Here is a 93,460-nt window from a genome sequence, read left to right as displayed (position 1 = left end):
CAGCCCGGTAGCTCGTCAGGCTCATAACCTGAAGGTCACAGGTTCAAATCCTGTCCCCGCAACCAAACACACCACATACACCTCACATAACCGCAAACAGCCGGCCCGCGCACCACGCAGGCCGGCTGTTTGCGTTTAGGGTATCACCTTCGGCAGCGGCTCCCGATGCGGCGTCCGCCTCGTCATTCCTCATCGCGCCGATGCGCCGACCGACCCAGCCCGAACCGGGCGGGGCCGCCCGGTGCGCCTTCCGGAACAGGTCCGGCCTCCGCCAGATCCTCCATGATCGGGCAGTCCGGGCGGTCGTCGCCGTGGCAGCGTGCGGCGAGCGCGGTCAGCGTCCGGCTCATCGCGTGGAGCTCGGCCGCCTTCCGCTCCAGCGCGTCGACGTGCTCGAGCGCGATGCGCTTCACGTCGGCGCTGGCCCGGCCCCGGTCGCGCCACAGCGCCAGCAGCACGCCGATCTGCTCCACGGTGAAGCCAAGGTCGCGCGCCCGGCGGATGAAGCGCAACGTGTGGATCTCCGCTTCGGTGTAGTGCCGGTAGCCGGCTTCCGATCGGGCCGCCCGGTCGATCAGGCCGGTGCTCTCGTAGTAGCGGATCATCTTGGCCGAGACGCCGGAGGCCCGTGCGGCCTCGCCGATGGTCATCATCGCCGCGCCTCCGCGGCCGGGCGCCAGCGGCGCAGCAGCAGCGCGTTGCCGACGACGCTGACGCTGGAGAACGCCATCGCGGCGCCGGCGACCATCGGGCTGAGCAGGCCGGCGGCCGCGAGCGGAATGCCGACGACGTTGTAGGCCAGCGCCCAGAACAGGTTCTGCCGGATCTTGGCGTAGGTCCGCCGGGCGATGTCGACGGCGTCGGCGACCAGCACGGGATCGCCGCGCATCAGCGTGACGCCGGCGGCGTGCATCGCGACGTCGGTCCCGCTGCTCAGGGCGATGCCGACATCGGCGGCCGCGAGCGCCGGCGCGTCGTTGACGCCGTCGCCGACCATGGCGACCCGACGCCCGCCGGCCTTCAGGCGCAGGATCGCCGCCGCCTTGTCCTCCGGCAGAAGCTCGGCCGTGACCGCGTCGAGGCCGAGCGCCTCGGCCGCCCGGGCGGCGCTGCCGCGATTGTCGCCGGTCAGCATCACGATGCGCAGGCCGCGCCGGCGGAGCGCGGCCACGGCCGCGGCCGCCGAGGGCTTCATCGCATCGCCGAACGCGATCAGGCCGAGGAGCCGCGGCGCCTGGTCCGGGTCGCGACCCGCCTCGGCGAGCCACGAGACGGTGCGGCCGTCCCGCGCCAACGCCTCGGCCCGCGCGGCGAGCGCCGTGAGGTCGACGCCGTCCTCGTCCATCAGCCGGCGGCTGCCGAGGCGCAGCGTGCGGCCCTCCACCACGGCGGCGACGCCGCGGCCGGGCAACGCCCGCAGGTCGGATGCGGCCGGCGGCGACACGCCCTCGGCGGCGGCCAGCGCCGCGACGGCGCGGGCGAGGGGATGCTCGCTGCCGGCCTGCAGCGCCGCGGCGCGGCGCAGGAGGTCGGCCCGCGCGATGCCCGGTGCGGGCTCGAGCTCGGTCACCGTCGGGCGTCCCTCCGTCAGCGTGCCGGTCTTGTCGAAGGCGACCGTGTCGAGGGCATGGGCCACCTCCAGCGCCTCCGCGTCCTTGATCAGGATGCCGTGGCGCGCCGCGACGCCGGTGCCGGCCATGATCGCCGTGGGCGTCGCCAGGCCGAGCGCGCAGGGGCAGGCGATCACGAGCACCGCCACCGCGTCGATCAGCGCGGCCTCGACGCCGACGCCGGCCACGAGCCACCAGCCGAGGAAGGTGAGAAGCGCCAGCCCGAGCACCACCGGCACGAACACCGCGCTGACCCGGTCGACCAGGCGCTGGATCGGGGCCTTGGCCGCCTGCGCGTCCTCGACCAGGCGGATGATCCGCGCCAGGGTCGCCTCCGCGCCGACCGCGACGGCCTCGACCACGAGCAGGCCGTCGCCGTTGATCGCGCCGCCGACGACCCGGTCGCCGACCGCCTTGGCGACCGGCACGCTCTCGCCAGTGATCAGCGCCTCGTCGACCTGGCTCGCGCCGGCGCGGACGGTGCCGTCGGCGGGCAGCCGCTCGCCGGGGCGGACCACGACCATGTCGCCGACCCGGAGCGCCGCGACGTCGATCTCGGCCTCGCTGCCGTCCGGCCGGCGCAGGCGCGCACGCTCGGGGCGCAACGCCGTCAGCGCGCGGATCGCCGACGCGGTGCGCCGCTTGGCGCGGCTTTCCAGGCGCTTGCCAAGCAGCACCAGGGTGATCACCACCGCCGAGGCCTCGAAATACAGGTGCGGCGCCGCGTGGCCGTGCGCCTCGGCCCGGACCAGCTCGACCAGGCTGAGGCCGTAGGCCGCCGAGGTGCCGAGCGCGACGAGCAGGTCCATGTTGCCGGCGCCGGCCCGCAGCGCGCGCCAGCCGGCCCGGTAGAATCGGGCGCCGAGCCAAAGCTGGATCGGGGTGGCGAGCGCCAGCTGCAGCCAGCCGGGCGGCATCCACGCGATCCCGAACGGCATCAGCAGCATCGGCGCGACCAGCGGCGCCGCGAGCAGGCCTGCGACGAGGAGGTGGAGCCCGTCGCGGCGCGCGGCGGCGTCCCGCTGGACGTCCGCGGCCTCGGCCCCGCCCGCGGGTGCCGCCGGGGCCGCCTCGTAGCCGGCCGCCTCGATCGCCGCGACGAGCGCGTCGGCGGTGACGGTGCCGGCCGCGACCGTCACCCGCGCCCGCTCGGTGGCGAGGTTGACCGCGGCCGCGGAGACGCCGGGCACGACCCGCAACGCCGCCTCCACCCGCCCGGCGCAGGACGCGCAGGTCATGCCCGTGACCGCGAGATCGACGGTCTCGGCCGCGACGTCGTAGCCGGCATCCGTCACCGCCTGCGCGAGGGCCGCGGTCGGCACCCCGGCCGCGACGGTGACGCTGGCGCGCTCGGTGGCGAGGTTCACGGAGGCGCTCGCCACGCCCGGCACCGCCCGCAACGCCGTCTCGATGCGGCCGGCGCAGGACGCGCAGGTTATGCCCGAGACGGGCAGGGCGACGGTGCGGGTGTCGGCCGGCGCGTGCGGCGCGGTCGCGGTCGGGGTGAGCGTGTCGGCGTCAGCGTTCAGCATGGAGCCGAGATGGGGCTTCCAACGGTGGGAAGGTCAAGGCCGGATGGTGAAGGCTTGAACGGCGCCGGATGCGGGGATCGGTTTTCAGCCGTCGGCGGTCAGGGGCGCGGCCGGCTCCGGTCGTCGCGGAGCCGCGGGCCCGCGCCGACGGCGGCAGCGAGCCAGGTTCGGCGCTGCGCGATCAGCCGCGGCAGCGGACGCTCGACCCGCACGCTCGCGGACCGGGTCGCGCCGGCCCCCGGAGCGGCACCCGATCGATCCGTCACCGGTCCTGCGATCCGAGGCGCTGTGGACCCTGCATGGCCGCCAGCCTGGCGCCGGCCGGCGGGCCGGTCGACCGCCGCCGCCTCAGGCCGTGCGGGGGCCGTCCGTTTCAGAGGTCGGGGGCGCCGATGCGCGCGGTGGGCCCGGGGGGGCACCGGATCGGTGCTGCGCATGCCGGCACCATGCCGATGCCGAGCGGAGCATGCTGCCGGGCTGCTGCCGATCCTTCGAGGCATTGCGAGGTCAATATCCGATTCGTTTTTCTCACGGAACGGATCGTCAAAACTGTAATTCCGTACCAAGATCCGTGACTTATGAAATCAGACCTTGATGTCGGGTCGGCGATCGATATGCTGTCGATCCTGAGAAGGCGAAGCTTCCGTTTCCCCTTTGCTTCGATTCTCACACTCAGCCCCGCCGGCTCGAGCCGCGCGGGGCTTTTCGTCGTGCCTCGCGGGCGACCGGTCCGCGGCGATCGCTCCGCATCGGCCGATGGACGCGGTTCGCGACGATCGCGGCCACCCGACATGACGATGCCGGCTCACGGGGAGCCGGCATCGTCGGTCGATCGGTCGTTGGCGATCGGTGTTCGCGATCGGTCTTGGCGATCAGTACTTGCGGACGAGCGGGGTCGGCGCGGCGACCGCGGCGGCGGCGGTAGTGTAGAGTGGCGCGATGAAGCGGACCCAGCCGCGGGTCTCGTCGGCGAACGGGCCGACGCCGCGGTCAGCGACGGTGCGGGTCACCATGAGCTGCGTCTTGAAGATGCCGAAGTCGTAGCCGATCAGGCCGCCGGCCGCGAACGTGCCCTGCTTCTGGTAGTTCGCGTAGATCGCCCGGTTCCGGTTCACCGGCAGGTCGGTGTAGCCGTAGGCCACGGCGCCGATCTCGAACTTGCCGAAGGTCTTGGTCGCGGTCAGGTCGATGTAGAGGCCGTCGGAATTCGGGATCGGGCCGAGGGCGGCGCCGACCTGGCCGCCGAAGCGCGGCGCGTCGTCCACCTGCAGGATGTGGGTGAGCGCGGCGGTCAGGTTCCAGCCTTCGCCGGTGTAGGAGATGCCGCCGGTGTTGCGGATCGAGGTGCCGGCGACCTGCGGCAGCACCGGGGTGGCACCGCCGGCGATGCAGGCGGCGCCGGGAGCGCCGTTGCAGAGCGAGCCGCGGTCGCCGACGCCGACATAGGCGCCGACGAGGTAGGCGGCGCTGATCTTGTTGCCGAGATCCCAGGCGAAGATGTTGCCGATGAAGGGGTTGTAGAAGTAGCTCTGGTCCTGGTTGGCGACGCCGGCCGGGTTGTTCGTGCCCACGAACACCGACGGGACCGCGATCACCGGCATGATGGTCGCGCCGAGCACCTTGTAGCCGGTCGACCAGACCAGGATCGGCACGTTGACGCCGACGTCCGGGCTGTTGCGCGCGTCGCCGCGGCCGGTGCTGAAGGTGTTGATCGCGTAGACGCCTTGCGGCAGCGGGCCGTAGGCGAGGCCGACCTGCTCGCCGGGCTGCGTGACCGGACCGGCCAGAACGGTGGTGCTCATGCCGACGGTGAGGGCGACCGCACCTGCGGCAAGCCAGGTCTTCATCATGTTCTCGTTCCTACCCCAGGGATCTCGAATGTCGGGCACGTCGCCTCGAGACCATCGTGCCGAACCTCGCTTGTCCGGTGCGAGTTCTGTTCGGCGATGGCCCAAGCGCCGTCTTGCGGTCCGACCTCTTCCGTCTCAACCTGGAGAATTATTCTACAGCGTCGCCCAAAAAAATAGCGGTTTCAGGCACCTTAGTGCCAAGATTGGGCCGCCGTTGCACAAAGGCTGCACTTTCCGGGGGCGGCGGCTGGAGCCTCATCAGCACCGCCCGGGCCTGAGCCCCCGATGTGATGCACATCGCCTCGATGCGCGGGCCCGCGACGGCTCGAATAGGATCGCGGACGGCCGATCGATCGGGGTTCGTCCGGGACGCCCGCACGAATAGGGCGGCAATAGGCGGACCTCGCGCGCCCGAGGGATCCGAACACGGGGGGACCCTGCTCGCGGCCCGCGTCCGAGAGCGGGGCATCGATCCCCGGCGCAGGCGCCGGACCGCGCCTCGGGCGGGGGAGGGCGGCCGGTCTTTTCGGAAGGGCCCTGGGCGATCCGCGGCGCGCCGTTATCCGCCGCCGTGCAGCGTGCGGCCGAAGAGGGCGCGCATCGCGTGCCAGCCCTGCTCGGCGGCGTCGGGATCGTGGACGGGGAAATCCGGCATCATCCAGCCATGCGCGGCGGGATAGGTCCGCGCCGTGTAGCGCACGCCGACCTGCGCCAGGGCGTGCTCCAGGCGCGCGGCCATCGCGGGCGGATAGCTGTCGTCGTTCTCGGCCGCGGCGATGTGGATCTCCGCCGTCAGCGCGGGCGCGAGCCTGTGGGGGCTCGTCGGCGCATCGGTGGCGAGGTTGCCGCCGTGGAAGCTCGCCGCGGCGGCGAATCGGTGGGGGTAGGTTCCCGCCGCGGCAAGCGCCATGCCGCCCCCCATGCAGAAGCCGACCGCACCGACCCTGCGTCCCGCGACGTCGTCGCGCGTGTCGAGATAGGCCAGGACGGCACCGGTATCCTCCGCGGCCTTGATCGGGTCGGTCGTCGCCATCAGCGGGCCGAGGATGGCGCGGAAGCCGGCCGCCAGGACGTCGCGCGGCACGAACGGCCCGTAGGGGCCGTAGCGGTAGAACAGATCCGGGACGAGGACGACGTAGCCGGCATCGGCGAGCCGCCGCGCCATGTCGAGCATCGCCGGGCGGATGCCGCCGGCGTCCATGTAGAGGATCACCGCCGGCCACGGCCCGCCACCGGCAGGCGTCACGACATGCGTCGGGCAGGCGCCGTCGCGTGTCCGGATCGTGGTCTGCTCGGTCGCCATCGAAGCCTCCTCGGCAGGACATCGGCGATGTCCGCGCCGGACCATCTACGGCCGCGGGCGGACCGGCCGCAAACCCGTCGACCCGGTCGAGCGAAAGGCGCGCGGCGCGGCGGCGCATCAAGCGGATCTGCAGTCCTGGCCGATGCGCGCGATCGGCCAGGGCTTCGCAGGGTTGAGGCTCGCTCCGCGGACCGGTCCCCGCTCACAGGGCCCCGAGCGTCACGGTGCTTGCGCCGACCTCGGCCGAGGCGGGGACATCGGGCAGCCAGCGCACGGCGCCGGCGGTCGCGAACCCGCCCTGCTTGAGGACCTGGGCGGCATTCGTGGCGATGCCGCGGGTCCGGTAGGCGACGGTGAAGGCGGCCGGCGCCTGGAAGCGCTCGGCCGACGCCTCGGCAACGGATGCGGGCCGCCACCGCGTCAGGTTCGGCACGAGAAGGCCGCCCTGCGCGCGGACGTCGGCGGCGCCGAGCGCCACGCCCGGCACGTGATAGCCCGCACCGAGCACGGCGGGCACGGCGACGGCGTTTCCGGTGGCGGTCGCCTCGGAGGCGGGGGCCGCGGCGAGGGTCCCGATGGTCAGGGCCAGGGCGGCGGCGAGGGTGATGGTGCGGTGGGTCATCCGTCGATCCTCAATTGCGACGGGGCTGCCCGTCGTTCGATGAGGCGAAGATGCGAACGGCCACTCTATCGATCAAACAGATGCGATCGATCCCAAGTATCGATGGCGTAGATATCTTGTCCGTCTTGCGGACGCCGCTCCGCGCCCTCCTTCAGGCATACGGCGATCGGTCGGCCGCAGCGGAGGCGGGCCACGCGTCCGGCGCGCGCGATCGAGCCCGAGAACCCGAGGCGAGAGACCCGAGGCATCGATCCCATGAACGACCCGATATCCGCGACCCAGGTCACGATCGAGCACGTGACGCTGCGCTCCCCCAAGTCCTTCGAGGCGGTGCGGTCCGCCCTGGAGGCGTCGGTGCCGCGCCTCGACCACGCCTATGCCGAGCTGCTGCTGGACGGGCAGGTGGACGCGGCGCGCGACCTCCTCGAGCGCCAGGCGCCGCTCTCGATCTTCGGCGCCCGCGACCATGGCGGGCTGCTCCGCACCGCCGGGCTCGTGCGCAAGGCCGTCCAGTACGACATCGGCAACCCGCTGACGGCCGCGCGGATGACCCGGCACGTCCTTTCGGCCGCCCTGTACGCGCCGGTCCGGGTGCTCCTGCGCGAGGATGCCGAGGGCCGCGTCGCGTTCGAGTACGACCGCCCGGCCACCACCTTCGGCCAGTTCGGCAACCCCGAGGTCGACGGCGTCGCGCGCGACCTGGACGAGCAGCTCCGCTGCGTCCTCGCCGCGGCGGCCGCCTGATCTCGCCGGACGGGCACGGCGGCCGGCGCGGCCGGATCCTCGCCATCCGGCCGCCCCCGAGGGAGCGGCCGATCGCGGCCCGTGGGCCGACCCATCCGATCGCGCCCGGGTCCGCCGCGGAGGCGTCGCGGCGCGCCTCCGGCCGCCCGTTCCCTCACAACCCCAGCGCGCCGCCGTCCGAGCGCGGGTCGTGCGTCGCCTCGATCCGCCCGTTCCTGGCGTAGCGCACCAGCATGCCGGCGTGGCCGAGCGAGTCGATGTAGGCGCCGCCGAGCTCCTCGATCCGGTGGCCCATGCGCTCGAGGGCGCGGATGCAGGCCGGGTCGAAGCGGTCCTCGACCTTCACCGTCAGCGATTCCGCGCCCCAGGTGCGGCCATAGAGCAGGCGCGGGGCGTCGACCGCGTCGGCGGGGCCGCGGCCGTAATCGGCGTAGCGGGTGAAGATCTGCGCCTGGAACTGCGGCTGGCCGTCGCCGCCCATCGAGCCGTAGGCCATCACCCGGCCGTCGTCGAAGCAGGCGAGCGCCGGGATCAGGGTGTGGAACGGGCGCCGTCCCGGCTCCAGCGGGTTCACGGCGTCGGCGTCGAGCGAGAACGACGTGCCGCGGTTCTGCCAGTGGATGCCGGTCTTCGGCAGCACGCAGCCCGAGCCGTATTCCCAGTAGATCGACTGGATGTAGGACACGGCCAGGCCGTCGGCGTCGATCGCGCCCATCCACACGGTGTCGCCCTCGCCGGGGTTCCGCAGCGGGATCGCGGCGGCGCGCGCCATGTCCACCTGCGCCGCCTCGCGGGCGAGGCTTTCGGGCGTGAGGTAGGTCGCCGGGTCCGAGGTCAGGCGGTCGTGGTCGGTCACCACCCGGTCGCGGATCGCGAAGGCGCGCTTCGTCGCCTCGATCAGCCCGTGGTAATGCGCCGTGGTCTCCGCCTGGCGGATGTCGAGGCGGTCGACGATGCCGAGGATCAGCAGCGCCGCCAGGCCCTGCGTCGGCGGCGGGAAGTTGTAGAGCGTCGCGTCGCGGCGGCGGATCGAGAGCGGCGCGCGCTCGCGCGGCTGGTAGGCCTTGAGGTCGGCCCGCGTCACCGGCGCGCCGAGGCGCTCGAGGTCGGCGGCGATCTCGCGGCCGACGTCGCCGCGGTAGAAGTCGTCGAGCCCGGCATGGGCGAGCTGCTCCAGGGTCGCGGCCAGCGCCGGCAACCTCCGCACGTCGCCCACCGGCCACGGCTTGCCCGCCTTGAGGAACGTCGCGGAAAAGTTCGGGGCGTCGTGGAGGGTGTCGAGCTCCTTCGGCACGTAGCGCCCCTCCGAGGGCGAGACCGGGCAGCCCTCGCGGGCGTGGCGGATCGCGTCGGCGAGCAGCGTCTCCAGCGGCAGCCTGCCGCCGAGCGCCCGCGACAGCTCCAGCGCCAGCCGCCAGCCGCCGACGGCGCCCGCGACCGTGACGCAGGCGTCGGGGCCGCGGGACGGGATCGCGTCGAGCTCGCGCTCACGGTAGCGCGCCCGGGTGGCGAGCGCGCCGGCCGGCCCGCAGGCCTCGATGCCGCGCACCCGGCCGCCCTTCTCGCGCACCAGCCAGAACCCGTCGCCGCCGATGCCGTTCATGTGCGGGTAGACCACGGCGATCGTCGCGGCCATCGCGGTCATCGCCTCGATCGCGTTGCCGCCCTGCGCCAGCACGGTCTGCCCGGCCTGCGCGGCGCGGTGGTGCGGGGCGGCGACGGCGCCGTGGGAGAAGACGGGTGTCTCGGGCATGGTCTCGCTCACGGCTGGCGACGGATCGGCCGGCTGTACGAAAACCGTGCCGCGGGCGCAAAGCCGCGGGCCTCGTCGAAGGGATCGCGCGAAGCGCCGACGCGGCCCCCGCTCCGGTCCGGGAGAGGTCGGGGTGCGACCTGTCCGGAAAGACCTGTCCCCCTCGCCGTGTCCCTCTCCCGCATCCAAGTCGGGTCTCTCCGATTTGGACACAGGACGGGCAGGTTTGGGCACACGACGTGCAGTTCTCGGGCAAGCCCGAGATCTGTGAGAGCGAGGAGATCCGCGCTTCATCGGCCCTCCGAAGCATCCCTTCGGCCCGGAACCCGGCCGGTGTGCTTAACCTGCACGGGACAGGCCCGTTCGGTGGGGCTAGGATCGGGCCACGAGCGCTTCAGGGTTCAGTCGTGTCGCGTCCAGCCCCCCTTCCGCGCAGCCGCCTGCTCCCTTGCCTCGCCGCCGCGATGCTCGGCCTCCCGACGCTTGCGCAAGCGCAGCAGGCATCGCCGGCGCCCCCGGTCATTCCGGTGATCCGCGAAGGCGCCGGCGGCGACGTGCGGACCTCGGTGGCGCAGCCCGAGACCACGAGCCAGACCTCGGGCGGCTATGCCCGCTCGGTCGAGCCCTATCTCGGGCCGCTCGGCGATCCGTTCGGCCTGCGCCCGGTCCTGAAGGAGCGGGGCATCCAGTACAGCCTCACCTACATCACCGACGTGCTCGGCAACCCGACCGGCGGGATGCGGCAGGGGGCGGTGGTCGAGGACCGGCTGAACCTGCGGCTCTACCTCGACCTCGACAAGCTCGCCGGCTGGCAGGGCGCGAGCGTGCACGCCAACGCCTACTTCATCCACGGCACCGGCCTGTCGCGCTACTACGTCGGCAACCTGCTCGACGTCAGCGTGATCGGGGCGCTGCCCGCGACCCGGCTCTACGTGCTGTGGTTCGACCAGCAGTTCCTCGACGGCAAGCTCGGCCTGCGCATCGGCCAGCAGGCCGCCGACACCGAGTTCTTCGTCAGCCAGACCGCGACGCTGTTCGTGAACTCGAGCTTCGGCTGGCCGGCGATCACCAGCGCCAACCTGCCTTCCGGCGGCCCGGCCTATCCGGTGGCGGCGCCGGCCGTTCGCGTAAAATTCGAGCCCGGCGGCGGCCTGTCGTTCCAGGCCGGGATCTATGACGGCGATCCGGCCGGCGCCAACCGCCCCGGCGACGACGCGGAGGAACAGCGCCTCAACCGCACCGGCACGAACTTCCGCACGAACGACCCGGCCCTGATCGTGGCCGAGGCGGCCTATTCCTACAACACCGAGAAGGGCTCGACGGCGCTGCCGGGCACGGTGACGTTCGGCGGCTGGCAGCATTTCGGCCGCTTCGACGACCTGCGCCGCGACACGCTCGGCCTGTCCCTCGCCGACCCGGCCTCGTCCGGCGTGCCGCGCCAGCGCCGGGGCAATGCCGGCCTCTACGCGATGATCGACCAGAGCCTGCTGATCGAGCCCGAGAAGGACGACGAGGGCCTGTCGGTGTTCGTGCGCGCCTCGCTCTCGCCGACGCGCTCCAGCCTGATCTCGGCCTACGTCGATGCCGGCCTGGCCTACAAGGGCCTGATCCCGGGGCGCGACGACGACACGATCGGCGCCGGCATCGCCTATGCCCGCTACGCCGACGACGCGCGCCGGGCCGACACCGACACCATCCTGTTCACCGGCACCGCGATCCCGCGGCGGCGGGCCGAGACCGCGCTGGAGGCGACCTACCAGGGGCTGGTGGTGCCGGGCTTCACCGTGCAGCCGGACGTGCAGTACATCATCCGCCCGAGCGGCGGCGTCGCCGACGCGGACGGGCGCCGGCTGAAGAACGCCACCGTGCTCGGGGTGCGGGCGACCGTGCAGTATTGAGCCCGGGCAGCGCGCCGGCCCGCGGCCGCGAGGCCGGCGGGTCAGCCCGGGCCGTCCTCGTCCGGGACGGTGTCGCCGAACGGCACCGTGAGCACGCGCTCGCCGGCCTCGTCGGCGATCTCGAAGCTGCACACCATCCAGTCGCGGATCAGCGTCAGGCGGTCCTGCGCGATCATCCGGCGGGCGACGGCGAGCGCCCGCGCGCGGGCGGCCTCCACGTCGGCGAGCTCGTCGCCCTCCTCGTCGATCGCCAGCCCCGCCGGGCCTTCGCGGTGCCGGACATGGAAGAAGTACCGCGGCATCACAGGCTCCCGATCAACCGGGCGTACTCGCGCTCGGGCAGGCCGTAGCCGTCGTCCACGACCGCCTCCAGGCCTTCGCGGCTCAGGATCGTGATGCGGCCGCGCCGCGCGCGGATCAGGCCGTGCCCCTCCAGGGCCTGGACCGCCAGGGTCGTGCTGCTGCGCTGCGCGCCCAGCATCAGGGACAGGAACTCGTGGGTGAGCACGAGGTCGTCGCCCTCCAGCCGGTCGTGGCACATCAGCAGCCAGCGGGCGAGGCGCACGTCGATGTTGTAGGCCGCGTTGACGAAGGCGGTCTGCGCCGTCTGCAGCATCAGGATCTGGACGAAGCGCAGCAGCAGCCCGCGCAGGGTCGGGCTCTCGTCGACCGCGGCCAGCAGGTCCGCGGTGGCGATGGACAGCATCCCGCCCGGGCTCTGGACGAAGTGGTGGAACGGCGACCGGTCGACGGCGAGCAGCACCGGCGCGGCCCCGACCAGGCCCTCCCGCCCGATCACGCCGATCTCGACCCTGCCGGCGGCCCCGCTGACGATCGAGGCGAGGCTGTCCTCGGGGAAGTACAGCGTCCGGATCGGCTCGTCGGGCGCGATCAGGGTCTGTCGCAGCTCGGTCGCGACCGGCTGCAGGGCCGGCTGGAGCAACGCGAAGTCGGCGGGCGAGAGCGCCCTCAGCAAGCGGTTGCGGACGCTGGATCGCTGCGGTGCCGGCATCGCTCGGTCCCGATCGGGCAAGAGCACGCGCTGTCTCCCAGGCGCCCGCGCCTCGTCTCCCCGGCAGGCGATGGGCCAGATGAGCGCTCGCCCGCCGCGAGGTCAATCGAAAAGTTTCGCGCCTCGATGTTTGTATGATTGCAGACAGACCCAAGTGTTGGCTATCATACTGACGCTCCCGTGCCTCTTCCGGGCGGCATTCGCGTATGTCTAGAATTCGAAACCTTGCTCTCTGCGCTGCTCGAAGGGGCGGCCGCCTTCGCGTCCGGAGATCCGAATGAAAGACGTGGCCCAGCAACCGGCGGTGCTGGTCGCCGAAGCCGACGCGATCGTCGCCATGGATCTGAGCGACGCCCTGGAGGGGGCGGGCTACCGGGTGCTCGGGCCGTTCGCGACGGCGGCCGAGGCGCTGCTGTCACTGGAGCGGGAGGCGCCGAGCGTGGCGGTCGTCGACCTGGTGCTCAAGGAAGGACCCTCCGACGCCCTGATCGCGCGGCTGCGCCAGTGCCGGCTGCCCTTCCTCGTCCATTCCGGCCTCGAGCGCGACGACCCCACCGCCCGCGACGTCCGGGACGAGGCCTGGCTGCGCAAGCCGGCGCTGCCCTGGGACGTGGTGGCCCTGCTCGACGCGCTGACCCTCGACGAGCCGGCCATCGACCAGCCCGCCCTCGACGAGCCGGCTTTGGCCGCCGCCGGATCGGCGCCGGCGCATGAGGGGGCGGTCCATGCGCCCCCGACCCACGTCGAGCCCGTCGGCCGCGCGTCCGCCGGCGATGCGCCGACCGCACCGGTCCGGCGGCTTCGGGCGGCCAGGGGCCGCAACCCGCTCGTGCGCAAGCTCGAGGGCTTCGCGGCCCTGTCGGAGGCCGACGAGGCGCTGCTGGAGCGGATCAGCGCCCCGTCGCGGATCGTCCCGTCGCAGACCGACCTCGCCCGCGAGGGCGACGCGCCGCAGGGCGTGTTCCTGATCCTGGAGGGCATCGCCTGCCGCCACAAGGTGCGCGCCACCGGCACCCGCCAGATCACCGCCTACCTGGTCCCGGGCGACCTCTGCGACCTCGACGTGGCGTTGCTGGACGCGATGGACCACTCGATCACCACGCTGTCGGCCTGCCGCGTGGTGCTGATCCCGCCGAGGACGGTGGTCGAGGTGATGGAGAGCCATCCCCGGATCGCCCGCGCGCTCCGGATGACCACGCTGGTGGACGAGGCGACGCTGCGCGAATGGCTGGTGAACGTCGGCTGCCGCTCGGCCCTGGAGCGGCTCGCGCACCTGTTCTGCGAGCTTCGCATCCGGCTGCAGGTGGTGGGGCTGGCCGAGGACGACAGCTACGACCTGCCGCTCACGCAGCTGGATCTCGCCGACACCACCGGCCTGTCGAACGTGCACCTCAACCGCACGCTGCAGGAGCTGCGCCGGTCCGGGCTCATCGAGTTCCGCGGCAAGCGGGTGCGGATCATCGACCTGCCCCGGCTGAGGGCGCTGGCCGAATTCAAGCCCAACTACCTCCATCTCGGCGAGCGGGCCGCCGCATGAGCCTGTTCCTGCAGCCCGTGCAGGTCGCCACGGGAAGCGACGACCACGAGAGCCGGCTCGTCTTCTCCGACGGCTTCCTCGTCGCCGTGCTGGTGCGCCTGTCCGACCAGCACGAGGACGGGGCGGGCCGCTGGTTCCTGGAGGCCGGCTTCGGGCCGCTCGACGACCCGCGGGCCCCCGTCTTCGTCGACCTCGACGCGGCACAGGCCTGGATCCGCGACCGGCTCGGCAAATCCTGAACTCGGCAAATCCCGAGCTTGCTCCGCCGCGCCGCCCGCAGCGCCCTATCTCCGATCCATGATCATCTTCGATTGGGTCGTCGGCGTCCTGTTCGGCGCGGTGCTTCTGGCCGCTTTCGCGCGGCGGATCGGGGCGCCGTATCCGGCCTTCCTGGCGCTCGGCGGCGTCGGGCTGGCCTTCGTGCCGGGCGTGCCGAACCTCGAGCTCGACCCCGAGCTGGCGCTGGCGCTGTTCCTCGCCCCCGTGCTGATGGATGCCGGCTACGCCACCTCGCTGCGCGACCTGCGGGTGAACTGGCGCCCGATCGCCGGCCTCGCCTTCGGCGCGGTGGCGGTGACGACGATCGCCGTCGCCGTCGTCGCCAAGCTGCTGGTGCCGGGCATGCCGCTCGCCGCCTGCATCGTGCTCGGCGCGATCGTCGCGCCGCCCGACGCGGTGGCCGCGCTCTCGGTGCTGCGCCACGTCTCGCTGCCGCACCGCCTCACCACCATCCTGCGCGGCGAGAGCCTGCTCAACGATGCCGGCTCGCTGCTGATCTACCGGCTCGGCGTCGCGGCCGCCGCGAGCGGCGCCTTCCACGCCTCCGAGGCCGGCCCGACCTTCCTCGTCGGCGTGGTCGCGAGCCTGGTCGTCGGGCCGCTCGCGGGGTTCGCCTTCGTCGCCGGGATGCGGCGGGTGCAGGATGCGGCCAGCACCATCGTGCTGCAGTTCGTGGCCGCCTTCGGCATCTGGATCGCGGCCGAGCGCCTGGAGATGTCGGGGGTGCTGACGCTGGTCGCCTTCGCGATCACCGTGGCGCGCGGCACCCCCGGCATCACCGCGCCGCGCACTCGCATCATCTCCTACGCGGTCTGGAACACCGCGGTGTTCGTGCTCAACGTGCTGGCCTTCGTGCTGATCGGCATCCAGATCGGCCCGATCCTGCAGCGCCTCGCCGGCGCCGACCAGCTCGGCGCGCTCGCGCTCGCCGGCGCGGTCTTCGCCACGGTGGTGCTGGTGCGGATCGCCTGGGTGCTGCCGGCCTCCGCCCTGCCCGGCCTCGCCTTCGCCGAGCCCGGCGGCCACGCCTTCCGCGGCGCGATCGCGGTGTCGTGGGCGGGGATGCGCGGCATCCTCACCATCGCCACGGCGCTCGCCCTGCCGCAGGGCTTCCCCCAGCGCGACCTCATCGTGTTCGCCGCCTTCGGCACGGTGCTCGGCACCCTCGTGGTCCAGGGCCTGACCCTGAACCCGCTGCTCGCCCGGCTCGGCCTCGAGGACGACGACCCGGTCGGCCGCGAGGTGGGCCGCGCCCGGGCCGAAGCCTACCGCGCGGCGCTCGACAGCCTCGAGGGGGCCGAGGACGACGCCGGCACCGAGGCCCTGCGCGAGGAGCTTCGCGGCGCGCTCGCGGCGGCCGAGGACCACGACGAGGGCCGCGCCCCGGAATCGCTGCCCACCGACGGCCTGCGCCGCCGCGCCATCGGCGCCGCCCGCGACACGGTCATGCGCCTGCGCCGCGAGGGCGCGATCGGCGACGACGCCTACTTCGTGCTGGAGGAGGAGTTCGATTGGGCCGAATTGAACGCGACGCCGAAATCGGAGACGTGAGACCTGAGGCTTCGTCCGCAGTCGCCCGGCGTCGAGGAGCGCCAAACGATCCGGCCATCGCCGATCGACCGGATGCGCGCCGGACCATGGACGTCGCGCGGGGACCTGGACGTCCCGGGGCGGTGCCTCACGCCTGGCGGCCCAGCGTCTCCTCCACCAAGCGCGGGTTCGTCGCGATCATCGCCAGAAGGACGAGCGCAGCGCCCCGCGGCTGCCGGCGCCGGGTCTCCCACTGACGCAACGTACCGACGGGGACGCCGATGCTCGCGGCGAAGGCCGGCTGGGCCTTGCCCGTACGCCGCCGGATCTCGGCGACGTCGATCGCATCGGGAACGTGGACGACCATGCCGGATACGGCCTCGCCCCCCCCATGCGCCGCCGCCTGCTCGAGCCCGGCGACGATATCGCCGTACACGTCGTTCGTCACGTCAATCATCGGCACGCCCTTCCTTGAGCTTCAGGCTCCACTGGCGCTTCAGGCTCTTGGTCAGGCCGTGCATGACCTCGATCTGCGCCTTGGTGAAATTGGCCTGCTGTCCTTTCGGCAGGATCGACAGGAGATAGGCCGGCACCCTGTCGCCGAGATAGGCCACCATCACGCGGTACCCGCCCGAGCCGCCGAAGCGGACCTTCCGCACGCCGCCCGAGCCGCGAACCACATCGCCGCCGCTTGGATCGGCTGCGACCTGATCGACGATGCGCGCGCGTTCGTCCGGCGTGAGCCCGAGCCTGTCGCAGCGTGCGAGGTACGCCGCCGTCTCGGACACGGTGTGCAGCGGCCTTGGCATGGTGCGATATAGGTCATTGACACCGTCAGTCAATGGCGCAGTCGCGGGCGGCGGCATCCGCTTCCGCGGCAGTCCTTCGCGCCGGAATACGGCGAGGCTCCGCGACGGACGCGCCCCGCCGAGCCGCTTCGCCTCAGCCCGCCACGCGCGCCTCGATCGCGTCCCACACGCTCACGGCGAGGTCCGGGCCGCCCAGGCGCTTGATCGCGCGGATGCCGGTCGGGGAGGTGACGTTGATCTCGGTGAGGTGCCCGTCGATCACGTCGATGCCGACGAGGATCAGGCCGCGGCGGCGCAGCTCCGGGCCGATCGTGGCGCAGATCTCGCGCTCCCGCTCGGTCAGGTCCGAGGGCCGGGCGGCGCCGCCGCGGACCATGTTGGAGCGGATGTCGTTCAGGGCCGGCACGCGGTTGATCGCGCCCATCGGCTCGCCGTCGACCAGGATGATGCGCTTGTCGCCCTCGGTGATCTTCTCGAGGAAGCGCTGCACCACCCACGCCTCGCGGAAGGTGACCGAGAACAGGTCGAACATCGAGCCGAAGTTCGGGTCGGTCTCGGAGACGCGGAACACCGCCGCGCCGCCGTGGCCGTGCAGCGGCTTCATCGCCACGGTGCCGTGCTCGCGGCGAAAGTCCTCGATCTCCGCCTTGTCGCGGGAGATCAGCGTCGGCGGCATCAGGTCGGGGAAGTCGAGGACGAAGAGCTTCTCCGGCGCGTTGCGGACTTCAGCCGGGTTGTTCACCACCAGCGTCTGCGGGTGGATCTTCTCCAGCATGTGGGTCGCGGTGATGTAGGCCATGTCGAAGGGCGGGTCCTGGCGCATCAGCACCACGTCGGCCTCCGACAGGTCGATCCGCTCGATCTCGCCGAGCGTCGCGTGCGCGCCCTCCACGTCCTGCACGGTCAGCGCCTGCACCCGCGCGGTGACGCGGCGGCCCTGCATCGAGAGCCGGTCGGGGGTGTAGTAGATCAGCCGGTGGCCGCGCGCCTGCGCCTCGAGCAGCAGGGCGAAGGTGGTGTCGCCGGCGATGCGGATCGCCTGGATTGGGTCCATCTGGACCGCAACGGTCAAAGCCATGTCGTCGGGCTCCACTCATGACGCGGCCGGCTCCCTGGGGAATCGCCGCATCCCCCCGGACCGAGCCGGCCGCTCGTCGTCCGCATCGTCGCTTCGGGCGCGTCGCGGACGCGCCCGGACCGATCAATCCTCCGGCATCGACTTGCCGCCGGTGCGCTTGTCGTAGTCGCCGATGGCGTTGCGGCACTCGGGCGAGAGGCGCTTGCGGTTGCGCGTCATGCAGGCCTCAGCCGCCGGGCTGTTCGGGTCGACGCCCGCGCAGAGGCGGAAATAGTCGTTGGCGCAGCCGAGCTGCAGCCCCTGGTCCTCGCGCTGGGCCTGCGCCGGGCTGCCGGCGAGCGCCAGCAGGGCGAGCGGGAGGGCCGCCAGCGCCACGGGGCGGAGCATCCGGGGCAGCCTTGCGCCACGGGCGTGTCGAAACGTGTCCAGTCGCATTCAGCGTGGTCCTTGCTTGTCGGTCATGGAATCCCGGGCGGCGGGTCCGAGAGGGGCGCATCCGCGAATGGCACGGCATATCGGGCCCGACGGTCGCTAGGCAAGCGCCCTGACCGTGCGACGGTTCCGCTGCGGCCGCTCCGCCACCGCAACGCAGCATCGGCCGCGATCCCCCGGGCGACGGCGTCCGCCGGCACGGATCGGCCCGGCGCAGAAGAAGGGCCCCGCCCGGGTCGCGAGCAGGGCCCAGTCGTTGGGAGGAAACGCCCGCCATGGGCGGATCCGATCCTGCAAGGGGCAGGCCAACGGCGTGCCGGGGCCGGCACGCGCCGCGCGACGAGGCTCCGCACGCCGTTCTTGCGAGCGCGTCTCGGGGAAACGATACGTTAACCATGGCGTGCTGATCTGCCGGCCATCGACACGCCGTCGCCCTTGCCGACGCCCCGCCCCGGGGCCCGGGCGCGATGCCCGGATCAGCCGACAGGTGCCCCCCATGACCGTCTCCCGACCCGCCGCCCTCCGTTCCGACCCGCCGGCCGTCGACGACGTCGCGCCGCGCGTGCCGGCCGGCCGCGTGGTGCCGTTCCCCGCCGCGCCCCGGCCCCCCCGGCGTCCCGAGGCCGGCGAGCGCCGCGGCGAGATCCTGCTGTTCCTCGGCGTGCGCTACGAGCGCCTCGCCTCCTGATCCGGCCCCCGGCGGGCGACCCGCCGGCCCGACGATCCCCGCGTCCCACCCCATCGACACCCGAACGAGGCGGACCATGCCAAGTCAGGGCCGGCCGAGTCAGCCCCGGCCGAGTCAGGCCCGGCGCGTGCCGATTCCGATCGCCGGCGCCCGGCGCCGCGCGAGCCCGGTCGCGACCTGCGCGCTCACCGCCGCGCTCCTCACCGCGCTGCTGGCCGCCTGCGCCCAGGAGGGCGATTTCGGCCGCCCGAAGGCCGGCGCCTGGAACAGCCTGGTCGAGACCACCGGGACGCTGGCCGCCCGCGAGCGCGAGGAGCCGGCCTCCGCCTTCCCGCTGACCGACGAGGAGCAGACGCTGCGCGCGCGCGCCTGGCGCTTCCTGATGCCGGCGGCCCCCGAGGCCGCGTTCGTCGACGTGCTCGCCAACCTCACCCGCGCCCGCGTGCTGCCGCCCTCGTGGCGCCCGGGGGACGTCGCCGCCTATCACGACGCCCTCGTCGCCGAGCCCGCCCGCTCGCCGGTCTCGCGCTACCGCCGGCTGTCCGAGGACGCGACCGCCGACGCCCGGCTGATCCCGCCCTTCGTCGCGATCGCCGCGCGGGTGATCGACGCCGACGTCCTGCGGCTGCGCAGCCTTCCCTTCGCCAGGGCGCTCGACGATGTCGACGTGCGCAACGCCGCCATGCGGGTGGCCGAGAACCGATGCCTGATCGCCTGGGTCCGGCTCGAACTGGCCGAGCGCACCGCGCGCTACCGCTACGCGGTCGAGCACCTCGTCGTCGCGCTGCCCGGCCCGGAGGCCGTGGGGGCGGAGCGCAGCATCGGCGTGCTCGCCGCCCGCCGCGCGCTGCTCGACCCGCTGCTCCCGCGCGAGGCCGCCTTCCGCTGCGGCCTCGTGCCCGGCGAGGATGGGGCCGCGGCGTTGCCGCCGGTGCGCCCGCTGGTCGTGAAGGACTGAAAGGCGGCGCGCGACGTCACGTTCCGTTGTAAGATCGTTTCGTCCTCTATAAAGAACGCCTCGGCGGGGCCGTCGGATCGCACCGCGGACCGATTCCCGGGAGGAGGGGAAGCGATGACCGAACCGAAAGCAGCGCGCACGATCGCGGCCACCAACGGCGTGGCCGAGGACACCGCGTACGGCGCCGTCATCGCCCCGATCCATCTCTCGACGACCTACAAGTTCCCGGCCTTCGAGAAGCCGGGGCCGTACGACTACTCGCGGCTGGGCAACCCGACGCGCGACCAGCTCGCCGACACCATCGCCAAGCTCGAGGGCGGCGCCCGCGCGGTCGTGGTGTCGAGCGGCATGGCGGCCCTCGACCTGGCGCTGTCGAGCCTGCGGCCGGGCGACCTCCTGATCGCCCCGCACGATTGCTACGGCGGCACGCACCGCCTGCTCAGCCTGCGCAGCGCGCGCGGGCACTACACGGTTGCCTTCGTCGACCAGAACGACCCGGCGGCTTTGGCCGCGGCCTTCGCGGGAAGGCCCAAGGTCGTGCTGATCGAGACGCCGAGCAACCCGCTGATGCGCGTCGTCGACGTCCGCCGCGTCACCGGGCTCGCCCGCGAGGCCGGCGCGCTCTCGGTGGTCGACAACACCTTCCTGTCGCCGGCCCTGCAGCGGCCCCTGGCGCTCGGGGCCGACCTCGTCGTGCACGCGACCACCAAGTTCCTCAACGGGCATTCCGACGTGGTCGGGGGCGCGGTGGTCGCGGCCGACGCCAAGGTCGGCGACGAGCTCGCCGCCTGGGCCAACACCATCGGCGTCACCAGCTCGCCGTTCGACGCCTACCTCACGCTGCGGGGCGTGCGCACCCTGTTCGTGCGGATCGAGCAGCAGCAGAAGACCGCCGGGCGTCTCGCCGCGTTCCTGGCCGGCCACCCGGCCGTCGCCGCGGTGTACTATCCCGGCCTTGAGACCCATCCGGGCCACGCCCTCGCCAAGGCGCAGCAGAGCGGCTTCGGCGCCATGCTGAGCTTCGAGCTCGCGGGCGGGCGCGAGGCGGTGCGGCGGTTCGTGGCGGTGCTGCGGGTGTTCACGCTGGCCGAGTCCCTCGGCGGGGTCGAGAGCCTGATCTCGCACGCCGAGACCATGACCCATGCGGCGATGGATCCCGAGGCGCGCGCGATCGCCGGCATCACCGGCGGGCTGCTGCGGCTGTCGATCGGGCTCGAGGCGGAGGACGACCTCCTGGCCGACCTGTCCCGCGCGCTCGACGCCCTCCCGCCCGCCTGAAGGTCCGCGCGGCGGCCGCCCGCGCCGGCTCAGCCGCCGCTGCCCGGGCGTTCCGCTTCGCCGCGCATCGCGTTGAGGACGCGGCGCCGGGCCTGGGGATCGCGGATCGAGAGCCAGAGCTGCAGCAGGGACGCCAGCTCGCCGAGCTCGCCGGCCGACTGTGCTCCGGCCTCTCGCTCTCCGGCCCCTTGCGCTCGGTCCCCGTGCGCTCCGGCCGCGAAGGCTTCCACGGGTAGCCCGAGGGCGTCGGCGATCGCTTGCAGGGAATGCACGTTGTCGTTGACCATGCCATCGGTACGAACGTACCGGTCGGAAGGTTGCTGGTTTGAATACAAGATCCATACAATTCGGCCGCGGATCGCCACACGCTTTCGTGAGGGGATCGCGTCGCGGCGCAGGCGACCGTTCTCAGGCCGGCGGATCGTCGCGCAGGATCCGCATCGCGCGTCCCTCGGCCTCGTGCCGGTGGATCGGCTCGACGCGGCCGCCGAGGTGGCGGCCGAGGAAGGCTTCGGCCCGGGCGTGGAAGGCGAGGCTGTTCTCCGGCCGGGCGAAGCCGTGGCCCTCGTCGGGGAACAGCAGGTAGGTGACCGGGATGCGCTTGGCGACGAGCGCCGCGACCATCTGGTCGGATTCCGCCTGCCGCACCCGCGGATCGTTCGCGCCCTCCGCGATCAGCAGCGGCACCCGGATCCGGTCGGCGACGTGGACCGGCGAGCGCGCGCGGTCGACCGCGTAGGCCAGCGGGTCGGTGGTTCTCGTGGCCGTCCGTGTCCTGCAGGTAGAGCAGGTGGCGCCCGTCATAGGCCCATTCGTAGTCGCGGATGCCGCGGTGGCGGTCGGCGGTCACCGGCGCGCCGGAAGCCGGGTCGCCGGCCGGCCCGACCCGGAGGTTCAGCACGCCCTCGACCGGCGCGAGCCAGGCCAGCCGCGTCCCGTCGCGGCTGATCCGGTAGGCGGTCCGCAGCGGGTTGCCGAACAGGTGCGCCCGCGGGATCAGCTCGATCATCGAGGTCGTCCTCCCGCGCCGCCGGCCCGCGGCCGCTCCGCCCGGCATTCGGACCGGAGCGCCCCGGTTCCGCAAGCCCGGCGCTCCTCAAGGGCACCCGGCGTCGGGCCGGCCGTGCACGCGGTCGAGGGCCGTGGCCAGGGCGGTGGCCAGCGCCGGCTCCAGCGTCTGAAGCTCGGCGAGATGGGCCGTCGTCAGCTGCTGCAGCACCGCCATCGCCTTCGGCGTCAGCGTCAGCGCCATGCGGCGCCGGTCCCGGGCCTCAGCGGCCTTGGTCAGGAAGCCCTTGTCGACCATGCGCGCGACCAGCTCCGCCGCGGTCTGCGGCGCGATCAGCAGCTGCTCGGCCACGAACCCGACGGTGGGCGGCCCGTCATGCCCGGCGATCGCCAGCAGCGCCTGATGCTGCTGCGCCGGCAGGCCGACCTTGCCGGCCGCCGCCTCGCTGAAGGCGAGGAAGCGCCGCAGCTCCAGCCGGAAGCGCGCGATCGCGGCATAGGCCTCCCGCGAGAGGACGGGCCCCGCATCCGAATCCATCGGGCATCTCCGGTCAGGGGTTTAATATATCGTATTACGATATATATCGGGCGTCATCGCATCCTACAGGAGGTTCGACCGCATGCAGGCCACCCAGCCAGCCGCGCCCGCCGGGCGTCGGGCTCTCGGCGATTTCCGGACCGACCGACGCCTCGTCCGCCTCTGCGCCATGGCCGTGATCATCGGCCTCGGCAGCACGGTCGCGGCCTGGGCCCTGCTCGCGCTGATCGCCTTCGTGACGAACCTCGTCTGGTTCGGCCGGGTCGACGCGACGGCGACCTCGCTGGCGCGGGCGACGCCGTCGCTCTGGATGGTCTGCGTGCCGCCGCTCGGCGGCCTGGTCATCGGCCTGATGGCGCGGTTCGGCTCCGAGAAGATCCGCGGCCACGGCATTCCCGAGGCGATCGAGGCGATCCTGATCGGCGGCAGCCGCATGTCGCCGAAGGTCGCCGTGCTGAAGCCGGTCTCGTCCGCGATCTCGATCGGCACCGGCGGCCCGTTCGGCGCCGAGGGGCCGATCATCATGACCGGCGGCGCCATCGGCTCGCTGTTCGCGCAGTTCTTCCACTTGAGCGCCGCCGAGCGGAAGACGCTCCTCGTCGCCGGCGCCGCCGCCGGCATGACCGCGATCTTCGGCACGCCGGTCGCCGCGGTGCTGCTCGCGGTGGAGCTGCTGCTGTTCGAGTGGCGCCCGCGCAGCTTCATCCCGGTGGTGGCCGCCGCCGTCACCGCCACGATGCTGCGGCCGGCGCTGTTCGGGTCCGGCCCGCTCTTCCCCTTCGCCGCCGACCCGGTGCTGCCGTGGTGGGGGCTCGCCGCCTGCGTCGCCGTCGGCGTCGTCGCGGGGCTGCTCTCGGGCGTGCTGACGACGCTGCTCTACGGGATCGAGGACGCGTTCGAGCGCCTGCCGATCCACTGGATGTGGTGGCCGGCGCTCGGCGGCCTCGCCGTCGGCCTCGGCGGGCTGGTCGAGCCGCGCGCCCTCGGCGTCGGCTACGACGTCATCGCCGACCTGCTCGGCGGGCACATGCTGGTCCGGGCCGTCCTGCTGATCCTGCTGGTCAAGGCGGCGATCTGGCTCGTCGCGCTCTCGTCCGGCACCTCGGGCGGCGTGCTCGCGCCGCTGCTGATCCTCGGCGGGGCGATGGGCTGGCTCGTCGGGTCGGTGCTGCCGGGCGAGCCCGGGTTCTGGGCCCTGCTCGGCATGGCGGCGATGCTCGGCGGCACGATGCGGGCGCCGCTCACCGGCACGCTGTTCGCCGTCGAGCTGACCGGCGACGTCCACGCGCTGCCGGCGCTGCTGGCGGCGTCGGCGGCCGCCTACGGGGTGACGGTGCTGCTGCTCAAGCGCTCGATCCTGACGGAGAAGATCGCGCGGCGCGGCCAGCACATCACCCGCGAATACGGCATCGACCCCTACGAGCTCACCCGCGTCGCCGCGGTGATGGTGCCCGCGGTCGAGACGCTCGACGCCGGCCTGACGCTCGCCGAGGCGGTCGCGGCGGTGGAGGCGGGGCGCCACGACGCCTACCCGGTGGTGGACGGCGCGCACCGCCCCGTCGGCCTCGTCACCCGCGGCGACGCGCTGCTGTGGCGGGCGGAGGGGAACCGCGCGGGCGAGCGGCTGAGCGAGCGGGTCTCGGATGGGTCGCTGGCCGTCGTCCATCCGGGCGACGTCGCGGCGCACGCCGTCGACCTGATGCTGACGACCGGCCAGGGCCGCCTGCCGGTGACCGATGCGGAGACCGGCGCGCTGGTTGGGCTCGTCACGCGCAAGGACCTGCTGCAGGTCCGCGCCGCCGTGAACCGGTCGGAGGCCGAGCGCCGGGCCTACTTCGCGCGGAAGCGGCCGGCGCCGACGGCGTGACGTCGGCCGTTCGGCTCCATGTCAGCCGTTCGGCTTGGCCCGGCCGGCCGGCGGCGGGCTTGTCGGCGAGGGACTTGCGGGCGGCGGGCTCGCCGGCGACGCGCTGGCCGGCGCCGGGTCGGGATCCGGCTCGTCCGGGCTGTCGGTGGTGCAGGAGACCGCCTTCACCGCGTCGTTGGCGGCCTGCCGCTGGCTCGGCAGGGCGGCGATGACGCGGACCACGACGAATCCCTGGTCGCTCGGGGCGACGATCCGCACGTCGCGGCTCGGCTCGTTCTCGTCGTCGCTGGCGAGCGCCGCGTCGTACTGCGCCCGGGTCAGCACCACGAGGTCGAGGGCGCCGCGCACCGCCGCCTGGTCGGTCACCGCGTAGAAGGCGCCCTTCCGCCCGTGCACCGCCAGCGACAGCATCATCGCGCCGGTGCGGGCCGAGACCCGCATCGGGCCGTCGTCCAGGTCGTAGGCGCAGACGCCGACTGCGACCGACGGGTCGGGGATCGGCAGCCACGCCTCGGCCGGCGCCGCCTCGCCGTGGGTCGCCAGCGTGTAGACCCGCTGCGGGTGCTCCAGGCTCTCGCTGGAGCGGGCGCGGGTGAGGGCGTCGGTCTCCGACAGGGCGGGAATCGCGAGCACCGTCGCCACGTGGACGATGCCGGCGAGCGCCAGCCCGCAGGCGGTGGCGTAGATGACGCGCAGGTTCACGAGGCGCATCCCGTCCGGGTGATGGCCGGGACGGCGTCGCGGTCGAGCGTCCCGGCGCTGGCGGCCACGGGGGTGTCGTAGAGGCGCAGCGCCAGCCGGATCGGCCCGCTGGCGCGCGGGCTCGGCAGCCAGTTGCCGGGCTCGACCTCGGGGCCGAGGAGGATCGCGAAGCGCCCGTCGGCCTCGCGCAGGATCTCGGTGGCGGTGAAGCCCTCGCGTACCGGCTGGCGGCCGGGCTCGGGCGCGCCGCGGCCGGCCACCGTCAGCGTCCAGGCGCGGGCCGGCGGGGTGACGCCGGCGATGCGGTAGGTGCAGGTCGCGTCGAGCGCCCGCCCGGCATCGTCGACCGCGGCGGTGAGCAGCAGCCCCTCGCCGACCGCGAGCGGCACCTCGCCCCGGCGGGCGTTGACGGCGCGGGTATAGGGGTCGGCCGCGGTCGAGCCGGCCCGCGGCCACGCGGTCCAGGCCCCCACCGTGACGCCGCCGAACGGGTAGCCGCCCCGCGTCGCCCAGTCGGCGCTGGCAAGCCCGAGGCCGGCGCCGAGCGCGAGCGCGTAGAGGGCGAGCGCGGCCGGCGAGGCACCGGAGGCGAGCTTCCGCAGGCGGCCGGCGGCCGTGCCGGTGCCCCTGTCCGTGCCCCTGTCGGTGCCTTGCCGCGGGCTCGGCTCGCGCCGCGCGTCCGCGGCCTGCGGCGCGACCGCCGTCGCGGCCGGATCGATGCCCGACGCCATGGCCGTCACCGGGTCTCGAAGCGGCCGCCGACGGAGCGGGTGCCTTCGGCGACGTCGCGGGTCGTGGCGGCCGGCGCCAGGCTCGCGCCCGGGCGCGGCTCGCCGGCGGCGGGCTTGGCCTCGCCCGCATCGGGCCGGGCCCGCTCGACGGTGCGGAACAGGCCGTTGAGGCCGCCGATCACCTCGAAGCTCCGGCGCGAGAGCTTGCCGTAGCTGGTCGCGGCCGGATCGGTCGGGGCGGCGGCGGCGGCCTGGGCGGCGGCGGCGTTCGGGGCCTTGAGCCCCGGCAGGGGCTTGAGCTCGATGCCCTGGTGGGCGACCTCGAGCACGTCGTGCCAGGCGGAGGCGGGGAGCGAGCCGCCGGTCATCTTGTTGGTCGAGGTGTGGTCGTCGTTGCCGAACCAGACCGCGGCGACGTAGTTGCCAGTGTAGCCGACGAACCACGCGTCGCGGTAGGCGTTCGTGGTGCCGGACTTGCCCGCGACCTTCATGCCCTCGAGCTGCGCGCGGCGGCCGGTGCCCTCCTCGACCACCTTGTTCAGCATGTAGTTCATGTCGGCCACGACCTGGGTCGAGAGCACCTGCTCGGGCTTCTCGTCGTCGTGCCGGTAGATCACCTCGCCGCTGGAGTTCTTCACCTCGGAGGCCGCGTAGGGCTTCGCCTTGCGCCCGCCGTTGGCGAACACCGCGTAGGCCGCGGCCTGGTCGATCACCGTCACCTCGGCCGAGCCGATCGGCAGCGAGACGGAATCAACCAGCGGGGTGGTGATGCCCATGCGGTGGGCCGTGTCGATGATCTTGGCGCGGCCCGCCTTCGCCGCCGGGAAGTCGCCCTTGATCCCGAGGCCCTTGCCGATGGCGATCGAGACCTTGATCGGGATCGTGTTGATCGATTTGGCCACCGCGAGCCACATCGGCTGGCGCCCGGAATAGGAGCGGCCGTAATTCTGCGGGCACCAGTTGCCGAGGCAGACGGGGCTGTCGACGACCACCGTGTCCGGCCGGAACAGGCCCGAGCTCAGCGCCGCCGCGTAGACGTAGGGCTTGAACGACGAGCCGGGCTGGCGCAGCGCGTCGGTGGCGCGGTTGAACTGGCTCTCGCCGTAATCGGCGCCGCCGACCATCGCGCGCAGGGCGCCGTCGGGATCGAGGATCACCATCGCCGCCTCGTCGACGTCGTAGGCCTCGCCGGACTTGCGCAGGATGTCGGCCACCACCTGGTCGGCGCGCTTCTGGATGCCGAGGTCGAGCGGCGTCTTCACCGTCAGCACCCGGTCGCTCTTGAACTTGCCCGCGTCGGCCATGGCCTTGATCTCGCCGAAGGCCCAGTCGAGGTAGTAGTCGGCGGTGATGTCGCGGGTGCGCGTCACCGGCGTCGCTGGGTTGCGCAGCGCCGTCTGGATCTGCCCCTCGGTGACGAAGCCGGCCTCGACCATGTTGTGCAGCACGTCGACGGCGCGCGCGCGGGCCGCCGGAAGGTTGACGCTCGGCGCGTACTTGCTCGGCGCCTTGAACAGGCCGGCCAGCATCGCGGCCTCGGCCAGGCTGATGTCCTTCAGCGGCTTGCCGAAATAGTAGTCCGCCGCCGCCACCGCGCCGAAGGTGCCGCCGCCCATGTAGGCGCGGTCGAGGTAGAGCTTCAGGATCTCGTTCTTGGTCAGGTGGCTCTCGAGCCACAGGGCCAGGAAGGCCTCGTTGATCTTGCGCTCCAGCGAGCGCTCGTTGGTGAGGAACAGGTTCTTGGCGAGCTGCTGCGTGATCGACGAGCCGCCCTGGGTGTTGCCGCCGCCGCGCGAGTTGTTGACCAGCGCCCGCATCGTGCCGATCGGGTCGATGCCCCAGTGCTCGTAGAAGCGGCGGTCCTCGGTCGAGACCAGGGCCTTGATCATGATGTCGGGGAATTCGTCGAGCTTGAGCGAGTCGTCGTGCTTGATCCCGCGCCGCCCGACCTCGGTGCCGTAGCGGTCGAGGAAGGTGACCGCGAGGTCCTGCTGCTTCAGCCAGTTGTCGCTGGTGAGGTTGAAGGCGGGCTGCGCCATCGCCAGCATCAGGATCGCAGCCCCGGTGCCGAGCGTCGTGGCTTCGCTCGTCAGGTCGAGCGCGACCCGCTTCCAGCCGCGGAAGGCGAAGACCTTCATCCGCTCCTGGAAGCGGCCGTAGGCCGAGCCGCCGGAGACGCCGCTGTCGTAGAGGCCCGCATTGACCCACGCGTCGAAGGCCAGCGACGCGTGCCTGATGCGGGTGAGGAGACGAGAGACGTTCAGCAGGCGCACGACGGGGTTCCGGCTCCTAGAGACGCCTCGACGGACCCGCGGACGACGGGGCCGTGCCCCTCTCTACCAAGCCGCGGGGCCTTTCGCGAGATGGAACGCGGCCCTCGCGGCGATGGGTCCGGCGGGCGCCCGAGAAAGGTCGCGTCAACCTTGATGCGGGATTGGGGCGGCGCCGGGGCGAGGTTGCGCGGCCGGCGCCCATGCGGCACAGGAGAGCGCTTCAGCCCTTGAGACACGAGAGGTGTTCCCGATGGGGAACCCCAAGCCCGCCCCCGCGGGTGCCGCCCTGCCGTTCTGGCGGGAGAAATCCCTCGATGCGATGACGCCGGCCGAGTGGGAGAGCCTGTGCGACGGCTGCGGCCGCTGCTGCCTGCTCAAGCTCGAGGACGACGACACCGGCGAGGTCCACCACACCGACGTCGGCTGCACGCTGCTCGACGGCCACCATTGCCGCTGCCGCGACTACGCCAAGCGCCAGGTCCGCGTGCCGGACTGCGTCCGCCTCACGCCGGAGGCGGTGCGCACGATCCCGTGGCTGCCGCCCACCTGCGCCTACCGCCTGGTCCGCGACGGCGAGCCGCTGTTCGACTGGCACCCGCTGATCTCGGGCTCGCGCAACAGCGTCCACGACGCCGGCATCTCGATCCGCGGCCGGATGGCCGGCAACGAGGAGGAGTTCTCCGACGACGAGCTCCCGGACCGGATCGTCGACTGGCCGACGGCGATGCCGGGCGAGGAGGGGTAGGGGGCGGGCTGGTCCGTGATGACCCGCCGCGCCGTTCGTTGAGGTCGCGGCCCCGGCGGTCTATGCACGGGCCCCATGGACCTCCTCCAAGCTTCCGCGAGTCGATCCCCGGCTCCCCTCGCCTGCAAGCGGCCGTCTTCCAAGGCGGCGGCGCCGTTCCTGCCCATGAGCCGCGCCGAGATGGACGCGCTCGGGTGGGAATCCTGCGACATCGTCCTGGTGACGGGCGACGCCTATGTCGACCATCCCAGCTTCGGCATGGCCATCATCGGCCGGCTGCTCGAGGCGCAGGGATTCCGGGTCGGCATCATCGCGCAGCCCGACTGGCAATCGGCGGAGCCGTTCAAGGCCCTGGGCCGGCCGGCGCTGTTCTTCGGCGTCACCGGCGGCAATCTCGACTCGATGGTGAACCGCTACACGGCGGACCGTCGCCTGCGCCACGACGACGCCTACACCGCGGGCGGGGAGGGCGGCCGGCGCCCGGACCGCTCGACCATCGTCTACACGCAGCGCTGCCGCGAGGCGTACAAGGACGTGCCGATCATCCTCGGCGGCATCGAGGCCTCGCTCCGCCGCATCGCCCATTACGATTACTGGTCCGACAAGGTGCGCCGCTCGATCCTCGCGGATGCGAAGGCCGACCTGCTGCTCTACGGCAATGCCGAGCGCGCCGTGGTCGAGGTGGCGAACCGCCTCGCGGCCGGCGCGGCGCCGCACGAGCTGGACTCCGTCCGGGGCGTCGCCCTGTTCCGCCGCGTGCCCGCGCACTACGCCGAGCTGCCCGCCGACGACCTCGATTCGGCCGACGAGGCCGCCAGCCGCCGCCCCGGCGAGACCGTGATCCGGCTCCCCGCCTACGACGAGGTCAAGGACGACAAGGAGGCCTATGCCCGCGCCTCGCGGGTGCTGCACCGGGAGGCCAACCCCGGCAACGCCCGCCCCCTCGTCCAGCGCCACGGCGACCGCGACCTGTGGCTGAACCCGCCGCCGATCCCGCTCTCCAGCGAGGAGATGGATGCGGTCTACGACCTGCCCTACGCCCGCGCCCCCCATCCCGCCTACGGCGACGCGAAGATCCCCGCCTGGGACATGATCAAGTTCTCCGTGACGATCATGCGCGGCTGCTTCGGCGGCTGCACCTTCTGCTCGATCACCGAGCACGAGGGCCGCGTCATCCAGAACCGGTCGGAAGGCTCGATCCTGCGCGAGATCGAGCGGATCCGCGACAAGACCCCGGGCTTCACCGGCGTGATCTCGGATGTCGGCGGGCCGACGGCGAACATGTACCGGATGGCCTGCAAGGACCCGAAGATCGAGGCGGCGTGCCGGCTGCCGTCCTGCGTCTTCCCGGACATCTGCCCGAACCTGAACACCTCGCACGACGACCTGATCCGGCTCTATCGCAAGGTCCGCGAGGTCAAGGGCGTCAAGAAGGTGATGGTGGCCTCCGGCGTGCGCTACGACCTCGCGGTCCGCAGCCCCGAATACGTCGAGGAGCTCGTGACCCATCACGTCGGCGGCCGGCTGAAGATCGCCCCCGAGCACACCGAGCGCGGCCCCCTCGACCTGATGATGAAGCCGGGGATCGGCACCTACGACCGCTTCAAGGAGATGTTCGACGCCGCCGCCGAGAAGGCCGGCAAGAAATACTACCTGATCCCGTACTTCATCGCGGCCCATCCGGGCACGACCGACCAGGACATGATGAACCTCGCCGTCTGGCTCAAGAAGAACGACTACCGCGCCGATCAGGTGCAGACGTTCCTGCCCTCGCCGATGGCGACCGCCACGACGATGTACCACACCGAGATCAATCCGTTGCAGGGCGTGCGGCGCGGCGGCAGCGAGCCGGTCGACGCGATCAAGGGGATGCGCCAGCGCCGGCTGCACAAGGCGTTCCTGCGCTACCACGACCCCGAGAACTGGCCCCTGCTGCGCGAGGCGCTGCGGGCGATGGGCCGCGCGGATCTCATCGGGCCGCGGCCGGACCAGCTCGTCCCGCTCTCGCAGCCGCCGGGAACGGGCCTGGGCAAGGCGGGCGGCCAGCCGCGACCCGGGCGCCATCCGGGCGCGCCGCGTTTCACCACGAAGGGCGTGCCGCTGCGGAAGTGACGGCCGCGCGCATCGGGCGTTCCATGTCGGGATCGAGCGCCGAGCGCGGTTCCATCCGCCCCCGGATCGTCCCCCGGGCCGGCGCGCCGCGACGGCGTCAGGCTCTGCCGAAACGAAGGGTTCCCATGCCACGCATCCTCCACGCCGCAGCCCTCCTCCTCGCCCTCGGCGCGGGCGCGGCCGAGGCCAGGGTCGTCCGCCTGGAGATCGCGTCCAAGCAGCCCTACGGCACGTTCGCGGCGGGGGCCTATGCGCGCTGGGAGGGGCGCGTCGTCGGCGATCTGGCGCCCGGCGAGGCCGGCATTCCCGATCTCGACAGGGCGACGCGCAACGCCGCCGGCAGGGTCGAGTACGCGGCGCGGGTGATCCTGTTCCTGCCGGTCGATGCGGCCGCCGGCAACGGCGCGCTGCTGGTCGACGTGCCCAATCGCGGCAAGGCCTACGCCCACGCGCTCTACAACAGCCCGCGGGCGCTGCCGATGGCGTCGGGCAACCTCGATGCCGGCACCGGCTTCCTGGAGGATCGCGGCTACCGGGTCGCCGAGGTGTACTGGGAGCTCGGCCAGGGCGCCGACCTGCCGTCCTTCACCGACGGCGAGGGACAGCGGCGCTTCGTCGAGGGGGTCGGCTTCGCCATCGTGCGCGATACGGCCGACTTCCTCGCCCACGCGGCGGCCGATGCCGCGGGCACGCCGAACCCGCTCGCCGGCAGCGTGAGCCGGACGCTCGCCACCGGCAAGTCGCAGGACGGGCGCTTCCTGAAGACCTTCCTGCTGCACGGCTTCAACCGCGCCGACGGCCGGCGCGTCTTCGACGGGATGCACGTCTTCGTCTCGGGCGCGGGGCTGCTGCCGATCCTGCGATCGGGCATCGGGCCGGGATCGAGCGCCGACGGCGCGCCGAATTTCGCCGATCCGGAGTTTCCCGGCGTCCACGACGGGCCGCTGACCATCGGCGCGATCGTCGCCGCGGCCGAGGCGCGGGGCGAGGTGGCGCCGAAGGCGATGCTCCTGAATTCGACCACGGATTACGCGTCGCTGCGCGCCTCGCTCGGCCGCACCGGCGCCACCGGCACCGAAGACCTCGCGCTGCCGGCCAACGTCCGGATGTACGACGTCGCCGGCGCCTCGCACGTCACCGTGGTCCGGGCCGAGGCCTGCAGCCTGCCGCCGGGCCGCCTCGACTGGGCTCCCGTGGCCCGGGCCACGCTCCAGCGCCTCGACGGCTGGGTCGCGCAAAACCTCGCCCCGCCCGAGACCCGGTTGATGCCGCTGGTGCCGGCCACCGGCGACGCGAGCGTGCTGCAGGCGCCCAGGACCCTGCAGGGGGCGGTCGTCCAGGTGCCGCGGCGCGACGCCGACGGCAATCCCGTCGGCGGCGTGCGCCTGCCCGACATCGCGGCGCCGCTCGGCGTCCACGGCCTGCAGAACGCGCCGCTGTCCACCTTCACCTGCTCGCTCGTCGGCGCCTACCGGCCCTTCCCGCGACGGGCGACCGAGGGCGGCCCGCCGTCGCTGGCCGAGCGCTACCGGAGCCAGGCCGACTACGTGAACCGGGTGCGCGAGGCGGCCCGGGAGGCCGAGGCCCAGGGCTTCCTGCTGCGGGAGGATGCGGCGGTCATCGTCGACGCCGCCACCGCGGACCCGATTTTCGGCGGGACGGGGCCGACGGCGGCCCCGCGCTGATTGCGGCCGGCGGGGCGGGTGCTACGGTCCGCCCGGCATTTGCGCCACGCGAATCGCCGGTCGGCCCCGAGGGGCCCACCGGCGCGACAGGGCGAGGACGATCATGCTGGGATCGGGGTTCGGGCGTCGGATCGGCCTGCTGGCCGGGCTCCTGATCGCGGCGCCGTCGACGACGCCGTCCTTCGCGCAGGCGCCGGCGCCCGCCGCGCGTGCCGTCCCCAGGCCGGCGCCCGCGGCCCGGCCCGCACCGGCGATCGCAAGGACCTTCGTGCGCGAGGGGCTGGCGAGCGCGGCCGTGCGGCTCGAAACGTCGCTGAAGGGCGAGGCCGCCGGCGCGCTCAAGGGGCCCGGGCAATCCCGCCGCGCCGCCGAGGCGCTGCTCGCCGACGAGAAGGCCGCCGAGGCGCTGCCGCCCTTCGCCGCCGCGGTGGCGGCCGACCCGTCCGACGTCCAGGCCTGGCTCGGCTACGCGCGGGCGGCCGACGCGGTCGCCGGCGACGACGAGAACAAGGATTACGAGGGCCGCGCGCGCCTGCGCGGCCGGGCCCCGGCCGCCGCCTACCAGGCCTACCAGCGCGCGCGGACCGCGCCCGAGGCGGCCGAGGCCCTGGCGCTGCTCGCCGAGATCCAGGGCGGCCGGGCGGAGTGGCGCCCGGCGCTCGAAGCCTACGGGGCGAGCCTGGCCCTGAACGACGTGGCGTCCGTGCGCGAGGCCTACGAGACGATGCGCGCCGAGCATGGTTTCCGCATCCTGGACTACAAGGTCGACGCCGACGCCGCCGCCCCGCGGGTGTGCTTCACCTTCTCCGAGCCGCTGGCGGCCAAGGCCGACTTCGCCCCCTTCGTCGCGGTGTCGGGCGCGACCAACGCCGCGGTCACGGCCGAAGGCTCCCAGGTCTGCGTCGACGGGCTGAAGCACGGCGGCTCCTACGCCTTCGTCGTGCGCCAGGGCCTGCCCTCCGCGGTGGGCGAGAGCCTGCTGAAGTCGGCCGACTACGAGGTCTACGTCCGCGACCGCGCCCCCCAGGTGCGCTTCACCGGCCGCAACTACGTCCTGCCCCGCACCGGGCAGGCGGGGGTGCCGCTGGTCTCGGTCAACGCGCCGAAGGTCGACGTCGAGGTGCTGCGCATCGGCGACCGCGGCCTGCTGCCGTCGCTGCGGTCGGAGGAGTTCCTCGGCCAGCTCAACGGCGCCACCGCCCGGACCATCGCCGCGCAGAAGGGCGTCCAGGTCTGGAAGGGCACGCTCGACACGGCCAAGGCCGAGGTCAACCAGGAATCGGTCACCGCCTTCCCGGTGCTCCAGGCGGTGGGCCGGCTCGAGCCCGGCCTCTACGTGATGCTGGCGCAGGCCTCGGGCACCGCCGCGACCGCGGAGGAGGGCGAGGATGGCGGCTACGAGGCCAAGGCGACGCAGTGGTTCGTGGTCTCCGATCTCGGGCTCACCGCCTTCAAGGGCCGCGACGGCGTCCACGTCTTCGCGCGCTCGCTCGCCAGCGCGACGGTGGTCGCGAACGCCGAGATCCGCCTGATCGCCCGCAACAACGAGGTGCTGGCCGCGCGCCGGACCGACGCGAGCGGCCACGCCGCCTTCGATCCGGGGCTCGCCCGCGGCGAGGGCGGCGTCGCCCCGAGCCTGGTGGTGGCGCAGGTCGGCGACGATTACGGCTTCCTCGACCTCGACCTCGCCGCCTTCGACCTCACCGACCGCGGCGTGAAGGGCCGGGCCGACGCCGGCTCGATCGAGGCCTACGTCTTCCCCGAGCGCGGGGTCTACCGCTCCGGCGAGACCGTGCAGATCACCGCGCTCCTCCGCGACGGGCAGGGCAAGGCGGTGCCGAGCCTGCCGCTGACCCTGGTGGTCAAGCGCCCCGACGGCGTCGAGTACCGCCGCGTCTCGGTGGCCGACCAGGGCCTCGGCGGGCGCGCCCTGCCGCTGCCGCTGCTCTCGGGCGCGATGCACGGCACCTGGCGGATCCAGGCCTTCACCGATCCGAAGGCGCCCGCCGTCGGCGAGGCCTCGTTCCTGCTCGAGGACTACGTCCCCGAGCGGCTCGAGGTGACGCTGAAGCCCGAGCAGCCGAGCCTGCGCCGGGGCGAGGCCGCCCGGGTCGCGGTGGCGGCGCGCTACCTCTACGGCGCGCCGGGCTCGGGCCTCGACGTCTCGGGCAGCGTCACCGTGCAGGCGGCGGCCGCGAGCGGCATCAAGGGCCTGGACGGCTTCTCGGTCGGCCTCGACGACGAGGCGATCGAGGCCTCGACCCAGGAGATCGAGGCGCGCGCCGCCACCGACGCCAAGGGCGAGGCCGTGGTCGCGGTGCCGGTGCAGGCGCTGGCCGCGCCGCGCCCGGTCGAGGCCAAGATCACGCTCGCGGTCGGCGAGCCCGGCGGGCGGGCGCTGTCGCGCAGCCTCACCCTGCCGATCCTGCCCGAGGGCCCGGTGCTGGCGATCCGCAAGGGCTTTGGCGACGACCTGCCCGTCGGCGGCACCGCCGGCTTCGACGTGGTGATGGCCGCGCCCGACGGCACGCGCCTGGCGCAGGCCGGCGCGACCTGGACGCTGTCGCGGCTGGAGCAGACCTACCAATGGTACCGCGCCGACGGCCGCTGGTCGTTCGAGCCGGTGAAGTCCGTGCGCCGGGTCGCCGACGGCACCCTCGACCTGAAGGCCGACGCGCCGGCCAAGGTGGCCCAGGCGCTCGGCTTCGGGAAGTACCGCCTCGAGGTCAGCGCGCCGGGCCGGCCGGGGGCTGCGGCCTCCGTCAGCTTCAGCGTCGGCTGGAGCGGCTCGGAGACGGCCGAGGTGCCCGACCTCCTCGACCTCACCCTCGACAAGGCGGCCTACACGGCCGGCGACACCCTGCAGGCGCGGCTGAACCCGCGCTTCAAGGGCCGCGCCACCGTCACGGTGGTCGGCGACCGGCTGCAGGCGGTGCTCGACGTGGACGTGCCGGAGGGCGGCGCCACGGTGTCGATCCCGGTCAAGGCCGAGTGGGGCGCCGGCGCCTACCTCGTCGCCACCGCCTACCGGCCGCTCGACCAGGCCGCCAAGCGCCTGCCGGGCCGGGCGCTGGGGCTGGCGTGGTTCTCGGTCGACCGGGCCGAGCGGGCGCTGACGGTCTCGGTCGAGGCCCCGGAGAAGACGCGCCCGCGCCAGGACCTGACCCTGCCGATCCGGCTCGCGGGGCTCAAGGCCGGCGAGGCGGCCCGCGTCACCGTGGCGATGGTCGACGTCGGCATCCTCAACCTCACCCGCTACGAGGCGCCGAACCCGGTCGCCTACTTCCTCGGCCAGAAGGCGCTCGGACCCGAGATCCGCGACCTCTACGGGTACCTGATCGACGGGATGCAGGGCACGCTGGGCGCGATCCGCTCCGGCGGCGACGGCGCCGGCGGGGAGCTGGCCGACGCGCCGCCGACCCAGGCGCCGCTCGCGCTCTATTCCGGCGTGGTGACTGTCGCGCCCGACGGCAGCGCCAGCGTCACCTTCCCGGTGCCGGCCTTCAACGGCACCGCGCGGGTGATGGTCACCGCCTGGAGCGGCAGCCGCGTCGGCCAGGCCTCGGCCGACGTGATCGTGCGCGATCCCGTGGTCGTCACCGGCACGCTGCCGCGCTTCCTCAATGCCGGCGACCGCTCCCGCGTCTTCCTGGCGCTCGACAACGTCGAGGGGCAGGGCGGCGACTACACCCTCGACCTCGACCTGTCGGGGCCGGTGCTGGTCGGGGCGCAGGCGGTGCGCACGACGATGCGGCTGGAGGCGGGCGCCAAGGGGCAGCTCGTGGTGCCGATCACCGCGGCCGGGCCCGGCACCGCGAGCCTCGACCTGACGCTCTCCGGCCCGGGCCTCGCCGCGGGCGTCGGCCAGCGCTTCACGCTTCCCGTCTCGCCCGGCACCGGCGCGCTGGTGCGGCGCGAGGTGCGCACGCTGGCGCCTGGCGCGAGCCTGCAGCTCTCCGGGGACCTGCTCGCCGACATCCTGCCCGGCACCGGCACCGTCTCGGTGGCGGCCGGCGCGCTGCCGGGCATCGACGTGCCGGCGCTGCTGCTGGCGCTGGACCGCTACCCCTACGGCTGCTCCGAGCAGGTGGTGAGCCGGGCGATGCCGCTGCTCTACGTCAACGCGCTCGCGGCCAAGGACAGGCTGGCCCTCGACGACACCGTCGACGCCCGCATCCGCGAGGCGATCGAGCGGGTGCTGTCGCGCCAGGATGCGAGCGGCGATTTCGGGCTGTGGTCGGCACAGGGGTCGAACGACCTCTGGCTGTCGGCCTACGTCACCGACTTCCTGACGCGGGCCCGCGAGCGCGGCTTCGCCGTGCCGCAGGTGGCGTTCGGCCAAGCCCTCGACCGCCTGCGCAACGCGGTCGCCAACGCCACGGAGGTGCGCGACGGCGGCACCGACCTCGCCTACGCGGCCTACGTGCTGGCCCGGAACGGCCGCCCGGTGATGGGGGACCTGCGCTACCTCGCCGACACCAAGCTCGCCGACTTCGCCACCCCCCTGGGGCGGGCGCAGATCGCGGCGGCCCTGGCGCTCCTCGGCGACCGCGGCCGCGCCGCCAAGGCGATGGAGTCCGCGCTGACGGCGCTCCGGTCCGAGCGCGACAGGCAGAGCTACCGCGCCGATTACGGCTCGCGCCTGCGCGACGGCGCCGGCCTGCTGGCGCTCGCCGCCGAGACCGGTTTCTCGCAGGCCGCGCTGACCCCGGTCTCCGCGGTGCTTGTCGAGGAGCGCGCCTCCGGGCGGGTCACCAGCACGCAGGAGAACACCTGGATGGTGCTGGCGGCCCAGGGCCTGACGCAGGAAGCCGACGCGCTGTCCTTCACCGTCGACGGCGCGCCCCAGGCCGGCCCGCTGGCGCGGAGCTACCGGGCGGCGGCGCTGGAGCGGCCGGTGGCGATCGCCAACACCGGCCGGGCGCCGGTGCAGGTGGTGGTCGGCGTCTCGGGCAATCCCGTGTCGCCCGAGCCGGCCGACGCGCGCGGCTACGCCATCGAGCGGAGCTATCACCGCCTCGACGGCAGCGTCGTCGACCCCGCCCGCGGCATCCGCCAGAACGACCGCCTCGTGGTGGTGCTGAAGGTGACGGAGGCCAAGGCCAGCGCCGGCCGCCTGCTGCTGGTTGACCGCCTGCCCGCGGGCCTCGAGATCGACAACCCGAAGCTCCTCGACGCCGACGCGCTCACCGGCCTCGCCTTCGCGAAGTCCGACGTGCAGCCGGTCCACACCGAGTTCCGCGACGACCGCTTCGTGGCCGCCTACGACCGCTCGCCCGAGCAGTCGGCCTTCTTCACCGCCGCCTACACCGTCCGCGCGGTCTCGCCCGGCACCTACGTCCACCCCGGCGCGACCATCGAGGACATGTACCGCCCCGAACGCTTCGGCCGCACCGCGTTCGGCTCGGTCGAGATTGGGGCGGCGAAGTAGGGATGGGCGGCCGCCCGCGCGTCCCTCCCCCCTCTGCGGGGGAGGGGACCCTGCGGAGCAGGGGGGGAGAGGGGACCGCGTCGTCCGGAGACAGCGCTCCCCTCTCCCGACCCCTGCTCACGCAGGGGCCACCCTCCCCCGCCGAGGGGGGAGGGACGTGGCGCGGGTTTGTCATCATCATCGCGATTCTCGTCGCCATCCCCCCCCTCGCCCTCTGGCGCTTCGCCGCCGCGCTGCCGCCCCTCGACCTGGCGCAGGCGGACCTGCGCTCCACCATCGTGGTCGACGCCCGCGGGACCCTGCTGCGCCCGTTCGCGACGCCGGACGGGCGCTGGCGGCTGCCGGTGACGGCGGCGTCCGTCGACCCGCGCTATCTCGCGATGCTCACGGCCTACGAGGACCGGCGCTTCGCCGACCATCCCGGCATCGACCCGGCGGCGACGCTGCGCGCCGCGTGGCAATGGCTGGCGCACGGACGGATCGTCTCCGGCGGCTCGACCCTGTCGATGCAGGTCGCCCGCCTGGTCGAGCCGCGCGCCGAACGCTCGCTCGCCGCAAAGCTCCGGCAGATGGTCCGCGCGGTCGCGCTCGAGCAACGCTTCGGCAAGGCCGGCGTGCTCGACCTCTACCTCGCGCTCGCGCCCTATGGCGGCCCGGTCGAGGGCGTGCGGGCGGCGGCGCTCGCCTATTTCGGCCGCGAGCCGGCCCGGCTCTCGTTCGCCGAAGCCGCCCTCCTCGTCGCCCTGCCGCAGGCGCCCGAGACCCGCCGGCCGGACCGCTTTCCCGCCAACGCCCGCCGGGCGCGGGACCGGGTGCTCGACATCGCCGCCGCCCGCGGCGCGATCACGCGCAGCGAGGCCGCCGCCGCCAAGGCCGAGCCGGTGCCGGACCTGCGACGCCCGTTCCCGATGGCGGCAGCGCACGCGGCGGAGGCGGCGGTCGCCGCCGACCCGTCGGCGAGCGTGCTGCGCCTGACCCTCGACGGCCGGCTCCAGGCGAGCCTCGAGCAGCTGGCTACGGAGCGCGCGCAGGCCGCGGGGCCCGGCCTGTCGGCGGCGATCCTGGCGATCGACAACCGCACCGGCGCGGTGCTCGCCCAGGTCGGCAGCGCCGGCTACCGCGACGCCGCGCGCCGCGGCGCCATCGACATGACGCTGGCGGTGCGCTCGCCGGGCTCGGCGCTCAAGCCCTTCATCTACGCGCAGGCCTTCGAGAGCGGGCTCGCCCATCCCGAGACGCTGCTCGACGACCGCCCGGCCCGGTACGCGGCCGCCTACGCGCCCGAGAACTTCGACCTCACGTATCAAGGCACCGTCACCGCCCGCCGCGCGCTGCAACTCTCGCTCAACGTGCCCGCCGTCGCGCTGATGGAGGCGGTCGGCCCGGCCCGCTTCATCGCCCGCCTCAGGGCCGCCGGCGCCGCGATCCTGCTGCCGCGCGACGCCGCGCCGGGCCTACCCGTGGCGCTGGGCGGCCTCGGGATCACGCTGACCGACCTCGCCCGGCTCTATGCCGGGCTGGCGCGCGGCGGCGCGATGCCCGACCTGATCCGCCGCGCCGACCGGCCGGCGCCGCCCGACTCCGCGCGCCGCGTCGCCGAGCCGGTGGCGGCCTGGTACGTCGCCGACATCCTGCGCGGCGCACCGCCCCCCGAGAACGCGCTGCCCGGCCGCATCGCCTACAAGACCGGCACCTCGTTCGGCTATCGCGACGCGTGGGCCGCCGGGTTCGACCGGCGGGTGACGATCGCGGTCTGGGTCGGGCGGCCGGACGGCGCCGCGGTGCCGGGCCTCGTCGGGCGCGCGGTCGCCGCGCCGATCCTGTTCGACGCGTTCGCGCGCTTCGGCGGCGAGCCGGAGCCGGTGGCGCAGCCGCGCGACGCGCTGGTCACCACGTCGGCCGGCCTGCCGCCGCCGCTCCGCCACATCCGCCGCGACGCCCCCAAGACGCTGGCCGCCGCCGACACCGCGCCCCTGAAGATCGCCTACCCGCCCGACGGCGCCCGGATCGATCTCGGGCTTCAGGATCACCCGGGCGAGGCGGCGCAGCAGGCGCGCCTCGCCCTGAAGGCGCTGGGCGGCGTGCCGCCGCTGACCTGGATGGTCGGCGGCCGCCCGGTGGCCGATTCCCCCCGCCGCCAGTCCGAATGGCTGCCCGACGGCGCCGGCTTCGCCCGCATCTCGGTCCTCGACGCGACCGGCGCGAGCGACAGCGTCGTGGTGCGGCTGGAATAGGCGCGCCGGCATCCCGGTGCCGGTCGTGCGCGTCGCACGCCTCCAGAGGTTTGCCGGGTCTGCGGGCGTGCTCGCCGAGCCGAGCGCATGGGACGGGCGCAGACCGCCTTCGCGACGAGCCTCCACGCGGAGGACCGAGCGGATCGGGCGCCCGATTGCACCGCGTGTCGCCCGATCCTATGGCGATCGTGGCGGCGGCCTCGTCCAAGGCGAAGGTTCAGGCCGTGCTGGCGCGGGCGCAGGAGAGCGGACTGATCGCGAAGAAAGGCGGGCGGATTTCCGGGCGCGTGTCGCCGGAACTGATCGAGCGCGCGAAAGCCCGCACCGGCATCCGGTCGGACACCGAGCTGGTGGAGTTCGCCCTGGCCAACCTGGCGATCGAAGACGATTTCGCCGACGTGTTTCGAGCGTTGAGAGGCACGGTCGATCCCGGGCTGGACCTCGGATTCTAGCGCGTGGCGTTCGACTTCCGGTCCGCCGAGCGGGTTCGGAGGCAGGCTCCGGTCAGGACCCTGGGACGCCGACCCGACGACCGTCTTCCGTTTCTCGGGACGGAGGCATCGGCCGGGAACGGCCTTCTCCTCGATACCTGCGGCTACATCGACCAGATGCAGGGCAGGGCGCCCGCGATCGTCGCGGATCTGCTCGCGATCCGGCTGGTGAACCACAGCACCGTCGCCGTCCAGGAGCTGATGCATACGGTCGGCGTGCTGGATCCGGGCGTCGCCCGGACCGAGGGCGCCGTCGCGGCGATCGAAGCGGCGATCGATGCCATGCCGGCGCATCGCCTGTTCGTGCCGGATGCCGACATCCTCGCCCAGGCCGCCGTGTATGCGGGCATGCTCGCGCGGGTTCAGGGCTACGGCCGCGACGAGCGGATGAAGGCCCTCCACGACTGCGTGCTGTTCGTGCAGGCGATGAAGCACGGGTTCGCCGTGCTGACCCGCAACGTGCGCGAGTTCGACGCCCTGCTTCAGATGCGGGCGGACGGGCGGGTGCTGTTCTACCGGACCTGAGGGGGCGCGCGGGGCGGCGGACCGAGCCGGGCGCCTGCCGCTCCGGTCCGAGGGCCGGCCGGCGATCGGCTTGCCGCGTCGCGCCTCCCCCGTAACCCTTTGCAAAGGCGGATGTGGCGTCTATCCGTTCGGGCAGGGCCGCCCCGCGGCCGAGTTCCGCGTCGCCAAGCCCGCGGCCGAGTTCCGCGTCGCCAAGCCGGACGACCAAGTCCGAAGACCAAGTCCGAAGAAAATGCCCGGAGCGTGCCATGAATGCCGTGACCCTCGACGCCCTCGACCTCTCCGCGCTGCTGTGCTCCCGCGTCTGCCACGACGTGATCAGCCCCGTGGGCGCGATCGTGAACGGGCTCGAGGTGCTGGAGGACGACCAGGACGAGTCGATGCGCGAGTTCGCCCTCGACCTGATCCGCAAGAGCGCGCGCCACGCCTCCGCCCGCCTGCAATTCGCCCGGATCGCCTTCGGCGCGGCGGGCTCGGCCGGCGCCTCGATCGACCTCGCCGACGCGGAGAAGGTCTCGCGCGGCATGTTCTCCGACGAGAAGACCCAGCTCAGCTGGAGCGCGCCGGTGGCGCTCTACCCGAAGAACAAGGTCAAGCTGCTCCTCAACCTCGTGATGATCGCCACCGGCGCGATCCCGCGCGGCGGCCTGCTCGACGTGACGGTGACCGGCGACGGCGAGGCGCCGACCCTGGTGCTGGTCGCCAAGGGCTCGCATGCCCGCATCCCGCCCCATGTCGAGGCGCTGATCGCCGGCACGCCCGAGAACGGCGTCGTCGATGCCCACGGCATCCTGCCCTACTATGCCGGCCTCGTCGCCCGCGCCGCCGCCATGAACGTCCGCTTCTCCATCGAGGGCGACACCGTGACGATCCGCTCGGAGCCGGTCGCCGCCGCGGTCGAGCCGGTGATCGAGACCGCCCCGGAAAGCTCCGAGGACGACCGCCCCTCCGACAGCGAGCCGTCCGACACCCTGCTCGCCTGAGGAGCACCGGCTTTTCCCTCCCCCCGACGGATCTCGGGCCCGCCCGAGATCCGCACCCCGTGTGCCCGAGGCGGGCGAGCCCGGCTTGGGTGCGGGGGAGGCTTGGGTGCGCCGTCCACGCGCGAGACGCACGCGGGAGATCCGCCGCGCTGCGTCACATTGAGCGCGTGCGCGACTCCCGGGAAACTTGGCCGGCGGGCGCCGGGTCTCTCCCATAGGCGCGGCCGGGCTCCGGCCGCCGATCAGGAGATCCGAACATGGCCCACGACACGCGCGACATCTACGTCACGGCGCTGAAGAACACGCATGCCCTGGAGATGCAGGCGCTCCAGATCATGGAGCGTCAGGTCGAACGGCTGCAGAACTATCCCGAGATGGAGGCGGCGCTCCGCCGCCACATCGACGAGACCCACGGCCAGCGCACCCGCCTGGAGGAGGCGCTGCACGGCCTCTCCGAGAGCCCCTCGGCGCTCAAGGAGGGCTTTCTCGGCTTCGTCGGCAACATGATGGCGCTCGGGCACGCCCCGGCCCAGGACGAGATCCTGAAGAACGCCTACGCCAACCACGCCTTCGAGAACTTCGAGATCGCCGCCTACACCTCGCTGCTGGCGATCGGCGAGGCGGCGGGCCAGCAGGGCCATGCCGCGGCCTTCCAGCAATCGCTGAAGGAGGAGGAGGGCATGGCCGCCAAGGTGCGCGAGCTCGTGCGCCCGACGACCCTGCGCTACATCGAGCTGACCACCGCCGGCGCCAAGGCCGACCGCTAGGCCGGGCGAAGACCGGACCGCGACGGCGGGGCGGCGGCCCGCCGGACCTCATGGGTCCCGACCCACGGGACTCGGGATGAGCGGGCCGCGTCCCTGGGGCGTTGCCCGCGACCGGCTTTGCGCCCTATGTCGGACGGGTCGGCCGTGCCGGCCCGCCAGGACGAAACAGCCCGATGCGCTTCACCGGAACCGAGTCCTACGTCGCGACGCCCGACCTCACAGCGGCCGTCAACGCCGCCATCGTGCTGGAGCGGCCGCTGCTGGTGAAGGGCGAGCCCGGCACCGGCAAGACGGTGCTGGCCGAGGAGATCGCCAAGGGGCTCGGCGCCGACCTGCTCACCTGGAACGTCAAGTCGACCACCAAGGCGCAGCAGGGCCTATACGAGTACGACGCCGTCTCGCGGCTGCGCGACTCGCAGCTCGGCGATCCCCGCGTCTCGGAGATTTCCCACTACATCCGCCGCGGCAAGCTGTGGGAGGCCTTCACGGCCGACGCGCGCCCGGTGCTGCTGATCGACGAGATCGACAAGGCCGACATCGAGTTCCCGAACGACCTGCTGACCGAGCTCGATCGCATGGAGTTCTTCGTCTACGAGACCGGCGAAACGGTGAAGGCGGCCCGCCGCCCGGTGGTGATCATCACCTCGAACAACGAGAAGGAGCTGCCGGACGCGTTCCTGCGCCGGTGCTTCTTCCACTACATCAAGTTCCCGGACGCGCAGACGCTGGGGCGAATCGTCGAGGTGCACTATCCCGGCATCAAGCACCGCCTCGTCGAGGAGGCGTTGCGGGTGTTCCTCGAGACCCGCGAGGTGCCGGGCCTGAAGAAGAAGCCCTCGACCTCCGAGCTGCTCGACTGGCTCAAGCTCCTGGTCTCGGAGGACGTCGACCCCGAGACCCTGCGCGAGACCAACGCCCGCAAGCTGATCCCGCCGCTGCACGGCGCGCTGCTCAAGAACGAGCAGGATGTCAGCCTGTTCGAGAAGCTGGCCTTCATGATGCGGCGCGAGGGGCGGGGGGGCTGAGCCTTCCGCTCTTCCCCTCCACCCCCTCATCCTGGGGGGCCGGCAGCGAAGCGGAGGCCTCGAAGGAGGGTTCCAGGGACCGCGCGACCTCCGGAGGGCTCCTTCGAGGCCCGCTCGCGCGGGCACCTCAGGATGAGGCGATGAATTGGGGGCAGCGGAACGCCGCCTGCCACCTTGGCCAAAACGCGGCCGTCAGATCGAGAGAACCAAGAGCCGCCGCATGAAGATGAAGAAACTCGGCCGCACCGGCCTCGACGTGTCCGCCCTCTGCCTCGGCTGCATGACCTACGGCATCCCCGAGCGCGGCCCCCATCCCTGGACGCTGCCGGAGGACGAGAGCCGCCCGCTGATCCACCAGGCGCTCGACCTCGGCATCAACTTCTTCGACACGGCCAACTACTATTCCGACGGCACCAGCGAGGAGATCGTCGGCCGCGCGCTGCGCGATTACGGCGACCGCGACAGCCTCGTCGTCGCGACCAAGTGCTTCTACCCGCTGACGGACCGGCCCAATGCCGGCGGGCTGTCGCGAAAGGCGATCTTCGCGGCGATCGACGCCAGCCTGAAGCGGCTCGGCATGGACCACGTCGACCTGTTCCAGATCCACCGCTGGGACTACGAGACCCCGATCGAGGTGACGCTGGAGGCGCTGCACGACGTGGTGAAGGCCGGCAAGGCGCGGTATCTCGGCGCCTCGTCGATGTATGCGTGGCAGTTCTCGAAGGCGCTCTACACCGCCGATCTCCACGGCTGGACCCGGTTCGCGACCATGCAGAACCACGTCAACCTGCTGCATCGCGAGGAGGAGCGCGAGATGCTGCCGCTCTGCCGCGACCAGGGGATCGCCGTGCTGCCGTGGAGCCCGCTCGCCCGCGGGCGGCTGACCCGCGACGCCGACGCCACCAGCGCGCGCCAGGACAGCGACGCCGTCGGCAAGGGCCTCTACGACGCGGCGGCCGACGCCGACCGGGCGATCATCGCCAAGGTCGCCGAGATCGCCGAGGCCCGCGGCGTGCCGCGCGCGCAGGTGGCCCTGGCCTGGGTCGCGGCCAAGCCCGAGGTCGCCGCGCCGATCATCGGCGCCGCGAAGCCCGGCCACCTAACCGATGCGGTCGCGGCCCTCGACCTCGTGCTCACGGACGACGAGATCGCGGCGCTGGAGTCGCTCTACACCCCGCATCCGATCGTCGGGTTCGCCTGATGCGCCGCCTTCTGCTCCTGCGCCACGCCAAGTCGGACCGGCCGGCGGGCGTCCCCGACATCGACCGGCCCCTCGACGCCCGCGGGCGCGAGGCCGCGCCGCGGATGGGCGCCTACCTCGCGAGCGAGGGCCTGCATCCCGACCTCGCCCTGGTCTCGCCCGCAAAGCGCACGCGGGAAACCTGGGAGGCGGTGGCCGCCTCGCTCGGCGCGGTTCCCGCGCAGATCGTCGAGACGATCTACGAGGCGCCCCCGGCATCGCTGCTCGAGGCGGTCCGCGCCGCCCCCGATTCCGCCGAGACGCTGATCCTGATCGGCCACAATCCCGGCATGGAGGCGCTGGCCGACCGGCTGGTCGGCGCCGGCCCGCGCGCGGCGCGAAGCCGCCTCGCGCAGGGCTTTCCCACGGCGGCGCTGGCGGTGATCGAATTCGATGCGGAAAGCTGGGGCGCGATCAACGGCGACGGCCGCCTGGAGCGGTTCGTGCGGCCGAAGGACCTCAGCCCGGACCTGACGGATTAAGTCATCGTCCCGAAGCCGGTTGCAGGCTCTCGGACGAAGCCGATGCTTGCGCCCGGCGCCTCAGAGATCGCCGAAGGCCAATTGCCCTTGGTTGCGCCGGGGCGCCGGGACGGTCTTCGCCTTGGCCGGGGTGCTCTTTCCCGCGGCGCGCTTCGCCGCGGGGGCCTTGCGCGCCGTCGGCTCGCCGCGCAGGCGGGCCAGGGCCTTGTCGCGGGCCACGGCCTCGGGGGCGTGCGGATCGCCGTCGAGCCACTTGCCGCGCTTGATCACCTCGTTGACCCGGCCCTGGTTCACGCCGACCTTGAAGGCGATCTCCTGCTGCGTCATGCCGGTGGAGGCGTGCAGGTCGAGGATGGCGTGGGCCAGCTCCGGCGTCATCTTCTGGCCGGTCAGGCGCCGGGCGGGCTTCACGGTGCGGATCGCGCGGTCGCGCTCGCGCAGGCGCTCCAGCAGGGCGAGCGCCATGTTCATGCCGTGCTCGCGCAGCGACTCCTCGAATTCCTTCAACGTCGCCATCGGCGAATGATCCTTGTGCGGGCGAGACCGCCCGGAACAGGGGGAGAACGTGCCGCCTTCGCATCGGTTGCGCAAGGCGTCGCGGCTGCGGCATCCCGGGATGACAGGATGCCGGCGCCGTCATCCACCGGTAAAACCGCCGCGCTGGCCCTCGCCCCGAGCCTCGGCTAAACCCGCGGACCCGCGACGCCGGCCCCGCGACAGGACACGCGACCCGCATGATCAGCCCGATCCTCACCGTTCCCGCCTCGGGGCCCGCCTCGAACGGCTCGCTCGCCGCGGCCCTGGAAGGCGGCGCGGTGCTGATGTTCCCCGATCTCGACTTCCCGTTCAGCGACTTCGAGCGGCGCTTCACCGAGCGCCCCTTCGCCGACGGCAAGGCCAAGAACGTCAACATCCGGGGCGAGGCCGCGACCCTCCGGGGCGCCGCCGGCACGCCGGAGGAGCAGGAGGCGCTGCGCCAGCTGCTGGTGCGCTACCGGGCGTTCTCCAAGGACCTGATCGCGCGCCACCTGCCGGAATACGCGAGCGGGATCAGCCTCGCCGGCACGTCGTACCGGCCCTTCGACGTCGACCGGCGCAAGATGAGCTGGCGCCGCGACGACACCCGGCTGCACGTCGACGCCTTCCCCTCCAACCCGATCGGCGAGAAGCGCATCCTGCGGGTGTTCCGCAACATCAACCCGAGCGGCCAGCCGCGCCTGTGGCGGGTGGGCGAGGATTTCGGCTCGATGGCCGACAAGTTCCTGCCGAAGCTCCCGGGCTACTCGGCCCTCTCGGCGCGGCTGCTCGCCGCCCTGCGCATCACCAAGGCGCGGCGCTCGGAATACGACCACCTGATGCTGCACCTGCACGACGCGCTCAAGCAGGACGCCGACTACCAGGCCGGCGCGCCCCAGGCCGACGTGGAGTTCCTGCCGGGCCAGACCTGGGTCACCTTCTCCGACCTCGTGATGCACGGCGCCATGGGCGGCCGCTACATGCTGGAGCAGACCGCCTACCTGCCGGTCTCCGCCCAGGCCGACCCGGACAAGAGCCCGCAGCGGATCCTGGCGCGCAAGCTCGGCCGCCCGCTCCAGTAGGCCTCCCGCCGCAAAGGACACGACACCGATGATCCTCGAAATCGCGCAGGTCGAGATCAAGCCCGGGATGGAGGCGGCGTTCGAGGCCGGCATCGCCGAGGCCGCGGAGATCTTCCGGGTCGCCGCCGGCTGCCGCAGCTTCGACGTGCGGCGCTCGGTCGAGCATCCGCAGCGCTACCGCCTGCTAATCGAGTGGGACACGCTCGAGGCCCACACTCGGGACTTCACCGGCTCGCAGCCGTGGCAGGATTACCGCGCCCTGGTCTCCCCCTGCTTCGCGAGCCCGCCGGCCGTGGAGCACACGGAACGGGTGCTGAAGGCGTTCTGAGGACGCGCGCGACGCCGACGGCCCCCTCCACCGTCATTCCGAGGCGCCGCAGGCGAGCCCGGAGTCCGGACACGCCGACGCGAAAGTCATGGGCATTGTCGGCGGCTCTGGATCCCGGGCTCTGCTTCGCAGCCCCGGAATGACGGGGTCGGAGCGGATCGAGCGCTTGCGTCGCCCGCCGCCGCCGACGATGCTCGCGCAAAGCTCGGGCGAGACAAGAAGCACATGATCCAGCGTCCCCTCCGCATCGGCACCCGCGGCAGCCCGATGGCGCTGGCCCAGACCGGCATGGTCCGCGACCGGATCGTGGCGGCCAACCCGGGTCTGGAGACCGAGCTCGTCGTCGTCACCACGGTGGCCGACAAGATCCTCGACCGGCCGCTCTCCGAGATCGGCGGCAAGGGGCTGTTCACCAAGGAGCTGGAGCAGGCGCTGTTTTCCGACGAGGTCGACGTGGCGGTCCACTCGATGAAGGACGTCGAGACCTGGCTGCCCGAGGGGCTGGTCATCGCCTGCATCCTCGCCCGCGACGACCCGCGCGACGCCTTCCTGTCGCCGCGGGCCGCCGGGCTCTCGGAATTGCCCGCGGGCGCGCGGGTCGGCACCTCGTCGCTCCGGCGCGCGGCGCAGGTGCTGATGCGGCGCCCCGACCTGCGCATCGTGCCGCTCCGCGGCAACGCCAACACCCGGATGCGCAAGCTCGAGGCCGGCGAGTGCGACGCGACGCTGCTGGCGCTCGCCGGCCTCGAGCGCCTCGGGCTGGAGGGCATGGCCCGCTCGGTGCTCTCGGTCGAGGAGATGCTGCCGGCGGTCGCGCAGGGGGCGCTCGGCATCGAGGCCCGCGCGGGCGATGCCGAGATCCACGCGCTGCTGGCGCCGCTCGCCTGCGCCCGCACCACCACGGCGATCGGCGCCGAGCGCGCGCTCCTGGCCGAGCTCGACGGATCCTGCCGCACGCCGATCGCGGCGCTGGCGCGGATCGAGGGCGACACGCTCAGCCTCGACGGCCTGCTCTTCCTCCCCGACGGCAGCCGCCACTGGGCCGCCTCGCGCTCGGGCCCGGTCGCCGACGCCGAGCGGATCGGGCGCGACTGCGGCGCGGCGATCAAGGCGGCGGCGGGCGAGGTCTACACGAAGCACCTGCAGTAGGGGCTATCCGCGACGCGCGCTTCCCTCCCCCCTCTGCGGGGGAGGGAAGGGACGGGTCGCGTCGTCCCCTTACGCCACGCTACGCTCGATCTGCTCCTCGTCGCAGATCACGCCCGCCGTGCCCTCGTATTCGGCGGCGAAGTCGTGGGCGGCCTGCACCGGGGCCGGCGCGGTGCGGTCGGCGGCGAAGGTGGCGAGGAACGAGCGCATCACGTGGCGCACGCCGGCGTCGTTGATGGTGCGCAGGTCGTCGTTGTAGTAGCGGCCGGCATTCACGTTGCTGGTGACGATGTCGTAGGCCGGGAAGTACACCGCCCGCGGGTCGCCGGAGGCGCAGGCCTCGCCGGCCGCCACCCGCAGCACCGACTTCGAGTAGCTGTTCGACTCCATCACGTGCCGGTCCATGTAGGTGGCGATCATCGGCACCGGCGAGACCGTGAGGATGATGCGGGCGGTCGGGTTCACGCTCCAGAGCCGCTCGAGGAAGCCCTGCAGGTCGGCGAGCACCTCGGCCGCGCCGGCGTTGACGCATTCGTAGAGCGCCGGATCGTAGCTGCCGCCGGCGACGCCGGGCGCGAGCGGCAGGGCGGCGCCGTCGGCGCGCCAGCGCCAGCCCTCGGTCAGGCCCAGCGTCAGCACGAACACGTCGAGGGTCTCGAACAGGCGGCGCACCTCGGCCAGATGCGCGTCGCGCGCGGCGACCACCGCGGCCTCGTCCGCGAAGCCGGCGGGCTCGACGGTGGGCCGGAACGGGTCGACGTAGCGGCCGTCCTCGCGCAGCCACGCCTTCAGCTCGGGCTCGAACCGGCCGTAGGCCCGATCGAACAGCTGCACGAACTGGCGCGTGTAATAGAGGTTGCCGTACCGGGCCGAGAAGGTGCCGAACTGGCGCGCGTCGGCCTCCGCCGGCGCGGTGCCCTCGGGGGCGGCTTCCGTCACGTAGTAGTTGAAGCCTTCCGCCCGAAGCGCCTCGGCGACGCGCTGGGCGAAGCACGATCCACCGGTGGCGACCTTGTCGGCCTGGCCGATCGCGAAGGGCGCGCGCGGCCGCGGATCGACGGCGAAGGGGGCGACGTTGGTCACGACCTTGCGCCAGAAACGCTCGGCCGGTAGACCGCTATAGGGGTTGGACGTCATCTTGTAGACCCTTCCTCCGACCTCCGGCGCAACCGCCTCGGCGACGCGCCCCGAGCTTCTTCGCCCCACCCGATGCACCCGGCGCGTAACGTGGCCCTGTCCGATCTGCCTAGGCGCGCCCGCGGCGCGTTCTCGTTGTCGCCGCCATCCTGGGCGACACCGTGGCGCGCCAAGCCCGCTGCCGATGCGGGCCGGCGCGGCCCGCGCATCGCGGTGCTCGGCAACTGCCAGGCGCGCGGCGTGGCCCAGGCGATGCGGCTGCTGGCGCCCAACAGCCCGGTGCGCTTCCTGCCGATGGGGACGCTCGGGCGCGACCACGGCGACATCGACGGGCTGGTGTCGACGCTCGCCGCCTCCGACCACGTGTTCTCGCAGCTGTTCCCGGCCGGGCTGCTCCCCGGCGGCGACATCGCGGTCCTGCGCCGGCGCGACCCGCGCACCAAGCTGTTTCCGACGATCGTGTTCTCGGCCTTCCATCCGGACATGGTCTATGCCGGCCGGGTCGAGGACCTCGCGGCGCTGAAGCTCGCGCGCTCGCCGCTCGGGCAGTACCATTCGGCGATCGCCCTGTGCGCCCACCGCCTCGGCCTCACCGCGACCCAGGCCGGGCGGCTGTTCCGCGAGGACGTGTTCCGGCGGCTCGGCTATCTCGACCAGTGGGAGCCGGCGGTCCGCGAGCTGATCGGCGGCGGGGCCACGGTCGCCTTCGGGCTCGAGCGCGAGATGAGCCGCTGGAGCCGGCGCGGCGCCTTCATGCACGTGATCAACCACCCGAAGGTCTTCGTCGTCGCCGACATCGCCCGGCGCCTGCTGGTCGAGAGCGGCTTCGCGCCGGAGCCGGTGGAGATCGAGGACTACCTCGGCGACGAGCTCGCCCGCGACGTGGTCTGGCCGGTCTATCCGCCGATCGCCGAGATCTACGGGCTCACCGGCTCGTACCTGTTCAAGACCAAGCCCCGCGGCGACGCCTTCCCGGTCCTGTACGACCTGCCCGGCTTCTTGGCGGCGAGCTTCGCCCTGTACGACGCCGCGGAGCCGAGCGACCTCGCCTGCGCGCGGGTCGAGGCCTGGATCGGCGCGCCGGAGATCGTCGCGATGTTCCGCGCCGAGGCCGCGTGAGCCGGGGCGGGTCGCGTGACGCCCCGGCGCGACCGGGCGACGATCACATCGCGGCGCGGAGCGGCTCGTCGGTGACGCCCTGCGCCATCATCCGCACCACCTGCTCGATGTCGCGGATCTGGAACGGCTTGCGCAGGTAAAGGCCGCCGCGGACGGCGCGCGGCGGCAGGCCGGGGGCGGTCGAGGTGTAGACCACCGGCCGGTCGGGATGCATCGCGCGGAAGGCCTCGGCCACGCTCCAGCCGTCGATCAGGCCGGGCAGGCGGATGTCGGTGAACAGCCAGTCGATCGTGCGGCCGCGCTCGCGCAGGATCGTCAGCGCGGCCTCGCCGCTCGACGCCTCGATGACGCGGATGCCCTGCGTCTCGCACAGCGACGCGACGATCTCGAGGAGCAGGTAGCTGTCCTCGACAATGAGCACGCTCTGGGCGGGATGCATCGGGGTGGATCCGGTCGGCAGGTTTCGCCTCAGTGGAGGCCGCGAGCGTTAACGCTTCCCTAACGCGCGCCGCCCCCGGCCCCGCATGCCCGCGCGGGCTCGCCCGCGACGCGCCGTTGTTGCGCCGCCGCAACGCGCCGGTCGAATCGACGCTTGCGCGAGGCCGGGCCGCGCGGCCGCCGCAATGCGGGTGCCTGACGGGGCCCGCGACGTCGGTCCTCGCGCCACGAGTCCTGCGTGCGCCACGACACATCGGCGGCGGGCCGGCTCCGTTGGAAACCCGGCGTCAAGCTTGATGGAACCTTCGCTTAACCCGACAGGCCTAAAGCCCAATCTCGTTTGATCGCGCGGACATCAACGCGCCGACCTGCCGCGACCCGGGACCGGGCCGGCGCACACCGTCCGCTCGTGGAGTGACAGACATGCCCCGATCCGCGCGCTTCCGCGCCGCCACCTTCCGCGCCGCCTCCCTGAGCTTCGCCCTCTGCGCTGGCCTCGCCGTCTCAGCCTGCAGCAGCGACAAGGACCTCGCCGACGCCTCCGCCTTCGGCGGCGGCGCCTCCACCCCCGGCAGCGCGCAGGACTTCGTCGTCAACGTCGGCGACCGGGTGTTCTTCGAATCCGACTCGACCGACCTGACGCCCACCGCGACCGGCACCCTCGACAAGCAGGCGGCCTGGCTGCAGCGCTACCCGCGCTACAGCTTCCTCATCGAGGGCCATGCCGACGAGCGCGGCACCCGCGAGTACAACTTCTCGCTGGGTGCCCGCCGCGCCCAGGCGGTGAACGACTACCTCGCCTCGCGCGGCATCGCCGCCGGGCGGATGCGCACCGTCTCCTACGGTAAGGAACGCCCGGTCGCGGTCTGCAACGACATCTCGTGCTGGTCGCAGAACCGCCGCGCCGTGACGGTGCTCGACCGCGGCGCCGGAAGCTGACCGCAGGCGCGACCTTCGTCGCCCGACGACCCCGCCATCCTGCCTCCACCATCCCGCGGCCTCCTCGGGCGGGCGTATCGGGGCAGGGGCGAGCGGGGGACAACACCCGCCGCGACGCGTCCGGCCGACGCGTCCGGCGCAGCTCACCCTCTCGCCACGTGTCGGCAGAGGTTGCCGAGGATGGCGGCCCAGCCGCTGCGCTGCTGCGCGATGGGGACATCGGTCTCGGGATCGAACGCGACCGTGACGCCGGTCCGGTCGCCCAACGCGGTGAACTCGACCACCGCATGACGGTCGCCGAAGGCGTGTTCGATCCGTTCGTTCGGGACGCTCCTGGTGTCGGTGCCCACGACATCGAAGCCCATGCTGCCGTCCTTCGCCGCCATGCGCGCCGTGAACGTGCCGCCTTCCCGAAGGTCGACGGTCGCCGTCGGACAATGCCAGTCGTCGGACGCAAAATTCCACTGCGTGATCCGATCCGGCATCGTGTAGTCGTCCCGGACGACGCCGACCGGCGCGGACGCCGTCGCTTCTACGATGATCCGTTCCTGCGGCATGGGGGCTTCGCATCCGGCCGTTCGGGACTTCGCGGCGGGCATCTCACACCAGGCCGGTCGTGGCGGCAACTTCCGGGGCGACGCCGCATGCGGCCGGCCCCCTAGGCCCGCCCTCGCCGTGCGGCTCGAGGGGCCCCGAGCCGGCATCGCCTTAACTTTGCCGTGCTGGAGCGCATCTGCTACCGGCCTCGCGCCGACTTTGCGCGCTCCCTGTCACGACCGGTGCCACCATGCTCCGCCGCCTGCTTCTCGCCTCCTGCGCCGTCCTCAGCCTCGCCGCCCCGGCCGCGGCGCAGGACGCCTCCGAATTCGTCGTGCGCCTCAACCGGATCGAGAACCAGTCCCGGATGATGGCCGGGCAGATCGAGACGCTGCAATACGAGAACCGGCAGCTCAAGGAGCAGCTTCGGAAGTTCCAGGAGGACGTCGAGTTCCGCCTCAACGAGAAGGGCGGCGGCAAGGCCGCGCCCGCGCCGAGCCGCGAGCCGGCCGGCGCCGTCAACGGCGGCAATCCGGGCGCCGCCCGCCCGCAGAAGCGCGGCGACGCCTTCGACCCCGAGCAGAGCCCCGGCCGCCCCGGTGCGCCGATGCAGCTCGGCGCGACCCAGCCCTCCGCCCCGGCCGCGGCGCCTGCGCCGGCAGGCGCCGCGCCGATGGCCCAGACCCGGCGCCTGCCGGAGCCGGCGATCGACGACGGCGAGGACGCGGAGGCGCGCGGCGCCCCCGGCTACGACGAGCCCGTCGACCTGTCGCCGCCCGCCCGGGTCGGCACCACCGGCGCGCTCCCGAGCCCGGCCCGCGCCCCGGCCAGCGTCGCCGCCACCGGCAGCGGGGACGCGACGAGCGACTACGAGGCCGCCGTCGGCCACATCCGCGAGAAGCGCTACGAACAGGCCGAGATGGCCTTCCGCCAGTTCATCCAGTCGCACCCGCGCGACGGCCACGTCCCGGCCGCGACCTACTGGCTCGGCGAGAGCTACCTGCAGCGCAACCGCAACCGCGAGGCGGCCGAGCAGTTCCTGAAGGTCTCGACCGACTACGCCCGCTCGCCCCAGGCGCCGGAGGCGATGCTGAAGCTCGGCGTCTCGCTCAACGCGCTGGGCGCGCGCGAGCAGGCCTGCGCGACCCTGGCCGAGCTCGACCGCAAGTTCCCCGCCGCCGGCTCGAACGTGCGCCAGAGCGTGGCGCGCGAGCAGAAGCGCGCGCGCTGCACCGCGTGAGCGACCCGCGCGACGATCCCGGTGACCGGATCCGTCGCGCCCTCGCCAACGCCCTCGCACCTTGGCTCGCCGGGGACGCGCCCGTGGTGCTCGCCGTCTCCGGGGGGCCCGATTCCACCGCCCTGATGCACGCCGCCGCCGCGTGCCGGGCCGGCGCGCTCTTCGTCGCGACGGTGGACCACGGCCTGCGCCCCGAATCCGCCGACGAGGCCCGCGCCGTCGCCCGCGCCGCCGCGGCGCTCGGCCTGCCCCACGCGACCCTGCCCTGGGAGGGCGTCCGTCCCAGTGCCGCGATCCAGGCGGAGGCGCGGGCCGCCCGCTACCGCCTGCTCGCCGCGCATGCGCGCACGGTCGGCGCACGCCTCGTGCTCACCGGCCACACCCGCGACGACCAGGCCGAGACGGTGCTGATGCGCCTGATCGCCGGCAGCGGCCCGGCGGGCCTCGCCGGCATGCGGCGGGAGCGCCCGCTCGAGCCCGGGCTGGCGCTGGCGCGGCCCTTCCTCGACATCGCCAAGGTTGACCTCGTGGCCTGGTGCGAGGCGCAGGGCGTCGGTTTCGCGCGCGACCCCTCGAACGCCGACGACCGCTACGGCCGGGTGCGCCTGCGCCGATTGCTGCCCCTGCTCGCCGCCGAAGGGTTCACGACCGAACGATTCGCAAGGATCGCGGAGCGCGCCGCCCGCGACGACGCGGCGTTGGCGGCGGCGGCGGACGCCGCTTTCCGGCAGGCGGTCTCGGCGCCGCTGTCCGTGGGAGGGCGCCGGTCTCCTGTCCCAGAAGGAGAGGGAGCCGCGCCTCTCCCTCCCCCCGCAGTGGGGGGAGGGGGTGCTGCGGCGATCGTCCCGCTCCGTCTCGACGGCCAAATCCTCGCCGCGCTCCCCGACGCGGTCGCGCTGCGCGTCCTCGACCTCGCCCTCGACCGGGCCGGCGGCACGCTGCCGCGGCGGCTGGAGCGGCTGGAGCGGCTGGTCCTCGGCGACCTGCTGCCGGCGCTGAGATCGGGGCGCGCGGTGCGGCGCACCCTGCGCGGGCTCGCCATCGCCGCCGACCCGGCCCGCCGCGTGACGATCCGGCCCGCTCCGCCCAGGCGAGGGGACGGCCTTGCCGCAGGGGCGCCCGACTTACTTGGCAAGGGGGAGGGCTCTGCCTACATTGGCTTGGCGTGCGCGGACGAACCCGCAGCGGCGGGCAGCCGGCCCACACGCCCCAGGGATTGATCGATGAACCCGAATTTTCGCAATTTTGCTCTGTGGGTCGTCATCTTCCTCCTCGTCCTGGCCCTGGTGACCCTGTTCCAGAATCCGGGTCACCGCGGCGGCGGGAGCGAGATCGCCTACAGCCAGCTTCTCAACGACGCCGATGCCGGCAAGATCCAGTCCGTCGTGATCTCGGGCCAGGACGTGTCCGGCTCCTACGTCGGCGGCGGCAGCTTCACCTCCTACGCGCCGAACGATCCGGGCCTCGTCTCGAAGCTTTCGGGCAAGGGCGTGCAGATCACCGCGCGCCCGCCGTCGGACAACACGCCCTGGTTCATCCAGCTTCTGGTGAGCTGGCTGCCGATCCTCGTCTTCATCGGCGCCTGGGTGTTCCTGTCCCGGCAGATGCAGTCGGGTGCCGGCCGCGCCATGGGTTTTGGGAAGTCGAAGGCCAAGCTCCTCAATGAAGCGCACGGGCGCGTCAGCTTCGACGACGTCGCCGGCGTGGAAGAGGCGAAGGAGGATCTGCAGGAGATCGTCGAGTTCCTGCGCGACCCCCAGAAGTTCCAGCGGCTCGGCGGGCGCATCCCGCGCGGCGTGCTCCTGGTCGGCCCCCCCGGCACCGGCAAGACCCTGATCGCCCGCGCGGTGGCGGGCGAGGCCAACGTGCCGTTCTTCACCATCTCCGGCTCGGACTTCGTCGAGATGTTCGTCGGCGTCGGCGCCAGCCGCGTGCGCGACATGTTCGAGCAGGCCAAGAAGAACGCCCCCTGCATCATCTTCATCGACGAGATCGACGCGGTCGGCCGCCATCGCGGCGCCGGCCTCGGCGGCGGCAACGATGAGCGCGAGCAGACCCTCAACCAGCTGCTCGTCGAGATGGACGGCTTCGAGGCCAACGAGGGCGTGATCATCATCGCGGCGACCAACCGCCCCGACGTGCTCGACCCTGCGCTGCTGCGTCCCGGCCGGTTCGACCGCCAGATCATGGTGCCGAACCCGGACGTGACCGGCCGCGAGCGCATCCTGCGCGTCCACGTCCGCAAGGTGCCGCTGGCGCCGGACGTCGACCTCAAGGTCATCGCCCGCGGCACCCCCGGCTTCTCGGGCGCCGACCTGATGAACCTCGTCAACGAGTCGGCGCTGCTGGCCGCGCGCCGCGGCAAGCGCATCGTCACGATGCACGAGTTCGAGGACGCCAAGGACAAGGTGATGATGGGCGCCGAGCGGCGCACCCTCGTCATGACCGAGGACGAGAAGCGGCTCACCGCCTACCACGAGGGCGGCCACGCCATCGTCGCCTTCAACGTGCCAGCCACCGATCCCGTCCACAAGGCGACGATCATCCCGCGCGGCCGGGCTTTGGGCATGGTCATGCAGCTGCCCGAGCGCGACAAGCTGTCGATGTCGTTCGAGCAGATGACCTCGCGGCTGGCGATCATGATGGGCGGCCGCATCGCCGAGGAGATGACCTTCGGCCCGGACAAGGTGACGTCGGGTGCCCAGTCCGACATCGAGCAGGCGACGCGGCTCGCCAAGATGATGGTCACGCGCTGGGGCTTCTCGCCTGAGCTCGGCACCGTCGCCTACGGCGACAACAACGACGAGGTCTTCCTCGGCATGTCGATGGGCCGCCAGCAGACGGTGTCCGAGTCGACCGCCCAGAAGATCGACGCGGAGGTCCGCCGCCTGGTCGAGACCGGCCTTGAGGAGGCCCGCCGCATCCTCGCCGACAGGAAGGACGACCTCGAGGCGCTGGCGCAGGGGCTGCTCGAATACGAGACGCTGTCCGGCGACGAGATCAAGAACCTGCTGAAGGGCCGTCCCCCGGTCCGCGACGGTGGCGACGTGCCCCCGACGCCGGCCCGCGGTTCCTCGGTCCCGTCGGCCGGCCGCGGCCGCCCGAAGGAGAGCGACGGCGGCCTCGAGCCGCAGCCGCAGGGCTGAGAGCCTCACCACCGACGAACGGGAAGGGCGCCACGACGGCGCCCTTTTTCGTATGTCCAGCATCCGAGACGGACAGGCATGGGAGACGCAGCGCGGGTTTTCTCCCACCCCTCTGCGGGGGAGGGAAGAGGCGGCGTCGATTCACCGTAACGGGACGCGATCCGCGCGTGCCGTGCGATCGATGATAGGTTGCCCGCAACGTCGCGTGCCCGATGGGACGGAGAGTTTCGTGAGAAAGTATTTCGGCACCGACGGCATTCGCGGCCGGGCCAACGGGGTGATCACGCCGGAGCTGGCGCTGAAGGTCGGCCAGGCGGCGGGCCTGGTGTTCCAGCGCGGCGACCATCGCCACCGCGTCGTCATCGGCAAGGACACCCGCCTGTCGGGCTACATGATCGAGACCGCGCTCATCGCCGGCTTCACCTCGGTCGGCATGGACGTGCTGCAGCTCGGGCCGATGCCGACGCCGGCGGTGGCGATGCTCACCCGCTCGATGCGCGCCGACATCGGCGTGATGATCTCCGCCTCGCACAACCCGTTCGAGGACAACGGCATCAAGCTGTTCGGGCCGGACGGGTTCAAGCTGAACGACGCGATCGAGCGCGAGATCGAGGCGCTGATCGACGGCGAGCTGCACACCCGGCTCGCCGGCTCCATGTCGCTCGGCCGGGCCAAGCGCATCGAGAGCGTGCATGCCCGCTACATCGAGTTCGCCAAGCGCTCGCTGCCGCGCAACGTGACGCTGGACGGCCTGCGCATCGTGGTCGACTGCGCCAACGGCGCCGCCTACCGCGTCGCCCCCGAGACCCTGTGGGAGCTCGGCGCCGAGGTCATCGCCATCGGCGTCGAGCCGGACGGCTTCAACATCAACCGCGACGTCGGCTCGACCGCGCCCGCCGCCCTGGTCGGCAAGGTCCGCGAGCTGCGCGCCGACATCGGCATCGCGCTCGACGGCGACGCCGACCGGGTGCTGATCGTCGACGAGAAGGGGCAGGTCGTCGACGGCGACCAGCTCATGGCCGTCGTCGCCCGCTCGTGGAAGGAGGACGACCTCCTGACCCAGCCGGGGATCGTGGCCACGATCATGTCCAACCTCGGGCTGGAGCGCTACCTCGGCGGGATCGGCCTCTCGCTCGCCCGCACCGCGGTGGGCGACCGCTACGTGCTCGAGCACATGCGCGAGCACGGCTACAACCTCGGCGGCGAGCAGTCCGGCCACATCATCATGTCGGACTACGCCACCACCGGCGACGGGCTGGTGGCCGCGCTGCAGGTGCTGAGCGTGGTCCAGCGCAGCGCGCGGCCGGTGAGCGAGGTCTGCCACTGCTTCGACCCGCTGCCGCAGATCCTGAAGAACGTGCGCTATCGCTCCGGCGAGCCGCTGCGCGCCGACAGCGTCGTCACCGCGATCGAGCACGCCCGCGAGCGCCTGGGCAACGCCGGCCGCCTCGTCATCCGCCCGTCCGGCACCGAGCCGGTCATCCGCGTGATGGCCGAGGGCGACGACCGCGGCCTCGTCAACGACGTCGTCGACGCGGTCGTCGACGCGGTGACCCGCGCCGCGGCGTGAGCGTTTCGGCCTGAGCGATCCCGTCTTCCCTCCCCCGTGGGGGGGGAGAGACGGGCTGCGGCGACGACGCGCTTCCTGAGCCGATCTGAGAATGAACATTCATTGACGTGAGAATGAACGTTCATTACACGGGGGCGGCACGCAGGAATCCGCCATGGGCCTTTCCGTTTCCGATCCCGGCACCGCCCTCCGCCTCGCGGAGCTTCGCGCCGTGGCCACGCCGGCGAACCTCGCGCTCGTCGGGATCCTCGGGCTCGCCTGGGTCGCGCTGATCGGCTGGACCGGGGCCGGTCCCGACGGATGGCAGGCGCGGTCCTGTGCCGGGCTCGCGGTTCGTCCCGCCGCCTGCCAGGGCGTCCCGCCCGCGAAGGACGCGAGCCGCATCGTGCCCCACGTCTCGGCGGCGAGCCTCGCGCGATGAGCGCCGGCAGCGCCGTCTCGGCGCGGATCGAGCCGTCGGCCCGGCGCGAGCACATCCTGGCCGCGGCCGAGGCCTGCTTCGTGCGCAACGGCTTCCACCGCACCACGATGCAGGACCTCGCCCGCGAGGCGGCGATGAGCGCCGGCAACGTCTACCGCTACTTCGCCTCGAAGGAGGACCTCGTCCTCGGGCTCGCCGAGTGCGAGCGCGCCCGCGGCGCCCTGCTCGTGGCCGAGCTGGAGCGCGACGGCGACCGCCGCGCGGCGCTGCTCGGCATCATCACCCGCTACTTCGTCTCGATCACCCGCGAGACCGCGATCCTGCGGGTCGACATCTGGTCGGAGGCGACGCGCAACCCGGCGATCGCCGCGATGACCGCGCGGGCCGAGGCCGAGGCGCGGGGCTGGTTCGTCGAGACCTTCGCCGCCCTGGCGCGGTCCCCCGCCTGCGACCCGGCCGCGCTCTACGCCCTACTCGGCCCCCTGATGAAGGGGATCATCGTCGACCGGGCGCTGCTGCCCGGCTACGACCCGGCCGCCGCCGTCGCCCAGCTCCTCGCCCTGCTCGATGCGGGCCTCGACGGGCGCCTTCCCCTCGCCTCGACGCCCGCGGAGACCGGCCGATGACCGTTCGCGCCCATCGCCTCGGCCTCGCCGCCCTGGCCCTCGTGCTCCCCCTGTCCCTGCCGGCACGGGCCGAGACCGCCCCGGCGCCCGCCGCGGCGAGCCCCGCGCCCGCGGTCAGCGTGGTCGAGGCGGCGCGCCGCGAGATCGTCGAGAGCGTGGTCGTCACCGGCACGCTGGTGCCGCGCGACGAGATCCTGGTGACGCCCGAGATCGACGGCTACCGCGTCACCGAGGTCCTGGTCGAGGAGGGCGCGCGCGTCGCCCGCGGCCAGGTGCTCGCCCGCCTGTCGCACGACCTGATCGACCGCCAGCTCGCCCAGCAATCCGCCCTGGTGGACAAGGCCACCGCCGCCGTCCCGCAGGCCGAGAGCACCATCGAGCAGGCGGAAGCCGCCGCCGTCGAGGCGCGCCTCGCGTTCGACCGCGCCAAGCAGCTGATGCAGACCGGGAACGGCACGGCGGCGATCCTGGAAGGGCGCACCTCCACCCTGCGCCAGGCCGAGGGCAAGCTCGCCTTCGCCCGCAACGGCCTGGTCATCGCGAAGGCCGAGCTGGCCCAGGCGAAGGCGGTGCGCGACGAGCTGGAGCTGCGGCTCGCCCGCACCGAGATCCGCGCGCCGGAAGCCGGCATCGTCAACCGCCGCACCGCGCGCGTCGGCATCACCGCCTCGTCCGCGGCCGAGCCGCTGTTCCGCCTGATCGCCCGGGGCGAGATCGAGCTCGAAGGCGAGGTCGTCGAGACCAAGCTGCCGCTGCTGCGGGAGGGCCGCCCGGCCTGGATCGAGATCGGCGCGGGCGCACGCGTCCAGGGCAGCGTCCGCGCGGTCTACCCGGAGGTCGACCGGGCGAGCCGGCTCGGCAAGGTCCGCGTCCGGCTCGAGGCCGACCCGCGGCTGCGCATCGGCACCTTCGCCCGCGGCGCGGTCGAGATCGCCCGCACCCGCGGCGTCGCCGTTCCCCAGGCCGCGGTGCTCTACGGCGGCCCGGCGCGCAGCAGCGTCCTCGTGGTCGCCGGCGACACGGTCGAGGCCCGCCAGGTCCGCACCGGCCTGTCCGACGACGACGACATCGAGATCCGCAGCGGGCTCTCCGAGGGCGAGCGCGTCGTCGCCCGCGCCGGCAGCTTCCTGCGGGACGGCGACAAGGTCCGCCCCGTTCCGCTGGCGGCCGTCGCCCCGGCCGTGGCCGAGGCGCCGTCGCCCGAGGCGAGCGCCGACGCCGGCGTCCCCTGAGCCGACGCCGCCCCGCCAAGTGATGCAGAAGGAACGGGCCGCCCGATGCGCCTGAACGTCTCGGCCTACGCGATCCGCAACCCGATCGGGCCGCTGGTCCTGTTCCTCGTGCTGATCGTGCTCGGCCTCGTCAGCTTCCGCGGGCTCGCGGTGACGCGGATGCCGAACGTCGACGTGCCGATCGTCTCGGTGGCGATCACGCAGTCGGGCGCGGCGCCCTCCGAGCTCCAGACCCAGGTCACGAAATGGGTCGAGGACTCGATCGCCGGCGTGCGCGGGGTCAAGCACATCACCTCGGCGATCACCGAGGGCTCGTCCGTCACCACCGTCGAGTTCCGGCTCGAGGTGAACACCGACCGGGCCGTCAACGACGTCAAGGACGCGGTCTCGAAGATCCGCATCAACCTGCCGCGCACCATCGACGAGCCGGTGATCAGCCGGGTCGAGATCGCCGGCCTGCCGATCCTGATCTACGGCGTCACCGCGCCGGCGATGACGCCCGCCGACCTGTCCTGGCTCGTCGAGGACAGGTTCGCGCGCATCCTCCAGGGGGTAAAGGGCGTCGGCGGCGTCGAGCGGGTCGGGGGCGTGGCGCGCGAGATGCGCATCGAGCTGCAGCCCGACCGGCTGCTGGCGCTCGGCATCACCGCGGCCGACGTCAACCGGCAGGTGCGCCTGACCTCGGCCGACATGGCGGGCGGGCGCGGCGAGGTCGGCGGGCGCGAGCAGTCGATCCGGACGCTGGCCGCCTCGCGGACGCTCGCCGGCCTCAAGGCCACCTCCATCGTCCTGCCCGGCGGCCGCAAGGTGCGCCTCGCGGATCTGGCCACCGTGCGGGACGCGATCGAGGAGCCGCGCACCTTCGCCCGCTTCGACGGCCGGCCGGTGGTCGCCTTCGCGGTCTCGCGCGGCTCGGGCGCGAGCGACGCCGAGGTCGCCGCCGGCGTCGAAAGGAAGATCTCGGAGTTCGCGACCAGCTACCCCGACGTGAAATTCGAAAGGATCGACTCCTCGGTCTCGGCCACGATCGGCTCCTACGATTCGGCGATGCACACCCTGATCGAGGGCGCGGCGCTCGCCGTGCTGGTGGTGTTCCTGTTCCTGCGCGACTGGCGCGCGACGCTGATCGCGGCCTTGGCGCTGCCGCTCTCGGTGTTCCCGACCTTCTGGGCGATGGACGCGCTCGGCTTCACCCTGAACGGCATCAGCCTGCTGGCGATCACCCTGGTGACCGGCATCCTGGTCGACGACGCCATCGTCGAGATCGAGAACATCGTCCGCCACATGCGGATGGGCAAGTCCGCCTACCGGGCGGCGATCGAGGGCGCCGACGAGATCGGGCTCGCCGTCATCGCCATCACCGCGACCCTGATCGCGGTGTTCGCGCCGGTGTCGTTCATGCCGGGGATCGCCGGGCGCTACTTCATCCAGTTCGGGCTCACCATCGCGGTCTCGGTGTTCATGTCGCTGCTGGTCGCGCGGCTGATCACGCCGATGCTCGCGGCCTACTTCCTGCGCGACCACGCCCACCACGCGGAGCGCGAGGGGCCGGTGATGCGCGCCTACGGCTGCCTCGTCGGCTGGTCGGTGCGCCACCGGGTGGTCACCCTCCTCGTCGGGCTGGCCCTGTTTGCCGGCTCGCTCGCCTCCACCGGCCTGCTGCCCTCCGGCTTCGTGCCGAAGCAGGACAACGCCCGGACCCTGTTCATGCTCGAGCTGGCGCCGGGCGCGCGGCTCGCCGACACCATCGCCGTGTCCGACCGGGTGGTCGCGCGCATCCGCGCCCTGCCCGAGGTGGTCTCGGTCTTCGTCGACGGCGGCCGGCAGGTCGGCGGCAAGCGGGAGACGCGGCTGGCCACGCTCACCGTCAACCTGACGCCGAAGAACGCCCGCGCCCAGTCGCAGGCCGCCGTCGAGACCGAGATCGCCGGGCTGATCGCGCAGGAGCCCGACATCCGCTCGTGGTCCCTGCGCGACTCGGGCCAGCGCGACCTCGCCCTCGTGGTCGGCGGCCCCGATGCCGGCGTGGTGGCCGAGGTCGCCGCCAGGCTCCAGCGCGACATGGCCGCGATCCCCCACCTCGTCGCGGTGATGTCGACGGCGCCCCTGAACCGCACCGAGGTCCGCATCCGCCCGAAGCCCGGCGTCGCGGCCGATCTCGGCGTCTCGACCGACGCCATCGCCGAGACGGTGCGGGTCGGAACGATCGGCGACATCGGCCTGAACCTCGCCAAGTTCAACGCCGCCGACCGCCAGATCCCGATCCGGGTGCAGCTGCCCGACAGCGCCCGCGGCACGGTCTCGCGGCTGGAGAACCTGAAGGTGCCGGCCAACAACGGCACCGCGGTGCCGCTGGCGGCGGTGGCCGACATCGAGCTCGACCAGGGCCCGGGCGCGATCGACCGCTACGACCGCGTCGTGCGCGTGGCCGTGGAGGCCAACATGGAGGGCTCGGACGCGCTCGGCTCGCTGATCGCCCAGGCGCTGGAGACGCCGACCGCCAAGAGCCTGCCGCCGGGCGTCACCATCCGACAGACCGGCGACGCCGAGATCATGGGCGAGGTCTTCTCCGGCTTCCTCCTGGCGATGGGCGCCGGCATCATGATGGTGTACGCCGTGCTCGTGCTGCTGTTCGGCTCGTTCCTGCAGCCGCTGACGATCCTGTTCTCGCTGCCGCTCTCGATCGGCGGCGCGATCCTCGGCCTGCTCGTGATGAGCATGCCGATCTCGATGCCGGTGGTGATCGGCATCCTGATGCTGATGGGGCTGGTGACCAAGAACGCGATCATGCTGGTGGATTTCGCCGTCGAGGAGATGGGACGCGGCGTCGATCCCGTCACCGCGATCGTCGAGGCCGGCCGCAAGCGTGCCCGCCCGATCGTGATGACGACGATCGCCATGGCCGCCGGCATGGTGCCCTCCGCGATGGCGCTCGGCGTCGGCGGCGAGTTCCGCGCGCCGATGGCGGTCGCGGTGATCGCCGGGCTGATCGTCTCGACCCTGCTCTCGCTGGTCTTCGTGCCGGCGGTGTTCCTGCTGATGGAGGGCTTGAGCCGCGTCCTCGGACGGGTGCTCGGCCGCTTCGTCGGCGCCCGCGACGAGGCCGGCACCGCGCCCGCGGCCCATCCCTCCCCTTCCCCCTGAGGAAACCGAATGACCGTCATGTCCGCCCGCGTCTCGACCTTCGCCCTCCTCGGCCTCGCCGCCGCCTCCGCCCTCGGGGCCAGCCCGGCGGCCGCGGCCGACCCCACCGGCACCTGGTTCACCGAGGACGGGCGCGCCCGGGTGCGGACCGAGCATTGCGGGCCGGGCGGCGCGAACCTGTGCGGCTACGTCGTCTGGGGCTCGAAGCCGCTGGGCGAGGACGGCAAGCCGAAGATCGACCGCTACAACCCCGACCCGAAGCGGCAGGCCCGGCCGCTCCTCGGCCACCAGATGATCCTCGGCCTGAAGCGCAACGAGGAGGGCCGGTTCGTCGGCAAGATCTACAACGGCGACAACGGCAAGTCCTACGACGTGACGATCTGGAGCGAGACCCCCGCCGAGCTGTCGGTGAAGGGCTGCCTGATCTCCGTGCTGTGCCAGACCCAGACCTGGACGCGGGTGGGCGACGTGGTGCCCGGCCAGCTCACCGCCGCGACCGACACCCCCGGCGGCCCGCGCTCGGACCCGGAATGGGCGGGGAAGCCCGGAGCCGCGCCGAAGCCCGCGGCCGCCAAGCCGGCGGGTGCGACCGCGCCGAAGTAGCGGCGCGGCGTTCTGGCGAACGCGCCTCGCCCCAAACTACCCCCTCATCCTGAGGTGCGGCCGCGCGGCGGCCGCCGCGAAGGAGCCTTCCAGTGGTCGCGCGATCCCCGGGAGCCTCCTTCCAGGCGTCCGCTTCGCGCAAGCACCTCAGGATGAAGGCGCGGGCGGGACGAGTGGCCGGAAGTTCCCGAGAACGGGGCCGCTGTCCGCGGCGGGTCAGCCGGTGGTTCCCGGCACGCGGGTCGATCGCGAGTTGAGCGTGCCGTGGCTTTCGGCCAGCGCCCGCGTCGCCGCCGCGACCGCCGCCGCGCCGTCGTCGAAGCCGCGCGTGGCCAACGCCGCGGCGAGGCCGTCGAGGGCGGCTTCGAGCTCGCGGGTCAGCACGTGCTCGCCGAGGGCGGAGAGCGAGCGCTGGGCGATGCCGGCGAGGCGGTCGGCCGTCGGCGCGGCGACGTGGCCGAGCAGGATCGCCAGGCTGTCCATCGCCTCGGCGAGGGTCTGGCACTGGATCGATTCCGAGGCGACGACGATCACCGCCTCCAGCGCATCGGTGGCCGCGGTCGGGGCGTGGTCGGCCAGGATCACGTGCGCGCCCAGTGCCTCCGGCGGGTCGACCTCGCCGGGGCTCCAGCGGGCGACGATGTCGCGCAAAGCCAGGAGCACGACGCGGCCGGGGCTGGGGTTCGACTTCGCGGTCGAGACCGAGGTCCAGGCGATGGTCGCGAGCTGGTGCAGGCCGTAGCCGGCATCGTGCCCGAGGTCGCGCCCGTCGTCGAAGGTGAGCGCCCGCCCGCACGCGGCCTCGACCGCCTCCCGCGCTTCCGCTTCCAGCACGAAGCCCGGCCGGGCCCGGATGTCGAAGAGCGGGTCGCCGAGCGCCCGGAAGGTGCCGACCGGAACCCGCATCCGAACCTCGACGGCGTCCGGCGCGGCGCGCGCGATCGCCGCCTGGATCCGGTCTGCGTCGAGGCCGACGACGTAGCCGCGCTCGGTCGCGCGCACCACCGCGCGGACGTCCCAGCCCGGCCGGGGCGTCCGGCGGGTGCGCGCGAGCAGGCGCTCGTCGTCGGCGCGGGCCTCGAGGATCTGCTCGTGGATGAACTGGACGATGCGCTCGGGCCGCATCTGATCGATGGTGTTGTAGAGCATCACGATGACGAGGCAGAGGGCGAAGGTCGTCATTACCAGCGCCAGGCTCGTGCCGAAGACCGGCCGGTGGAACTCGGTGTTGGTCACCAGGGTCATCAGCACGAAGACCGACAGGCCGACGAAGTAGCCGAAGTAGAACTGGTTGGTGCGCCTGGCCATGAACTGGTCGGTGACCTGCGCGGTGAGCGAGGCCGCGCCCTGCTGCACGGCGATGAGCAGCAGCGAGAAGGTGATCGACGTCACGGTGATGATGCTCGACGCCACGGTGGTGAGCAGGCCGCCGAGCGCGGCGCGGTCTCCGAGCAGCGCGCCGAGCCAGCGGAAGCCCGTGGGCGCCGCGCCGCCGGACCACGAGCGGTCGGCGAGGTAGACCAGCGCATTGAGCCCGACGAAGCCGACGATCGTCGCGAGCGGCAGTGCCAGGAACTGCCGGAAGGACCGCCGGACGGCGGCGACGACGCGGTTCGGGACCGTCTCGATGGCTGGCATGGTGGGTGGCGTCGCTCCTGTGTGCCCCCCCTATACGGACATCGACCCGAAAAGGACCGGCCGAAGCGCGAGAGCGACGGAAGCGGTCGCGCCTCAGGATGAGGGCGGTGGCTGGATCGCGGCCAAGGCCGTCGGCGACGGCCAAGATCGCCTCCTCGAAGGCGCCCTCAGGCGGTGCCCGCCAGCGCCGCGGCGTAGATCGCGCGCGCGTCGGCGCGGGTCACCGTCCGCGGGTTGTTCACCAGGAGCCGCGTCTGCTTCATCGCGTCGTCGGCGAGGCGGTCGAGGTCCGTCTCTGCGATGCCGACCGCCGCGAGCGAGGCCGGGACGCCGCAATCGCGGCAGATCGCGGCGAGCGCCGCGACGAAGCGGTCGGCCGCCTCCGCCGCCGGCCGGTCGCGGGCGTCCGGGTCGAGGATCGGCGCGAGCTCGGCGTAGAGCGCCCGCGCCTCCGGCAGGTTGAAGCGCAGCACGCCCATCAGCACCAGCGCGTTCGAGAGCCCGTGCGGCACGTGGAACAGCGCGCCGATCGGGTAGGCGAGCGCGTGCACCGCCGCCACCGGCGCGTTGGCGAAGGCCATGCCGGCGAGCATCGACCCGAGCAGCATCCCGGAGCGCGCCTCGACATCTCCGCCGTCGGTGCAGGCGATCCGGATATGGCAGGCGAGCAGCCCCAGGGCCTGCCGGGCGAGGCCGTCGGAGATCGGGTTCTTGCGGTGGCGGCTGGTATAGGCCTCGATCGCGTGCACCATCGCGTCGATGCCGGTGGCCGCGGTGACGGCGGCGGGCAGGCCCAGCGTCAGCTCCGGGTCGAGCACCGCCCAGTCGGGCAGCAGGCGCGGGGCGACGACGCCTTTCTTCTCTTGCGTGGGCGTGGTGACGATGGCGATCGGCGTCACCTCCGATCCGGTGCCGGCGGTGGTCGGCACCAGGATCAGCGGCAGGCGCTCGCCCGTGGCGAGGCCGACGCCGTAGATCGCGTCCAGGGCGTCGTCCGAGCGGGCGAGGTAGGCCACGAGCTTGGCGGTATCGAGCGCCGAGCCGCCGCCGATCGCGAGCACCAGCTCCGCGCCCGACGCCCGCGCGAAGGCCGCGGCGGTCTCGACCACGTGGCTCGGCGGGTCCGCGACCACGTCCGCGAACACGTCGATGCGGCAGCCGGCCTGCGCCAGCGCCGCCTCGGCCGCCCGCGTCAGCCCGGCGGCGCGCACGCCCCGGTCGGTCACCAGCAGGATGGTTCGCGCGCCGAACTTGGCGACCAGCTCGGGGATCTTGCCCGCCGCCCCGGCCTCGAACAGCAGGTTCGGCGTGGTCTGGAACAGGAACGGGTTCATGGCCGGGAGCCTCGGCGGACGGATGTTTCGCCGCGCCAGCCTAACCGCTCGGCGCGCGATCGCCAGCGGCGACCCGGGATGCCGCGTCGGGGCGCTTCGGCCTCACCAGACCACCGCCTGCCCGTCGCGGCGCGGGTCGCTGGCGGCGGCGTAGCCTTCGACGCCGGGGTCGCCCATCCGCCAGATGAACTGGCCGGCGCCGAAATCCTGGTAGCTGTCCCGGATCACCGCGACCCGGTGGCCGCGGGCGACGAGGCCGTCGAGCGTGTCCGCCGGCATCGCGGATTCGGCGTTGATCTCGAGGCCCTGGTTGAAGCGCCAGCGCGGGGCGTCGCAGGCGGCTTGCGGGTTCTGGGCGTGGTCTATCATCCGCACCAGCGTCTGCACGTGGCCCTGCGGCTGCATGTTGCCGCCCATCACGCCGAAACTCATCACCGGGGCGCCGCCCTGCGTGAGGAAGCCGGGGATGATGGTGTGGAACGGGCGCTTGCCCGGCGCCACGCAATTCGGGCTCGCTTCGTCGAGGACGAAGCCGTAGCCGCGGTTCTGCAGCGACAGGCCCCACTCCGGCACCACCACGCCGGAGCCGAAGCCCATGAAGTTCGACTGGATGAAGCTCACCATCATCCCGGATTCGTCGGCGGCGGTGAGGTAGATCGTGCCGCCGCGGACCGGGTTGCCGGCGCCGAAATCCTGCGCGCGGCGCGGGTCGATCAGCTTGGCGCGGGACGCGAGGTAGGCGTCGTCGAGCATCGCCTCGGGGCTCACCCGCATCGCGGGCCCGTCGGCGACGTGGGCGTAGGTGTCGGCGAAGGCGAGCTTCATCGCCTCGATCTGCAGGTGCTGCGCCTCCGCCCCGTCCACCGCCATCCCGTCGAGGTCGAAGCTCTCGAGGATGCCCAGCGCGATCTGCGCGGCGATGCCCTGCCCGTTCGGCGGGATCTCGTGCAGCGTGTAGCCGCGGTAGTCCTTGCGCGTCGGCGTCACCCATTCCGGGCGGTAGGCGGACAGGTCCGCCACCGTCATCGCGCCGCCGTTCGCGCCCGCGTGCCGCGCCATGGCCTCGGCGATCTCGCCCTCGTAGAAGGCTTTGCCCTTCGTCTCGCCGATGGCGCGCAGCGTCCGCGCGGCGGCCCTGAGCGTCACCAGCTCGCCGACATCCGGCGCGCGGCCGCGGGGCAGGAAGAACTCGGAAAAGCCCGGCTGGCGCACGAGGTCGGGGACCGCTGCCGCGGCGGCCCATTTCTGCTGCACCACGATCGGCGCGAGGTAGCCGCGCTCGGCGATCTCGATGGCCGGCTCCAGCAGGTCGGCGAAGGGCAGCTTGCCGAAGCGCTCGGACAGGGCGACCCAGGCGCCGACGGCGCCCGGCACCGTCACCGAATCCCAGCCGCGCATCGGCGGCCGCGTGGCCGGGCCGTATTTCCGGGCGAAGTAGTCCGGCGTCCAGGCGGCCGGCGCCCCGCCCGAGGCGTTCAGGCCGTGCAGTTCCTGGCCGTCCCAGAGGATGCAGAAGGCGTCCGAGCCGAGCCCGTTGCTGCACGGCTCGGTCAGCGTCTTCGCCGCGGCGGTGGCGATCGCCGCGTCGACCGCGTTGCCGCCCTTCCACAGCATCCGCATCCCGGCCTGCGCCGCCAGCGCGTGCGAGGTCGCGACCACGTTGCGGCCGAACATCGGCATGCGGATCGAGGGATAGGCGGAGGTCCAGTCGAAGGTTTGCGACATGTCGGGTCAGCTCACTGAGGGTCGGCGCGTGACGTCCGGGTTTCGATAAGGGGTCATCCCTTGTCCGGGGCCGAGGGCGAAGCCCGGTCGGTTCGTCGGGCTTCGCCCGACCCCCGCCGAAGGGACGATCCCATCGGACTTCCCTTCGTTGCGACGCAGGATTCGTGCGCGGATCAGCGCGCCTGCATGCGCAACGCGCCGTCGAGGCGGATGGTCTCGCCGTTGAGCATCGGGTTGCGGACGATCGCCAGCACGAGGTCGGCGTATTCCTCCGGCCGGCCGAGGCGGGCGGGGAAGGGCACCGCGGCCCCCAAGCTGTCCTGGACGTCCTGAGGCAGGCCGAGCAGCATCGGCGTGCCGAAGATGCCGGGCGCGATCGCGCAGACGCGGATGCCGAGCGGCGCGAGCTCGCGGGCCGCCGGCAGCGTCAGCCCGACGATGCCGGCCTTCGAGGCGGCGTAGGCGGCCTGGCCGACCTGTCCCTCGTAGGCAGCGATCGAGGCGGTGGAGACGATCACCCCACGCTCGCCCCCGTCGAGGGGATCGAGCCCGGCGGCGCCCGCCGCCACCAGCCGCATCAGGTTGAACGAGCCGACGAGGTTGACCTGGATCACCCGGACGAAGCCGTCGAGCGAGGCCGGGCCGTCGCGCCCGACGATGCGGGCGGCCGGCGCGATGCCGGCGCAGTTGACGAGGATGCGGGCGGGACCGTGCGCCTCGGCCGCCCGCGCCACGGCGGCCTCGGCGCTCGCCGCGTCCGCCACGTCGCAGGCGATGCCGATCCCGCCGAGCGTGGCGGCTCGAGCTTGCGCCGCCGCCCCGTCGAGGTCGAGCAGCGCCACCCGCGCGCCGGCCTCGGCCAGCGCCTGCGCCGTCGCCGCCCCGAGCCCGGAGGCCCCGCCCGTCACGATCGCCGAGAGACCCTGGATCCGCATCGCCCGCTCCCGCCAAGCCCCGCGCGCGCGGCGCGGAGCCGGATGTCTAGCGGAACGAGCGGCGGGCGGAAGAGGCCGGCGCAACATGCTTTTCCCTCCCCCGCAGAGGGGGGAAGGGCGGCAGGTCCCCGTTCGGGTCGGGCGCGCTTCGAAAGCCGCCTCAGCGCGGCGGCGGCTCGTTGTACATCGGAACGTTGTCGTTGCGCGGCAGGTAGGCGCGCACGACCGGGCCGTAGACGCGCGGCCCGGCATAGGCGCCGTACCGGCGGTCGAGGCCGGCCGGGGGGAGGGGGCGATGCGCGAGGCGGCGCGGCGCGACGCGCGGGGCCGCCTCGGCGTAGCCCGGCCCCTCGGCCGCGGCGGGGCCGGCGAGCGACAGCGTCGCCAGCAGGCCCGCGAGGGCGGCGAGGGGGAGCGAGATCCGAACGGGCATCGGGGTCATCCGGCGCGAGGGAAGGCGGTCGGCGGCTTGCCGGTCAGAACTTGACGGCCGCGCCGCCGCGGACGGTGTTGAGGTTGGCCCTGTGCCCGTCGAAGTCGTTGAACAGCACGTACTGGTATTCGGCGCGGAGCAGGATGCTCGGCGTGATCGCGTATTCGAGACCGCCGCCCAGAGCGACGCCGCCGACCGTCTTGGTCTTCGACTTGCTGACATAGGTGGAGTAGGGGACGCCCGTCGTGGGATCGGTCTGGCTGAACGTTCCGGCACGATAACCGAAGTTCTCGACGTAGGCCGGCTTGCCGACCGTCAGAGCCTGGTTAGCGTTGTAGGTGGTGGCGTTGTATCCCGAATCCTCAATGAACACGCCGTCCGCGATGCGGGCGCGACCGATCGCGAAACCGCCCGTTACGTAAGGCAGAAGGTTGCCGAAGGCGTAGCCTGCGCGCGCGCGGATTGTCCCGAAATCGTTGATCTTGGTGCTCGAGGCGCCGTTCAGGCTGACCGTCTCGAGATAACCGAGGCTGTTGGTCTTGAAACGGGAGATGCCGTCCGAAGACGAGCCGCTGCGCCCGAAGCTGGTGTAGTCGACTTCGATACCGAGGACGACGTCGTCGAACTGGACATTGTAGCCGGCGTACCCGCCGAAGCTCACGTCGCCCACGCGTCTGGGCTTCGACGTTAACAGGTTGGAGGCGCCGAAGTCCGACTCGGCAGTCGAGTTGTGCGTCTGCTGGATGATCAACGGCTGATACGACCTCTGGAACCCGAGCGCGGCCGAGCTGTACCCGCCGTGCCCGCCGACATACACGCCGCTCCAGTCGATCGCCGTGACCGCGACCGGCGGGTCGTAGTCGGGGCCGCGGAGGAAATCGTAGTCGAGGTCGGCGGCGCGGGCCGTGGTCGGGCCGGCCAGGCACAGGGCGGCAAGAAGTGCGCGGGAAGTCTTACGCATCGCGGTCGTCCTCGGGGCGGCAACACGACCGCACTACGAAACCTGTTCTCTCTTGATAGGAGAGTAACCTTAATGGCTGGTTTCGATATCGGCCGGCGTGCCGTGCCAATGCGGGGACGCGACGCGAAAACCGGAACGAAGACGGGATTTTACCGCACGTCCGCGCCCGGTGACCGGGCCGAGGCTTCGATCCGCGGATCGCGACGCCACCCCGACCGCCGACGCCCGTCGCTTCGGGCGTCGGCTCGCCCGCCGTGCCGCGGACGAGCGCCGGCATATGACGGTCGCGAGGTGGGAAATCCGATACCGCCCGGGGGCGGTCACGCCCCCGATCCAGCCATCTCTCCGCAGGGCAAGGGGCCGCGCGAGGCCCGCGGCCGCTTCGCGTCCGTCGGCGATCGCCCGGTCGCGGATCAGTTGCCGTAGGCGCTGCCGCCGAGGCCGGCGAGGCTCGGGCCGCTGCCGAAGCCGCCGAGGTCGTAGCGCAGGCCGAGGCGGAACTCGTTGGCGGCGATGTCCTTCAGCCGCGTGCCGGCGTTGTAGGCGTCGAGCCCGCTCTTGGCGTTGCCGAAATCGACGTAGCGATAGGCCGCGTCCAGGCTGAAGCCGCCGCCGATCGCGTAGGAGACGCCGCCGGTCAGCGCCCAGGCGAGCGAGGCGACCGAGCGGTTCGGGCGCGCCACGGCGGTGCGCAGGCCGGTGCCGGGGTTGCCGTCGCAGGCGTCGACCGTGCAGGTGGTCTGGGTGTAGCCGCGCGCCACGCCCATGTCCGAGACGCCGATGCCGGCGCCGACATAGGGCGTCAGCCCCCACCAGGTGCCGAGGTCGGCGTAGACGTTGACGAGGGCGGTGAGCGCGGAGACCTGCGCCGCCTCGACGTTGTAGCCGGTGGCGAAGTTCGAGCGCGAGGAGGCGGCGCCGTAGCGGGCCGGCTCGCGCTGGTCGACGGTCGCGTCGACGCGCAGCCACGGGGTGATCCGGTAGCCGACGCCGCCGCCGTAGCCGGCCGCATCGCTCAGGCGCAGGCCGACGAGCGGCGGCATGCCCGGGTCGTTCGCGTCCGCCCGGGTGTCGTCGTGCGGGCGCGCGTAGGCCGATTCGGTGAAGTCGGCCCGCAGGTACCAGCCGCCGCCGACCGCGACCGGCGGCGCCATCGGCGGGGGCGGGGGCAGCAGGTCGGCGGCCTCGGCGCGGCCGATCCCGAGGAGAAGCAGCGCCGCGGCGGCGAAGCGGCGTTCGAGCGCAGCCATGGGGAAAGTCCTCACGCAAGATCAACGGTTGCATCCCGTAGGACGACTTGACGAGGACCCTAAACCCCAAATCTTGTGAACGGCTTAACCGTATTTCTCGGTCCGTGGCGTGCGTCTCGACCCTGAAACGAAAGGAGACGGCGCGGATCGGATCCGCGCCGTCTTCGATGTCGAGGCCGTGCAGGTTCGGTACGTGTCTCAGTACTTGCGGACGAGCGGGCCCGGGGCCGGCTGATAGTCGGGCACCAGCGGCGGCAGCGGCGCGGCGACGAGGCCGCCGAGCAGGTAGCGCACGCCGATCTTCACGTCGTGGGCCTCGATGTCCTTAATCTTCACGCCGGCTCCGGCCTCGCCGCAGCAGGTGGAGAAGCTGGCGCCGGTCGAGGCGTGGCCGAGGTTCAGGTAGCGATAGGCGAGCTCGACCTTGAACGCGTCGGTGACGTTGTAGGCGAGACCGGCATGGAGCGCCCAGGCGAAGCTGCCGGTGGTCTTGTCCTTGTACGACTTGGTCGTCGCCTGGCTGTTGTAGACCGGCGTCGCGTTGCCGTTCGCGTCGACCGTGTAGGTCGGGGTGTAGTTGTAGGTCGGCGGGGCGCAGGGGCAGCCGCCGTATTGCGGGTTGCCGTAATCGTAGGCGTAGGTCGGGCTGGTGAACTGGCCGTTCGTGCCGTAGCCGGAGACGTGGTTGAAGGCGTAGCCGGCGCCGGCGCCGATGAACGGCGTGATGCCGTACCAGGTGCCGAGGTCGAAGTAGGCGTTGGCGAGGACGACGGCCGAATCGAAGTGGCCGCTCGACTTGTTGATGCCGTACGAGCCGACGCCGTTGTCGTAGTCGGGGCCCCTGTAGTACTCGCTGCCGCGCAGGCCGGTGGAGTAGCGGTACTCGCCGGTCACGTCGCCGCGCAGGAACGGGGTGAACTGGTAGCCGACGCCGACCCCGGCGAAGCCGCCGCCGCCGACCTCGTTGCCGTAGGAGCGGTTCGCCTCCGGGTAGCCCGCATAGTCGTAGGACGTGCTGTACTTCGCCCGGTCGTAGACGCTGGCCCCGACGTCGCCGCGCAGGTACCAGCCACCGCCGACCTCGATCGGCGGGGCATAGGGCGGCGGGGGCGGGGGCGGCAGCAGGTCGGCGGCTGCGGCCAGTGAGGGCGCGCCGACGCTCGCCGCGAGCGTCAGGGTGCGCACCAAAGCGACGAGCTTGGAGCGGGCCATAAGAATTCCTTCACGCTTAAATGTGCCGGAAGCTTTCGGTGCCGGCTCTGGTGACCTCCCGGACCATGGCGGCAAGGTCTTAAAGCTGGCTTAACGTTAAAACTTAGCGTTATGGATTGTTTGAGGTGCGCAATCCTACACGTCCCCGATGCGGTCCTGCGGACACAATCGCCGTTCCGGGCGTTGCCTGCACAGCCTCCACCGAGCGAGATCGACATGACGCGCCTGTTCATCGCCGACGTCCGGACCCCGTCCGGCCCGCGCCCCCTGGTCACGGTGCGCGCGGCCTCGGAGGCCGAGGCGCTGCTGTTCCTCGAGGCGCACTACCCCGAGGACCGGATCGAGGCGGTGGCCGAGCCGGGCGAGTGGGTCAGCGATGCCGCGACCGGATCGAACCCCGGCGACGTCCGCGAGCATCCCGGCAGCACCTGGCCGACCAGCCTGTCGCGGGCGCCCGCCGGGCCCTGAGCGGTGCTGCCGGAGGACGTGCGCGCCCTCGCGCTGATGCTGCCGGAAGCGATCCCCGGCGCGCACAAGGGCAACCCGGATTTTCGCGTGGGCGGCCGGGTCTTCGCGACGCTGTGGACCGAGGAGGACCGGCTGGTGCTGCGGCTGTCGCCGGAGGACCAGGAGCGCCTGCTGGAGGCCGAGCCGGACCTGTTCTCGGCCATCGACGGCGCCTGGGGCCGCCGCGGCTGGACCAACCTCGACCTCGACGCCTGCGAGGAGGAGATTTTGCGGGACGCCCTGCTCGCCGCCTGGCGCGCCACGGCGCCGGCCGGGCTGGTCTCGGTCTACGAGCCGACGGCGTGAGGGCGGCCGCTCCGCGAGCCGGTGCTGAGCGCCGCCCGCTTGCGTCATTCGGCCCGGCGCCGTGGTGGTGATCGGGACGGCCCGGCGGCCCGTCGATCGCCGGGCGGGTCGTCGGGCTCGCCTCAGGCCTCGGCGAGCAGCTTGGCCGCGAACGCACCGAGCATGCCGCCCATCAGCCAGCGCTGCGCCCGCATCCAGGACGGGCGCCGGGCGAGGCCGGCCGCCAGCGCCCCGGCCGTGGTGGCGATGACGACGCCGAAGGCGAGGTTGAGGGCGATGTGCATCAGGCCGAGCACCAGGGTCTGAGCCAGTACGCTGCCGTGGCCGGGGATCACGAATTGCGGCAGCAGCGCGAGGTAGAGCAGCGCCGCCTTGGGGTTCAGCAAGGTCGTGGCCAGCCCCATCGCGAGCACCCGGCATGGGCCGGCCTGCGGCAGGTCCGCGGCCTGGAACGGCGAGACGCCCCCGGGGCGCACTGCGGACCAGGCGAGGAGCAGCAGGTAGGCCGCCCCGGCGAGCCGCAGGGCATCGTGGGCGTAGGGCACCGTCGCAAGCAGTGCCGTGATCCCGAAGGCGGCGCAGGTCATGTAGAGCAGAAACCCCAGCGCGCTGCCCACCAGCGAGACCAAGCCGGCCCGGCGCCCCTGCGCGATCGAGCGCGAGATCAGGTAGATCATGTTCGGCCCCGGCGTGATCGCCAAGCCGAGGATCACCGCGCCGTAGGCGACGAGGGTGGGATGGTCGGGCATCGTCGGGCTCCTGCCGCACGCTTCGTGGCGGCGCAGCCCCGGATTTCCCATCCGCCCTTCGATCGGTAAAATACCATCTCAAGATCCCTGTGATACGGCTGGGCTATCGAAGTGACCGTGGACGTCCGGTTGATCCGGCACCTCTGGCTGTTCCTGGCGGTGGCCGAGGCACGGCATTTCGGGCGTGCCGCCCAGCGGCTCGGCATGTCGCAGCCCCCGCTGAGCGAGGGCATCCAGACCTTGGAGCGGATGCTGGGCGCGCGGTTGTTCGACCGCGACCGCCGCGGCGTGCGGCTCACGCCCGCGGGCGCCGCGATCCTGCCGGCGGTGCAGGTCTTCGCCGGCCAGGTCGAGCGCTTGGAGCGGGCCGTGCGCGAGGCGGTCGCAGGCCGGACCGGCACGCTGACCGTCGGCGCGATCAACTCGGCGCTTCTGGAGGACTTGCCGCCGATGGTGGCGCGCCTGCGTGCGGCCCGGCCGGGGCTGACGATCGCCGTGCGCGAGATCGACAGCGTCGAGGCGGTGCCGCTGATCGAGGCGGGCGAGATCGATCTCGCCTTCGCGCGCCTGGAAGGGGAACTCGGCCCGAACATCCGCTCGCGGCCGGTCGCCACCGATCGTCTCGCCGTCGCCCTGCCGCGCGATCACCGGCTGACCGGCATGGCGGCGGTCCCGCTGGCGCTGCTGGCCGATGCGGATTTCGCGATGTTCGCTCGCCGCTCCAGCCCGGTCTACTTCGACCGAGTGACGGCAGCCTGCCACGCGGCGGGGTTCGCGCCGCGCATCGTGCACGAGGTCCGCGCCGTGACCTCGCAGATCGCCTTCGTGGCCTGCGGGCAGGGTGTTGCGCTGGTGCCCCTGCGCTTCGAAGGGCTTGCCCCGCCCCAGGTCGTGATCCGACCGCTGGCCGAGAACGTTGAGATCGTCGCGGCGGCCCTGGTCTGGTCGGACGCCCGCAGCAATCCTCTTGTCGACGCGGCCATCGCGTCGTTCACGGAGCCGACCGGATGAGGCTTCCCACCCCGAGCGGTCCCTCCGGTCACGACACCGGGCCCGCCCGGAGCCGCCGCTACAGCCGGAAATCCTCGCCGAGGTAGAGCCGGCGCGCGTCGGCGTTGGCGACGATTTCCTCCGGGGTGCCCTCGGTGAGGATGCGGCCGGAATGGGCGATGTAGGCGCGGTCGATCAGGCCGAGCGTCTCGCGGACGTTGTGGTCGGTGATCAGCACGCCGATGCCGCGCTGCTTCAGGTGCTTGACGAGGTCCTGGATGTCGCCGACCGCGATCGGGTCGATGCCGGCGAAGGGCTCGTCGAGCAGCATGAAAGTCGGCGACGAGGCCAGCGCCCGGGCGATCTCGCAGCGCCGCCGCTCGCCGCCCGAGAGCGCGATCGACGGGGACTTGCGCAGGCGCGCGATGTCGAATTCCTCGAGCAGCGAATCGAGCTTCCTCGCCCGCGCCTTGCGGTCGGGCTCGGCGACCTCGAGCACGGCGCGGATGTTGTCCTCCACCGTCAGGCCGCGGAAGATCGAGGCTTCCTGCGGCAGGTAGCCGATGCCGAGGCGCGCGCGCTGGTACATCGGCAGGTGGGTGATGGCCAGGCCGTCCAGCGTGATGTGGCCGCGGTCGGCCGCCACCAGCCCGGTGATCATGTAGAAGATCGTGGTCTTGCCGGCGCCGTTCGGCCCGAGCAGGCCGACCGCCTCGCCGGTCCGCACCGTGAGCCCGGCCTCGTGCACGACGGTGCGCGCGCCGTAGCTCTTGCGCAGGCCGCGGACGCTGAGGATGCCGGGGCCGCCCTCGACCTCGGACGGCACCGCCTCGGGCCGGGCGCGGCCGAGCACCCGCCCGAGCCAGGACGGGCGCGGGCTCGCGGTCTCGGACCGGTGCGGGGAGAGGGCCTGACCGCCGGGGACGCCGATCGAACCGCTCAATTGGCCTGGGCCCGCGTCTTGCCGTCGGACTTGCCGTCGCCCTTGGCGGCATCCGTCTTGGCTGCGTCACCCTTGGCTGCGTCGGCCGGCTTCGGCGCGGTCCTGGCGATGCCGGCGGGCTGCGCGCAGCCCTTGGCGGGCTTGTCCTTCTCGGCCTTCTCGCCCGGCACGAACAGGGCGGAGACGCGCCCGCCCGGCACCGGGTCCATGTTCGCGCGGCCGGTGTTCATGTCGTAGACGAGGCGTTGGCCGCGGGTGACGTTCTGGCACTGGCTCAGCACGACGTTGCCGGTGAGCACGATGCGCTTGGCCGCCTGGTCGAACACCGCGCTGTCGCCGGTGGCGACCTGGTCCTTCTGCACCACCGTGACCGGGCCGGCGCATTCCACCTTCTGGATGCCGTTCTCGCCCATGCCGGCCGCATCCTTGGGCTTGTCCTCGGCCTCCGCGGCCGGGCTCGCCTTGTCCTTGGCGTCCTTGTCCTTGCCGCGCTTGTAGTGGACCGTCATCGTCGAGCAGCGGATGGTGCTCTCGCCCTGCACGGCCACGACGTTGCCGGCGAAGATCGCCTTGCTCTCGCGGTCGAACACGTCGAGCCGGTCGGCGTCGATCTTGATCGGCTCCTTGCCGCCGCCCATCGATCCGAACGGCGAGGTCGGATCCTTCTTCGGCGCCGCCGCGACGGCCGGCTTCTCGGCCCGGGCGGGCGCGACCGGCAGCGCAACGGAGAGAAGCGACGCGGCCGCGAAGGCGGCGGCGAGCCGCGCCGGCAGACCGGACAGGCCGGTCATGGGCGGCCGTCCGTCGGCTCGGCCGAGGAGGTGAGGACGCGCAGGGGCGCCTTGGCCGGCTCGGCCTTGTCGTCGGCCTTCGCGTCCTTGGCCTTGTCCTGGTGGAACACGGTGTGGACGTTGCCGATGAACGAGATCACGCGGCCGTTCTCGACCACGTCGAGCCCGTCGGCGACCACCTGGCCGCTCGGCACCGACACGGTGACGGTCTCGGCCGATTTCACGCTGCCGGCCTTGAAGTCGACGGCGGCCGATTGCAGCCGCGCCTCCTCGCCCTTGTCGGTCCAGATCCGGATGTCCTGCTTGAGGTCGAGCGCCTCGCGGGTGGTGTCGAACAGCCCGGTCGCCGCCTCGATCCAGGCGAGGCCGCCCTTGTCGTCGGTGGCGACGTGGCCGCGCATCGCCTCGAGTTCGATCAGGCTCGGCTTGCGCATGTCCTGCAGCGCGGCGGTGGCGGTGACCTCGTAGCCGCGGTCGCCCTTGCGGAAGCCGGAGAGCTTCGGGTTCTCCATCCGCACCTTGGTGCCCGACAGCGTCACCGGCCCGACGCTGACGCCGGGGATGACGGCCGCGAACGGGTTGAACAGCCAGGCTCCGAGCGCGATCACCGCGCCGCCCGCGACCAGGGGCAGCACCCGGCGCAGCGTGCGCACCTGGGCGCTGTGGCGATGGGCGCGCGCATGCGCGCGGGTGCGGCGCAGGTCGGTCCGACCGCTCGCCTGGGCGTACCCGTTCATCTCGACCGCGTCGACGACCTGCATGACGATTCCGATGCGCGACGCTGGGGCGATGCGCCCGCGAGCCCGGCCCCGACGCTTCGCGCGCCGCGCCGACTCGTCCGGGATGCGCCCGGCCGATGGCGAAGTTATGGCCCAAGCGTTTCCGAATGTTCAACTGTCGCCTGCATCCGGAAGCCGTGCGGGCGAGGATTCGGCGGACGCGCCGTGCGTTCGCGCACGGCGATGGCGCGGCCGTTCCCGGATGGCGTGCGCTGGCGGCGCCCGACCCGGGCGGGCCGCTGTCGGACTGTCCTGCGACGCCCGATCGCCCGTCCCTCCCGCCCGGCGGGGGAAAGGGCGCCTTTCCCGTTCGAGAGAGGCGGCGCGGTGCGTGGCGGGATCGATCCGGCGCCGAGACCCCGCGCAGCCGCGAACCGACGGGCCGGGCAGGAAGGCGTCGCGGCGGCGCCCCCGAGGCGGGACCGCAGGCCGGACGAGGCCCGGCCTGCCTCGGCCGCCTTACGCCTGCGCGGCGTCCGCCGGCGCGCCGGCCTTCGGGCCGCCCTTGGCGACGCCGACCAGGGCCGGGCGCAGGGTCCGGTCGCCGATGACGTAGCCCGACTGGACCACCTGCACGACGGTGCCGGCCGGCACCTCCGGGTCGGGCACCTCGAACATCGCCTGGTGGCGGTTCGGGTCGAAGCGCTGGCCCTTGGGCTCGACCACCTTCACGCCGTGGCGCTCCAGGGTCTTGGCGAGATCCCGCTCGGTCAGCTCGATGCCGTCGATCAGGCCCTTCAAGGCGCCCTCGGCCGAGGCCCGCGCCTCGGCCGGGGCGCTGTCGAGCGCGCGGCGGATGTTGTCGGCGACGTTGAGCACGTCGCGGGCGAAGTTGGTGACCGCGTAGGTCCGGCCGTCGGCGACCTCGCGCTCGGTCCGGCGGCGCAGGTTCTCCATCTCGGCCAGCGTGCGCAGCGTGCGGTCCTTCAGCTCGTCGCGCTCGGCGGTCATCGCCGCGAGCTTCGCGTCGGCGGCCGACCCGTCCTGGGACGCGGGGGCGTCGTGCGGCGCCTCGTGCGCCACGCCGGCCCCGGCCTCGACCGTGCTCTGGCGCGGGTCGTCATGCTGCATGTCGTTGCTCGTCATCGCGAAAAGGGCTCGCCGGGTGATTTCGGGGTCGGCGTTGATATCAGGCGCGCGGGCCGCGAAATCAACCCGGCGAAGCACATCACGCCTCCCGCGGCGGCGGCGCGGCGACGAGCGCCTCGAGCCCTTCGGCCTTCATCACCGCCACGTCGCCGGCGAAGACCTCCATCACCGCGCTGCGGATCGCCGCCTGGCGGTCGGGCTGGGTGACGCGGGTGCCGGTCAGGTCTGTGACGTAGAACACGTCCACCGCCCGCTCGCCGAAGGTCGCGACATGCGCCGAGGTGATGTTGAGGTTGAGGCGGTTCAGCGCCGTGGTCAGCTCGTAGAGCAGGCCCGGCCGGTCGAGGCCGGTGACCTCGACCACCGTCTCGCGGCTGGACAGCGCATTGTCGATCGCCACGTCCGGCGGGACCAGGAAGGTCTTGGCCCGGCCGGCGGAGGGCGGGTGCTTGTCGGCCACGAGCTCGGCGATCTTGATCTCGCCCTTGAGCGAGCGCTCGATCGAGGCGGTGATGCGCCGGCCGCGGCGCATCTCGTCCTCGTCGCGCTCGAAGGCGCGGGAGATGAAGATCGAATCGAGGGCGAAGCCGTCGCTGGTGGTGAAGGCCTGGGCGTCGACGATGTTGCCGCCGGCCGCCGCGCAGGCCCCGGTGACGATGGCGAGCAGCCGCGGGTGGTCGGGCGAGTACACCGTCAGCTCGGTGACGCCGCGGACCGGATCGGTCTCGACGTCGGTGGCGCTGGTGCGGCCGGCCTCGATCGCCTGGCGGATGAAGCCAGCGTTCTTGAACTGGCGCACGCCGTCGACCTTCAGCCAATAGGCCTGGTTGTGGCGCGCGGCGTAGGCGTCGAACACCTCCGACGACCAGTCGGGCAGCTGCTCGCGCAGGCCCATCTGGATCAGCCGGACGCGGTCGGTGCGGGCGATCTCGGAATGGCCGCCCGACAGCACCACCTCGGTCTCGTCGTAGAGGGTGCGGATCAGCGTGCCCTTCCACGCGGTCCAGACGCCGGGGCCGACGGCGGTGATGTCGGCGACGGTGAGGATCGTCAGCAGGCGCAGGCGCTCCAGCGTCTGCACCACGGCGGCGAACTTCTCGATGGTCTTCGGGTCCGAAAGGTCGCGGCTCTGGGCGGTCATCGACATCAGGAGATGGTGCTCGACGAGCCAGGCCACCGTCTCGGTCTCGGCCTGGGTCAGGCCGAAGCGCGGGCACAGCTTCTGCGCGATCGCCGCGCCGGCGATCGAGTGGTCCTCGGGCCGGCCCTTGGCGATGTCGTGGAGCAGGATCGCGACGTAGAGCGCGCGCCGGTTGTGGATCGCGTTGACCAGGCGCGAGACCAGCGGGAACTGCTCCTCGGTGCGCCCGGAATCGATCGCCGCGAGCACGCCGAGCGAGCGCAGCAAGTGCTCGTCCACCGTGAAGTGGTGGTACATGTTGAACTGCATCATCGCGACGATGCGGCCGAAATCCGGGATGAAGCGGCCGAGCACGCCGGCCTCGTTCATCTGCCGCAGCACCGATTCCGGCGAGTTCTTCGAGGTCAGGATCTCGAGGAAGAGGCGGTTGGCCTCCTCGTCGGCGCGCAGGGCGTGCCCGATCAGGCGCAGGGAGCGGTTCGCCAGGCGCTTGGCGTCGGGATGGATCGCGAGGTTGTGCCGGTCGGCGAGCCAGAACAGGCGCAGGAGGTTGACCGGATCGCGCTCGAACGCGTCCTCGGCGCGGACGTTGACCCGGCCGTGGTCGAGCCAGAAATCCTCCGCCTCGATCGCGGTGGCGCGGAACCGGTCGCGGAACTTGCCGATCCAGCGGTCGAGCACCGGCGTGCGCTTGGCGTGGCGCGCCTCCAGCTCGGCGCAGACGATGGCGGTGAGGTCGCCGACGTCCTTGGCGATCAGGAAGTACGCCTTCATGAAGCGCTCGACGCCCGACAGCCCGCCGCGCGGCCCGAAGCCGAGGCGCTCGGCGATCTTCGGCTGCAGCCCGAAGGACAGCCGCTCCTCCGCGCGCCGCGTGACGAAGTGCAGGTGGCAGCGCACCCGCCACAGGAACTCGTCGCAGCGCTCGAACAGGCGGTACTCCTCCGCCGTGAACAGGCCGGCGGCGACGAGCTCGACCTGGTCGCGAACCCGGTAGGTGTACTTGGCGATCCAGAACAGGGTGTTGAGGTCGCGCAGGCCGCCCTTGCCGTCCTTGACGTTGGGCTCGACCAGGTAGCGCGAGGAGCCGGCCTTGGTGATGCGGCCGTCGCGCTCGCGCAGCTTGGCCTCGACGAACTCGTGCGCGGTGCCCATCACCAGCTCGGCGTCGAACCGCGTCACCAGCTCCTCGAACAGCACCCGCGTGCCGAACAGGAAGCGCGCCTCCAGGAGCGCCGTGCGGATCGTCATGTCGGCGCGGGCCTCGCGCAGGCATTCCTCGACCGAGCGGGTGGCGTGGCCGACCTTCAGCTTGAGGTCCCACAGCACGTAGAGCATCGCCTCGACGACGCTCTCCGACCATGCGGTCTGCTTGTAGGGCAGCAGGAACAGGAGATCGATGTCGGAGCCCGGCGCCATCGTGCCCCGGCCGTAGCCGCCGGTCGCCACCACCGCGAGCTGCTCGCCGGTGGAGGGGTTGTCGTTCGGATAGAGCCGCCAGACCACCGCGTCGTGGATCGCGCGCACCACCGCGTCGGTCAGGTTCGACAGGGCGCGGGCGCAGCGCATGCCGTCCCGGTCCTTCAGAAGCTGCGCCTCGGCCGCCGCGTGGCCGGCCTCGATGACCCGCTTCAGCTCCGGCACCAGGACGGCGCGGAGCTTCGTCGGCTCACGAGCCTCGCGATCCAGGGCATCCAGAACCTTGTCCAGGGCAGCGACGGCATCGAACATGGGTACCCGTTAGCATGAACTGCCGGTGCTGCCAGCGGGGCCGGGCTTCCGGACCGGCGCGCGGCGTCGAGCCAGGGTCCTCGAGCCGGGGCTCGTCAACGAAGGGCCTCGGGCGAGGGGCCGCGAGCAAGAGCCACGCCGAAGCCACGCTCGATCCGGATCCGCCGGAGCGGGCGGGGTGCCGGTGGGCGAGCTTTGACGCGCCGTCCCGGGGATCGTATATACGAAGGCGATACGTTGATGCGAGCGCGGCACGGTGCCGTTCGAAGCTTGGTCACAGCCATGCCAGGGAGGTGCGCGTGATCGTTCAGTTCTCCCGATGGGGCAACAGTCTCGCCCTCCGCATTCCGGCGCAGATCCTGCGAGACGTCGGCGCTGCTGAAGGCAGCACGGCCGAACTGAGTGTCGAGGAGGGGCGGATCGTCATCGCGCCGCGCGCAGAGCCGCCGCGCTACACCTTCGACGGCCTGCTTGCCGGCATCACCAAAGAGAACCTGCACGACGACCAGTTCGAGGGGCGGACGGTCGGTGACGAGATCTGGTGAGCCGCCCTATTGCCCTGATCTCGGCGACCTGATCTTCCTCGAGTTCAGTCCGCATCTTGGGACCGAGCAGGGCTTCACCCGGCCCGGGCTCGTCCTCACGCCGCGGTCCTACAACGGCCTCGTCGGGCGCTGCTTCGCGTGTCCGGTCACCAGCCGCGGACGTGGCTACCCTTACGAGGTGGCCCTGCCGTCCGGGCTGAAGATCCACGGCTTCGTCCTTGCGGACCAGGGCAAGCCGCTCGCCTGGGCCGAGCGCTACGCGCGCTTCGTCGACGTCGCGCCGGCGGCCGTGATCGATGACGTGAAGGCGAAGATCGCGGCGTTCCTGCAACTCGGTTGATGCCGATCGTCCACGGCTGTGCGTCCTATATTGCGGAATTGTCGTTTGACATAAAGAACGCACCGGCCTAGCTCGGATCAAACGCCCGATCCGAAAAGGACTGTCCTCATGCGCCTTGCCCGCCGCGCGCTTCTCGGTGCCGCCCTCGTGCTCGCTCTCCCGGTCGCCCTGCCCACCGCCTTGTCTGCGCCCGCCGGCGCCGCCGAGGTCAAGGAGGTCCGCCTGGACTGGGCGACCTACAATCCGGTCGGGCTGGTCCTGAAGGACAAGGGGTTTTTGGAGGAGGCGCTGAAGCCGAGGGGCATCACCGTGCGCTGGGTCCAGTCGCTCGGCTCCAACAAGGCGCTCGAATTCCTCAATGCCGGCGCGATCGACTTCGGCTCCTCGGCCGGCGCCGCCGCCCTCGTGGCGCGCATCAACGGCAACCCGATCAAGGCGGTCTACGCCTTCTCGCGGCCGGAATGGACCGCGCTCGTCACCCGCAAGGGCAGCGGCATCGCGCGGGTCGCCGACCTCAAGGGCAAGCGCATCGCCGTGACCCGCGGCACCGACCCGCACATCTTCCTGATCCGCGCCCTCCAGGGCGCCGGCCTGACCGAGCGCGACGCCAAGCTCGTCCTGCTCCAGCACGCCGACGGCCGCACGGCGCTCGACCGCGGCGACGTCGACGCCTGGGCCGGCCTCGACCCGATGATGGCCGCGGCCGAGATCGAGAACGACGACGTGCTGTTCTTCCGCGACGCGAGCGCCAACACCTGGGGCCTGCTCGACGTGCGCGAGGCGTTCGCCCAGGAGAACCCCGAGCTCGTCCGCACCGTGATCGCCGCCTATGAGCGGGCGCGGCTGTTCGCGATCGAGAACCCGGACGCGCTGAAGGCGGCCCTGGTCGCCGCGACGAAGCTGCCCGAGCCGGTGATCGCCCGGCAGGTCGCCCGCACCGACCTCTCCGAGCCGGCGGTCGGCAAGGCCCAGGCGGCCTCGATCCAGGCGGCCGGCCTCGCCCTGCAGCAGGCCGGCATCATCCCCGCCGGCACCGACGTCGCCGCCGCCGTCGACGGGCTGATCGACACGCGCTTCAACCCGGCGCGGTAGGCGAGGGCGTATCGAGCCCCGCTCGCATCGGTCGTCGCAGAGCCGTATCGTCCGCGCGATCCGCAGCGCGGCTCCTTCTCCCAGGGGGAGAAGGGTGGGATGAGGGGCGTGCCTCAGACGGAAAGGTCACACCCCTCACCCTGTCCCTCTCCCCCTGGGAAAGGGGGCCCGCGCCGCGATATGCCCACGGTCCGGTCGACGCACACAGCAGGAGCGACCGGAGGCATGCCCGAGATCACGAACCTCCTCGCCTTTGCGCTTGTCTCCCTCGGCATGGTGCTGACGCCGGGGCCGAACATGGTCTACCTGGTCTCGCGCTCGCTCTCGCAGGGGGCGGGCGCCGGGCTGGTCTCGCTCGGCGGGGTCGCGGCGGGGTATCTCGTCTACATGCTGGCGGCGGCCTTCGGCATCACCGCGCTGCTGCTCGCCGTGCCCTTCGCCTACGACGCCCTGCGCCTTTCCGGCGCGCTGTACCTGATGTGGCTGGCCTGGCAGGCGGTGCGGCCGGGCGGGCGCTCGCCGTTCCAGCCGCGGATGCTGCCGCCCGACGGGCCGCGGCGGCTGTTCGCGATGGGGTTCCTGACGAACCTCCTCAACCCGAAGATCGCGGTGATGTACCTGTCGCTGCTGCCGCAGTTCATCACGCCGGGGCACGGCAGCGTGCTGGTGCAATCGCTGGTGCTGGGGTCGGTGCAGACCGGGATCAGCATCGGCGTGAACGCGCTGCTCGCCGTCACCGCCGGGTCGGTGGCCGCCTTCCTCGGCGGGCGCCCGGCCTGGATGGTGGCGCAGCGCTGGCTGATGGGCACTGTGCTCGCTGGCCTCGCGGTGCGGATGGCGACCGAGGCGCGGCGCTGAGCCCGCGGCGGTGCTATAGGGCCGCCGACCCTCCAGCTCCCGACGGTCCGATGCCACACCTTTCCGAGCTCGACGCCCGATGACCGGACCCGCGGCCGCTCCGGCGGCGAACGCCGCTTCCAACCTCGCGCCAAGCGCCGCCCCACGGGCCGGACGCGCGGTCTCCCCGCGCTTGGGCCGGGCCGGCCTCGGCCTCCTGCTTCCGCTGGCGCTGGCGCTGGGCTGGGAGGCGGCGGTCCGTGCCGGCCTGGCGCAGGGGCGGCTGCTGCCGCCGCCGAGCCGGATCGCGGCGACGCTGTGGGAGCTCGCCCGCTCGGGCGACCTGTGGATGCACGTCTCCGCGACGCTGGTGCGCGTCGGCCTCGGCTTCGCGCTCGGCGCGGCGGCGGGGATCGTCGCGGGCGCGCTGACCGCGACCCTGCCGACCCTGCGCCGGCTCGTCGACCCGAGCCTGCAGGCGTTGCGCGCGGTGCCGTCGCTCGCCTGGGTGCCGCTGTTCATCCTGTGGTTCGGCATCCTCGAGACGCCGAAGGTGATGCTGATCGCGGTCGGCGTGTTCTTCCCCGTCTATGTCGGGGTCGCGGGCGCCATCGCCTCGGTCGACCGCAAGCTCGTCGAGGTCGGGCGGATCTTCCGGCTATCGCGGGCGGCGCAGGTCCGGCGCATCCTGCTGCCCGCGGTGCTGCCGGCCACCGTCACGGCCTTGCGCACCGGCCTCGGGCTCGGCTTCCTGTTCGTGGTCGCGGCCGAGCTGATGGGGGCGTCCGAAGGTCTCGGCTACCTGCTGATCGACGGCCAGCAATTCTCCAAGCCCGAGCAGATCCTCGCCGCGATCATCGCCTTCGCGGTGGCGGGCAAGCTCGCCGACGCTTTGCTGGTCGCGCTCACGACCCCGCTGGTGCGCTGGCAGGACACGGCGCGGGACGCGCTCTGATCACGATCGCCGTGGGACGCGCTCCGACGGGAGACGCGTCGGGTTGCGCGCTAGGGGCGCGTCGCCTCAGTCCTGGTCGGGCTCGTCGGTCTCGGCCCGGTCGCGATCGTGGACCGGGCGCGGGTGCGCCGTCACCGGCGGGAACAGCTCGGCGAGCCCGGCGGCCACCCCGTAGAGCACCGGATCGGACCCGGGGCCGGAATGCGGCGGGTGGAGATCGCTCTTGACCATGGAATTCGTCACCTTCGGCGCCCTATTCATCCCGTTGCCAGCGCCGTCGTAAGCCTGACGGACAGCTCCAAGACTGCCCTTAGGGCTTGTCAAGTCGTGCTTTGGTCCAGGGTTTCATGCCGGCGAAAAGAAAGTTTCGGTGTGCCCGTCGATGGTTGCAGACGAACGCGGGCCGAACCATCCGAGGGTTGAGGCCGGGATGCGAACCGGTAGTTTATTGCACGGCAGCATGACGTGCGCTCCGAGGCTCCGTTCTGTTGCGGTGCAGCATGACAAATCGGACGCGTTGAAAATGCCGCGCTCGCGGGTTCGTCCGTAGGGAAGCAGAGGGCCGGACCCCCGATTTCGACAGAAGACCTTTGTCGAGCGACCGATCTGCACGATTGAATGCAATCGGCATTTCTGTTCCAGTCGCCACTTAGAACGGGAACAATCTGGGCAGGAAATCATGCCGCGTTTCGAGCCCTGGGATGCGCAGCGCGCTTCCGGGATCATCGCCGAGCACCGTCACCTGGAAGGCGCCACCCTTCCGATCCTGCACGCGCTGCAGGAGACCTTCGGCTACGTGGATGCCGGCGCGGTGCCTCTGATCGCCGATGCGCTCAACCTGTCGCGGGCCGAGGTCCACGGCTGCATCACCTTCTATCACGACTTCCGCGCCCACCCGACCGGCCGGCACGCGGTGAAGCTGTGCCGCGCCGAGGCCTGCCAGGCCATGGGCTCGGACCGGCTGCACGCCGAGATCCTGTCGCGCCTCGGCACCGGCTGGCACGGCACCACCGCCGACGGGAACGCGACGGTCGAGCCGGTCTACTGCCTCGGCCTGTGCTCCAACGCCCCGGCGGCGCTTGTGGACGGCGAGCCGATCGCACGCCTCACCGCCGACAGCCTCGACGCCGCCCTCAGCGAGGCGCGCGCATGAGCACCCCCATGAGCATCACCCTCTACGTCCCCCGCGACGCCGTGGCCCTCGGCCTCGGCGCCAACCGCGTCGCCCGCGCGCTGTTCTCCGGCGCCGAGCGCCGCGGCCTCGACGTGTCGATCGTCCGCACCGGCTCGCGCGGCCTGTTCTGGCTCGAGCCGATGGTCGAGGTCGCGACCCCCGAGGGCCGCGTCGCCTACGGCCCGGTGACGCCCGCCGACGTCGACGCGCTCCTCGATGCCGGCCTGGCGGAGGGCGGCGACCACCCGCTCCGCCTCGGCGACCCGGAGGCGATCCCGTTCCTCGCCCGCCAGCAGCGGCTCACCTTCCACCGCTGCGGCGTGATCGACCCGGTCTCGGTCGACGACTACAAGGCCCATGGCGGCTATCGCGGCCTCGAGGCCGCGTTGCGGCTCGGCCCCGAGGGCACCGTCGGCGAGGTCCGCGAATCCGGCCTGCGCGGCCGCGGCGGCGCCGGCTTTCCCGCCGGCATCAAGTGGAACACGGTGATGCTGGCGCAGTCGCACCAGAAATACGTGGTCTGCAACGCCGACGAGGGCGATTCCGGCACCTTCGCCGACCGGATGATGATGGAGGGCGACCCCTTCAACCTCATCGAGGGCATGACCATCGCCGCCGTCGCCGTCGGCGCCACGCGGGGCTACATCTACCTGCGCTCCGAGTACCCGCAGGCCTTCGCGACGCTGAAGGAGGCCATCGCCAACGGCATCGCGGCGGGCGTCCTCGGCGACGACGTGATGGGCTCGGGCAAGAGCTTCCACCTCGAGGTCCGGCTCGGCGCCGGCGCCTACATCTGCGGCGAGGAGACCTCGTTGCTGGAGAGCCTCGAGGGCAAGCGCGGCATCGTCCGCGCCAAGCCGCCGATCCCGGCGCTGAAGGGCTTCCTCGGCCAGCCGACGCTCGTCAACAACGTGATGACCTTCACGGCGACGCCCTGGATCCTGGAGCACGGCGCCAAGGCCTACGCCGATTACGGCATGGGCCGCTCGCTCGGCACCCTGCCGATCCAGCTCGCCGGCAACGTGAAGCACGGCGGGCTGATCGAGACCGCCTTCGGCATCACGCTGCGCGAGGTGATCGAGGGCTACGGCGGCGGCACCTTCTCCGGCCGGCCGGTCCGCGCGGTGCAGGTCGGCGGCCCGCTCGGGGCCTACTTCCCCGATCACCTGCTCGACACGCCCCTCGATTACGAGGCGATGGCGGCCAATAAGGGTCTCGTCGGCCACGGCGGCATCGTCGTGTTCGACGACACCGTCGACATGGCGAAGCAGGCCCGCTTCGCCTTCGAGTTCTGCGCCACCGAATCCTGCGGCAAGTGCACCCCGTGCCGCATCGGCGCGACCCGCGGCGTCGAGACGATGGACAAGGTCATCGCCGGGATCAGCCCGGAGAAGAACCTCACCGTCATCGCCGACCTCTGCGAGGTCATGACCGACGGTTCGCTCTGCGCCATGGGCGGGCTCACGCCGATGCCCGTGATGAGCGCGATCACCCATTTCCCCGAAGACTTTTCGCGCGCGGGCGACCTGCCCGTCGCGGCGGAATAGGGAGGCGTCCATGGCCCTCATCAAAGAGATCGACTACGGCACCCCGATCCGCGTCAGCGATCAGACGGTGACGCTGAGCATCGACGGCATGGACGTCACCGTCCCGGCCGGAACGTCGGTGATGGCCGCCGCGATGACGGCGGGCACGCAGATCCCGAAGCTGTGCGCGACGGACTCGCTGGAGCCGTTCGGCTCCTGCCGCCTCTGCCTCGTGGAGATCGAGGGGCGGCGCGGCACGCCGGCCTCCTGCACCACGCCGGCCGAGAACGGCATGGTGGTGCGGACGCAGACCGACAAGCTCGCCAAGCTCCGCAAGGGCGTGATGGAGCTCTACATCTCCGACCACCCGCTGACCTGCCTGACCTGCGCCGCCAACGGCGACTGCGAGCTGCAGGACATGGCCGGGATCGTGGGCCTGCGCGACGTGCGCTACGGCTACGACGGCGACAACCACGTCGTGCCCACCGCCGAGAAGTACCTGCCGAAGGACGAGTCGAACCCGTACTTCACCTACGATCCGTCGAAGTGCATCGTCTGCAACCGCTGCGTCCGCGCCTGCGAGGAGGTGCAGGGCACCTTCGCGCTCACCATCGAGGGCCGCGGCTTCGACAGCCGCGTGGCGGCCGGCAACACCAACTTCATGGAATCCGAGTGCGTGTCCTGCGGCGCCTGCGTGCAGGCCTGCCCGACCGCGACGCTCCAGGAGAAGTCGATCCACGAGCACGGCCAGCCCGAGCATTCGGAGGTCACGACCTGCGCCTATTGCGGCGTCGGCTGCTCGTTCAAGGCGGAGATGCAGGGCACCAAGATCATCCGCATGGTGCCCTACAAGGGCGGCAAGGCCAACGAGGGCCACAGCTGCGTCAAGGGCCGCTTCGCCTACGGCTACGCCACCCACAAGGACCGCATCACCAAGCCGATGATCCGCGAGAAGATCACGGATCCGTGGCGCGAGGTGTCGTGGGAGGAGGCGATCGGCCGCGCGGCCTCCGAGTTCAAGCGCATCCAGGCGACCTACGGCCGGGACTCGGTCGGCGGCATCACCTCGTCGCGCTGCACCAACGAGGAGGCCTACCTCGTCCAGAAGCTGGTGCGCGCCGCCTTCGGCAACAACAACGTCGACACCTGCGCCCGCGTCTGCCACTCGCCGACCGGCTACGGCCTGATGTCGACGCTCGGCACCTCGGCCGGCACGCAGGACTTCAAGTCGGTCGAGCAGTCCGACGTGATCCTGGTGATCGGCGCCAACCCGACCGACGGCCACCCGGTCTTCGGCTCGCGGATGAAGCGGCGCCTGCGCCAGGGCGCCAAGCTCATCGTCGCCGACCCGCGCAAGATCGACCTGGTGAAGTCGCCCCACATCAAGGCGACGCACCACCTGCCGCTGAAGCCCGGCTCCAACGTCGCCTTCATCAACTCGATGGCGCACGTGATCGTCACCGAGGGGCTGATCGACGAGGCCTACGTGCGCGAGCGCTGCGACCTCGCCGAGTTCGAGTCCTGGGCCCGCTTCATCGCCGACGAGCGCCACTCGCCGGAGGCGCAGGCGCAATACACCGGCATCGACCCCGTTGAGCTCCGCGCCGCCGCCCGGCTCTACGCCACCGGCGGCAACGCCGGCATCTACTACGGCCTCGGCGTCACCGAGCACAGCCAGGGCTCGACCATGGTGATGGGCATGGCCAACATCGCCATGGCCACCGGCAACATCGGCAAGCTCGGCGCCGGCGTGAACCCGCTGCGCGGCCAGAACAACGTCCAGGGCTCCTGCGACATGGGCTCATTCCCGCACGAGCTGCCGGGCTACCGCCACGTCTCGGACGACGCCACCCGCGAGAGCTTCGAGGCGCTCTGGGGGGCCAAGCTCGACAACGCGCCGGGCCTGCGCATCACCAACATGCTCGACGAGGCCGTCGATGGCGCCTTCAAGGGCATGTACATCCAGGGCGAGGACATCGCCCAGTCGGACCCGGACACCCACCACGTCACGTCCGGCCTGATGGCGATGGAGTGCATCGTCATCCAGGACCTGTTCCTGAACGAGACCGCCAAGTACGCCCACGTCTTCCTGCCGGGCGCCTCGTTCCTGGAGAAGGACGGCACCTTCACCAACGCCGAGCGCCGGATCTCGCGCGTGCGCAAGGTGATGCCGCCGATGGGCGGCTACGGCGACTGGGAGGGCACGATCCTGCTCTCCAAGGCGCTGGGCTACGAGATGGACTACAGCCATCCGTCGGAGATCATGGACGAGATCGCGGCGCTGACGCCGAGCTTCGCCGGCGTCTCCTTCGCCAAGCTCGACGAGCTCGGCTCGGTGCAGTGGCCCTGCAACGACAAGGCGCCGATGGGCACGCCGATGATGCACGTCGACCGGTTCGTGCGCGGCCTCGGCCGGTTCATGATCACCGAGTTCGTGGCCACCGAGGAGCGCACGGGGGCGAAGTTCCCGCTCATCCTCACCACCGGCCGGATCCTGTCGCAGTACAATGTCGGCGCGCAGACCCGGCGCACCGAGAACTCGCGCTGGCACGAGGAGGACGTGCTGGAGATCCACCCGTTCGACGCCGAGGTCCGCGGCGTGGTCGACGGCGACCTGGTCTCGCTGGAGAGCCGGTCGGGCGACATCGCGCTCAAGGCGCGTATCACCGAGCGGATGCAGCCGGGCGTGGTCTACACCACCTTCCATCACGCCAAGACCGGCGCGAACGTCATCACGACGGACTTCTCGGACTGGGCGACCAACTGCCCCGAGTACAAGGTCACGGCGGTGCAGGTCCGGCGCACCAACCGCCCGTCGGACTGGCAGGCGAAGTTCTACGAGGAGGACTTCTCGCTCACCCGCATCGCGCAGCAGCTCGACGCGGCGGAGTAGCGGCAGGCCTTTCCCTCCCCCTCTGCGGGGGGAGGGACACGCGCTGCTCGCGCATCGTTCGGCAACGCAGGCAAGCAAAGGTTTTCGATGAGCGCGCTGACGAGCGACGAGAAGCTGGTGCGGATGGCCAACCAGATCGCGTCCTTCTTCCGGTCCTACCCGGATGACGAGGCCGTGACCGGCATCCACAAGCACGTGGTCGCGTTCTGGACCCCGAAGATGCTCGCGAGCCTCGAGGCCTGCCTGCCGGCGATGGGCGAGCGGGTCGACCCGCTCGTGGTCCGCGCGATGCGCGAGGGCCGGACCGAGGCCGAGAGCCCGGTGCGGTCCGCCACCCGCGATCCGCAGAAGCTCGGCGAAGGTGCGAGCGACGCCGGTTGACGCCGACGCGGTTTTGTCATGATCGGACGGATGAAACGTCCGACTCGTCGACATCCGCGCATAGTCGCGCTTGAATTCAATCCTTAGAATTCACCTCGATTGACGGCCCGCTCAACAGGGCCGCTTCGGGGGAACCTCACCGATGACCGCACGGGCCGCCGACGTCACCTTGCTGCGCGAGCGGCCGACATCCTGGTTGTCGCGCGAATACATCGTCGCGAAAC

The 93,460-nt window shown here is 72.5% G+C and carries 85 protein-coding genes (1 of these 85 running past the window's edge); 48 read left to right on the top strand and 37 right to left on the bottom strand.

Going from position 1 to position 93,460, the window contains the following annotated elements:
- Positions 1-182: 182 nt before the first annotated feature.
- From cueR to MKK55_RS05890, 5 genes are all read right to left on the bottom strand, one after another.
- Positions 183-650: a Cu(I)-responsive transcriptional regulator gene (cueR, locus tag MKK55_RS05910; RefSeq protein ID WP_243933725.1), complete on the bottom strand. Its 468-nt coding sequence runs from the start codon at positions 648-650 to the stop codon at positions 183-185.
- The gene (locus tag MKK55_RS05905) at positions 650-3,142 is read right to left on the bottom strand and encodes a heavy metal translocating P-type ATPase (RefSeq protein WP_243933718.1); all 2,493 of its coding nucleotides are present in this window, start codon (positions 3,140-3,142) and stop codon (positions 650-652) included. Before MKK55_RS05905 ends, cueR begins: the two co-directional genes overlap by 1 nt.
- Positions 3,143-4,014: 872 nt before the next feature.
- Positions 4,015-4,992, bottom strand: a complete 978-nt coding sequence (locus tag MKK55_RS05900) for a transporter (RefSeq protein ID WP_147728801.1) — start codon at positions 4,990-4,992, stop codon at positions 4,015-4,017.
- Positions 4,993-5,551: 559 nt separating this feature from the next.
- Positions 5,552-6,295 (bottom strand): dienelactone hydrolase family protein, encoded by a 744-nt coding sequence (locus tag MKK55_RS05895; RefSeq protein ID WP_243933717.1) that lies wholly within the window; start codon positions 6,293-6,295, stop codon positions 5,552-5,554.
- A 202-nt stretch (positions 6,296-6,497) separates the two neighbouring features.
- Entirely contained in the window at positions 6,498-6,917 is a 420-nt protein-coding gene (locus MKK55_RS05890; RefSeq protein WP_243933726.1) for a hypothetical protein, read from the bottom strand.
- A gap of 255 nt (positions 6,918-7,172) precedes the next feature.
- On the opposite strand from MKK55_RS05890, the gene MKK55_RS05885 reads away from it, so the two are divergent.
- Positions 7,173-7,661, top strand: a complete 489-nt coding sequence (locus tag MKK55_RS05885) for a DUF302 domain-containing protein (RefSeq protein WP_243933716.1) — start codon at positions 7,173-7,175, stop codon at positions 7,659-7,661.
- A gap of 154 nt (positions 7,662-7,815) precedes the next feature.
- Here the strand turns inward: MKK55_RS05885 and MKK55_RS05880 are convergent, their stop codons facing one another.
- A complete protein-coding gene (locus MKK55_RS05880; protein ID WP_243933715.1) occupies positions 7,816-9,414 on the bottom strand; it encodes a gamma-glutamyltransferase family protein in 1,599 nt (532 codons plus the stop codon).
- A gap of 464 nt (positions 9,415-9,878) precedes the next feature.
- Here MKK55_RS05880 and MKK55_RS05875 point away from each other — a divergent pair, with 464 nt between their 5' ends.
- Complete coding sequence (locus MKK55_RS05875) at positions 9,879-11,312, top strand: carbohydrate porin (RefSeq protein ID WP_243933724.1); 1,434 nt, start codon at positions 9,879-9,881, stop codon at positions 11,310-11,312.
- 41 nt (positions 11,313-11,353) lie between these two features.
- Here MKK55_RS05875 and MKK55_RS05870 read toward each other — a convergent pair whose 3' ends face one another.
- Entirely contained in the window at positions 11,354-11,614 is a 261-nt protein-coding gene (locus MKK55_RS05870; RefSeq protein WP_147728908.1) for a DUF6894 family protein, read from the bottom strand.
- The gene (locus tag MKK55_RS05865) at positions 11,614-12,324 is read right to left on the bottom strand and encodes a Crp/Fnr family transcriptional regulator (RefSeq protein WP_243933713.1); all 711 of its coding nucleotides are present in this window, start codon (positions 12,322-12,324) and stop codon (positions 11,614-11,616) included. Before MKK55_RS05865 ends, MKK55_RS05870 begins: the two co-directional genes overlap by 1 nt.
- A 277-nt stretch (positions 12,325-12,601) precedes the next feature.
- On the opposite strand from MKK55_RS05865, the gene MKK55_RS05860 reads away from it, so the two are divergent.
- From MKK55_RS05860 to MKK55_RS05850, 3 genes are read left to right on the top strand one after another with little or no spacing between them, the layout of a single operon-like run.
- A complete protein-coding gene (locus MKK55_RS05860) occupies positions 12,602-13,861 on the top strand; it encodes a helix-turn-helix domain-containing protein (protein WP_243933712.1) in 1,260 nt (419 codons plus the stop codon).
- Complete coding sequence (locus MKK55_RS05855) at positions 13,858-14,100, top strand: hypothetical protein (RefSeq protein WP_147728911.1); 243 nt, start codon at positions 13,858-13,860, stop codon at positions 14,098-14,100. The genes MKK55_RS05860 and MKK55_RS05855 overlap by 4 nt, the downstream gene beginning before the upstream one ends.
- Before the next feature lie 58 nt (positions 14,101-14,158).
- Positions 14,159-15,691, top strand: a complete 1,533-nt coding sequence (locus MKK55_RS05850; protein WP_243933711.1) for a cation:proton antiporter — start codon at positions 14,159-14,161, stop codon at positions 15,689-15,691.
- Between the two features lie 127 nt (positions 15,692-15,818).
- Here the strand turns inward: MKK55_RS05850 and MKK55_RS05845 are convergent, their stop codons facing one another.
- From MKK55_RS05845 to MKK55_RS05830, 4 genes are all read right to left on the bottom strand, one after another.
- Positions 15,819-16,127 (bottom strand): helix-turn-helix domain-containing protein, encoded by a 309-nt coding sequence (locus MKK55_RS05845; RefSeq protein ID WP_243933710.1) that lies wholly within the window; start codon positions 16,125-16,127, stop codon positions 15,819-15,821.
- Positions 16,120-16,458: a type II toxin-antitoxin system RelE/ParE family toxin gene (locus tag MKK55_RS05840; protein WP_243933709.1), complete on the bottom strand. Its 339-nt coding sequence runs from the start codon at positions 16,456-16,458 to the stop codon at positions 16,120-16,122. Before MKK55_RS05840 ends, MKK55_RS05845 begins: the two co-directional genes overlap by 8 nt.
- A gap of 154 nt (positions 16,459-16,612) precedes the next feature.
- Positions 16,613-17,557 (bottom strand): glutathione synthase, encoded by a 945-nt coding sequence (gshB, locus tag MKK55_RS05835; protein ID WP_147729325.1) that lies wholly within the window; start codon positions 17,555-17,557, stop codon positions 16,613-16,615.
- A 123-nt stretch (positions 17,558-17,680) separates the two neighbouring features.
- The gene (locus MKK55_RS05830) at positions 17,681-17,944 is read right to left on the bottom strand and encodes a hypothetical protein (protein ID WP_147729324.1); all 264 of its coding nucleotides are present in this window, start codon (positions 17,942-17,944) and stop codon (positions 17,681-17,683) included.
- A 541-nt stretch (positions 17,945-18,485) separates the two neighbouring features.
- Here MKK55_RS05830 and MKK55_RS05825 point away from each other — a divergent pair.
- The 3 genes from MKK55_RS05825 to metB all read left to right on the top strand — a co-directional run bounded on the left by MKK55_RS05825 (position 18,486) and on the right by metB (position 20,913).
- On the top strand, positions 18,486-18,677 hold the full coding sequence (locus MKK55_RS05825) for a hypothetical protein (RefSeq protein WP_243933708.1): 192 nt from the start codon (positions 18,486-18,488) through the stop codon (positions 18,675-18,677).
- Positions 18,678-18,810: 133 nt separating this feature from the next.
- Positions 18,811-19,635 (top strand): hypothetical protein, encoded by an 825-nt coding sequence (locus MKK55_RS05820; protein ID WP_409566022.1) that lies wholly within the window; start codon positions 18,811-18,813, stop codon positions 19,633-19,635.
- A gap of 114 nt (positions 19,636-19,749) precedes the next feature.
- Complete coding sequence (gene metB, locus MKK55_RS05815) at positions 19,750-20,913, top strand: cystathionine gamma-synthase (RefSeq protein ID WP_243933706.1); 1,164 nt, start codon at positions 19,750-19,752, stop codon at positions 20,911-20,913.
- A gap of 29 nt (positions 20,914-20,942) precedes the next feature.
- Here metB and MKK55_RS05810 read toward each other — a convergent pair whose 3' ends face one another.
- The 3 genes from MKK55_RS05810 to MKK55_RS05800 all read right to left on the bottom strand — a co-directional run bounded on the left by MKK55_RS05810 (position 20,943) and on the right by MKK55_RS05800 (position 22,459).
- Entirely contained in the window at positions 20,943-21,200 is a 258-nt protein-coding gene (locus MKK55_RS05810; RefSeq protein ID WP_147729018.1) for a hypothetical protein, read from the bottom strand.
- A gap of 121 nt (positions 21,201-21,321) precedes the next feature.
- Positions 21,322-21,717 (bottom strand): alpha/beta hydrolase family protein, encoded by a 396-nt coding sequence (locus MKK55_RS05805; RefSeq protein ID WP_243933705.1) that lies wholly within the window; start codon positions 21,715-21,717, stop codon positions 21,322-21,324.
- Between the two features lie 292 nt (positions 21,718-22,009).
- Positions 22,010-22,459, bottom strand: a complete 450-nt coding sequence (locus MKK55_RS05800; protein WP_147729017.1) for a MarR family winged helix-turn-helix transcriptional regulator — start codon at positions 22,457-22,459, stop codon at positions 22,010-22,012.
- 82 nt (positions 22,460-22,541) lie between these two features.
- Between MKK55_RS05800 and MKK55_RS05795 the strand changes: the two genes are divergently transcribed.
- A complete protein-coding gene (locus MKK55_RS05795; RefSeq protein WP_147859938.1) occupies positions 22,542-24,326 on the top strand; it encodes a chloride channel protein in 1,785 nt (594 codons plus the stop codon).
- A 21-nt stretch (positions 24,327-24,347) separates the two neighbouring features.
- Here MKK55_RS05795 and MKK55_RS05790 read toward each other — a convergent pair whose 3' ends face one another.
- The 3 genes from MKK55_RS05790 to MKK55_RS05780 are packed head-to-tail and all read right to left on the bottom strand — an operon-like array spanning position 24,348 to position 28,032.
- A complete protein-coding gene (locus MKK55_RS05790) occupies positions 24,348-25,037 on the bottom strand; it encodes a hypothetical protein (RefSeq protein WP_243933704.1) in 690 nt (229 codons plus the stop codon).
- Positions 25,025-25,759: a DUF1214 domain-containing protein gene (locus MKK55_RS05785; RefSeq protein ID WP_147859939.1), complete on the bottom strand. Its 735-nt coding sequence runs from the start codon at positions 25,757-25,759 to the stop codon at positions 25,025-25,027. The genes MKK55_RS05790 and MKK55_RS05785 overlap by 13 nt, the downstream gene beginning before the upstream one ends.
- Positions 25,760-25,764: 5 nt before the next feature.
- A complete protein-coding gene (locus MKK55_RS05780; RefSeq protein ID WP_243933702.1) occupies positions 25,765-28,032 on the bottom strand; it encodes a transglycosylase domain-containing protein in 2,268 nt (755 codons plus the stop codon).
- 250 nt (positions 28,033-28,282) lie between these two features.
- Here MKK55_RS05780 and MKK55_RS05775 point away from each other — a divergent pair, with 250 nt between their 5' ends.
- The 12 genes from MKK55_RS05775 (at position 28,283) to MKK55_RS05720 (ending at position 45,752) form a co-directional block, all read left to right on the top strand.
- Positions 28,283-28,777 (top strand): YcgN family cysteine cluster protein, encoded by a 495-nt coding sequence (locus tag MKK55_RS05775; RefSeq protein ID WP_147728252.1) that lies wholly within the window; start codon positions 28,283-28,285, stop codon positions 28,775-28,777.
- Positions 28,778-28,942: 165 nt separating this feature from the next.
- Positions 28,943-30,889: a YgiQ family radical SAM protein gene (locus MKK55_RS05770; RefSeq protein ID WP_405044261.1), complete on the top strand. Its 1,947-nt coding sequence runs from the start codon at positions 28,943-28,945 to the stop codon at positions 30,887-30,889.
- Positions 30,890-31,014: 125 nt separating this feature from the next.
- Positions 31,015-32,574, top strand: a complete 1,560-nt coding sequence (locus MKK55_RS05765; RefSeq protein ID WP_243933700.1) for an alpha/beta hydrolase domain-containing protein — start codon at positions 31,015-31,017, stop codon at positions 32,572-32,574.
- 103 nt (positions 32,575-32,677) lie between these two features.
- Entirely contained in the window at positions 32,678-38,005 is a 5,328-nt protein-coding gene (locus MKK55_RS05760; RefSeq protein WP_243933698.1) for an alpha-2-macroglobulin family protein, read from the top strand.
- A gap of 2 nt (positions 38,006-38,007) precedes the next feature.
- Complete coding sequence (pbpC, locus tag MKK55_RS05755) at positions 38,008-40,239, top strand: penicillin-binding protein 1C (RefSeq protein WP_243933696.1); 2,232 nt, start codon at positions 38,008-38,010, stop codon at positions 40,237-40,239.
- Between the two features lie 179 nt (positions 40,240-40,418).
- Entirely contained in the window at positions 40,419-40,691 is a 273-nt protein-coding gene (locus MKK55_RS05750) for a hypothetical protein (protein ID WP_243933694.1), read from the top strand.
- A 3-nt stretch (positions 40,692-40,694) separates the two neighbouring features.
- Positions 40,695-41,255, top strand: coding sequence for a type II toxin-antitoxin system VapC family toxin (locus MKK55_RS05745; protein ID WP_243933692.1), 561 nt, complete (start codon positions 40,695-40,697; stop codon positions 41,253-41,255).
- A 248-nt stretch (positions 41,256-41,503) separates the two neighbouring features.
- Complete coding sequence (chpT, locus tag MKK55_RS05740; protein ID WP_147728838.1) at positions 41,504-42,238, top strand: histidine phosphotransferase ChpT; 735 nt, start codon at positions 41,504-41,506, stop codon at positions 42,236-42,238.
- Positions 42,239-42,495: 257 nt separating this feature from the next.
- A complete protein-coding gene (locus MKK55_RS05735) occupies positions 42,496-43,005 on the top strand; it encodes a ferritin-like domain-containing protein (RefSeq protein WP_147843517.1) in 510 nt (169 codons plus the stop codon).
- 173 nt (positions 43,006-43,178) lie between these two features.
- Entirely contained in the window at positions 43,179-44,030 is an 852-nt protein-coding gene (locus MKK55_RS05730) for an AAA family ATPase (RefSeq protein ID WP_147843516.1), read from the top strand.
- A 220-nt stretch (positions 44,031-44,250) separates the two neighbouring features.
- Positions 44,251-45,231, top strand: a complete 981-nt coding sequence (locus MKK55_RS05725; protein ID WP_147843515.1) for an aldo/keto reductase — start codon at positions 44,251-44,253, stop codon at positions 45,229-45,231.
- Positions 45,231-45,752 (top strand): SixA phosphatase family protein, encoded by a 522-nt coding sequence (locus MKK55_RS05720; protein WP_243933691.1) that lies wholly within the window; start codon positions 45,231-45,233, stop codon positions 45,750-45,752. The genes MKK55_RS05725 and MKK55_RS05720 overlap by 1 nt, the downstream gene beginning before the upstream one ends.
- A gap of 60 nt (positions 45,753-45,812) precedes the next feature.
- On the opposite strand, the gene MKK55_RS05715 is transcribed toward MKK55_RS05720, so the two are convergent.
- Positions 45,813-46,268 (bottom strand): RNA polymerase subunit sigma-70, encoded by a 456-nt coding sequence (locus MKK55_RS05715; RefSeq protein WP_243933690.1) that lies wholly within the window; start codon positions 46,266-46,268, stop codon positions 45,813-45,815.
- 218 nt (positions 46,269-46,486) lie between these two features.
- Between MKK55_RS05715 and MKK55_RS05710 the strand changes: the two genes are divergently transcribed.
- The 3 genes from MKK55_RS05710 (at position 46,487) to hemC (ending at position 48,827) form a co-directional block, all read left to right on the top strand.
- Positions 46,487-47,350, top strand: coding sequence for a Kdo hydroxylase family protein (locus tag MKK55_RS05710; protein ID WP_147729053.1), 864 nt, complete (start codon positions 46,487-46,489; stop codon positions 47,348-47,350).
- A gap of 28 nt (positions 47,351-47,378) precedes the next feature.
- The gene (locus tag MKK55_RS05705; RefSeq protein WP_147729054.1) at positions 47,379-47,678 is read left to right on the top strand and encodes an antibiotic biosynthesis monooxygenase family protein; all 300 of its coding nucleotides are present in this window, start codon (positions 47,379-47,381) and stop codon (positions 47,676-47,678) included.
- 225 nt (positions 47,679-47,903) lie between these two features.
- Positions 47,904-48,827, top strand: coding sequence for a hydroxymethylbilane synthase (gene hemC / locus MKK55_RS05700; protein WP_147729055.1), 924 nt, complete (start codon positions 47,904-47,906; stop codon positions 48,825-48,827).
- Positions 48,828-48,896: 69 nt separating this feature from the next.
- Here hemC and MKK55_RS05695 read toward each other — a convergent pair whose 3' ends face one another.
- Complete coding sequence (locus tag MKK55_RS05695) at positions 48,897-49,964, bottom strand: GSCFA domain-containing protein (protein ID WP_147860066.1); 1,068 nt, start codon at positions 49,962-49,964, stop codon at positions 48,897-48,899.
- Positions 49,965-50,054: 90 nt separating this feature from the next.
- Here MKK55_RS05695 and MKK55_RS05690 point away from each other — a divergent pair, with 90 nt between their 5' ends.
- Positions 50,055-51,083 (top strand): WcbI family polysaccharide biosynthesis putative acetyltransferase, encoded by a 1,029-nt coding sequence (locus MKK55_RS05690; RefSeq protein WP_243933689.1) that lies wholly within the window; start codon positions 50,055-50,057, stop codon positions 51,081-51,083.
- A 43-nt stretch (positions 51,084-51,126) separates the two neighbouring features.
- On the opposite strand, the gene MKK55_RS05685 is transcribed toward MKK55_RS05690, so the two are convergent.
- The gene (locus MKK55_RS05685) at positions 51,127-51,522 is read right to left on the bottom strand and encodes a response regulator (protein ID WP_147729566.1); all 396 of its coding nucleotides are present in this window, start codon (positions 51,520-51,522) and stop codon (positions 51,127-51,129) included.
- Between the two features lie 422 nt (positions 51,523-51,944).
- Here MKK55_RS05685 and pal point away from each other — a divergent pair, with 422 nt between their 5' ends.
- Positions 51,945-52,460, top strand: coding sequence for a peptidoglycan-associated lipoprotein Pal (pal, locus tag MKK55_RS05680; RefSeq protein WP_147729567.1), 516 nt, complete (start codon positions 51,945-51,947; stop codon positions 52,458-52,460).
- Positions 52,461-52,603: 143 nt separating this feature from the next.
- On the opposite strand, the gene MKK55_RS05675 is transcribed toward pal, so the two are convergent.
- Positions 52,604-53,017 (bottom strand): SRPBCC domain-containing protein, encoded by a 414-nt coding sequence (locus MKK55_RS05675; protein WP_243933688.1) that lies wholly within the window; start codon positions 53,015-53,017, stop codon positions 52,604-52,606.
- Between the two features lie 230 nt (positions 53,018-53,247).
- On the opposite strand from MKK55_RS05675, the gene ybgF reads away from it, so the two are divergent.
- From ybgF to MKK55_RS05630, 9 genes are all read left to right on the top strand, one after another.
- The gene (gene ybgF / locus MKK55_RS05670) at positions 53,248-54,237 is read left to right on the top strand and encodes a tol-pal system protein YbgF (protein ID WP_243933687.1); all 990 of its coding nucleotides are present in this window, start codon (positions 53,248-53,250) and stop codon (positions 54,235-54,237) included.
- Positions 54,234-55,457: a tRNA lysidine(34) synthetase TilS gene (tilS, locus tag MKK55_RS05665; protein WP_409566021.1), complete on the top strand. Its 1,224-nt coding sequence runs from the start codon at positions 54,234-54,236 to the stop codon at positions 55,455-55,457. The genes ybgF and tilS overlap by 4 nt, the downstream gene beginning before the upstream one ends.
- A 3-nt stretch (positions 55,458-55,460) precedes the next feature.
- On the top strand, positions 55,461-57,383 hold the full coding sequence (gene ftsH, locus MKK55_RS05660; protein WP_147728678.1) for an ATP-dependent zinc metalloprotease FtsH: 1,923 nt from the start codon (positions 55,461-55,463) through the stop codon (positions 57,381-57,383).
- Positions 57,384-57,612: 229 nt separating this feature from the next.
- The gene (glmM, locus tag MKK55_RS05655) at positions 57,613-58,953 is read left to right on the top strand and encodes a phosphoglucosamine mutase (RefSeq protein ID WP_147728677.1); all 1,341 of its coding nucleotides are present in this window, start codon (positions 57,613-57,615) and stop codon (positions 58,951-58,953) included.
- Between the two features lie 154 nt (positions 58,954-59,107).
- Positions 59,108-59,374: a hypothetical protein gene (locus tag MKK55_RS05650; RefSeq protein WP_147844174.1), complete on the top strand. Its 267-nt coding sequence runs from the start codon at positions 59,108-59,110 to the stop codon at positions 59,372-59,374.
- On the top strand, positions 59,371-60,000 hold the full coding sequence (locus MKK55_RS05645; protein ID WP_147728675.1) for a TetR/AcrR family transcriptional regulator: 630 nt from the start codon (positions 59,371-59,373) through the stop codon (positions 59,998-60,000). Before MKK55_RS05650 ends, MKK55_RS05645 begins: the two co-directional genes overlap by 4 nt.
- A complete protein-coding gene (locus MKK55_RS05640) occupies positions 59,997-61,232 on the top strand; it encodes an efflux RND transporter periplasmic adaptor subunit (protein WP_243933686.1) in 1,236 nt (411 codons plus the stop codon). The genes MKK55_RS05645 and MKK55_RS05640 overlap by 4 nt, the downstream gene beginning before the upstream one ends.
- A gap of 45 nt (positions 61,233-61,277) precedes the next feature.
- Positions 61,278-64,376, top strand: coding sequence for an efflux RND transporter permease subunit (locus MKK55_RS05635; protein ID WP_243933685.1), 3,099 nt, complete (start codon positions 61,278-61,280; stop codon positions 64,374-64,376).
- Between the two features lie 9 nt (positions 64,377-64,385).
- Positions 64,386-64,979: a DUF2147 domain-containing protein gene (locus MKK55_RS05630; protein WP_243933683.1), complete on the top strand. Its 594-nt coding sequence runs from the start codon at positions 64,386-64,388 to the stop codon at positions 64,977-64,979.
- Between the two features lie 216 nt (positions 64,980-65,195).
- Here the strand turns inward: MKK55_RS05630 and MKK55_RS05625 are convergent, their stop codons facing one another.
- The 8 genes from MKK55_RS05625 to MKK55_RS05590 form a co-directional block, all read right to left on the bottom strand.
- Complete coding sequence (locus MKK55_RS05625; RefSeq protein WP_243933682.1) at positions 65,196-66,617, bottom strand: DUF2254 family protein; 1,422 nt, start codon at positions 66,615-66,617, stop codon at positions 65,196-65,198.
- Between the two features lie 167 nt (positions 66,618-66,784).
- On the bottom strand, positions 66,785-67,951 hold the full coding sequence (locus MKK55_RS05620; RefSeq protein WP_243933681.1) for an iron-containing alcohol dehydrogenase: 1,167 nt from the start codon (positions 67,949-67,951) through the stop codon (positions 66,785-66,787).
- Between the two features lie 102 nt (positions 67,952-68,053).
- Positions 68,054-69,676: a gamma-glutamyltransferase family protein gene (locus tag MKK55_RS05615; protein ID WP_243933680.1), complete on the bottom strand. Its 1,623-nt coding sequence runs from the start codon at positions 69,674-69,676 to the stop codon at positions 68,054-68,056.
- Between the two features lie 173 nt (positions 69,677-69,849).
- Positions 69,850-70,611: an SDR family NAD(P)-dependent oxidoreductase gene (locus tag MKK55_RS05610; RefSeq protein WP_243933679.1), complete on the bottom strand. Its 762-nt coding sequence runs from the start codon at positions 70,609-70,611 to the stop codon at positions 69,850-69,852.
- A 160-nt stretch (positions 70,612-70,771) separates the two neighbouring features.
- Positions 70,772-71,044, bottom strand: coding sequence for a hypothetical protein (locus MKK55_RS05605; protein ID WP_243933678.1), 273 nt, complete (start codon positions 71,042-71,044; stop codon positions 70,772-70,774).
- A 43-nt stretch (positions 71,045-71,087) separates the two neighbouring features.
- Complete coding sequence (locus MKK55_RS05600) at positions 71,088-72,005, bottom strand: outer membrane protein (protein WP_243933677.1); 918 nt, start codon at positions 72,003-72,005, stop codon at positions 71,088-71,090.
- 413 nt (positions 72,006-72,418) lie between these two features.
- Positions 72,419-73,255, bottom strand: a complete 837-nt coding sequence (locus tag MKK55_RS05595) for an outer membrane protein (RefSeq protein WP_147844472.1) — start codon at positions 73,253-73,255, stop codon at positions 72,419-72,421.
- Positions 73,256-73,453: 198 nt separating this feature from the next.
- Positions 73,454-74,467, bottom strand: a complete 1,014-nt coding sequence (locus MKK55_RS05590; RefSeq protein ID WP_243933675.1) for an outer membrane protein — start codon at positions 74,465-74,467, stop codon at positions 73,454-73,456.
- 216 nt (positions 74,468-74,683) lie between these two features.
- Between MKK55_RS05590 and MKK55_RS05585 the strand changes: the two genes are divergently transcribed.
- Positions 74,684-74,935: a hypothetical protein gene (locus MKK55_RS05585; RefSeq protein ID WP_243933673.1), complete on the top strand. Its 252-nt coding sequence runs from the start codon at positions 74,684-74,686 to the stop codon at positions 74,933-74,935.
- Between the two features lie 36 nt (positions 74,936-74,971).
- The gene (locus MKK55_RS05580; protein ID WP_243933722.1) at positions 74,972-75,280 is read left to right on the top strand and encodes an MmcQ/YjbR family DNA-binding protein; all 309 of its coding nucleotides are present in this window, start codon (positions 74,972-74,974) and stop codon (positions 75,278-75,280) included.
- Positions 75,281-75,402: 122 nt separating this feature from the next.
- On the opposite strand, the gene MKK55_RS05575 is transcribed toward MKK55_RS05580, so the two are convergent.
- Positions 75,403-76,029: a LysE family translocator gene (locus MKK55_RS05575; protein ID WP_243933671.1), complete on the bottom strand. Its 627-nt coding sequence runs from the start codon at positions 76,027-76,029 to the stop codon at positions 75,403-75,405.
- A gap of 117 nt (positions 76,030-76,146) precedes the next feature.
- Here MKK55_RS05575 and MKK55_RS05570 point away from each other — a divergent pair, with 117 nt between their 5' ends.
- A complete protein-coding gene (locus MKK55_RS05570) occupies positions 76,147-77,040 on the top strand; it encodes a LysR family transcriptional regulator (protein ID WP_210248639.1) in 894 nt (297 codons plus the stop codon).
- Positions 77,041-77,098: 58 nt separating this feature from the next.
- Here the strand turns inward: MKK55_RS05570 and lptB are convergent, their stop codons facing one another.
- From lptB to MKK55_RS05545, 5 genes are all read right to left on the bottom strand, one after another.
- Positions 77,099-77,872, bottom strand: coding sequence for an LPS export ABC transporter ATP-binding protein (gene lptB / locus MKK55_RS05565; RefSeq protein ID WP_243933721.1), 774 nt, complete (start codon positions 77,870-77,872; stop codon positions 77,099-77,101).
- An 86-nt stretch (positions 77,873-77,958) separates the two neighbouring features.
- Positions 77,959-78,753, bottom strand: a complete 795-nt coding sequence (locus tag MKK55_RS05560; protein WP_147843208.1) for an LptA/OstA family protein — start codon at positions 78,751-78,753, stop codon at positions 77,959-77,961.
- Complete coding sequence (gene lptC, locus MKK55_RS05555; RefSeq protein ID WP_147728819.1) at positions 78,750-79,514, bottom strand: LPS export ABC transporter periplasmic protein LptC; 765 nt, start codon at positions 79,512-79,514, stop codon at positions 78,750-78,752. Before lptC ends, MKK55_RS05560 begins: the two co-directional genes overlap by 4 nt.
- Before the next feature lie 477 nt (positions 79,515-79,991).
- A complete protein-coding gene (grpE, locus tag MKK55_RS05550; RefSeq protein ID WP_279596003.1) occupies positions 79,992-80,618 on the bottom strand; it encodes a nucleotide exchange factor GrpE in 627 nt (208 codons plus the stop codon).
- Between the two features lie 82 nt (positions 80,619-80,700).
- Positions 80,701-83,493 carry a [protein-PII] uridylyltransferase gene (locus tag MKK55_RS05545; protein WP_147843209.1) on the bottom strand — a complete coding sequence of 931 codons (2,793 nt, stop codon included), beginning with the start codon at positions 83,491-83,493 and terminating at the stop codon, positions 80,701-80,703.
- A 299-nt stretch (positions 83,494-83,792) separates the two neighbouring features.
- Between MKK55_RS05545 and MKK55_RS29205 the strand changes: the two genes are divergently transcribed.
- The 5 genes from MKK55_RS29205 to MKK55_RS05520 all read left to right on the top strand — a co-directional run bounded on the left by MKK55_RS29205 (position 83,793) and on the right by MKK55_RS05520 (position 87,262).
- Complete coding sequence (locus MKK55_RS29205) at positions 83,793-84,038, top strand: AbrB/MazE/SpoVT family DNA-binding domain-containing protein (protein WP_210246691.1); 246 nt, start codon at positions 83,793-83,795, stop codon at positions 84,036-84,038.
- Entirely contained in the window at positions 84,022-84,378 is a 357-nt protein-coding gene (locus tag MKK55_RS05535) for a type II toxin-antitoxin system PemK/MazF family toxin (RefSeq protein WP_147728174.1), read from the top strand. The genes MKK55_RS29205 and MKK55_RS05535 overlap by 17 nt, the downstream gene beginning before the upstream one ends.
- Positions 84,379-84,486: 108 nt before the next feature.
- Positions 84,487-85,470, top strand: coding sequence for an aliphatic sulfonate ABC transporter substrate-binding protein (locus MKK55_RS05530; protein ID WP_243933667.1), 984 nt, complete (start codon positions 84,487-84,489; stop codon positions 85,468-85,470).
- A gap of 225 nt (positions 85,471-85,695) precedes the next feature.
- Positions 85,696-86,328, top strand: coding sequence for a LysE family translocator (locus tag MKK55_RS05525; RefSeq protein WP_243933665.1), 633 nt, complete (start codon positions 85,696-85,698; stop codon positions 86,326-86,328).
- A 79-nt stretch (positions 86,329-86,407) separates the two neighbouring features.
- On the top strand, positions 86,408-87,262 hold the full coding sequence (locus tag MKK55_RS05520; RefSeq protein WP_243933663.1) for an ABC transporter permease: 855 nt from the start codon (positions 86,408-86,410) through the stop codon (positions 87,260-87,262).
- 66 nt (positions 87,263-87,328) lie between these two features.
- Here MKK55_RS05520 and MKK55_RS05515 read toward each other — a convergent pair whose 3' ends face one another.
- Positions 87,329-87,493 carry a hypothetical protein gene (locus tag MKK55_RS05515; RefSeq protein WP_243933661.1) on the bottom strand — a complete coding sequence of 55 codons (165 nt, stop codon included), beginning with the start codon at positions 87,491-87,493 and terminating at the stop codon, positions 87,329-87,331.
- A gap of 448 nt (positions 87,494-87,941) precedes the next feature.
- Here MKK55_RS05515 and MKK55_RS05510 point away from each other — a divergent pair, with 448 nt between their 5' ends.
- The 5 genes from MKK55_RS05510 to MKK55_RS05490 form a co-directional block, all read left to right on the top strand.
- Positions 87,942-88,415 carry a formate dehydrogenase subunit gamma gene (locus MKK55_RS05510; protein ID WP_147726809.1) on the top strand — a complete coding sequence of 158 codons (474 nt, stop codon included), beginning with the start codon at positions 87,942-87,944 and terminating at the stop codon, positions 88,413-88,415.
- A gap of 8 nt (positions 88,416-88,423) precedes the next feature.
- On the top strand, positions 88,424-89,983 hold the full coding sequence (locus tag MKK55_RS05505) for a formate dehydrogenase beta subunit (RefSeq protein ID WP_243933720.1): 1,560 nt from the start codon (positions 88,424-88,426) through the stop codon (positions 89,981-89,983).
- Between the two features lie 10 nt (positions 89,984-89,993).
- Positions 89,994-92,855 carry a formate dehydrogenase subunit alpha gene (gene fdhF / locus MKK55_RS05500; RefSeq protein WP_147726811.1) on the top strand — a complete coding sequence of 954 codons (2,862 nt, stop codon included), beginning with the start codon at positions 89,994-89,996 and terminating at the stop codon, positions 92,853-92,855.
- An 87-nt stretch (positions 92,856-92,942) separates the two neighbouring features.
- Positions 92,943-93,236 carry a formate dehydrogenase subunit delta gene (locus MKK55_RS05495; RefSeq protein ID WP_147726813.1) on the top strand — a complete coding sequence of 98 codons (294 nt, stop codon included), beginning with the start codon at positions 92,943-92,945 and terminating at the stop codon, positions 93,234-93,236.
- A 142-nt stretch (positions 93,237-93,378) separates the two neighbouring features.
- On the top strand, positions 93,379-93,460 hold the beginning of the coding sequence (locus MKK55_RS05490; RefSeq protein WP_243933660.1) for an OFA family MFS transporter. 1,574 nt of this gene lie beyond the right edge of the window; the window shows 82 of its 1,656 coding nt (coding positions 1-82); it begins with the start codon at positions 93,379-93,381; its stop codon lies off the right edge, out of view.

The sequence above is a fragment of the Methylobacterium sp. J-059 genome (assembly GCF_022829485.1).
GTDB lineage: Bacteria > Pseudomonadota > Alphaproteobacteria > Rhizobiales > Beijerinckiaceae > Methylobacterium.
This window is presented reverse-complemented; position numbering and strand designations above follow the sequence as displayed.

What these genes read in the sequence shown, in the direction of transcription:
- MKK55_RS05720 (WP_243933691.1), top strand. Translation starts at nt 45,231, where the DNA reads ATGCGCCGCCTTCTGCTCCTGCGCCACGCCAAGTCGGACCGGCCGGCG.
- MKK55_RS05880 (WP_243933715.1), bottom strand. Translation starts at nt 9,414, where the DNA reads ATGCCCGAGACACCCGTCTTCTCCCACGGCGCCGTCGCCGCCCCGCAC.
- MKK55_RS05800 (WP_147729017.1), bottom strand. Translation starts at nt 22,459, where the DNA reads ATGGATTCGGATGCGGGGCCCGTCCTCTCGCGGGAGGCCTATGCCGCG.
- hemC (WP_147729055.1), top strand. Translation starts at nt 47,904, where the DNA reads ATGATCCAGCGTCCCCTCCGCATCGGCACCCGCGGCAGCCCGATGGCG.
- MKK55_RS05515 (WP_243933661.1), bottom strand. Translation starts at nt 87,493, where the DNA reads ATGGTCAAGAGCGATCTCCACCCGCCGCATTCCGGCCCCGGGTCCGAT.
- MKK55_RS05805 (WP_243933705.1), bottom strand. Translation starts at nt 21,717, where the DNA reads ATGACGGGCGCCACCTGCTCTACCTGCAGGACACGGACGGCCACGAGA.
- MKK55_RS05625 (WP_243933682.1), bottom strand. Translation starts at nt 66,617, where the DNA reads ATGCCAGCCATCGAGACGGTCCCGAACCGCGTCGTCGCCGCCGTCCGG.
- MKK55_RS05645 (WP_147728675.1), top strand. Translation starts at nt 59,371, where the DNA reads ATGAGCGCCGGCAGCGCCGTCTCGGCGCGGATCGAGCCGTCGGCCCGG.
- MKK55_RS05860 (WP_243933712.1), top strand. Translation starts at nt 12,602, where the DNA reads ATGAAAGACGTGGCCCAGCAACCGGCGGTGCTGGTCGCCGAAGCCGAC.
- metB (WP_243933706.1), top strand. Translation starts at nt 19,750, where the DNA reads ATGACCGAACCGAAAGCAGCGCGCACGATCGCGGCCACCAACGGCGTG.
- MKK55_RS05610 (WP_243933679.1), bottom strand. Translation starts at nt 70,611, where the DNA reads ATGCGGATCCAGGGTCTCTCGGCGATCGTGACGGGCGGGGCCTCCGGG.
- MKK55_RS05750 (WP_243933694.1), top strand. Translation starts at nt 40,419, where the DNA reads ATGGCGATCGTGGCGGCGGCCTCGTCCAAGGCGAAGGTTCAGGCCGTG.
- MKK55_RS05825 (WP_243933708.1), top strand. Translation starts at nt 18,486, where the DNA reads ATGACCGTCTCCCGACCCGCCGCCCTCCGTTCCGACCCGCCGGCCGTC.
- MKK55_RS05895 (WP_243933717.1), bottom strand. Translation starts at nt 6,295, where the DNA reads ATGGCGACCGAGCAGACCACGATCCGGACACGCGACGGCGCCTGCCCG.
- MKK55_RS05705 (WP_147729054.1), top strand. Translation starts at nt 47,379, where the DNA reads ATGATCCTCGAAATCGCGCAGGTCGAGATCAAGCCCGGGATGGAGGCG.
- MKK55_RS05520 (WP_243933663.1), top strand. Translation starts at nt 86,408, where the DNA reads ATGACCGGACCCGCGGCCGCTCCGGCGGCGAACGCCGCTTCCAACCTC.
- MKK55_RS05585 (WP_243933673.1), top strand. Translation starts at nt 74,684, where the DNA reads ATGACGCGCCTGTTCATCGCCGACGTCCGGACCCCGTCCGGCCCGCGC.
- MKK55_RS05630 (WP_243933683.1), top strand. Translation starts at nt 64,386, where the DNA reads ATGACCGTCATGTCCGCCCGCGTCTCGACCTTCGCCCTCCTCGGCCTC.
- MKK55_RS05635 (WP_243933685.1), top strand. Translation starts at nt 61,278, where the DNA reads ATGCGCCTGAACGTCTCGGCCTACGCGATCCGCAACCCGATCGGGCCG.
- MKK55_RS05735 (WP_147843517.1), top strand. Translation starts at nt 42,496, where the DNA reads ATGGCCCACGACACGCGCGACATCTACGTCACGGCGCTGAAGAACACG.
- MKK55_RS05760 (WP_243933698.1), top strand. Translation starts at nt 32,678, where the DNA reads ATGCTGGGATCGGGGTTCGGGCGTCGGATCGGCCTGCTGGCCGGGCTC.
- MKK55_RS05725 (WP_147843515.1), top strand. Translation starts at nt 44,251, where the DNA reads ATGAAGATGAAGAAACTCGGCCGCACCGGCCTCGACGTGTCCGCCCTC.
- MKK55_RS05885 (WP_243933716.1), top strand. Translation starts at nt 7,173, where the DNA reads ATGAACGACCCGATATCCGCGACCCAGGTCACGATCGAGCACGTGACG.
- MKK55_RS05640 (WP_243933686.1), top strand. Translation starts at nt 59,997, where the DNA reads ATGACCGTTCGCGCCCATCGCCTCGGCCTCGCCGCCCTGGCCCTCGTG.
- MKK55_RS05715 (WP_243933690.1), bottom strand. Translation starts at nt 46,268, where the DNA reads ATGGCGACGTTGAAGGAATTCGAGGAGTCGCTGCGCGAGCACGGCATG.
- MKK55_RS05595 (WP_147844472.1), bottom strand. Translation starts at nt 73,255, where the DNA reads ATGGCTGCGCTCGAACGCCGCTTCGCCGCCGCGGCGCTGCTTCTCCTC.
- MKK55_RS05775 (WP_147728252.1), top strand. Translation starts at nt 28,283, where the DNA reads ATGGGGAACCCCAAGCCCGCCCCCGCGGGTGCCGCCCTGCCGTTCTGG.
- MKK55_RS05810 (WP_147729018.1), bottom strand. Translation starts at nt 21,200, where the DNA reads ATGGTCAACGACAACGTGCATTCCCTGCAAGCGATCGCCGACGCCCTC.
- MKK55_RS05900 (WP_147728801.1), bottom strand. Translation starts at nt 4,992, where the DNA reads ATGATGAAGACCTGGCTTGCCGCAGGTGCGGTCGCCCTCACCGTCGGC.
- MKK55_RS05905 (WP_243933718.1), bottom strand. Translation starts at nt 3,142, where the DNA reads ATGCTGAACGCTGACGCCGACACGCTCACCCCGACCGCGACCGCGCCG.
- MKK55_RS05795 (WP_147859938.1), top strand. Translation starts at nt 22,542, where the DNA reads ATGCAGGCCACCCAGCCAGCCGCGCCCGCCGGGCGTCGGGCTCTCGGC.
- MKK55_RS05530 (WP_243933667.1), top strand. Translation starts at nt 84,487, where the DNA reads ATGCGCCTTGCCCGCCGCGCGCTTCTCGGTGCCGCCCTCGTGCTCGCT.
- MKK55_RS05545 (WP_147843209.1), bottom strand. Translation starts at nt 83,493, where the DNA reads ATGTTCGATGCCGTCGCTGCCCTGGACAAGGTTCTGGATGCCCTGGAT.
- MKK55_RS05845 (WP_243933710.1), bottom strand. Translation starts at nt 16,127, where the DNA reads ATGATTGACGTGACGAACGACGTGTACGGCGATATCGTCGCCGGGCTC.
- MKK55_RS05685 (WP_147729566.1), bottom strand. Translation starts at nt 51,522, where the DNA reads ATGCATCCCGCCCAGAGCGTGCTCATTGTCGAGGACAGCTACCTGCTC.
- MKK55_RS05785 (WP_147859939.1), bottom strand. Translation starts at nt 25,759, where the DNA reads ATGGCGTCGGGCATCGATCCGGCCGCGACGGCGGTCGCGCCGCAGGCC.
- MKK55_RS05510 (WP_147726809.1), top strand. Translation starts at nt 87,942, where the DNA reads ATGCCGCGTTTCGAGCCCTGGGATGCGCAGCGCGCTTCCGGGATCATC.
- MKK55_RS05560 (WP_147843208.1), bottom strand. Translation starts at nt 78,753, where the DNA reads ATGACCGGCCTGTCCGGTCTGCCGGCGCGGCTCGCCGCCGCCTTCGCG.
- MKK55_RS05495 (WP_147726813.1), top strand. Translation starts at nt 92,943, where the DNA reads ATGAGCGCGCTGACGAGCGACGAGAAGCTGGTGCGGATGGCCAACCAG.
- MKK55_RS05580 (WP_243933722.1), top strand. Translation starts at nt 74,972, where the DNA reads ATGCTGCCGGAAGCGATCCCCGGCGCGCACAAGGGCAACCCGGATTTT.
- MKK55_RS05650 (WP_147844174.1), top strand. Translation starts at nt 59,108, where the DNA reads ATGGGCCTTTCCGTTTCCGATCCCGGCACCGCCCTCCGCCTCGCGGAG.
- grpE (WP_279596003.1), bottom strand. Translation starts at nt 80,618, where the DNA reads ATGACGAGCAACGACATGCAGCATGACGACCCGCGCCAGAGCACGGTC.
- MKK55_RS05620 (WP_243933681.1), bottom strand. Translation starts at nt 67,951, where the DNA reads ATGAACCCGTTCCTGTTCCAGACCACGCCGAACCTGCTGTTCGAGGCC.
- chpT (WP_147728838.1), top strand. Translation starts at nt 41,504, where the DNA reads ATGAATGCCGTGACCCTCGACGCCCTCGACCTCTCCGCGCTGCTGTGC.
- MKK55_RS05525 (WP_243933665.1), top strand. Translation starts at nt 85,696, where the DNA reads ATGCCCGAGATCACGAACCTCCTCGCCTTTGCGCTTGTCTCCCTCGGC.
- MKK55_RS05865 (WP_243933713.1), bottom strand. Translation starts at nt 12,324, where the DNA reads ATGCCGGCACCGCAGCGATCCAGCGTCCGCAACCGCTTGCTGAGGGCG.
- MKK55_RS05600 (WP_243933677.1), bottom strand. Translation starts at nt 72,005, where the DNA reads ATGCGTAAGACTTCCCGCGCACTTCTTGCCGCCCTGTGCCTGGCCGGC.
- MKK55_RS05830 (WP_147729324.1), bottom strand. Translation starts at nt 17,944, where the DNA reads ATGCTCCGCCCCGTGGCGCTGGCGGCCCTCCCGCTCGCCCTGCTGGCG.
- MKK55_RS05615 (WP_243933680.1), bottom strand. Translation starts at nt 69,676, where the DNA reads ATGTCGCAAACCTTCGACTGGACCTCCGCCTATCCCTCGATCCGCATG.
- MKK55_RS05855 (WP_147728911.1), top strand. Translation starts at nt 13,858, where the DNA reads ATGAGCCTGTTCCTGCAGCCCGTGCAGGTCGCCACGGGAAGCGACGAC.
- MKK55_RS05505 (WP_243933720.1), top strand. Translation starts at nt 88,424, where the DNA reads ATGAGCATCACCCTCTACGTCCCCCGCGACGCCGTGGCCCTCGGCCTC.
- MKK55_RS05730 (WP_147843516.1), top strand. Translation starts at nt 43,179, where the DNA reads ATGCGCTTCACCGGAACCGAGTCCTACGTCGCGACGCCCGACCTCACA.
- MKK55_RS05675 (WP_243933688.1), bottom strand. Translation starts at nt 53,017, where the DNA reads ATGCCGCAGGAACGGATCATCGTAGAAGCGACGGCGTCCGCGCCGGTC.
- MKK55_RS05870 (WP_147728908.1), bottom strand. Translation starts at nt 11,614, where the DNA reads ATGCCGCGGTACTTCTTCCATGTCCGGCACCGCGAAGGCCCGGCGGGG.
- MKK55_RS05765 (WP_243933700.1), top strand. Translation starts at nt 31,015, where the DNA reads ATGCCACGCATCCTCCACGCCGCAGCCCTCCTCCTCGCCCTCGGCGCG.
- MKK55_RS05695 (WP_147860066.1), bottom strand. Translation starts at nt 49,964, where the DNA reads ATGACGTCCAACCCCTATAGCGGTCTACCGGCCGAGCGTTTCTGGCGC.
- pal (WP_147729567.1), top strand. Translation starts at nt 51,945, where the DNA reads ATGCCCCGATCCGCGCGCTTCCGCGCCGCCACCTTCCGCGCCGCCTCC.
- MKK55_RS05790 (WP_243933704.1), bottom strand. Translation starts at nt 25,037, where the DNA reads ATGCGCCTCGTGAACCTGCGCGTCATCTACGCCACCGCCTGCGGGCTG.
- MKK55_RS05770 (WP_405044261.1), top strand. Translation starts at nt 28,943, where the DNA reads ATGAGCCGCGCCGAGATGGACGCGCTCGGGTGGGAATCCTGCGACATC.
- fdhF (WP_147726811.1), top strand. Translation starts at nt 89,994, where the DNA reads ATGGCCCTCATCAAAGAGATCGACTACGGCACCCCGATCCGCGTCAGC.
- MKK55_RS05890 (WP_243933726.1), bottom strand. Translation starts at nt 6,917, where the DNA reads ATGACCCACCGCACCATCACCCTCGCCGCCGCCCTGGCCCTGACCATC.
- cueR (WP_243933725.1), bottom strand. Translation starts at nt 650, where the DNA reads ATGACCATCGGCGAGGCCGCACGGGCCTCCGGCGTCTCGGCCAAGATG.
- MKK55_RS05710 (WP_147729053.1), top strand. Translation starts at nt 46,487, where the DNA reads ATGATCAGCCCGATCCTCACCGTTCCCGCCTCGGGGCCCGCCTCGAAC.
- MKK55_RS05575 (WP_243933671.1), bottom strand. Translation starts at nt 76,029, where the DNA reads ATGCCCGACCATCCCACCCTCGTCGCCTACGGCGCGGTGATCCTCGGC.
- lptC (WP_147728819.1), bottom strand. Translation starts at nt 79,514, where the DNA reads ATGCAGGTCGTCGACGCGGTCGAGATGAACGGGTACGCCCAGGCGAGC.
- ybgF (WP_243933687.1), top strand. Translation starts at nt 53,248, where the DNA reads ATGCTCCGCCGCCTGCTTCTCGCCTCCTGCGCCGTCCTCAGCCTCGCC.
- MKK55_RS05605 (WP_243933678.1), bottom strand. Translation starts at nt 71,044, where the DNA reads ATGCCCGTTCGGATCTCGCTCCCCCTCGCCGCCCTCGCGGGCCTGCTG.
- MKK55_RS05850 (WP_243933711.1), top strand. Translation starts at nt 14,159, where the DNA reads ATGATCATCTTCGATTGGGTCGTCGGCGTCCTGTTCGGCGCGGTGCTT.
- MKK55_RS05875 (WP_243933724.1), top strand. Translation starts at nt 9,879, where the DNA reads ATGCTCGGCCTCCCGACGCTTGCGCAAGCGCAGCAGGCATCGCCGGCG.
- ftsH (WP_147728678.1), top strand. Translation starts at nt 55,461, where the DNA reads ATGAACCCGAATTTTCGCAATTTTGCTCTGTGGGTCGTCATCTTCCTC.
- pbpC (WP_243933696.1), top strand. Translation starts at nt 38,008, where the DNA reads ATGGGCGGCCGCCCGCGCGTCCCTCCCCCCTCTGCGGGGGAGGGGACC.
- gshB (WP_147729325.1), bottom strand. Translation starts at nt 17,557, where the DNA reads ATGGCTTTGACCGTTGCGGTCCAGATGGACCCAATCCAGGCGATCCGC.
- MKK55_RS05590 (WP_243933675.1), bottom strand. Translation starts at nt 74,467, where the DNA reads ATGGCCCGCTCCAAGCTCGTCGCTTTGGTGCGCACCCTGACGCTCGCG.